This window comes from Rhodococcus opacus, assembly GCF_012396235.1.
In the GTDB taxonomy this organism is placed as follows: domain Bacteria; phylum Actinomycetota; class Actinomycetes; order Mycobacteriales; family Mycobacteriaceae; genus Rhodococcus_F; species Rhodococcus_F opacus.
The window spans coordinates 229428-334672 of record NZ_JAAXPA010000007.1; the positions used below are offsets into that span (position 1 = coordinate 229428).

General features: G+C 68.0%; 98 protein-coding genes and 1 pseudogene (1 of these 99 only partly in view). 57 read left to right on the forward strand and 42 right to left on the reverse strand.

Going from position 1 to position 105245, the window contains the following annotated elements; translation table 11 throughout:
• The 8 genes from HGB39_RS11895 to HGB39_RS11930 form a co-directional block, all read left to right on the forward strand.
• On the forward strand, nt 1–702 hold the final stretch of the coding sequence (locus HGB39_RS11895; protein ID WP_005566861.1) for an aldehyde dehydrogenase family protein. Its footprint begins 738 nt before the window's first position; 702 of the gene's 1440 nt are visible here — the last part of the coding sequence; the start codon falls outside the window, past its left edge; the stop codon is at nt 700–702.
• The gene (locus HGB39_RS11900; RefSeq protein ID WP_005566860.1) at nt 699–956 is read left to right on the forward strand and encodes a hypothetical protein; all 258 of its coding nucleotides are present in this window, start codon (nt 699–701) and stop codon (nt 954–956) included. Before HGB39_RS11895 ends, HGB39_RS11900 begins: the two co-directional genes overlap by 4 nt.
• Before the next feature lie 36 nt (nt 957–992).
• Nucleotides 993–2420: an FGGY family carbohydrate kinase gene (locus HGB39_RS11905; protein ID WP_005566859.1), complete on the forward strand. Its 1428-nt coding sequence runs from the start codon at nt 993–995 to the stop codon at nt 2418–2420.
• Complete coding sequence (locus HGB39_RS11910; protein ID WP_005566857.1) at nt 2417–3856, forward strand: NAD(P)/FAD-dependent oxidoreductase; 1440 nt, start codon at nt 2417–2419, stop codon at nt 3854–3856. The genes HGB39_RS11905 and HGB39_RS11910 overlap by 4 nt, the downstream gene beginning before the upstream one ends.
• Nucleotides 3853–5187 carry an NAD(P)/FAD-dependent oxidoreductase gene (locus tag HGB39_RS11915; RefSeq protein WP_043789910.1) on the forward strand — a complete coding sequence of 445 codons (1335 nt, stop codon included), beginning with the start codon at nt 3853–3855 and terminating at the stop codon, nt 5185–5187. Before HGB39_RS11910 ends, HGB39_RS11915 begins: the two co-directional genes overlap by 4 nt.
• Before the next feature lie 81 nt (nt 5188–5268).
• The gene (locus HGB39_RS11920) at nt 5269–6609 is read left to right on the forward strand and encodes an MFS transporter (protein WP_005566854.1); all 1341 of its coding nucleotides are present in this window, start codon (nt 5269–5271) and stop codon (nt 6607–6609) included.
• Nucleotides 6610–6789: 180 nt separating this feature from the next.
• Nucleotides 6790–7686, forward strand: a complete 897-nt coding sequence (locus tag HGB39_RS11925; RefSeq protein ID WP_005566853.1) for a dihydrodipicolinate synthase family protein — start codon at nt 6790–6792, stop codon at nt 7684–7686.
• A 181-nt stretch (nt 7687–7867) separates the two neighbouring features.
• Nucleotides 7868–8902, forward strand: coding sequence for a proline racemase family protein (locus HGB39_RS11930; RefSeq protein ID WP_043793606.1), 1035 nt, complete (start codon nt 7868–7870; stop codon nt 8900–8902).
• Nucleotides 8903–8945: 43 nt separating this feature from the next.
• Here HGB39_RS11930 and HGB39_RS11935 read toward each other — a convergent pair whose 3' ends face one another.
• Together HGB39_RS11935 and HGB39_RS11940 are read right to left on the reverse strand one after the other, a co-directional pair.
• On the reverse strand, nt 8946–9830 hold the full coding sequence (locus tag HGB39_RS11935) for an LLM class flavin-dependent oxidoreductase (RefSeq protein ID WP_043793604.1): 885 nt from the start codon (nt 9828–9830) through the stop codon (nt 8946–8948).
• A gap of 46 nt (nt 9831–9876) precedes the next feature.
• Nucleotides 9877–10959 (reverse strand): LacI family DNA-binding transcriptional regulator, encoded by a 1083-nt coding sequence (locus HGB39_RS11940; protein ID WP_005573895.1) that lies wholly within the window; start codon nt 10957–10959, stop codon nt 9877–9879.
• Nucleotides 10960–11162: 203 nt separating this feature from the next.
• Between HGB39_RS11940 and HGB39_RS11945 the strand changes: the two genes are divergently transcribed.
• The 3 genes from HGB39_RS11945 to HGB39_RS11955 are packed head-to-tail and all read left to right on the forward strand — an operon-like array spanning nt 11163 to nt 15222.
• Nucleotides 11163–11828, forward strand: coding sequence for a ThuA domain-containing protein (locus tag HGB39_RS11945; protein ID WP_005573894.1), 666 nt, complete (start codon nt 11163–11165; stop codon nt 11826–11828).
• A gap of 20 nt (nt 11829–11848) precedes the next feature.
• The gene (locus tag HGB39_RS11950; RefSeq protein ID WP_064080030.1) at nt 11849–13636 is read left to right on the forward strand and encodes a thiamine pyrophosphate-binding protein; all 1788 of its coding nucleotides are present in this window, start codon (nt 11849–11851) and stop codon (nt 13634–13636) included.
• The gene (locus tag HGB39_RS11955; RefSeq protein WP_005566513.1) at nt 13633–15222 is read left to right on the forward strand and encodes a GMC oxidoreductase; all 1590 of its coding nucleotides are present in this window, start codon (nt 13633–13635) and stop codon (nt 15220–15222) included. Before HGB39_RS11950 ends, HGB39_RS11955 begins: the two co-directional genes overlap by 4 nt.
• A gap of 56 nt (nt 15223–15278) precedes the next feature.
• Here the strand turns inward: HGB39_RS11955 and HGB39_RS11960 are convergent, their stop codons facing one another.
• From HGB39_RS11960 to HGB39_RS11970, 3 genes are all read right to left on the reverse strand, one after another.
• Nucleotides 15279–16154: an MFS transporter gene (locus HGB39_RS11960; protein WP_247607406.1), complete on the reverse strand. Its 876-nt coding sequence runs from the start codon at nt 16152–16154 to the stop codon at nt 15279–15281.
• A 475-nt stretch (nt 16155–16629) separates the two neighbouring features.
• Complete coding sequence (locus HGB39_RS11965; RefSeq protein WP_025431779.1) at nt 16630–17919, reverse strand: MFS transporter; 1290 nt, start codon at nt 17917–17919, stop codon at nt 16630–16632.
• A 237-nt stretch (nt 17920–18156) separates the two neighbouring features.
• Nucleotides 18157–19698 (reverse strand): PucR family transcriptional regulator, encoded by a 1542-nt coding sequence (locus HGB39_RS11970; RefSeq protein WP_005566515.1) that lies wholly within the window; start codon nt 19696–19698, stop codon nt 18157–18159.
• Nucleotides 19699–19829: 131 nt separating this feature from the next.
• Between HGB39_RS11970 and hisD the strand changes: the two genes are divergently transcribed.
• The 7 genes from hisD (at nt 19830) to HGB39_RS12005 (ending at nt 29665) form a co-directional block, all read left to right on the forward strand.
• Nucleotides 19830–21155, forward strand: coding sequence for a histidinol dehydrogenase (gene hisD, locus HGB39_RS11975; protein ID WP_005566516.1), 1326 nt, complete (start codon nt 19830–19832; stop codon nt 21153–21155).
• Nucleotides 21152–22546 carry an aspartate ammonia-lyase gene (gene aspA, locus HGB39_RS11980; RefSeq protein ID WP_005566517.1) on the forward strand — a complete coding sequence of 465 codons (1395 nt, stop codon included), beginning with the start codon at nt 21152–21154 and terminating at the stop codon, nt 22544–22546. The genes hisD and aspA overlap by 4 nt, the downstream gene beginning before the upstream one ends.
• 172 nt (nt 22547–22718) lie before the next feature.
• Nucleotides 22719–24305: a GMC oxidoreductase gene (locus tag HGB39_RS11985; RefSeq protein WP_005566518.1), complete on the forward strand. Its 1587-nt coding sequence runs from the start codon at nt 22719–22721 to the stop codon at nt 24303–24305.
• 35 nt (nt 24306–24340) lie between these two features.
• Nucleotides 24341–26140 (forward strand): thiamine pyrophosphate-binding protein, encoded by a 1800-nt coding sequence (locus tag HGB39_RS11990; RefSeq protein WP_005566519.1) that lies wholly within the window; start codon nt 24341–24343, stop codon nt 26138–26140.
• A 12-nt stretch (nt 26141–26152) separates the two neighbouring features.
• Nucleotides 26153–26992 carry a sugar phosphate isomerase/epimerase family protein gene (locus HGB39_RS11995; protein ID WP_005566520.1) on the forward strand — a complete coding sequence of 280 codons (840 nt, stop codon included), beginning with the start codon at nt 26153–26155 and terminating at the stop codon, nt 26990–26992.
• Between the two features lie 153 nt (nt 26993–27145).
• The gene (locus HGB39_RS12000; protein ID WP_043789792.1) at nt 27146–28528 is read left to right on the forward strand and encodes an NAD(P)/FAD-dependent oxidoreductase; all 1383 of its coding nucleotides are present in this window, start codon (nt 27146–27148) and stop codon (nt 28526–28528) included.
• A 72-nt stretch (nt 28529–28600) separates the two neighbouring features.
• On the forward strand, nt 28601–29665 hold the full coding sequence (locus tag HGB39_RS12005) for a LacI family DNA-binding transcriptional regulator (RefSeq protein ID WP_005256849.1): 1065 nt from the start codon (nt 28601–28603) through the stop codon (nt 29663–29665).
• 1 nt (nt 29666) lies between these two features.
• On the opposite strand, the gene HGB39_RS12010 is transcribed toward HGB39_RS12005, so the two are convergent.
• Entirely contained in the window at nt 29667–30560 is an 894-nt protein-coding gene (locus HGB39_RS12010; protein ID WP_005566524.1) for a LysR family transcriptional regulator, read from the reverse strand.
• A 111-nt stretch (nt 30561–30671) separates the two neighbouring features.
• Here HGB39_RS12010 and HGB39_RS12015 point away from each other — a divergent pair, with 111 nt between their 5' ends.
• Nucleotides 30672–32162 (forward strand): CoA-acylating methylmalonate-semialdehyde dehydrogenase, encoded by a 1491-nt coding sequence (locus HGB39_RS12015; RefSeq protein WP_168442927.1) that lies wholly within the window; start codon nt 30672–30674, stop codon nt 32160–32162.
• 12 nt (nt 32163–32174) lie between these two features.
• Nucleotides 32175–33341 (forward strand): iron-containing alcohol dehydrogenase, encoded by a 1167-nt coding sequence (locus tag HGB39_RS12020; protein ID WP_005574877.1) that lies wholly within the window; start codon nt 32175–32177, stop codon nt 33339–33341.
• Here HGB39_RS12020 and HGB39_RS12025 read toward each other — a convergent pair.
• The 3 genes from HGB39_RS12025 to HGB39_RS12035 form a co-directional block, all read right to left on the reverse strand.
• Nucleotides 33338–34159, reverse strand: coding sequence for a PhzF family protein (locus tag HGB39_RS12025; protein WP_005574876.1), 822 nt, complete (start codon nt 34157–34159; stop codon nt 33338–33340). The genes HGB39_RS12020 and HGB39_RS12025 overlap by 4 nt on opposite strands.
• Nucleotides 34160–34233: 74 nt before the next feature.
• Complete coding sequence (locus HGB39_RS12030) at nt 34234–34728, reverse strand: DUF3830 family protein (protein WP_005244798.1); 495 nt, start codon at nt 34726–34728, stop codon at nt 34234–34236.
• A 68-nt stretch (nt 34729–34796) separates the two neighbouring features.
• Entirely contained in the window at nt 34797–36038 is a 1242-nt protein-coding gene (locus HGB39_RS12035) for an aspartate aminotransferase family protein (RefSeq protein WP_005263864.1), read from the reverse strand.
• A gap of 114 nt (nt 36039–36152) precedes the next feature.
• Between HGB39_RS12035 and HGB39_RS12040 the strand changes: the two genes are divergently transcribed.
• Nucleotides 36153–37601, forward strand: coding sequence for an NAD-dependent succinate-semialdehyde dehydrogenase (locus tag HGB39_RS12040; RefSeq protein ID WP_005574874.1), 1449 nt, complete (start codon nt 36153–36155; stop codon nt 37599–37601).
• A 3-nt stretch (nt 37602–37604) separates the two neighbouring features.
• Here the strand turns inward: HGB39_RS12040 and hsaB are convergent, their stop codons facing one another.
• Genes hsaB through hsaA form a run of 4 tightly spaced genes read right to left on the reverse strand, consistent with a single transcriptional unit; the run spans nt 37605 to nt 41153 of the window.
• On the reverse strand, nt 37605–38192 hold the full coding sequence (hsaB, locus tag HGB39_RS12045; RefSeq protein ID WP_005244804.1) for a 3-hydroxy-9,10-secoandrosta-1,3,5(10)-triene-9,17-dione monooxygenase reductase subunit: 588 nt from the start codon (nt 38190–38192) through the stop codon (nt 37605–37607).
• Nucleotides 38189–39091 (reverse strand): iron-dependent extradiol dioxygenase HsaC, encoded by a 903-nt coding sequence (gene hsaC, locus HGB39_RS12050; RefSeq protein WP_005263859.1) that lies wholly within the window; start codon nt 39089–39091, stop codon nt 38189–38191. The genes hsaB and hsaC overlap by 4 nt, the downstream gene beginning before the upstream one ends.
• Nucleotides 39091–39969, reverse strand: a complete 879-nt coding sequence (gene hsaD / locus HGB39_RS12055; protein ID WP_005263857.1) for a 4,5:9,10-diseco-3-hydroxy-5,9,17-trioxoandrosta-1(10),2-diene-4-oate hydrolase — start codon at nt 39967–39969, stop codon at nt 39091–39093. The genes hsaC and hsaD overlap by 1 nt, the downstream gene beginning before the upstream one ends.
• An 8-nt stretch (nt 39970–39977) precedes the next feature.
• A complete protein-coding gene (hsaA, locus tag HGB39_RS12060; protein ID WP_005574871.1) occupies nt 39978–41153 on the reverse strand; it encodes a 3-hydroxy-9,10-secoandrosta-1,3,5(10)-triene-9,17-dione monooxygenase oxygenase subunit in 1176 nt (391 codons plus the stop codon).
• Nucleotides 41154–41343: 190 nt separating this feature from the next.
• Between hsaA and HGB39_RS12065 the strand changes: the two genes are divergently transcribed.
• From HGB39_RS12065 to HGB39_RS12075, 3 genes are all read left to right on the forward strand, one after another.
• Nucleotides 41344–42528: a 3-ketosteroid-9-alpha-monooxygenase, oxygenase component gene (locus tag HGB39_RS12065; protein WP_064080159.1), complete on the forward strand. Its 1185-nt coding sequence runs from the start codon at nt 41344–41346 to the stop codon at nt 42526–42528.
• Between the two features lie 2 nt (nt 42529–42530).
• On the forward strand, nt 42531–42878 hold the full coding sequence (locus HGB39_RS12070) for a hypothetical protein (protein WP_005574868.1): 348 nt from the start codon (nt 42531–42533) through the stop codon (nt 42876–42878).
• Nucleotides 42879–43011: 133 nt separating this feature from the next.
• Nucleotides 43012–43389 carry a VOC family protein gene (locus tag HGB39_RS12075; RefSeq protein ID WP_005574864.1) on the forward strand — a complete coding sequence of 126 codons (378 nt, stop codon included), beginning with the start codon at nt 43012–43014 and terminating at the stop codon, nt 43387–43389.
• A gap of 39 nt (nt 43390–43428) precedes the next feature.
• Here HGB39_RS12075 and dmpG read toward each other — a convergent pair whose 3' ends face one another.
• Genes dmpG through HGB39_RS12090 form a run of 3 tightly spaced genes read right to left on the reverse strand, consistent with a single transcriptional unit; the run spans nt 43429 to nt 46191 of the window.
• Nucleotides 43429–44448 carry a 4-hydroxy-2-oxovalerate aldolase gene (gene dmpG, locus HGB39_RS12080; RefSeq protein ID WP_162130642.1) on the reverse strand — a complete coding sequence of 340 codons (1020 nt, stop codon included), beginning with the start codon at nt 44446–44448 and terminating at the stop codon, nt 43429–43431.
• Between the two features lie 44 nt (nt 44449–44492).
• Nucleotides 44493–45395, reverse strand: coding sequence for an acetaldehyde dehydrogenase (acetylating) (locus HGB39_RS12085; protein WP_043794096.1), 903 nt, complete (start codon nt 45393–45395; stop codon nt 44493–44495).
• Between the two features lie 10 nt (nt 45396–45405).
• Nucleotides 45406–46191 carry a 2-keto-4-pentenoate hydratase gene (locus HGB39_RS12090; protein ID WP_005574859.1) on the reverse strand — a complete coding sequence of 262 codons (786 nt, stop codon included), beginning with the start codon at nt 46189–46191 and terminating at the stop codon, nt 45406–45408.
• Between the two features lie 148 nt (nt 46192–46339).
• On the opposite strand from HGB39_RS12090, the gene kstD reads away from it, so the two are divergent.
• The 3 genes from kstD (at nt 46340) to HGB39_RS12105 (ending at nt 49613) form a co-directional block, all read left to right on the forward strand.
• The gene (gene kstD / locus HGB39_RS12095) at nt 46340–48058 is read left to right on the forward strand and encodes a 3-oxosteroid 1-dehydrogenase (protein ID WP_081276496.1); all 1719 of its coding nucleotides are present in this window, start codon (nt 46340–46342) and stop codon (nt 48056–48058) included.
• A complete protein-coding gene (gene chsH3, locus HGB39_RS12100; RefSeq protein ID WP_005263850.1) occupies nt 48048–48914 on the forward strand; it encodes an enoyl-CoA hydratase ChsH3 in 867 nt (288 codons plus the stop codon). Before kstD ends, chsH3 begins: the two co-directional genes overlap by 11 nt.
• A 198-nt stretch (nt 48915–49112) precedes the next feature.
• The gene (locus HGB39_RS12105; RefSeq protein ID WP_005263843.1) at nt 49113–49613 is read left to right on the forward strand and encodes a C40 family peptidase; all 501 of its coding nucleotides are present in this window, start codon (nt 49113–49115) and stop codon (nt 49611–49613) included.
• Here the strand turns inward: HGB39_RS12105 and HGB39_RS12110 are convergent.
• From HGB39_RS12110 to HGB39_RS12130, 5 genes are read right to left on the reverse strand one after another with little or no spacing between them, the layout of a single operon-like run.
• On the reverse strand, nt 49592–49924 hold the full coding sequence (locus HGB39_RS12110) for a hypothetical protein (protein ID WP_005563573.1): 333 nt from the start codon (nt 49922–49924) through the stop codon (nt 49592–49594). The two genes, HGB39_RS12105 and HGB39_RS12110, sit on opposite strands and share 22 nt — an antisense overlap.
• Nucleotides 49921–51141: a DUF58 domain-containing protein gene (locus HGB39_RS12115; RefSeq protein ID WP_005563574.1), complete on the reverse strand. Its 1221-nt coding sequence runs from the start codon at nt 51139–51141 to the stop codon at nt 49921–49923. Before HGB39_RS12115 ends, HGB39_RS12110 begins: the two co-directional genes overlap by 4 nt.
• Nucleotides 51138–52094, reverse strand: a complete 957-nt coding sequence (locus tag HGB39_RS12120; protein ID WP_005263839.1) for an AAA family ATPase — start codon at nt 52092–52094, stop codon at nt 51138–51140. The genes HGB39_RS12115 and HGB39_RS12120 overlap by 4 nt, the downstream gene beginning before the upstream one ends.
• Entirely contained in the window at nt 52091–52573 is a 483-nt protein-coding gene (locus HGB39_RS12125) for a hypothetical protein (RefSeq protein ID WP_005563575.1), read from the reverse strand. The genes HGB39_RS12120 and HGB39_RS12125 overlap by 4 nt, the downstream gene beginning before the upstream one ends.
• Nucleotides 52555–53529: a DUF4129 domain-containing protein gene (locus tag HGB39_RS12130; protein WP_064080161.1), complete on the reverse strand. Its 975-nt coding sequence runs from the start codon at nt 53527–53529 to the stop codon at nt 52555–52557. The genes HGB39_RS12125 and HGB39_RS12130 overlap by 19 nt, the downstream gene beginning before the upstream one ends.
• Nucleotides 53530–53644: 115 nt before the next feature.
• Here HGB39_RS12130 and HGB39_RS12135 point away from each other — a divergent pair, with 115 nt between their 5' ends.
• Complete coding sequence (locus HGB39_RS12135; protein ID WP_043790071.1) at nt 53645–54961, forward strand: TrpB-like pyridoxal phosphate-dependent enzyme; 1317 nt, start codon at nt 53645–53647, stop codon at nt 54959–54961.
• 43 nt (nt 54962–55004) lie between these two features.
• On the opposite strand, the gene zapE is transcribed toward HGB39_RS12135, so the two are convergent.
• Entirely contained in the window at nt 55005–55922 is a 918-nt protein-coding gene (gene zapE / locus HGB39_RS12140) for a cell division protein ZapE (RefSeq protein ID WP_005567140.1), read from the reverse strand.
• 78 nt (nt 55923–56000) lie between these two features.
• Between zapE and HGB39_RS12145 the strand changes: the two genes are divergently transcribed.
• From HGB39_RS12145 to HGB39_RS12175, 7 genes are all read left to right on the forward strand, one after another.
• A complete protein-coding gene (locus tag HGB39_RS12145; protein ID WP_005567138.1) occupies nt 56001–56579 on the forward strand; it encodes a TetR/AcrR family transcriptional regulator in 579 nt (192 codons plus the stop codon).
• A gap of 61 nt (nt 56580–56640) precedes the next feature.
• The gene (locus HGB39_RS12150) at nt 56641–57888 is read left to right on the forward strand and encodes a DUF6986 family protein (protein WP_005567136.1); all 1248 of its coding nucleotides are present in this window, start codon (nt 56641–56643) and stop codon (nt 57886–57888) included.
• A gap of 87 nt (nt 57889–57975) precedes the next feature.
• Complete coding sequence (locus HGB39_RS12155; RefSeq protein ID WP_166680663.1) at nt 57976–58119, forward strand: hypothetical protein; 144 nt, start codon at nt 57976–57978, stop codon at nt 58117–58119.
• Nucleotides 58116–59048 (forward strand): allantoinase PuuE, encoded by a 933-nt coding sequence (gene puuE / locus HGB39_RS12160; RefSeq protein ID WP_005567134.1) that lies wholly within the window; start codon nt 58116–58118, stop codon nt 59046–59048. Before HGB39_RS12155 ends, puuE begins: the two co-directional genes overlap by 4 nt.
• Before the next feature lie 10 nt (nt 59049–59058).
• The gene (locus HGB39_RS12165; protein WP_037206963.1) at nt 59059–59772 is read left to right on the forward strand and encodes a GntR family transcriptional regulator; all 714 of its coding nucleotides are present in this window, start codon (nt 59059–59061) and stop codon (nt 59770–59772) included.
• Nucleotides 59773–59951: 179 nt separating this feature from the next.
• Nucleotides 59952–61490 (forward strand): NCS1 family nucleobase:cation symporter-1, encoded by a 1539-nt coding sequence (locus tag HGB39_RS12170; RefSeq protein ID WP_005567132.1) that lies wholly within the window; start codon nt 59952–59954, stop codon nt 61488–61490.
• A 10-nt stretch (nt 61491–61500) separates the two neighbouring features.
• Entirely contained in the window at nt 61501–62229 is a 729-nt protein-coding gene (locus tag HGB39_RS12175) for an aspartate/glutamate racemase family protein (RefSeq protein ID WP_005567130.1), read from the forward strand.
• Nucleotides 62230–62232: 3 nt separating this feature from the next.
• Here HGB39_RS12175 and relB read toward each other — a convergent pair whose 3' ends face one another.
• On the reverse strand, nt 62233–62796 hold the full coding sequence (gene relB / locus HGB39_RS12180) for a type II toxin-antitoxin system RelB family anti-toxin (RefSeq protein WP_005567129.1): 564 nt from the start codon (nt 62794–62796) through the stop codon (nt 62233–62235).
• 140 nt (nt 62797–62936) lie between these two features.
• On the opposite strand from relB, the gene HGB39_RS12185 reads away from it, so the two are divergent.
• The 10 genes and pseudogenes from HGB39_RS12185 (at nt 62937) to HGB39_RS12230 (ending at nt 74174) form a co-directional block, all read left to right on the forward strand.
• Nucleotides 62937–64319, forward strand: a complete 1383-nt coding sequence (locus HGB39_RS12185; RefSeq protein WP_005567127.1) for a uracil-xanthine permease family protein — start codon at nt 62937–62939, stop codon at nt 64317–64319.
• Complete coding sequence (locus HGB39_RS12190; RefSeq protein ID WP_064080162.1) at nt 64300–65364, forward strand: isopenicillin N synthase family dioxygenase; 1065 nt, start codon at nt 64300–64302, stop codon at nt 65362–65364. Before HGB39_RS12185 ends, HGB39_RS12190 begins: the two co-directional genes overlap by 20 nt.
• Nucleotides 65361–66104, forward strand: a pseudogene (locus HGB39_RS12195) (alpha/beta fold hydrolase); the annotation flags it as partial. The gene HGB39_RS12190 and the pseudogene HGB39_RS12195, both read left to right, overlap by 4 nt.
• A gap of 60 nt (nt 66105–66164) precedes the next feature.
• The gene (locus HGB39_RS12200) at nt 66165–67484 is read left to right on the forward strand and encodes an amidohydrolase family protein (protein ID WP_054248345.1); all 1320 of its coding nucleotides are present in this window, start codon (nt 66165–66167) and stop codon (nt 67482–67484) included.
• A 44-nt stretch (nt 67485–67528) separates the two neighbouring features.
• On the forward strand, nt 67529–68041 hold the full coding sequence (uraD, locus tag HGB39_RS12205; RefSeq protein WP_005568753.1) for a 2-oxo-4-hydroxy-4-carboxy-5-ureidoimidazoline decarboxylase: 513 nt from the start codon (nt 67529–67531) through the stop codon (nt 68039–68041).
• Nucleotides 68041–68370, forward strand: a complete 330-nt coding sequence (gene uraH, locus HGB39_RS12210) for a hydroxyisourate hydrolase (protein ID WP_005568751.1) — start codon at nt 68041–68043, stop codon at nt 68368–68370. The genes uraD and uraH overlap by 1 nt, the downstream gene beginning before the upstream one ends.
• A 3-nt stretch (nt 68371–68373) precedes the next feature.
• Complete coding sequence (gene pucL, locus HGB39_RS12215) at nt 68374–69285, forward strand: factor-independent urate hydroxylase (RefSeq protein ID WP_005568749.1); 912 nt, start codon at nt 68374–68376, stop codon at nt 69283–69285.
• Nucleotides 69285–70652 (forward strand): 8-oxoguanine deaminase, encoded by a 1368-nt coding sequence (locus HGB39_RS12220; RefSeq protein ID WP_043790710.1) that lies wholly within the window; start codon nt 69285–69287, stop codon nt 70650–70652. The genes pucL and HGB39_RS12220 overlap by 1 nt, the downstream gene beginning before the upstream one ends.
• 4 nt (nt 70653–70656) lie before the next feature.
• Entirely contained in the window at nt 70657–71466 is an 810-nt protein-coding gene (locus tag HGB39_RS12225) for an FAD binding domain-containing protein (protein WP_005568745.1), read from the forward strand.
• Nucleotides 71463–74174, forward strand: a complete 2712-nt coding sequence (locus HGB39_RS12230; protein WP_064080163.1) for a molybdopterin-dependent oxidoreductase — start codon at nt 71463–71465, stop codon at nt 74172–74174. The genes HGB39_RS12225 and HGB39_RS12230 overlap by 4 nt, the downstream gene beginning before the upstream one ends.
• A 32-nt stretch (nt 74175–74206) precedes the next feature.
• Here the strand turns inward: HGB39_RS12230 and HGB39_RS12235 are convergent, their stop codons facing one another.
• Both HGB39_RS12235 and HGB39_RS12240 read right to left on the reverse strand, forming a co-directional pair.
• The gene (locus HGB39_RS12235) at nt 74207–74671 is read right to left on the reverse strand and encodes an NUDIX hydrolase (protein WP_005566066.1); all 465 of its coding nucleotides are present in this window, start codon (nt 74669–74671) and stop codon (nt 74207–74209) included.
• Between the two features lie 9 nt (nt 74672–74680).
• Nucleotides 74681–75985 (reverse strand): NAD(P)/FAD-dependent oxidoreductase, encoded by a 1305-nt coding sequence (locus HGB39_RS12240; RefSeq protein WP_005566068.1) that lies wholly within the window; start codon nt 75983–75985, stop codon nt 74681–74683.
• Nucleotides 75986–76139: 154 nt separating this feature from the next.
• Between HGB39_RS12240 and HGB39_RS12245 the strand changes: the two genes are divergently transcribed.
• Entirely contained in the window at nt 76140–77039 is a 900-nt protein-coding gene (locus HGB39_RS12245; protein WP_005244852.1) for a LysR family transcriptional regulator, read from the forward strand.
• Here the strand turns inward: HGB39_RS12245 and HGB39_RS12250 are convergent.
• On the reverse strand, nt 77036–77980 hold the full coding sequence (locus HGB39_RS12250; RefSeq protein WP_043789491.1) for an alpha/beta fold hydrolase: 945 nt from the start codon (nt 77978–77980) through the stop codon (nt 77036–77038). The genes HGB39_RS12245 and HGB39_RS12250 overlap by 4 nt on opposite strands.
• A gap of 241 nt (nt 77981–78221) precedes the next feature.
• On the opposite strand from HGB39_RS12250, the gene HGB39_RS12255 reads away from it, so the two are divergent.
• Complete coding sequence (locus HGB39_RS12255) at nt 78222–79214, forward strand: isopenicillin N synthase family dioxygenase (protein ID WP_005566072.1); 993 nt, start codon at nt 78222–78224, stop codon at nt 79212–79214.
• Nucleotides 79215–79249: 35 nt separating this feature from the next.
• A complete protein-coding gene (locus HGB39_RS12260; protein ID WP_005566073.1) occupies nt 79250–79831 on the forward strand; it encodes a nucleotidyltransferase family protein in 582 nt (193 codons plus the stop codon).
• A gap of 64 nt (nt 79832–79895) precedes the next feature.
• On the opposite strand, the gene HGB39_RS12265 is transcribed toward HGB39_RS12260, so the two are convergent.
• A complete protein-coding gene (locus HGB39_RS12265; protein WP_005244857.1) occupies nt 79896–80714 on the reverse strand; it encodes an ABC transporter permease in 819 nt (272 codons plus the stop codon).
• Nucleotides 80711–81667 (reverse strand): daunorubicin resistance protein DrrA family ABC transporter ATP-binding protein, encoded by a 957-nt coding sequence (locus tag HGB39_RS12270; RefSeq protein WP_005566074.1) that lies wholly within the window; start codon nt 81665–81667, stop codon nt 80711–80713. Before HGB39_RS12270 ends, HGB39_RS12265 begins: the two co-directional genes overlap by 4 nt.
• 151 nt (nt 81668–81818) lie before the next feature.
• Here HGB39_RS12270 and HGB39_RS12275 point away from each other — a divergent pair, with 151 nt between their 5' ends.
• Nucleotides 81819–83459, forward strand: a complete 1641-nt coding sequence (locus HGB39_RS12275) for a helix-turn-helix transcriptional regulator (RefSeq protein WP_005566075.1) — start codon at nt 81819–81821, stop codon at nt 83457–83459.
• Between the two features lie 109 nt (nt 83460–83568).
• Complete coding sequence (locus HGB39_RS12280; protein WP_005566077.1) at nt 83569–84678, forward strand: flavin-containing monooxygenase; 1110 nt, start codon at nt 83569–83571, stop codon at nt 84676–84678.
• Here HGB39_RS12280 and HGB39_RS12285 read toward each other — a convergent pair.
• The 6 genes from HGB39_RS12285 to HGB39_RS12310 form a co-directional block, all read right to left on the reverse strand.
• Complete coding sequence (locus tag HGB39_RS12285) at nt 84650–85819, reverse strand: lipid-transfer protein (protein ID WP_005566079.1); 1170 nt, start codon at nt 85817–85819, stop codon at nt 84650–84652. The genes HGB39_RS12280 and HGB39_RS12285 overlap by 29 nt on opposite strands.
• Entirely contained in the window at nt 85816–86238 is a 423-nt protein-coding gene (locus tag HGB39_RS12290) for a MaoC family dehydratase (RefSeq protein ID WP_005566081.1), read from the reverse strand. Before HGB39_RS12290 ends, HGB39_RS12285 begins: the two co-directional genes overlap by 4 nt.
• Nucleotides 86235–87245, reverse strand: coding sequence for a bifunctional MaoC family dehydratase N-terminal/OB-fold nucleic acid binding domain-containing protein (locus tag HGB39_RS12295; protein ID WP_005566083.1), 1011 nt, complete (start codon nt 87243–87245; stop codon nt 86235–86237). The genes HGB39_RS12290 and HGB39_RS12295 overlap by 4 nt, the downstream gene beginning before the upstream one ends.
• A 14-nt stretch (nt 87246–87259) precedes the next feature.
• Nucleotides 87260–88411: an acyl-CoA dehydrogenase family protein gene (locus HGB39_RS12300; RefSeq protein ID WP_005566085.1), complete on the reverse strand. Its 1152-nt coding sequence runs from the start codon at nt 88409–88411 to the stop codon at nt 87260–87262.
• A complete protein-coding gene (locus HGB39_RS12305) occupies nt 88396–89436 on the reverse strand; it encodes an acyl-CoA dehydrogenase family protein (protein WP_005566087.1) in 1041 nt (346 codons plus the stop codon). The genes HGB39_RS12300 and HGB39_RS12305 overlap by 16 nt, the downstream gene beginning before the upstream one ends.
• An 82-nt stretch (nt 89437–89518) precedes the next feature.
• Nucleotides 89519–91684 carry an acyl-CoA dehydrogenase family protein gene (locus tag HGB39_RS12310; protein WP_005566089.1) on the reverse strand — a complete coding sequence of 722 codons (2166 nt, stop codon included), beginning with the start codon at nt 91682–91684 and terminating at the stop codon, nt 89519–89521.
• Nucleotides 91685–91778: 94 nt separating this feature from the next.
• Here HGB39_RS12310 and kstR point away from each other — a divergent pair, with 94 nt between their 5' ends.
• Together kstR and otsB are read left to right on the forward strand one after the other, a co-directional pair.
• A complete protein-coding gene (gene kstR / locus HGB39_RS12315; RefSeq protein WP_005566090.1) occupies nt 91779–92417 on the forward strand; it encodes a cholesterol catabolism transcriptional regulator KstR in 639 nt (212 codons plus the stop codon).
• 68 nt (nt 92418–92485) lie between these two features.
• Nucleotides 92486–95026: a trehalose-phosphatase gene (otsB, locus tag HGB39_RS12320; RefSeq protein WP_005566091.1), complete on the forward strand. Its 2541-nt coding sequence runs from the start codon at nt 92486–92488 to the stop codon at nt 95024–95026.
• Between the two features lie 19 nt (nt 95027–95045).
• Here the strand turns inward: otsB and HGB39_RS12325 are convergent, their stop codons facing one another.
• Nucleotides 95046–96134, reverse strand: a complete 1089-nt coding sequence (locus HGB39_RS12325) for a LacI family DNA-binding transcriptional regulator (RefSeq protein WP_005265175.1) — start codon at nt 96132–96134, stop codon at nt 95046–95048.
• Between the two features lie 138 nt (nt 96135–96272).
• Here HGB39_RS12325 and HGB39_RS12330 point away from each other — a divergent pair, with 138 nt between their 5' ends.
• Genes HGB39_RS12330 through HGB39_RS12340 form a run of 3 tightly spaced genes read left to right on the forward strand, consistent with a single transcriptional unit; the run spans nt 96273 to nt 99011 of the window.
• Nucleotides 96273–97229, forward strand: coding sequence for a metal ABC transporter solute-binding protein, Zn/Mn family (locus HGB39_RS12330; protein ID WP_005566092.1), 957 nt, complete (start codon nt 96273–96275; stop codon nt 97227–97229).
• A gap of 13 nt (nt 97230–97242) precedes the next feature.
• Nucleotides 97243–98121 (forward strand): metal ABC transporter ATP-binding protein, encoded by an 879-nt coding sequence (locus HGB39_RS12335; protein ID WP_005566093.1) that lies wholly within the window; start codon nt 97243–97245, stop codon nt 98119–98121.
• Nucleotides 98118–99011 (forward strand): metal ABC transporter permease, encoded by an 894-nt coding sequence (locus HGB39_RS12340; RefSeq protein ID WP_005566094.1) that lies wholly within the window; start codon nt 98118–98120, stop codon nt 99009–99011. The genes HGB39_RS12335 and HGB39_RS12340 overlap by 4 nt, the downstream gene beginning before the upstream one ends.
• Before the next feature lie 6 nt (nt 99012–99017).
• Here the strand turns inward: HGB39_RS12340 and HGB39_RS12345 are convergent, their stop codons facing one another.
• The 5 genes from HGB39_RS12345 to HGB39_RS12360 form a co-directional block, all read right to left on the reverse strand.
• Nucleotides 99018–99554 carry a DUF3558 domain-containing protein gene (locus tag HGB39_RS12345; RefSeq protein WP_005566095.1) on the reverse strand — a complete coding sequence of 179 codons (537 nt, stop codon included), beginning with the start codon at nt 99552–99554 and terminating at the stop codon, nt 99018–99020.
• Nucleotides 99551–99964, reverse strand: a complete 414-nt coding sequence (locus tag HGB39_RS12350) for a hypothetical protein (protein ID WP_005566096.1) — start codon at nt 99962–99964, stop codon at nt 99551–99553. The genes HGB39_RS12345 and HGB39_RS12350 overlap by 4 nt, the downstream gene beginning before the upstream one ends.
• A gap of 64 nt (nt 99965–100028) precedes the next feature.
• Nucleotides 100029–100790 carry an ESX secretion-associated protein EspG gene (locus tag HGB39_RS12355; RefSeq protein ID WP_005566097.1) on the reverse strand — a complete coding sequence of 254 codons (762 nt, stop codon included), beginning with the start codon at nt 100788–100790 and terminating at the stop codon, nt 100029–100031.
• Nucleotides 100787–100927: a hypothetical protein gene (locus HGB39_RS40200; RefSeq protein WP_005566098.1), complete on the reverse strand. Its 141-nt coding sequence runs from the start codon at nt 100925–100927 to the stop codon at nt 100787–100789. Before HGB39_RS40200 ends, HGB39_RS12355 begins: the two co-directional genes overlap by 4 nt.
• A complete protein-coding gene (locus tag HGB39_RS12360; RefSeq protein ID WP_376744843.1) occupies nt 100924–101943 on the reverse strand; it encodes a hypothetical protein in 1020 nt (339 codons plus the stop codon). The genes HGB39_RS40200 and HGB39_RS12360 overlap by 4 nt, the downstream gene beginning before the upstream one ends.
• Nucleotides 101944–102071: 128 nt before the next feature.
• Here HGB39_RS12360 and HGB39_RS12365 point away from each other — a divergent pair, with 128 nt between their 5' ends.
• Both HGB39_RS12365 and HGB39_RS12370 read left to right on the forward strand, forming a co-directional pair.
• On the forward strand, nt 102072–102830 hold the full coding sequence (locus tag HGB39_RS12365) for a LamB/YcsF family protein (RefSeq protein ID WP_005574154.1): 759 nt from the start codon (nt 102072–102074) through the stop codon (nt 102828–102830).
• On the forward strand, nt 102830–103450 hold the full coding sequence (locus HGB39_RS12370) for a 5-oxoprolinase subunit B family protein (RefSeq protein WP_005574153.1): 621 nt from the start codon (nt 102830–102832) through the stop codon (nt 103448–103450). Before HGB39_RS12365 ends, HGB39_RS12370 begins: the two co-directional genes overlap by 1 nt.
• Before the next feature lie 257 nt (nt 103451–103707).
• On the opposite strand, the gene HGB39_RS12375 is transcribed toward HGB39_RS12370, so the two are convergent.
• A complete protein-coding gene (locus HGB39_RS12375; protein ID WP_005574152.1) occupies nt 103708–105096 on the reverse strand; it encodes an aspartate aminotransferase family protein in 1389 nt (462 codons plus the stop codon).
• Nucleotides 105097–105116: 20 nt separating this feature from the next.
• On the reverse strand, nt 105117–105245 hold a 129-nt coding region (locus HGB39_RS38585), incomplete at its 5' end, for a methylmalonate-semialdehyde dehydrogenase (protein WP_168442928.1).

A 105245-nucleotide genomic window follows, 5' to 3' on the forward strand; every position in this document is an offset into this window, starting at 1 on the left:
AAACGGCTGGTGCTCGAACTGGGCGGGAACGCTCCCGTCGTCGTCTACGACGACGTCGACCTCGAGGCCGCACTCCCGATCATCACCAACGGCATCCTGTTCAACGCCGGCCAGGAGTGCATGTCGGCAACCCGGCTGCTGGTGAGCGAGACCATCCACGACACGTTCGTCGCGGCGCTCGCCGAAAGACTGAGCGCGGCCCGGATCGGTGATGCTGCCGACAGTTCTACGGTTCTCGGACCTCTCATCTCGGAGGGCCAGCGCGCCCGCGTGGCAGAGCTCGTCGACGGCAGGCCGGACCACGCACGGGTCGTGACCGGCGGCAGGATCGTCGACGGTCCTGGCTACTTCTACGAGGCCACCCTCATCGACGGTCTGCAGCAGGACGATCAGCTGGTGCAGGAAGAGATCTTCGGACCGGTGGCGACGGTCCAGACGTTCACGGACGAAGCGGACGCCCTGGAGAAGGCCAATGCGGTCGAGCAGGGACTCGCCGCGTCGGTCTGGACCCGCGACATCGGCCGAGCGCTGCGGAACGTCAACGCGATCGAGTCCGGGGTCGTGTGGGTCAACAACCACATGGCGGTCGGCCCGGAAGGACCGCTCGGCGGCTTCAAGGGCTCGGGCTACGGCAAAGAGGGCGGCGCGGCCGGACTCGAGGAATTCACCCGGGTCAAGCACGTCATCGTGAGCCTGTCGTGACGGCGCCGAGCCGCCACGACACCGCGTGGGGGACGTGGGAGCCGGCAGAGCCGGAAGATGCGGTCGGACGGGCCATCCGGCGGATCGACCTGCGCAGCGGTACGGCGTCGCCCTGGGCGCACGCCACCATGGTCGTGCCGTCGCGCGGGCGCGAGTGCTGGTTGGTGACGCAGTGGGACGGCAACGTCGACGTGTGGCGGGTCGACGACACGACCGCGAGATACGAGTTCGATTTTCGCACTCGGACCGCCTAGACCTGGTCCACCCATCCGATTCGAAAGGAAGCGCGCGTGACAGTCCTTGCCATTGACCAGGGCACATCCGGCACGAAGGCTGTCGTCGTCTCCGAGGACGGCGACGTCCTCGCGATCGCCGAAACAGCCGTCCGTCCGGCATATCTCGCCGCGGGCGGCGTGGAGCAGGACCCGATGGAACTGCTGGGCTCGGTCCTCGAAGCGGGACGGAGCGCGGTCGCGCAAGCGGGTGTTCCCGTGTCCGCCGTGTCCCTCGCCAACCAGGGTGAGACCGTCCTGGTGTGGGACCCGGTCACCGGCCGCCCGCTCAGCCAGGCCGTGGTGTGGCAGGACCGCCGGTCGGACCAGCTGTGCCGCGACAAGTCCGAGTCCAAGTCGTGGGTCGAACAGCGGACGGGCCTCGTGCTCGATCCGTATTTCTCGGCGCCGAAGATGCAGTGGTTACGGCAGAATGTCACCGCATCGGGCGTGGTCACCACGACGGACACGTGGATCGTGCACTACCTGACCGGGGAGTTCGTCACGGATTCCGCCACCGCCAGCCGCTCGCTGCTCACCGACCTCGACACGGTCGCGTGGGATCCGCAGCTTCTCGATCTGTTCGAGCTCTCCGCCGAGCGGATGCCTGCCATCGTCGCCAACGACGTCGTCGTGGGAACCACGGATGTCTTCGGATCCGGCGCTGCCGTGGGCGGTCTCGTCGTCGACCAGCAGGCGGCTCTCCTGGCGGAGCGGTGCTTCGACGCGGGCACCGCCAAGTGCACGTTCGGCACCGGGGCGTTCCTGCTGGCCAATACCGGCACGCTCCCGGTCCGCTCGGCAGCCGGGTTGGCGTCGTGCGTCGCGTGGAACGTGCGCGGGAAGACGTCGTACTGCGTCGACGGCCAGGCCTATACCGCCGCCTCCGCCATCCGGTGGATCCAGGACCTCGGCTTGATCGAGTCGGCGCGCGACCTCGACAGTGTGGCCGCACACGATTCCGGCGGAACGTATTTCGTGCCCGCGCTGGCCGGTCTCGCCGCGCCCTGGTGGCGGCCGGACGCGACGGCGTCGTTCTCCGGGATGACGTTGTCCACCGACCGGTCCCAGTTGGTGGCCGCCGTCCTCGAGGGGCTGGCGGCGCAGACGGCAGAGCTGGTGTCTGCCGTCGAAGGCGACCTGGACGCTCCCCTCACCCGGCTGCGAGTGGACGGCGGGCTCACTCGGTCCCGCCGCCTCATGCAGGCCACGGCCGATCTGACCCAGATCCCCCTCGACGTCTATCCGTCGTCCCACGCCACCGCTCTCGGAGCGGCGGCCTGCGCCAGATTGTCACTGAACCCCGACCTGTCCCTGCAGGACGCGGTAGCCGACTGGGAACCGGCGACCACCTACGAGCCGCGGTGGTCGGTCGACCGCGCGGCAGAATTCCGACACCACTGGCGGGCGGCCGCACGAGCGGCGCTGCCACAGGAGAAGCGATGACTGACACCCCTCCGCCCCCCGACTACGATTTCGTCGTGCTCGGTGCGGGCATCGTCGGCTCGGCGATCGCGCGGGAGCTGGCCGGATACCACCACACCGTGGCACTCGTCGAGGCGCGGGACGACGTGGGCGACGGGACGAGCAAGGCGAACACGGCGATCCTGCACACCGGATTCGACGCGAAGCCGGGCACGCTCGAATCCCGCATGGTGAGCCGCGGCTACACGCTGCTCTCCGAATACGCGCAGCAGACCGGGATTCCCGTCGAACGGTCGGGCGCCATCCTCGTCGCGTGGAACGACGAGGAACTGGCCGCACTGCCGGGCCTGCGCGACAAGGCAGCCGACAACGGCTACACCCACTGCGACATCATCGACGCCGACGAGGTCTATCGTCTCGTGCCCGCGCTCGGTGACGGCGCGCTCGGCGGGCTCACCGTCCCCGACGAGTCGATCATCTGCACCTGGACCACCAACCTCGCGCTGGCCACCGACGCCGTCGCCCGCGGGGTGACACTGCGGACGCGGACCCGCGCCGAGTCGGTGACCGCCCTGCCCGAGCGGACGATCCTGCACACGTCGAGCGGCGACATCAGCGCGCGGTGGGTGATCAACGCCGCCGGGTTGGGAGCCGACTACATCGACAAGGAATTCGGCTACGACCGATTCCACGTCACCCCGCGGCGCGGCGAACTGCTCGTCTACGACAAGCTCGCGCGGCCGTTGATCGACAAAATCGTGCTCCCCGTCCCGACATCGCGCGGCAAGGGTGTTCTGGTCAGCCCGACGATCTACGGCAACGTGATGCTCGGGCCCACTGCGGAAGACCTCACCGACCGTTCCGCGACGGCGACGTCGGAGGCCGGCTTCGAGTTCCTGCTGGGCAAGGGCGGCACGCTGATGCCGCGCCTGCTCGAGGAGGAGGTCACCGCCACGTACGCCGGACTCCGTGCCGCCATCGACTACGGTGACTACCTCGTCGAGGTCGACCACGATCAGCGCTACGTTCTGGTCGGCGGAATCCGCTCGACCGGACTGACGTCCGGTATGGCGGTGGCCGAGTACGTCGGCGAACTGCTCACCAAGGCAGGCGTTCTCGACGGCGCACGCACCGAATTGCCACCACCACCCCGGATGCCGAACATCGGCGAAGCATTCACTCGCCCGTATCAGGACGCCGAACTCATCGCGCGTGACAGTGAATACGGCAGGGTCGTCTGCTTCTGCGAGCGCGTCACGGCGGGTGAGATCCGCGACGCGTACCAGTCGCTGATCCCCCCGGCCGGACTCGACGGGCTCCGTCGCCGCACCCGGGCGATGAACGGCCGGTGCCAGGGCTTCTTCTGCGGCGCCGAGGTCGGCTCGCTCGTCGAGGCACACCGATGCCCCGCCGGTTCGCCCGAAGCGACCGAGACCCGGAAGGAAGCCGTCCGATGAGCGCTCCCGACACCTCACGCACCGTGGTGACCGCCGATGTCGCCATCGTCGGCGCGGGTCCCGCCGGGTTGGCCGCGGCCACGCAACTCGGAAAGGTCCACGGGCGCCAGGCTCTCGTCCTGGACCGCGAAAGCCGCGCGGGGGGGATCCCGCGGCATTGCGATCACCCCGGCTACGGCATCCGCGACATGCACACGTTCATCGGCGGCCCCGCCTACGCCGAACGCCTGGTGCGGGAGGCGAAGTCCGCGGGCGCCGACATCATGCCGAATGCGATGGTGACGGCGGTGCATCCCGACGGCGCGCTCGACGTCACCTCACCCGCGGGTCTCCTCCGCATCGAGTCCAGGGCGCTCGTCCTGGCCACCGGTGCCCGCGAGCGTGCCCGTCCGGCCCGCATGATTCCCGGCGACAGACCGTCCGGGGTCTACACCACCGGACAGCTGCAGAACATCGTGCACCTGCATCACGGACGTGTCGGAACACGTGCGGTGGTCGTCGGCGGCGAACTCGTGAGCTGGTCGGCGGTCACGACGCTGAAGCACGCCGGATGCAGGACCGTGCTCATGACGACGCAGTACCCGTCGCCGGAGTCCTACGCCGCCTTCAACATTCCCGGTAAGGCGTTGTTCCGGCTCCCGATCGCCACCCGCACCCGCGTCGTGCGGATCATCGGTCGCGGGAATCTGGAGGCGGTCGAGATCGAGAATCTCGACACCGGCGCACGCGAGATCGTCGAATGCGACACGGTCGTCTTCACCGGCGACTGGATCCCGGATCACGAACTCGCGCGCACGGCGGGTATCGCCATCGACCCCGGAACGAAGGGACCGCTGGTCGACACCGCTCTGCGGACCAGCCTGCCGGGCGTCTTCGCCGCGGGCAACGTCCTGCACCCGGTCGACACCGCCGACATCGCTGCCCTCGACGGCACGTTCGTCGCAGACCGGGTGGCCGCGTTCCTCGACGCCGGCGAAGCAATCGATCCGGGTGCGACCGCCGTGCGCATCCTCGCGGCCCCGCCGTTCCGCTGGGTTTCCCCGGGAGTGCTCCGGGCGGGTGACCCGGCACCACCACGACAGCGCCTGCTGCTGTGGACCGATCAGCTGGTCCGGTTCCCGAAGGTGACCGTCTCGCAGCGGGGTCGCGTCGTCGCGACCACGCTGCTGCCCTGGGCCGCCTCACCGGGACGGGTCTTCCGGGTGCCGTGGTCGATCATGGACGCCGTCGACCCGGCACTGGGGCCCGTGACCGTCGGACTGGCCAACGCACCTCGTGTGGGAACCACGCGCAACGCGGTCGGGGAATTCATTCCCTCCCGCTGCAACTGAGCACACCCCGACACCCACTCTCGTTCAGCACTACCCCACAGACAGATTGTCGACAATAAACTTCGATCGATCGGAAGACACATGACGGAAGTACAGGGCGGTTTGCACGGTCCCGAGATGCGGCGGGCCATCACGGCCGCCGCGATCGGAAACTTCATCACCTGGTTCGACTTCGCCGCATACGGGTTCCTCGCCGTCCTGCTCGGCAGGATCTTCTTCCCCTCCGAGAACCCGGCGACGAGCCTGCTGGCGACGTTCGCCGCGTTCGGAGTCGCGTTCCTGATGAACCCGATCGGCGGCTTCGTCTTCGGCCGGCTCGGAGACAAGGTCGGCCGCAAGAAGATCCTTGCGACAGTAATCATTCTGATGTCACTGTCGACGTTCGCGGTCGGCCTGCTGCCGGGATACGCCACCATCGGAATCGCGGCCCCGGCGCTGCTCGTGACACTGCGGATCATTCAGGGTTTCGCCGCCGGCGGCGAACCCGGCGGTGCGGCGACGTTCCTCGTCGAATCCGCGAAACGCGGCCGGCGGGCGCGCACCGTCAGCTTCTGGCACTGCTCGAGTTACCTCGCCAACGCGGCGGCCTCGGTCCTCATCCTCGGCCTCAACGCCGCACTGAGCGAGGCGGCGATGTTCGAGTGGGGCTGGCGCATCCCCTTCCTCATCGCGGGACCGCTCGGACTGGTCGGGCTCTACATTCGCCTGAAGCTGAGCGACACAGCGGAATTCGAACGACTTCAGGCCTCGGGTGAAGTCAGCGAGTCCCCGGTCAAGGACGCCCTCGCGACCAGTCGCCGGCAGATCCTGCAGGTGGTCGGTTGTATTGCACTGCAGGCCGCGGCTTTCTACTTCATCTTCGTCTACATGGAGACGTATCTGCAGTCGGAGGTGGGATTCTCGTTCGGTCTGGCCTCCGCGTCGACGGTCACCTGCCTGTGCTCGGCGGCGGTCGCCATCTTCGTGTTCGCCCGCTTCTCCGACCGCTACGGTCGCAAACCCGTGATCATCCTCGGCGCCGTCTCGAGCACGCTGATCGTCTATCCCGCGTTCATGGTGTTCGCGACGGGGAATGTCCCCGCAATCGTCGTCGCGCACGCCGCGATGGGGATCTGCCTCGCCATGTTCATGTCCGCGTCGGGCGCAGCGATGGTGGAGATCTTCCCGAGTCGTGTTCGGTACGCAGGATTCTCGATCGGATTCAACATCTCGGTCGCAGTCTTCGGCGGCACCGCACCGTACGTGGCGACCTATCTGATCGCCACAACCGGCAGTCCGTTGTCACCGTCGGTCATTCTGATCGTGACGGGCGTGATGGCCATTGTGGCGGCTGCGACGCTGCACGAAACCGCAGGCCGGAAAGTCGATGCGAGGGTGGAGGCGGAGCCGCTCCACCGCGATCCCATCACCGTCGGCGAATAGCGGCCGAAGAACCCCGGCCGATCCCTTGACACCACCGGGGATCGACCTTAGATTTGATATCGTTCTCTTGTCGACAATCGGCAATCTGACAATTGTCGAAGGCCAGAGCAGTTCCCGGAAGTTCACCAGTCGAGGACCCCACAACGGGCATCGACCACCACCACCGAACAAGGACACGACATGACCAAGAAGCTGGGTGGCATCCTCGCCGCCGTCTCCACTCCCTTCGCCCAGGACGGCTCCGTCGACGAGGGCGCACTGCGCAACCACGTCGACTTCCTGATCGAGAACGGACTGCACGGCCTGGTCCCCGGCGGCAGCACCGGAGAGTTCGCAGCTCTCACGCTCGACGAGCGCAAGTTCGTCAACACGGTCGTCATCGACCAGGCCGCCGGCCGCGTGCCCGTAGCACCGCAGACCGGCTCCACCCGCACCGCGGAGGCCGTCGAACTGTCCCGGCACGCGGCCGACGCGGGCGCCGACGCCGTCCTGCTGGTGCAGCCCTTCTACGAGGCGCCCACGCGCCACGAGGTCATCGAGTACTTCGCCACCGTCGGCGAAGCGGCGAACATCCCGGTGATCGCGTACAACCTGCTGGGTGTCACGGGGATGAACCTCGACCGACCGTTCTACCGGGAACTGCTGGAACGCACGGACGCCGTCAAGTACATCAAGGACACGTCCGGATCGATCGAGCAGGCCTTCGACCTCATCTTCAACCTCGGCGACGCCATCGACACCTTCGTCGGCTGGGACACGATCGTGCTGCCCGCCTTCTCCGCCGGTGCCGCCGGTTCCATCTGGGGTGCGCCCAACTTCGCGCCCAAGGAGTGCGTCGCGATCTACGAACTCGCCAAGGCCGGCAAGTACACCGAGGCCCTCGAAATCTTCAAGCGGCTGTGGAACGTCCTCGACTTCCTCGGCAAGGAGGGTTACGCCGTGGCCACCAAGGCCGCCGCGCAGGCCGTCGGCGTGGACCTCGGAGTGCCCCGCGCACCGTACGGTGAGCTGCCCGCGGACAAGAAGGAAGAGCTCACCAAGCTCATCGCCGAGACCGGCCTCACCTACGCCCGCTAGTCACCGCCAAGAAGACCGCGCGCGTTCATCACGGAGTGACCCTTCCCCGACACGTGCGCAGAGGCCGGCAGCAATCACCCCCGCTGCCGGCCTCGCCTCTCGCCGGCAGGCGAAGAGAAGTTCACCCCTGGCAGGGTGGAACCAGGCCACCGCAACGCAGACGAACACACGGAGGAAGATCGTGCGCTGGAGTCGAGTAGTCAACGTAGTGAAGTGTCACGTCGGGGGCGAGATCAACAACGTCGTCACCGGCGGAATCGGCGATGTCCCCGGCGCCACGGTCTTCGACAAGATGAAGCACTTCCGTGAGCACCGCGACGACCTCCGGCAGCTTCTGCTCCACGAGCCGCGGGGCTCGGTGACCCAGTGCGTCAACTTCGTCGTCCCGGCGACGGATCCCGAGGCCCAGATGGGCTACGTCATCGCCGAGTCCACGGAATACCCGGCCATGTCGGGGAGCAACACCATGTGTGTCGCCACCGCACTGCTCGAGACCGGCATGATTCCCATGGTCGAACCGATCACCGACATCGTGCTGGAAGCACCCGCCGGACTCATCCGCATTCGCTGCACCTGCGAGAACGGCAAGGTGACGAGCGTCGAGTTCGAGAACCAGCCCGCGTTCGCCTACGAGGTCGGGGTGCCGCTCGAACTCGACGGCTACGGCACCCTCACCGTCGACGTGGCGTGGGGCGGCATGGCCTATGTCCTCGCCGACGCCGACCAGCTCGGATTGAAGTTGCAACCCGACGAGGCGCGCGAGATCTGCGACCTCGGACAGAAGCTCAAGACCGCCGCCGCCGAGCAGATCCCCGCCGTGCACCCGACCAATCCCGAGTTCGCCGGAATCACCCAGACCGAATTCGTCGGCCCGCTCTCCCGCACCGACGGGGTGCTGACCGCCCGGAATGCCGTGGTGGTCTCCCCCGGCCGACTCGACCGCTCGCCCTGCGGCACCGGCACGTCCGCCCGACTGGCGGTGCTGAAGGCGAAGGGCCTCATCGAGGTCGGGGAGAAGTTCGTGCACGAATCGGTGATCGGCAGTCGCTTCGAGAGCCGGATCGACAGACTGACGAAGGTCGGAACGTACGACGCCGTGGTTCCCCGCGTGAGCGGCCAGGCGTACATCACCGAACTCAGCCAGGTCGGACTCGATCCCGCCGACCCGTTCCCGACCGGCTACACCCTGTCCGACACCTGGCCGACCGGCAACTGACCCGCACGTGAGTGGCAATGTGTGCCCGAGCACTCTTTGCCACTCACGTGGGGAGCAGGGGTTTGACGGCGCGGCCGAGGAACTCGACGAAGCCCAGCAGATCCGGTTCGTCCTCGGTCGGCGCGAAGGCTACCGACGTCGCGCCCAGGCGGGCAAGCCTTCGCACCTCTTCGGCGACGGTGCTCGCGTCACCCGCGACCCCGATTCCCGTGTCGGCCGGCTTCTCCCACCGCGCCAGTTCCGCGTCCACCCGTTGCCGCGCACCCTCGCCGGTGGCGGCGATCTTCGGGACGACCATGCGATGCGACGACGCCCGTTCGTCGCCGATCTCCTCGACGATCAGGTCGCGGGTCCTGCGGATGTCGTCGTCGCCGACCGCGGACGCGAGGAGGTTGCCGTCACCCAGACGCGCCGCCAGCCGGACCGACTTGGGACCTTCGCCGCCCAGCATCAGCGGAACCCGCTCGGTGGGAGGCCAGTCGAGTCTCACACGATCGAGCCGAACGTACCGTCCCTGTGTGCTCACCGACTCGCCGTCCAGCAGTGCCCGGAGCGCCACCGTGTACTCCTCGAGGAGGGTCATCGGTGACGCCGCCCGCGCACCCACCTGCTCCATCCATCCCTGCACACCGTGTCCGATGCCCGCAATCACTCGACCGGGAAACAACCGAGCGAGCGTGGCGATCTCCATCGCGGTGAGCGCGACGTTGCGCAGCGGGACGGGCATCAACCCGACGCCGACGTGGATTCGCTCCGTCCACGCGAGTGCCGCGGCCGCCGAAGCCACGCCGCTCTCCTTGAAACAGTCCTCCCACAACCAGATCTCGTCGAGGCCACTGTCCTCGGCGATCCGCGCGAAGTCCTTCAACCTCTCGGGTTCGATCGTCGGGATGAACGTCACGCCCAGTCGCGGCACCGCAGTCGTCATCGATCCATCATGGAGGATGACGTCCGGCCGTCGCGGGGCATCGCCATCATTCGCGCGGCGGCGCGGTACTGGATTCGCGCGGCGGCGCGGTGCTGGCGCGGACGACCAGTGACGTCTTCATCAACGATCGCGTGCGGGTGCCGCCACCCAGTCGATCGAGCAGGATCGTCGCGGCCGCGCGGCCCTTCTCGACGATCGGTTGATGAATTGTGCTGAGACCGAGTAGTTCTGCAACGGGTGCGTCGTCGAATCCGATGACGGACATGTCGTCGGGCACGGCGAGTCCGCGCTCACGTAACACCTGCCACGCCGCCACCGCGTGCACGTCGGACGTCGCCACGAGAGCGGTCGGCTGAGCGGCGTCGAGCAGGATCCGGGTGGCCTCGGCACCGGCGGCGCGATCGATGTTGCCCGCCACGACGATCGACAGTTCCTCCACCGGGAGGTGGTGGTCGCGGGCCGCGGCGAAGTAACCGGCAAGCCGCTCCCGCGCGTTGCGTTCGGTCGCCGCTTCGACGTCGTCCGCCGTGACCATCCGGCAGTCGGAATCCTGGCCGAGCTTGTCGACGATGATCCCGATGCGTCGATGGCCCAGGCTCAGGATGTGGTCCATCTGCAGGTAGGCGCCGTGCCGGTCGTCGATGGCCACGAACGGGAGTCCCGCGCTTCGCGGCGAATCGACCACGACGGCCGGGATACCGCGCGCGATGATCGCCTCGACCAGAGGATGCCCGTCGGGGACGTTGTGGATGACCACCCCGTCCACGAGCCCACGGAGAACCAGCGAGTTCGGTGGTGAATCCGGGGATCCACCGCGCGAGGCCGGAAACAGGGTGAGGGCGATGTCGGCCGAGTTCCCGATTTCCGCGATGCCCTTCATCAGCAGGGTCACGGACGGATCCTCGAGCGCCTGCACCGGGGAGTCGGGCACGATCACGCCGACCGCGCCGATCCGCCCCGACCGCAGACTGCTCCCGGCGATGTTCGGGCCGGCGTAGCCGAGTCCCGCGGCGACGGAATAGATGCGTTCCCGTTGTGTCGCAGAGACCTTCGACGATTTACTGAAGGCGTAGGAGACGGTGGCGACCGATACTCCGGCCGCCCGGGCGACGTCCTTCATCGTGACCAAGTGGTACTCCCTCGTCGGCGATCATCGGCCACACCCGGCCGTTGCGCACCGGAGCGCACAATGGGACCGATCCTAGTCCGCGTCTGGACGCTCTCCACGTTCCCCTCGACATCACCCATTGACAGCGCTCCAGCCGGTGATACGATTCACCACCATAAGTTAATCGTTTCACCATTCCGGTTTCACCATCCATGGGAGCACTCATGACCAAGGTCCTCTACCTGTACGGCGGCTGGCCCGGCCACCATCCGTACGACATCGCCGCATGGGCACGCGAACTGTTTTCCGAGCTGAACTACCAGGTCGAGGAGTCGCAGGACATCTTCACCCTCGACCGTGACCTGACCGGATACGACCTGATCGTGCTCGGCTGGAACAACGCGCTCACCACCGAAGGCCTGAGCGATTCGCAGGAGAAGAACCTGCTCGACGCCGTCGCGGCCGGAACCGGGGTCGCGGCGTGGCACGGAGCCGCCGCCGCGTTCCGGGCGAGTCTGAAGTACCACTTCCTCCTCGGCGGCGACTTCGTCGAACATCCTGCGGGAGAGTCCTTCCCGCAGCCGTACAAGGTGAGCATCACCGACCGCGAGCACGAGGTGACCGCCGGTGTCGAGGACTTCGCGGTGGCGTCCGAGCAGTACTACATGCACGTCGACCCGAACAACCGGGTGCTCGCGGAGACCGAGTTCAGCGGCGAGCACCTGCCCTGGCTGGAGGGACTGCGCAGCCCGGTGGCGTGGGTGCGCCAGTGGGGCGCAGGCCGGGTCTTCTACCACTCGATCGGTCACACGCCGGCCGACCTGTCGGAGCCGAACGTGCGCCGACTGACCAAGCAGGGACTGCGCTACGCCGCCCGCGTAGCGAACTGACACAGCAAGGAGACACGATCATGGCGAAATTGACCGGCGGGCAGGTGGTCGCCCAGGTCCTGAAGCAGTACGGCGTCGAGTACGTCACGGGCATTCCGGGCCACGGCATCTGGTCGCTCACCGATGCGTTCCTGGAGAAGGGGTCCGAGATCCCGTTCATCCAGGTCTACCACGAGCAGAGCGCCGCGCACCTCGCGGACGGGTATTACCGGGTGTCCGGTAAGCCGATGGCCGCGGTGGCGTCGATCGGGGCGGGCGCGGCGAACACCGTGCTCGGTCTCGCGACCGCGTACAGCGACTCGACGAGTCTGCTGTGCATCACCGGCGGGCCGCCCACTCACATGCGCGGGCGTGGTCTGCTCCAGGAACTGGAGCGGCACACAGACAACGGCTTTCCGCAGGTCACCGACGCAGTGTCGAAGCGCAGCTGGGTCGCCACCCGCGTGGAGGAACTGCCGTTCATCATGCACCGTGCGTTCAGCACCATGCTGACCGGTCGGCCGGGGCCCGCGCACATCGAGGTGCCGATGGACGTGCAGGCCGAGGCCGCCGACGTCGCCCTTCACGACCTCGCACGGCGGCTGCCGGTCGGGCTCCAGCAGCCCGACCCGTTGGCGATCGACAAGGCCGTCGACGTGCTCCGTGACTCACTCCGGCCGGTGATCGTCGTCGGCGGCGGTGCCATCACGTCCGACTCGGCCGACGAGGTGCTCGCCCTCGCCGAGGCGTGGCAGATCCCCGTGGTCACCACGTGGAACGGCAAGGGCGCGTTCCCCGAGGACCACGCGCTGTTCGCGGGCAGCGTCGGCCAGACCGGAACGATCGTGGGCAACTCCGTCGCCTCTCGCGCCGACGTGGTGATCTCCATCGGGTGCCGGTTCACCGACTGGTCTTCCTCCAGCTACGCGCAGGGAGTCACGTTCTCGATTCCGCCCGCCAAGCTCATCCACATCGACATCGATCCGCACGAGATCGGCAAGAACTACCCGGCCGAGGTCGGCATCGTCGCCGACGCCAAGCCGACCGTCGCCGCGATCGTCGCCTCCCTCCCCCGCAGCAGCGCCGACCGGTCCGAATACCTCGCCGAACTCGAGCAGCTGAAGGCGGAGTGGGAGACCAAGCTCGCCGGCCGTCGCGATTCCGACCGGTTCCCGTTCACCTCCCAGCGCCCCCTCGGCGGTCTGCGGTCGGTGATGGAACGGGACGGCATCATCGTGGCCGGCTCCGGCAACACCCAGGGCGCCGTGAAGCAGACGTTCCCGGTGTATCACCCGCGCACCCACTTGACGTCCGGCGGATTCTCGTCCATGGGCTGGGCCGTGCCCGCCGCGATCGGCGCCAAGCTCGCCGCCCCCGACCGGCAGGTGGCGTGCGTGCTCGGTGACGGCGACTTCCTCATGACGTCGCAGGAGATCGGTGTCTGCGTGCAGCACGACATTCCGGTGGTCTTCGTGGTCCAGGACAACGCGGGCTTCATGTCCATCCGCGGTGGGCAGCGCAAGCAGACCAGCCGGCACATCGGCACCGAGTTCAACCGCCCGGACGGCACCCCGTACAGCCCCGACTTCAAGGCGCTCGGCCAGTCGTTCGGCCTCGAATCGTTCCGGGTGGACGACCCGGCCGACCTCGAGAGCACGTACCGGAAGGCCTTCGACTCGAAAGCGCCTGCGCTGATCGAGATCCCGACCGATCGCGATGCGGCGGGACCGTGGGTTCCCGGTTGGTGGGACTTCCCCGTTCCCGCGTACATCGAGGACGAGCGTCAGGACGAGTACTGGGCGACCCGAGCCAAGGAACAGCACCTGTGAGAACGTCGGGACACGATCAGATCGACGCGTATTCACCGCTGCGCGAGGGCGCGGTGGTCGATGTGGGCGGCGACTCCGACAGGGTCACCGCCGATGTCGTGGTCGTCGGATCCGGGATGGGTGGTTCGACGCTGGCGTGGGCGCTCCGCGATCGGGACGTCGACGTCCTGGTCGTCGAGCGCGGGCGGTTCCTCCCCCGCGAGGTGGAGAACTCGCAGGCCGCGGAAATGTTCCTCATGGGCCGGTACAAGACCGCGGAACCGTGGTTCGACGGCAGCAACGGTGAGCCGTTCCAGCCCGGCGTGTACTACTGGGTGGGAGGCAACACCAAGTTCTACGGCGGCAGTCTCCCCCGCTTCCGCGTCACGGATTTCGAGGAGACGCAGCACTACGACGGCATCTCACCGAAGTGGCCGTTCAGCTACGCCGATCTCGAACCGTTCTATGCCGAGGCGGAGCGCCTCTACCAGGTGCACGGCATCGACGGCGAGGATCCGACGGAACCACCACGGTCGTCTCCGTACCCGTTGCCGCCGTTGCCGCACGAGCCGACGATCGAGCGTTTCGCGTCCTCCCTCCGTCAACAGGGACTGCACCCGTTCCACACACCGAACGGCATGAACCTGACGACGCAGGAGCATCGCAGGCAGTCGACGGCGTCGGACGGCACCCCGTCGCAGACCGATCACAAGAGTGAGGCGGAGAACCGGGCGTTGCGGCCCGCGCTCGAGTCGGAGCGGGTGCGTCTGCTCACCGAAGCGAAGGTGACGCGTCTGCTCACCGATGCGAAGGGCACGCGAATCGTCGCCGCGGAGGCCGAGTTCCGTGGTCGCACGATCCGGATCACGGCCAACCAGTTCGTGGTCTCGGCAGGGGCGGTCAACACCGCGGCACTGTTGCTCCGCTCGGCCGACGAGTGGAATCCGGACGGCCTCGGCAACTCGTCGGGGCTGCTGGGCCGGAACTACATGGTGCACAACAGCACGTTCTTCATGGGCGTCAACCCCTTCCACACGAACACGACTGCGTGGCAGAAGACGCTGGGAATCAACGACTGGTACGTCGCGGGCCCGAACAACGAGTACCCGCTCGGCAACTTGCAGATGCTCGGCAAACTGCAGGCCGCGCACGTGAAGGGGGCACGGCCCTGGGCTCCGCTGTGGGCGCTGAAGGCGGTGGTGGATCGCAGCCTCGACATCTACCTCACCACCGAGGATCTGCCGACGCGGAACAACCGGGTCCGGATCGACGGCGACCGGATCATCGTCGACTGGACACCCAACAACACTGCGCCGCACAGTGAACTGGTTCGCCGCGTCTCGACGGCAGTCCGCAAGGCGGGGTATCCGATCATCCTCACCGAGCGGATGGGGATCGCAACGAACTCGCACATGTGCGGAACCGCGGTCGCGGGTACCGATCCGGCGGCGAGTGTCCTCGACCCGCACTGCCGCAGTCACGACGTCGACAACCTGTGGGTCGTGGACGGATCGTTCTTCCCTTCGTCGGCGGCGCTCAACCCCGCGCTGACCATCGCGGCCAACGCGCTGCGCGTGGCACCCCACATCGCTTCTGCCGCAGTGTGATGTGATCCGATCACGGTTCGCCCGGCCTCGTTCCCAGAGGCCGGGCGATCGCGTGTTCACCTCGAGCCGATCCGCTCCTCGGCGAGCGGAGACTCCTCCCTCTCGCGGGTTTCCCCGGCCGCACTCGCCACCAACCCGGCGAGGACGGCGCCGGCGAGGACGACGTAGAAGGCCTGCAGGAGCCCGAACTGCTCACCGAGCAGCCCGAGGAGCGGCGGCCCGACCAGAAACGCCATGTACCCGAGCGTCGACACCGCGCTGACGCGTCGCGCGGCGTCGGCACCCGAGTCGGCCGCCGCGGACATTGCGAGCGGAAATCCAAGGGCGACACCGACACCCCACAACGCACAGCCGAGCGCGGCGAGAACCAGGTTTCCCGCCAGGATCACGATCAGGACCCCCGCCACCGCGAGGGCCGCGGACCAGTGGACGGTCGCAGAGCGGCCGTACCGGTCGACGACGCGCCCGCCGAGTAGGCGGCCCGACGTCATCGCGGCCACGAACACGACGTAGACCGCGGCGCCGGTGGCCGACCCGACTCCGTACCCGTCGACGATTCCCAGTGGAAGCCAATCGTTGGCGCTGCCTTCCGCGAACGCCATGCCCAGCGCGATCAGGCCGAGGAGAACGATCCGGGTGTCCCGCCAGATGGTCAGACCGCCGGACGTGCCGGATCGACGGCGCGTGCGCCCGGCCTCTCGTCCGGTAGCCGGAGGTAGCAGCGCCACGACGCTCACGCTCGTCACGAGGACCACGACGGCCAGCACCCCGAGATGCACCGGCACCGGAACATCGAGCAGTTCGGCGACCGCCCCGAGGCCCGCGCCGGCGAGCGTTCCGAGACTGAACGCACCGCGCAGCGACGGAAGAAAGCTGCGTCCCATGCGCTTCTCGATCGCTGCACCCTCGACGTTGAGGGCCACCTCGCACATGCCGAATCCCGCACCAGTGAAGGCGAGTTCCAGACCGACCAGGGCCGCGATCGCGACACCCGAACCGAGTCACATTGAACAGGCCGAGGCTCGCGACCGTGGCCGCGGCCGTGATGACGTGACGGGCACCGATCCGGGCGACGACGGGACCGGCGAGCAGCAGCCCCGCCATCGATCCGATCGACAGACCGAGAATGATCAGACCCATGTCGCCCGTGCCGACTCCCAGGGACGAGCGAATGGCTGGGGTGCGGGTCACCCAGGACGCATAGGTGATCCCCGTTCCGACGAAGACGACGAAAGTTGCTGCTTTCCAGCCACGCTCACCGCGCTTCAACGGCGGACTCTCGGTAGGAACAGCTGTCTCCTGTTCGTGTCGGGGGATGGTTAATCGTATCACCGGGCAACGACACGAAAGGCGGTCCGGCACCTCGGGAGAGGTACCGGACCGCAGGAATCGGAAGTGCCGGACGACCTACCCGGTCGCGACCTCGTGCCTGCTCGTCTCCGACGCCGGCTTGTGGTAGCGCGGCACCAGGCGCATCAACGCGGGACCGCCGATCGCGATCAGCGCGAGAAGGATGGCTGGCAGAAGCGGCATCCATTCGATACCGAGGTTGTCGACGACGACGGTGATCGCAGCAGGCCCGACGAGCATGCCCACGTAGCCGATTGCGTTGACCAGACCGATGTTCCGCCCCGCGTTCTCGGGATCGCGTCGCCCGGCCGCCGACAGCATGAGCGGCGCCATGCACGCCAGGCCGAGTCCCAGCAGCACGAAGCCGGTGAGGGCGAGCGGCGCCGAGCCACCCAGCATCGCGAGAAGCGCACCGGCGGCACCGATGACACCGCTCGCACCGACGATGAGTCGAGCGCCGAAGTACTCGGCCAGCTTGTCGCCGAACAACCGGCCGACGAACTGCGCTCCCGAGTAGAGCGTGACAGCCGTCGCTGCCAGGCCCGCCGTGGTGCCGACCGCTCGGCGAACGAATTCCTGACCCCAGTCCAGGACCGCGCCCTCGCTCAACATCGATCCGAGCAGGAGCACACCGAATCCGATCATCACGAGAAGCGTCGCCGTGGTGGCCGAACGCTTCCCCGGGTGCGCGGGGTCGGCGGCGCCCGGAATCTCGTCCTGGTCCGGAGGCAGCAACTCGTCGAGCGAGAGAAGCCATTTGCCGAAGACGACACCGAGTACCGACAGGACCACGCCGATCGAGATGTAGGCGACGGCCGGGCTGTCGGTGAAGTGCCGCGCCAGAGCGCTGCCGACGAGTCCGAGAACGAAGCCACCCGCCGGGTAGGCGGCGTGGAACGCGGACATGATGGGTCGCCCGTAGTACCGCTCGACCTGCACACCGTGGGTGTTGAACGCCGTGTCGAAGGCGCCGCGGAGCAGTCCGATGAGCACGCCGATCACCATCGCTCCGACCAGCCCGTCGAGGAACGCGAGGGGGATGTAACAGAGGGGGTAGACGACCATCGTGGGCATGGCCGTGTTTCTCGGACCGTACCGGTCGATGAAGGGGCCGATGGCGAAGCAGCCGACAGCGGCGCCGATGCCGATCGACAGCGCGAGGAGGCCGAACTGGGAGTCGCCGCCGTCGCCTTCCCATCCGAGGTGACTACGCAACGAGGTGGTGCTCGTCGACCACATCAACATCACGGCGCCGAGCTGGAAGAAGCCGAAGAATGTCGCGATTCGCGCCTTTCGCACGCGTGTATGGTCGAGCACGGGAGCGGTGCCTGCTCCATGTGTTGCCATGATTTCGTCCTTGCGGTAGGTCTCGGACCGCCGCGGGCGCCTACGGGGGTAGCCGTCCGTTCAGCGAGTAGCGAGTGCGTGAACTTTCGATCAACGCCGACTGGATGGCCGGAATCTCGAGGAAAACATTACGAAGGTGACGCGCCGCACAACAGGTACAGACCGTGTACCTCCTGCGCGCAGACTGCACAGAATGAGAAGCCGGCACTGACCGCGTCATGGCCGCCCGCTCCGTAATCATGGTCGCCCGCTCCGTCGAGCCACGATGGACGACCCCTCGAGCAGATCCAGTCCCTTCACCGCGAGCAGCAGGCTTTGGCGAGTGGCGGCGTCGTCCAGGGATTTGCCCAGGATCGCGGCGATGCGGTCGAGCCGGTTGTACAAGGTCCGGCGCTGGATGAAGAGTTTCTCCGCCGCTTCCGTCTTGCGGCCGTCGACGGCGAGGAAGGCGCGCAGTGTCGGCAACAGCGGGGTCGTGGACTGCGCATCCTTCGTGAGCAGTGGGCCGAGTTCGTCCTCGACGAAGCTGGCGAGCTCGGGACCCTGCGCCAACGTCACGAGCAGACGTTCGACGCCGAGGTCGTCGAAATGCAGCATCGGTGAGGCAGGCAGGGAGCGCGACACCGCGGCGGCACTCTTCGCCTGCGTGACCGCGACCTGCAGCATCGATGCGGGCACCGCGCGGCTCATGCCGCCGCCGTGCTCCATTTTCCCGAGCAGGCCCGTGAGCTCGGCGCGGGTTCGGCCGGACTCCGCCGCCACGGCCACGACGTAGTCGCCCATGTCGGCGCTGATCGCACCCGTGTCGATCTGACGGCCGGCCCGCGGACCGGACGACTCGTCGCGGGCATCCTTGTTCGCGATGACGACGACGATCGGCCCCGAACCGAGCTGATATCCGAGTCTTCCTGCCTGGTCGACGAATTCGGATCCGGAGAGATCCCCGATCAGCAGTCGCGTGATCAATGCCGTGCTCCGCTGATCGTCCCTCGCTTCCCGGCTGCGGTCGGTGAGCAACGAGATCGCGACGGCCGCGGCGGCACGCTCGGTCGCGAAGGCCGCGGTGGCCCGTTCGGTCGCGGGCCGGTCGGTGAAGACGTGAATCCAGCCCCACGGCTGACCGCGCATCAGGACCGGCCTGCGGACGCATCCGCTGTCGTCGCTGTGGAGGCCCCGCGCGTGCCGGTCCCAGCCCTCGATGCCGGCTTCCTCGTCGAATTCGCCGACGTACGCCATCACGCGATGCGCGATGTTCTCGAGCACCACCGTGCCGTCGGTGAGTTCGGCCAGCGTCTGCACGATCGAGAGGTAATCGGCGCCGTCCAGGAGGAGGTTCGAGAAAGTGGACTCGACTTCCCGTTCGTGGGTGAGCGCCTGCAGGCGCTTGCCGGTCAGGATCTCGTGTACCTGCGACGAGACGCCGGCGAACGACACCTCGCGGGCGAGGGCGATGATCGGCAGGCCGCAGGCTTGCCCTTCGGCGACTACTGCATCCGGTACGCGGTCGAACATCCGTCCCGACTCCTCGATGACGAGCGCCGCGGCCCCGGCATGAGCGGCTGCGCGCACGAACGCCTGTTGAAGGGCGCCCGTGCTGCCCATTCCGAGCCCGGCGGTCAGGAGTAATTCTCCACCCCGGAGGAAGCGGGCGATATCCGAGATCTCCGAGGAATGCACCCAGCGCACCTCACGGTCGAGGCTGCCCGATCCGGTCAGGACACGGGCTCCCGCGTCTTTCAGGAGATCGATGTCGAGAGCGTCGGCGACGGTGAAAACCATGCTCAATGGTACACAGAACGTGCATGAACCGACGCAATTAGTTCCCACAATGCAACTGTCGGAAACACGTGTGGCACCGCGATGCTGAGTGACAACAGATCCAGCCCTCGCTCATCCGAAGGAAGCATCCCATGTCATTCGTCCTTAAGGCCGCCGTCGGTGAACCAGCGCAGCGGGCGAGCAACCCCGCCGTGGTCGACACCGTCGCCGCCGTCATCGCCGACGTCCGCGCGAACGGCGACGACGCCGTCCGGAAGTACTCCGAGAAGTTCGACGGCTGGTCCCCCGAATCGTTCCGGCTGGGCGAGGACCGGGTGGCGGAGATCGTGAAGTCCGTTCCCGAGACCGTCCTCGACGATCTGCGATTCGCGCAGCGCCAGATTCGGGACTTCGCCCAGGCGCAGCGGGACTCCATCCAGGACCTCGAGGTCGAGACCCTCCCGGGTGTGTTCCTCGGGCACCGGAACGTCCCGATCGACGCGGCTGCCGCCTACGTACCCGGCGGGCGCTACCCGCTGACCGCGTCCGCGCACATGACGGTCCTCACCGCGAAGGTCGCGGGCGTCGAACGCGTCGCCGCGACGACGCCTCCGAATGCCGGGGAGCCGCCGCAGATCAGTGTCGCGGCGATGCACCTCGCCGGCGCCGACGAGATCTTCGTCCTCGGCGGCGTGCAGGCCGTCGCCGCACTCGCGCTGGGCACCGAGACCATCGACCCGGTGTCCATCCTCACCGGCCCCGGCAACGCCTACGTGGCCGAGGCGAAGCGCCAGCTGTTCGGGGAGGTCGGGATCGACCTCTTCGCCGGACCGACCGAAACGCTCATCGTCGCCGATCACCTGGCCGACCCGTTCACCATCGCCGTTGATCTGCTGAGCCAGGCCGAGCACGGCCCGGATTCGCCGTGCGTGCTGATCACCACGTCGGAGTCCGTGGGACGAGCGGTGATCGATCATATCGACGCCCTGCTCCCCGGCTTGGTCACCAACGCCATCGCCGGCCCCGCGTGGCGTGATCACGGCCAGATCCACGTGGTGGACACCCTCGACGAGGCGTACCGGCTCGCCGACGTCTTCGCGTCGGAGCACGTCCAGATCCTCACCGAGGACCCCCGTCAGGCCCTGACCTCCATGCGGAACTACGGCGCCCTGTTCCTCGGCGAAGGAACGTGTGTTCCCTACGGCGACAAGCTGATCGGCACCAACCACGTCCTCCCGACGCTCGGTGCGGCCCGCTACACGGGCGGTCTGTGGGTGGGCAAGTTCCTCAAGACGCTCACCTATCAGGAGGTGCGCGACCTCGGCAGCAGCGCGAAGCTCGGCGAGGTGTGCGGCCGCCTGTCGCGTCTGGAGAAGTTCGAGGGACACGCCCGCTCCGGCGACCTTCGCGCCGCCAAGTTCGGCAACGCCCCGCTCCCGTGGGGCGACCTCCCGACCCGGGTGACGTCCGAACGATGACCCGCATCGAACACGACCTCCTCGGCGACCGCGAGGTCCCCGACGACGCCTACTACGGCATCCACACGCTGCGGGCGACGGAGAACTTCCCGATCACCGGCATTCCGCTGGCCAGCCATCCCGACCTCGTGTCGGCGCTGGCGTCCGTCAAGCAGGCGGCGGCGCAGACCAATGCCGGCCTCGGCCTGCTGCCGCGGCGCGAAGCGGACGCCATCGTGGCGGCCTGCGACGAGATCCGGGCCGGCGCGCTGCGCGACCAGTTCGTCGTGGACGTCATCCAGGGCGGCGCCGGCACGTCGACGAACATGAACGCGAACGAGGTGGTGGCCAACCGGGCCCTGGAATTGCTCGGCCACCGGCGCGGCCGCTACGAGTATCTCCATCCGCTCGAGCATGTGAACATGAGCCAGAGCACGAACGACGTCTACCCCACCGCGATCAAGGCCGGCCTGCAAACCGCCCTGACCAGGCTGCGGGCGGCCATGCAGGACTTGGCTGCGGCATTCGCGGTGAAGTCGACGGAGTTCTCCGACGTCCTCAAGGTCGGCCGCACCCAGTTGCAGGATGCGGTTCCGATGACCCTGGGCCAGGAGATCGCGACGTTCGCTCTCATGATCGACGAGGATTCTCAGCGACTCGGGGAGGCGGCAACGCTCATCTCCGAGATCAATCTGGGCGGAACGGCGATCGGGACCGGCCTCAACGCGCACCACGAGTACGCGTGGCGCGTGCGCGAGCACCTTGCCGCGATCACCGGGATCGAGGTGACGACGGCGTCCGACCTGATCGAAGCCACGCAGGACGTCGGGGCGTTCGTCCAGCTGTCCGGGGTCCTCAAGCGCACCGCGGTGAAGCTGTCCAAGATCTGCAACGACCTCCGGCTCCTGTCGTCGGGGCCGCGCGCCGGCTTCGGTGAGATCACGTTGCCGCCCGTGCAGGCGGGGTCGTCGATCATGCCGGGGAAGGTGAACCCGGTGATCCCGGAGGTCGTGAACCAGATCGCCTTCCGGGTCGTCGGCAACGACCTGACCGTGACGATGGCGGCCGAGGGCGGGCAGCTTCAGCTCAATGCCTTCGAGCCGGTCATCGCGCACAGCCTGTTCGAGACGATCGAATTGCTCACTCGCGGATGCACCGTCCTGCGGGAGCGCTGCGTGGTCGGCATCGGCGCGAACATCGACCACCTGAAGAACATGGTGGACGCGTCCATCGGCGTCGTCACCGCCCTCAACCCGCACATCGGGTACACCGCGGCCACCGCGATCGCCGCCGACGCTCTCGCGACCGGGCGCACCGTCGCCGCGCTCGTGCTCGAACGGGGTCTGCTCAGCCGCGAGCAACTCGACGACGTGCTGCGGCCGGAGAACCTCACTCGACCGCTCGTGCCCTGACGGCGGCGAGCAGCTCATCCCCCGCCGGGATGAGCTGCTCGGGTGGGGTTGACATCCACCACACTGCCGCTAACCTTTAGTTATACGTATAACCTTTTCACCGACTGCCGGTTCGCGTCGACCCGCCCGGCAGAACGTTGACACCACTCTCTACGACCGAGGAGCAGGACCCATGAGTGACGCATCCGTGGGGGAGCCCACAGGCCCGAGCAAACACAGCTACGACGTCGTCATCGTCGGCAGCGGAATGGGCGGCGGAACGCTCGCTTACGCGCTCGCGGACTCGGGAGTCGATGTGCTTCTGATCGAGCGCGGCGACTTCCTGCCGCAGGAAAAGCAGAACTGGGACCCCCGGGAAGTTTTCGAGGGACACCGGTACGCGAACGCCGAGCAGTGGTACGACACCGAGGGCAGGCCGTTCAGTCCGGGCACGTACTACTACGTCGGCGGGAACACCAAGCTGTACGGCTCGTCGCTCGTCCGGTTCCGTCGTGAAGACTTCCAGTCGACGCAACACGAGGACGGCAAATCTCCCGAGTGGCCCTTCTCGTACGACGACTTCGCGCCGTATTACGCACGGGCAGAACAGGTGTACCGGGTCCACGGCGATCACACCGACGACCCCACGCTCCCCCGTGACGAACCCTTCCCCTACCCGGCGATCGGACACGAGCCACCGGTGCAGGAGGCGGCCGACGCACTGCGGCGTCTCGGGTACACGCCGTCGAACATCCCACTGGGCATCGATCTGCGGGACGGCGGCGGATGTATCCGCTGTCAGACCTGCGACGGGTTCCCCTGCCGGGTGCTGGCGAAGTCGGACGCGGATGTGCGATGCGTCCGGCCGGCCGTCGCGTCCGGCTCGGTGGAACTGCTGACCAACGCGTACGCCGAGCGCGTCCTCACCGACGAGACCGGCAAACAGGCCACCGGCGTACGACTCCGGCACCGCGGCACCGAAGTCGTCGTCGACGCACGCACCGTGGTGGTGTCCTGTGGCGCCGTCAACTCCGCGGCGCTGCTGCTACGGTCGGCGAACGCCGCACACCCGGACGGTCTCGCCAACTCCTCCGGCATGGTCGGACGAAACTACATGGTGCACAACAACTCCATCATGGTCGGCATCAACCCGCTGAAGAAGAACACTTCCGAGTTCCAGAAGACGTTGTACATCAACGATTTCTACACTCACGGCACCGCGGACCACCCCTATCCGCTGGGACACGTGCAACTCATCGGCAAGTTGCAGGGCGAGATGATCAAGGGCCAGCGGCCGCTGATCCCCAAGTGGGCGCTGAGCCAGGCCACCGCGCGCAGCATGGATTGGTGGCTGTTCACCGAGGATCTGCCGGATCCCGACAACCGCGTCACCCTCACCGACGACGGCAACATCCAGATCGCATGGACCCCCAACAACACTCGCGCCCACGAGGTACTCGTCCGCGAGGTGCGGAAGATCCTCCGGAAGATCGGCTACCCGTTCGTCTTCAGCCAGGGCACCGGCATCGAGGTCAACTCCCACCAAGCCGGCACCGTGCGGGCCGGAACCGACCCCGCGACCTCCGTGCTCGACGCCGACTGCCGCGCCCACGACATCGACAACCTGTACGTCGTCGACTCGTCCTTCTTCCCGTCCCTGCCCGTGATGAACCCTGCCCTGTCCATCGCGGCCAACGCCTTCCGCGTCGCCGAGAGCATCGCCGACCGAATCGGCAAGACCCGTTCCCACGACACCCCGGCCCAGTCCGCGTCCCTGTGACGCTTCGCCCCCACCACACCCAGAAAGCCTCTTCGATGACAACACAGAAACTCACCGGCGGACAGATGGTCGTCGACTTCCTCATCCGCGAGGGAGTCGAGAAGGTCTTCGCGATCCCCGGACACGGCAACACCGCCCTCCTCGACGCGTTCGTCGACCGAGCCGACGAGATCGAACTGGTGCCGGCCATGCACGAACAGGGCGCCGCTCACATGGCCGACGGCTACTACCGGGCCTCCGGCAAGATCGCCGCGATCTGTACCTCCATCGGACCGGGCGCGACCAACACCCTCACCGGACTCGCGACGGCCTTCGCCGACTCGATGCCGATGCTCCTGATCACCGGTGCCGTGCACACCTACATGGAGAACCGCGGGGTGCTCCAGGAGATCGACCGCCCGCACGGCAACAACTTTCCCCGCATGGTGGAACCGGTGGTCAAGCGCTGGTGGCAGCCCAGCCGCCTCGAACAGCTTCCGGTGGCGCTCGCTCAGGCGTTCAACACCATGCACGAGGGCAGGCGCGGACCCGTGCTCGTCGACATCCCGCAGGACCTGCAGGCCGAGTACGGCGACTACACCCCCGACACCGGTGCCCGCCGTCCCGCCACCCGCGCAACCGGTGACCCGGCCGTGATCGCCGAGGCCGCACGCCTGCTGGCCGGTGCGAAACGTCCCGTCATCGTGGCCGGCGGCGGCGTCATCCACGCCGAGGCCGCCGCCGAGTTGATGGCCGTCGCCGAGCACCTCGGCGCACCGGTGACGCACTCGTTCCAGGGCAAGGGCGCGTTCCCGGCCGACCACGACCTCTACGCGTGGCCGTGCGGCGACATGGGTTCGATTCCCGGCAACGGCGTGACCCGCACAGCCGACGTGATCCTCGCCGTCGGCTGCCGGTTCAGCGACCGCATCACGTCGTCGTACCGTCCCGGCGTCACGTTCGACATCCCGAACACCAAGCTCGTGCAGATCGACATCGACGGTTTCGAGATCGGCCGCAACTACCCGGTCGAGGTCGGCGTCGTCGGCGACGCGAAAACGTCCCTCGCCGCGCTGCGCGACGTGCTCGCCGATCTCGGGCCTGCCCTCGACTACCGCAACACCGACTACTTCGCCGAACTGCAGGATCTCAAGGCGCAGTGGGAAGAGCACCTGCGGCCGATGCGGACCACCGACTACCTGCCGATGACCAACTCGCGGGCGATGGTCGAGATCCGCAAGGCCCTTCCGCGCGAGGGCATTCTGGTCACCGATTCGTCCAACCCGGCGAACCAGGCGTTCAACGAGTTCCCGATCTACGGCCCGAAGACCAACATCGTGGCCGGCGGCTTCTCCGGCATCGGATTCGGTGTGCCCGCCGCGATCGGTGCGCAGATCGGCGCCCCGGACACCCCGGTCCTGGCGATGGTCGGCGACGGCAGCTTCCTCCAGACCGGCACCGAGATCGCGACCGCCGCGATGCTCGGAGTGCCGCTGGTGATCGTCGTGCTCAACAACGGCGGCTGGGAGGCGATCAAGGACCTCCAGATCAGCCTGTTCGGTGAAGAACGCGAAATCATCTCCGGGTGGAAGAACCTCGACGGGACACCGTATTTCGCCGACATCACCCGGTTCGCTCAGTCACTCGGCTGCAGCGCCGAGCGCGTCGAGGACCCGGAGAAGCTGGCCGACGCGATCGAGCGCGCCTTCGCGACACCGGGCCCGGTGATCATCGAGGCGATGAGCGCCCACGAGCTGCCGTGGACGGAAATGCACCCGACCGGCTGGTGGGACATCACCGTTCCCGCCTACCACGGCGAGGTCCGCGACGACTACGTCGCGCAACGCGGATTCTGATCGGAGACCGGCATGGGACAGATCACACTCGGCCTGAACCTGGAGTTCGCCCGATTCGAGAACGGGTCGTTCGACTGGGCCATGGACCAGGCCGCGGAGATCGGCTACAAGTACGTCGAGCCGATGGTCTACTGGGGCCGCGAGTTGCTGAGCACGGCCGGGTACTTCCACACCCGGTCGATGCTCGACGACCCGCTCATCATGCGGGACGCCGCCGAATCACGCGGGCTGACCATCTCCTCGCTGTCCAGTCATGCACCGCTGGCCAAGCCGGACGTGAGCGTCGACTATCTGAAGCAGTCGATCCGCTACGCGGCCGAGGTCGGGTCCCCGATGATCATGGTCGACGACGGGCCGCTGCCGACGTGGACCACCGAGGCGGAGAACTACACGCTGATGCGGTACACGCTGCAGGAGGCGGCGAAGGTGGCCGAACCGCGCGGCATCAAGATCGCTATCGAGACGCACGGCGAGTACACCGCGACCCCCGAGCGGCTCGCGAAGATCATGACGCTGATCGACAGCCCGGCACTGACGATCAACCTCGACACCGGCAACAGCTACCTCAGTGAGAACGACCCGCACGAGTGGCTCGAGCAGATCGTCGGCGGCGTCACACACCTGCACGCCAAGGACATCGGCATCGAAGACGCGAAGAGGCTGCGCGGCAAGGTCCGGGGCATGCTCGGCTGCGCCTGCGGCGACGGCGTCATCGACTGGGAACGCATCGTCACCACACTGCACAAGGCCGACCACGACGTCGTCCTGTCGGTCGAGTGCGGTGGCCTCGACGCCGCGAAGAAGAGCTACACCTACCTCACAGATCTGATCACCCGCATCCAGGGCAGCTGACAACGGCGTCGCCGGTCCTGCAGGTGATCTCGCGACACCCTGGGTCCTGAACCGACATTCGAGTCCCCGGTGCGTCGTGTCCACCGTGCCGCCCGACACCCCGTGTGTCGGGCGGCACGCTTCACCCCTACCAGTAACCGGGAAGAGCTTGTCATGAATACTCCTGCCCGCACCGAGGCACGTCATCGCGTGGTGATCATCGGTTCCGGATTCGGCGGCCTGTTCGCCGCGAAGGCGTTACGCCGGGCCGACGTCGACGTGGTGATCGTCGACCGCACCAGCCACCACCTGTTCCAGCCGCTGCTGTACCAGGTGGCGACGGGCATCCTGTCCGAGGGAGAGATCGCACCGTCGACCCGGATGGTGTTGAAGAATCAGTCGAACGCCTCGGTGATACTGGGGGACGTCACCGACATCGACCTGGCGACGCGCAGGATTACGTCGACCCACCAGGGCAAAACGACCACCACCGGGTACGACAGTCTGATCGTCTCGGCCGGAGCCCGGCAGTCGTACTTCGGTAACGACCACTTCGCCGAACACGCCCCCGGAATGAAGTCCATCGACGACGCACTCGAACTCCGTGGCCGGATCCTGGGCGCGTTCGAACGTGCCGAACTGTCCACCGATGCCGAGGAGCGGGCGCGCCTCCTGACGTTCGTGGTGGTCGGCGCCGGACCCACCGGGGTGGAAATGGCCGGTCAGATCGCGGAACTGGCCCACCGCACGCTCGTCGGCGCGTACCGGAACTTCGACACCCGCGACGCCCGGATCGTCCTGCTCGACGCCGCGTCCGCGGTGCTGCCGCCGTTCGGCGACCGGCTCGGGTCCACCGCGGCCGAACGCCTCGAGAGGATCGGGGTCGAGGTGCGACTCGGCGCGACGGTCACCGACGTCGACGCAGACGGGGTGACGATCAAGGACGGGCGAGGCGAGACCGTCCGCATCGAATCCGCGTGCAAGGTGTGGTCGGCGGGCGTGGAAGCCAGCCCACTGGCCAGGCAGCTTGCCGAGCAGTCGGGGGCCGAACTCGACCGGGCCGGGCGGATCGCCGTCCGCGAGGACCTGACGGTGCCGGGACACCGCGAGGCGTTCGTGATCGGCGACATGATGGCGCGCGACCGCCTTCCCGGGGTGGCGCAGGTCGCGATCCAGGGTGGCCGCTACGCGGCGCGGCAAATCGCAGCCGATGCCGGCAGGCGCGCGACGTCACCCGACCGCGTTCCGTTCCGATACCGGGACAAGGGGTCGATGGCGACGATCTCGAGGTTCAACGCGGTCGTGAAGGTCGGGGGCATCGAACTCGCAGGATTTCTGGCGTGGATCCTGTGGCTGGCCGTCCACGTCGTCTACGTCGTCGGGTTCCGGAGCCGGCTGTCCACGCTCATGTCGTGGACGTGGACCTTCCTCGGGTCGTGGCGGGGACAGATGACGGTCACCGACCAACAGGTGGTGGCACGCAACGTCATGGGCACACTCGTTCTCCTCGACTCGGGTGAGGACGACGATGACGCTGTTGTCGCCAGAGCGAGCTGACACCCGGGAGACACGCGCGGTCCGGCCGATAGGCTGGGCTCGGTAACCGTGCGACGGAGAGGATCGGCATTCGTGACCACGATGCACGACGTCGCCCGAGCGGCAGGCGTGTCGCAGGCCGCGGTCTCGTACGCGTACAACCAGCCCCACAAGCTGTCGGCAGCCCGGCGCGCCCACATCTTCCAGGTGGCCGCGGAACTCGGGTACGCCGGCCCCAACCCCGCGGGCCGCAATCTCCGCACCGGACAGGTCGGTGCGCTGGGGCTGATGATCACCGACTCGCTGCGCTACGCATTCGACGATCCGGCCACCTCGCAGTTGCTGAAGGGCATATCGGAGGTCGGTGAACTCGCCGAGGTCGCGCTGACGCTGCTGCCCTGCCCACTCGAGTCGACCCGGGTGGCCGAGGGATCCGGCGTGCTCGTGCGGGGCGCGGTGGACGGATTCCTCGCGTATGCGATGCCGGACGGCCACCCCGGAATGCAGACGGCGATGAGCCGCCGGCTGCCGATAGTCGTGATCGACGGCCCCAATCCTGGCGGACTGCCGCGCGTCGGGATCCGGGATCGGCAGGCCGCCAAGGAAATCGCGGAGCACGTTCTGTCGCTCGGGCACCGGCGTATCGGGTTTCTCGTCGACCGGCTCGTCCCCGACGGCAAGGGCGGGCCCGTCGACGCCGCCCGCATCCGGGCCGCACGCGACCACGTGATGAAGGAACGCCTCGCCGGATACGCCTCCGCCTGCCGGAAACACACGGTGCCGTGGTCGTCCGCCGTGGTCGTCGAAGCAGGCGGGTTCGACTACGAACTGTCCCGCACCGCCGTCGAGACGCTGCTCGATGCCGGTCCCGTGACCGCCGTGATCGCAGCCTCCGACCTGCTGGCCCTCGCGGCCATCGACGTCGCACAGGAACGTGGACTCCGGGTGCCGCAGGATCTGTCGGTGGTCGGTTTCGACGACATCCCCGCGGCCCGAGCCGCCGGACTCACGACCGTCCGGCAACCGCTCGTCGAGAAGGGCCGCGAGGCCGCGCAACTGCTCCTCGACATCATCGGCGGCGGAGCGGGACGGGAAATCACACTCCCCACCGAGCTCGTCGTCCGGGAGAGCTCCGGACCCGTTCCCGCGGATCGGTGAGTTACCCTACTGCGCCTCGCAGTTCGGGATTGCCGTCGACGATGGAGTAGAGCGCCTCGGTGATCGCCTTCACCCGCGCGAGTCGCGTCAATTCCCGCGGTACCACCAGCCAGTAGGTGCGGTGCGCAATGAAGTCGTCGCGGAGAACCGGCACGAGATCCTCGTCCAGCGCCCCGATGTAGCTCGGCAGCGGCGCGATCCCGACTCCGTGCTTCACGGCCTGGTAGTGGCCCGCAATGTTGTTGGTCTGGATCTGGGCCTGGAAATCCGGAATCAGCGCGTCGAGGATACGCAGCGGTTCGACATCGAGGAACGCATCCACGTACCAGATGAGCGTGTGATGCCGGAGATCCTCGAGTGACGTGATGGGGTCGTGTTGGTCCAGGTAGCGCCGTGACGCGTACAGACGGAGGTCGTACTCGGCCAGTTTGCGGACCACGACGGACCGCGGCGACGGACGCTCGAGGGTGACCGCGATGTCGAAGTCGCGCCCGGTCAGCAGGTCGTGGGTGGTCGACGTGACGAGTTCGGTGAACAGATCGGGGTGCTCGGACCGCAGAGCGGCCAACCCTGGCACCAGCACGAACGACCCGAAGCCGTCGGGAGTGATGATGCGGACGGTGCCCGTCAGCCCGCCCAGGGACGACGTTTCGTCGAGAGCGGCGAGCACCGCGGATTCCACCGCCTCCGCGTGGGGAACCAGTCGCCGGCCCGCTTCGGTGAGCTGCCACCCCGATACGCCACGATCGAAAAGTCTCGTGCCCGTGTCTTTCTCGAGTCGAGTGATTCTCCGCGAGACGGTCGTGTGATCGACACCGAGCCGCTTCGCCGCATCGGCGAGGCGGCCGGTTCTCGACAACTCCAGGAGATAACGCATGTTGTCTGCGGTGAACATCGCCCTCATCCCTGTGCAAAAGTGCAGTCCGAAGTGCCATTTTACTCGTTGACGCAGGCATTGTTGCCCAGCAGACTCGTGGGCACCCCACCTTTCCCAGGAGTGAACCCCATGGCCGTTATCTCGCATTGGCTCAACAACAAGTCCTACCCCGGAACGCGTGTCGATACCGCCCCGGTCACCAATCCGGCGACCGGTGCCGTCACCGGTCAGGTCGCCCTGGCCGGCGTCGAGGATGCCCGCGCCGTGATCGACGCCGCCGCCGCCGCGTTCCCCGCCTGGCGCGACACCTCCCTCGCCAAGCGCACCCAGGTGATCTTCAAGTTCCGGGAACTGCTCAACGCCCGCAAGGGCGAACTCGCGGAGATCATCACCGCCGAGCACGGCAAGGTCGTCTCCGACGCACTCGGTGAGGTCTCCCGCGGCCAGGAAGTCGTCGAATTCGCCTGCGGCATCGCGCACCTGCTCAAGGGCGGCATGACCGAAAACGCCTCCACCAACATCGACGTCTCCTCGATCCGCCAGCCCGTCGGCCCGGTCGGAATCATCTCCCCGTTCAACTTCCCCGCCATGGTCCCGATGTGGTTCTTCCCCATCGCCATCGCCGCCGGCAACACCGTCGTCCTCAAACCGTCCGAGAAGGACCCCACCGCCGCGATCTGGATGGCCGAACTCTGGGCCGAAGCCGGCCTGCCCGCCGGGGTGTTCAACGTCCTGCAGGGCGACAAGACCGCCGTCGACGAACTGCTCACCCACCCCGCCATCAAGGCCATCAGCTTCGTCGGCTCCACCCCCATCGCCCAATACGTCTACGCCACCGGCACCGCCCACGGCAAACGCGTCCAAGCCCTCGGTGGGGCGAAGAACCACGCCATCGTCCTCCCGGACGCCGACCTCGACCTCGCCGCCGACGCCATGGTCAACGCCGGCTTCGGCTCCGCCGGCGAACGCTGCATGGCCATCAGCGCCCTGGTCGCGGTCGGCGACATCGCCGACGAGTTGGTCGCCAAGATCAAGGACCGCACCGACACCCTCGAGATCGGCGACGGCACCCTCGATTCCGACATGGGACCGCTGGTGACCAAGGTGCACCGCGACAAGGTCGCCTCCTACATCGACGCCGGCGAAGGCGCTGGGGCGACGATTGTCGTCGACGGGCGCACCGTGCAGGCAAACGGCGGTGCGGACGGGTTCTGGCTCGGCCCGACCCTGATCGACCACGTCACCACCGACATGAGTGTGTACACCGACGAAATCTTCGGACCCGTCCTCTCCGTGATCCGCGTCGAGTCCTACGACGAGGCCCTGGAACTGGTGAACTCCAGCCCGTTCGGCAACGGCACCGCCATCTTCACCAACGACGGCGGCGCCGCCCGACGGTTCCAGAACGAGGTCGAGGTCGGCATGGTCGGCATCAACGTCCCCATCCCCGTCCCCATGGCGTACTACTCCTTCGGCGGCTGGAAGAACTCCCTCTTCGGCGACACCCACGCCCACGGCACCGAAGGCGTGCACTTCTTCACCCGCGGCAAGGTCGTCACCACCCGCTGGCTCGACCCCAGCCACGGCGGACTCAACCTCGGCTTCCCCCAGAACAACTAAGGAACCTCTCCCATGACCGCACATCTCTCACTCCCCCGTTTCGCCAGGATCGGGGCCGGAGCAGTCGACGAGATCGGCTCGGTTGTCGACCAATTGGGTCTGCAGAGGCCGGTTCTCGTCACCGACTCCTATCTGACCGGCACAGGCGCGGCCGACCGGATCATGACCCTCCTCAGGTCCGCGGGCAAGGAGCCGGCACTGTTCTCCGGCACCGTGCCCGACCCCACCACCGATTCCCTGGAGGAAGGGCTGAGGATCGTCGCCGAACACAACGCGGATTCGGTGATCGGGTTCGGCGGCGGCAGTCCGATGGACACCGCGAAGGCACTGGCCGTGCTGTCCGCGAACGGCGGCGAAATGCGGTCGTACAAGGCACCCCACGTGTACACCGGGAAGGCGCTGCCGATCATCGCGATACCGACCACCGCCGGAAGCGGCTCGGAGGCGACGCAATTCACCGTCATCAGCGACAGCGCTTCCGACGAGAAGATGCTGTGCCCGGGGCTTTCCTTCCTGCCGATCGCCGCGATCGTGGATTTCGAACTCACGATGTCGATGCCGCCGCGGTTGACCGCCGACACCGGAATCGATGCGCTCACCCACGCCATCGAGGCATACGTCAGCAGGAAGGCCCAGCCGTTCACCGACGGACTCGCGCTCTCCGCGATCCGCACGATTGGTAAGCACATCGGCACGGCGTACGCGGACGGTGAAGACCGCACCGCGAGAGAAGCGATGATGGTCGCGTCCATGCAGGCCGGTATGGCGTTCTCCAACTCGAGCGTGGCGCTGGTACACGGGATGAGCAGGCCGATCGGTGCGCATTTCCATGTCGCACACGGACTGTCGAATGCCATGCTGCTTCCGGCGATCACTGCGTTCTCCGTGAAGGGAGCGGAGAGCCGCTACGCCGACTGCGCGCGTGCGTTCGGCGCTGCACCGGAATCGGCGGGCGATTCCGTCGCCGCGCAGTTCCTCGTCGAGACCCTGACGTCGCTGTGTCACGACCTGAAGGTTCCGACGCCGCTCGCCTACGGGATCGACCGTGATGCCTGGGACGGCCTCATTCCGTTGATGGCAGAGCAGGCGCTGGCGTCCGGATCGCCCGGCAACAATCCGGTCGTGCCCACCGCCGGCCAGATCGAGACGCTGTATTCGGAGGTCTTCAGCCAGCGCTAGAACTCGACGGTGCCCCGGAGGTACCGCCGGTACGCCCCGGACAGGTGGACGCGGTCGCCGCGCACCTCGCAGTGCACGGTTCCACCCCGCGCCGACAGTTGGCGTCCGACGAGGCTGTTTCGGCCCAGGACGTCAGCCCAGTACGGCGCGATCTGCGAGTGCGCGGACCCCGTCACCGGGTCCTCCTGCACGCCGGCCGCGGCGCCGAACCATCGCGACACGAAGTCGAGTCCCTCGACGTCGGATGCTGCGGTGACGACGATGCCCCGCACCTTCAGCGGGCTGATCACGGCGAAGTCGGGGGCCATCGACGCGATGTCGTGTTCGGATTCCGCGACGAACACGAGGTCGGTGGCCTTCAGGCACTCCCGCACCGGAATGCCGAGTGCTGCGACGATCCGGGGATCGGCCGCGATCGGCACCGGCGGCTCGGCCGGGAAATCCATCACCAGTTTCCCGTCCGATCCACGGTCGACGTGCAGCCAACCGCTGCGCGTCCAGAACTGGATGCGGGCGGCGTCCGGGTGCACGTCCTCGAGGATCTGCGCGGCAGTGGCGAGGGTGGCATGGCCGCACAGGTCCACCTCGACGGCAGGGGTGAACCATCGCAGGTGATACGCCGGATATTCCGGGTCGTGGGGCCCCGCGTCCACGGGAAGCCGGGCGGTGTAGAACGCCGTCTCGGACAGATTGTTCTCTTCGGCGAGTTGCTGAAGAACCGAGTCGTCCAGCCAGTCGGTCAGCGGCATGACCGCCGCCGGGTTGCCCTCGAAGGGTCCGGCGGCGAATGCGTCGATCTGATAGATGTCCAGCTTCATATCGTCCGATGGTGGTGGACGCCCCGGCGCTCGTCGAGGGCCATCCCGCACACTCTGGACCGGTCGCGCCGGCGTCAGGCCCGCGCGAAGCTCATCGTCTCGCCTTCGACGCCGCGCATCCACAGGTCGTTGCACGCGGCCGCCAATTCCGGCAGTCCCTCCTCGATGGCGGCGAACACGTTGCCGGGCACCCAGCCGACGTCGCCGTTGAGCAGGAGATTGTTGCGGCCGTAGAAGATCGCGAGGTCGGTGGCGCCCTGCGCGGCGTGCGCCTCGGAGCCCGGCTCGTACCCGTAGGCCGAGTTGCCGATTTCCCAGGGCTCGAAGTCGAACAGGCACACGTCACCGGGAATCGGTGTGACGGTGGGATTTTCCCGCCGCGGTGCCGCGGTGATCCGCGGGATCAGCGTATACACCTCGTTGCGCGCGTACTTGGCGTGGTACGCGTCGCCGCTCTGTGGAAGCACGTCCCACACCGCGTCGCACGTGAGTGGTGCGTCCTCGTCGAGAAGCCGGGCACGGCAGGTCACGCCGCGCTTGTCCAGGCTGATGGTGATGTAGCGAGCCACAGGTCCTCCTTCGGAGCCCGTGAGTACTTGTTAACCGCCCGCGGTTAACAAGTACTCACGGGTGCTTGTCACACTTCGTCGAGTACTTCGGACCAGATCTTCAGGGCGTCCTCGATCTGTTCCGCCGTCACGATGAGCGGTGGAATCATCCGTACCACGTTCATGTGGGCGCCGCAGGTCAACAGCAGCAGCCCCTTCTTCGCGGCCAGTTGCTGCGCCGCAGCCGCTTTCGCACGGTCCGCGCTGCCGTCGGCGGCCGTGAACTCGCTGCCCACGAGCAGTCCGAGGCCACGGACGTCGCCGATCCCGTCGATGGCGCGCGTGCGCGCACCGTCGAGCAACTGGACACCCCGCGCGGCGGCGTTGGCCACGAGATCTTCCTTCTCGATCACCTCGAGCGTCGCGACCGCGGCCGCGCAGGACACGGCATTGCCGCCGTACGTTCCACCCTGCGACCCCGGCCAGCCCTTGGCCATGAGCTCCTCGGACGCCGCGATGCCCGACAACGGGAAGCCGCTGGCCAGACCCTTGGCGATGGTGATGATGTCGGGCCGGACGTCGAAGTGCTGGTGCCCGAAGAACTTGCCGGTGCGGCCGAAACCGGTCTGGATCTCGTCGATGACGAGCAGGATGCCGTACCGGTCGGCGCGCTCGCGGAGCCCTTGGAAGAACGCGGTGTTGCCGGGCACGTACCCGCCCTCACCGAGAACGGGCTCGACGACGAACGCCGCCGTCTCGTTCGGCGCGGTGAGCGTCGCGAAGATGTAGTCGAGTTCCTTCAGCGCGAACGCGGTCGCCTCCTCCTCGGACCAGCCGTAGCGGTAGGCGTTGGGGAACGGTGCCACGTGCACGCCGCCCATCAACGGGCTGAAGCCGGCGGAGAATCGGGTGCCGGACGTGGTCATCGTCGCCGTCGCGACCGTGCGTCCGTGGAATCCGCCGTGGAAGACGATCACGTTGGGGCGGCCGGTCGCCTGCCGCGACAGTCGTAGCGACGCCTCCACCGCCTCACTTCCTGAGTTCGCGAAGAACAGCGAGTCGAGGCCCGCGGGCAGCACCGATCCCAGTCGATCGACGAGCTCGAGCATCGGCTGGTGCATGACCGTCGTGTACTGGCCGTGGATCAGGGACCCGACCTGCCTGCGTGCGGCCTCCACGACGTGCGGGTGGCAGTGCCCGGTACTGGTGACGCCGATGCCCGCGGTGAAGTCGAGATAGCGCCTGCCGTCGGTGCCGTAGAGGTAGCAACCTTCACCGTGATCGACCGTCACGGGTGTGGCCTGAGCGAGCAGTGGAGATAGCCGAGTCACGAGAACCCTCCCACGCGTAGATGCCGGCGGATGTCGGCAAGTGCATTGTCAGATTGTTGACAATCTGTATAACATGGGGACCGTCCCTTCGGCAATGGAGAACGGGGAAAAATCATGCTCGAGGAAGCAGCAATCGCATCGGTGCAGACCGGCCTGTTCATCGGCGGCAAGTGGCGCGACAGCGCACGCACCATGCCGGTCCACGACCCGTCCACCGGACAGATCCTGTGCACGGTCGCCGACGCCGACGCCGCGGAGGCCCGCGAGGCGCTCGACGCGGCGGTGGCGGCGCAACCGTCGTGGGCGGCCACGACCCCCCGCGAACGCAGCACCATCCTCATGAACGCGCACCGGCTGCTGCTCGAGAACGTCGACCGGCTCGCGCTGGTCATGACGCTCGAGATGGGCAAGCCACTCACCGAGGCGCGGGGCGAAATCGCCTACGCCGCAGAGTTCTTCCGCTGGTTCGCCGAGGAGGCCGTCCGCATCGACGGCGGCTACATGACGGCGCCCGGCGGCGGGTCGCGGTTCCTCGTGACCCGCCAGCCCGTGGGGCCGAGCCTGCTCATCACCCCGTGGAACTTCCCGATGGCGATGGGCACCCGCAAGATCGGGCCCGCGATCGCCGCCGGGTGCACGTCCGTCATCAAGCCGGCAGCCCAGACGCCGCTGTCGATCCTGGCCCTCGCCGACATCCTCACCGAGGCCGGGCTGCCGGACGGCGTCGTCAACGTCGTCACCACGTCCAGCCCCGACGAGGTGATCACCCCCCTCATCCTCGACGGCAGGGCCCGCAAGCTCTCGTTCACCGGTTCGACCAAGGTCGGGAAGCATCTGCTCGAACTGTGCGCCCGCACGGTCATGCGCACGTCCATGGAACTCGGCGGCAACGCGCCGTTCCTCGTCTTCGACGACGCGAATCTCGACGACGCCGTCGACGGGGCCATGGCGGCGAAGATGCGCAACATCGGCCAGGCCTGCACGGCTGCCAACCGAATCCTCGTGCACAGTTCGGTCGCCGAGGAATTCACCCGCAAACTCACGCAACGAATGGAGGCCCTGCCCGTCGGGCGCGGCACCGAGGACGGCGTCGTCGTCGGACCGCTGATCGACGAGGCTGCCGTCGCGAAGGTGAGCAGTCTCGTCGCGGACGCGATCGACCGCGGCGCCTCGGTGCTCACCGGCGGCGAGGCACTCGACCGGCCGGGCAACTTCTACCCGGCGACGGTCCTGACGGGTGTGCCCGACGACGCCGAGATGTGCCACAACGAGATCTTCGGACCGGTGGCCGCGATCAGCACGTTCGAGACCGAGGCCGAGGCCGTCGAACGGGCCAACGACACCCCGTACGGGCTGGTGGCCTACGTGTACACCGAGAGCCTCAAGCGCGGCATCCGTGTGTGCGAGGCGCTGGAGTCGGGCATGGTCGGGCTCAACCAGGGTGTGGTGTCGAACCCGGCCGCGCCGTTCGGCGGCGTGAAGGAATCCGGGCTCGGACGCGAAGGCGGGACCACCGGCATCGACGAATTCCTCGAGACGAAGTACATCGGTGTCGCCGTCTAGCAACTAGAGCCAGGTGTCTTCCGACGACGTCGTGAGGAACGCCTCGAGGTCGTCGCGCCACGGCGCAGGCACGGTCTTGTCCGGTTCGATGCCGGTGTACTGCCCGCGGTAGAACAGCAACGGTCGCTCCTCCCTGATCTCGCTCAGGGAGGAGACCCGGCCGAACGCGACCCAGTGGTCGCCGCCGTCGTGCACGCTCTCGAGCGAGCAGTCGATGTGGGCGAGCGAGCCGGTGAGGATCGGCGAGCCCAGCGGCGACTCCGTCCAGTCGATCCCGGCGAACTTGTCCGGGTCCCGGGAACCGAAACGGGCGCACGTCGACTGTTGTTCCTCCGCGAGCACGTTGACACAGAAGATGCCGCTGCGCTCGATCGCCGCCCACGACCGCGACGTCTTGGTCGGGCAGAACAGCACGAGCGGGGGTTCGAGCGACAGCGCGGCGAACGACTGGCACGCGAACCCCACGGGCACGCCGTCGTCGATCGTCGTGATGATGGTGACGCCGGTGCAGAACTGGCCGAGCACCGTCCGGAACCGTCGCGGATCGATCGCCTCGGCCGCGACGGCCCCGTCCCCGGTCACCTCGCTCACGGCTGCATCCCGACGCTGAAGTCGTGACCCCACAGGCTGACGGCCGTGCTCTCCCTCGCGATCCAGCTCTCGTCCTCCACCTGGCGTCCCTCGCAACCGAATTCGATGTCGAAGCCGCCGGGGGTCTTCATGTAGAACGACAGCATCAGGTCGTTGACGTGGCGGCCGAGCGTGGCCGACATCTTGACCTTCTTGCGGAGCGCGCGGTCGAGGCACAATCCGACGTCGTCGGAGTTCTCGACCTCGATCATCAGGTGCACGATGCCGCTCGGCGTCGGCATCGGCAGGAACGCGAGGCTGTGGTGCCGCGGGTTGCAGCCGAAGAACCGCAACCACGCCGGCTTGCCGTCCGCCGGCCGCCCGACCATCTGCGGGGGCAACCGCATCGAATCGCGCAGGCGGAAACCGAGGACGTCGCGGTAGAAGCGCAGCGACGCCTCGTCGTCCGTGGTCGAAAGGACGACGTGTCCGAGGCCCTGCTCACCGGTGACGAACTTGTGCCCGTACGGGCTGACCACCCGGCGATGCTCCAGGGCCGCGCCGTGGAACGCCTCGAGCGTGTTGCCCGACGGGTCCTCGAACGTGATCAGCTCGTCGACCCTGCGGTCCTGCAGCTGCTCGGCCGTCCCCTCCTTGAATGCGACGCCGGCCGCCGACAGGTTGTCGCGGACCTCCTGCAGCTCCGCGGCATTGGCCGTCTCCCAGCCCGACACCGACAGCCGGTCCTGCTCCCCCGGGAAGATCACGAGGCGAGCCGGGAAGTCGTCCATCCGCAGATACAGGGCGTCCGGGTCGGAGCCCTTGCCCTCGACCATGCCGAGCACCTTGAGACCGTATTCGCGCCACGCGGCCATGTCGGTGGCCTCGATGCGCATGTATGCCAGTGAACGAATACTCATCACTTACCCCCGTCCAGAAGGAAATCGGTTGCCAGACGGTTGAACTCGTCGAACTTCTCCAGCTGCGCCCAGTGGCCGCACCCGCCGAAGACGTGCAACTGTGCCCGCGGAATCATCTTCAGCGCCACCAGCGCCCCGTCGAGCGGGTTGACCCGGTCTTCGCGCCCCCAGATCAGCAGCACCCGCTGGCGCAGCTTGTACGCCTCGCGCCACAGCATTCCCAGCTCGAAGTCGGCCGAGGAGAACGACTTTCCCATCGCCTTGGCGGCGGCGAGCGACTCGGGTGTGCTCGCCGCGGCGAAACGTTCGTCGATCAGTTCGTCGGTGATCAACTTCTGGTCGAACACCATGATGCGCAGGAACGCCTCGAGGTTCTCCCGGGTGGGTTGGTAGCCGAACTTGCCGAGGTTCTTGACGCCCTCGGTCGGGTCCGGGGCGAACAGGTTGACGCTGAGTCCGCCCGGGCCCATGAGCACCAGCCGGCCCGCGCGGTCCGGGTAGTCCAGCGCGAAACGCACTGCGGCACCGCCACCGAGGGAGTTGCCGAGCAGGTGGACACGCCCGCCGATGTCGAGGGTGTCGAGCAGATCCTTCAACGCGGACGCGCTGTGCACGAAGTACTGCGGGTGCTCGGTCGGCTTGTCCGACAACCCGTACCCCGGCTGGTCGACGGCGAGCACGTGGAACTTCTCGGCGAGAACCGGGATGTTCCTGGCGAAGTTCGACCACGACGAAGCGCCCGGCCCGCCGCCGTGCAGCAGCACGATCGTGGTGTCGTTGCCGACCCCGGCCTCGTGGTAGTGCAACTTCAGGTCGGGCCGGACCTGGGCGAACTTCGAGGTGGACTCGAACGTGAGGGCCTCTTCGGTAGTCGTCACGTGTTCTCCTAGACCATCGTGTCGGTGATGGGCAGACCGAATTCGCCTGTGCCGTACATGACGTAGGCGCGCTCGGGATCGTTTGCCGCGTGGACGCGTCCGGCGTGCGCGTCCCGCCAGAAACGCTGCAGCGGCGTGCCGTTGGCCAGCGCGGTGGCCCCCGAGCTCTCGAACAGTTTGTCGATGGACGAAATGGCGCGGCCCGTGGCGCGCACCTGGTCGCGGCGTGCCCGCAGCCGCAGCTCGAACGGCACTTCTTCACCCGCGACGAGCAGTGCGTATTCGTCGGCGACGTTCCCCGACAGCTGGCGCCAGGCGGCGTCGATGTCACTCGAGGCCTCGGCGATGCGAACCTTGGCGAACGGGTCGTCTTTCGCCTTCTCACCGGCGAACGCTGCGCGGACGCGCTTGCCCTGATGTTCGACGTGCGCGTCGTAGGCGCCGTAGGCCATCCCGACGATCGGCACGGAGATGGTGGTGGGATGGATTGTTCCCCAGGGCATCTTGTAGACGGGCGCGGTGTTGCGCTCGAGCCCGGGAGCGGTGAGGTTGCTCATCGCCTTGAAGCTGAGAACGCGGTGCGTCGGGACGAAGACGTCCTCCACCACCACGGTGTTGCTGCCGGTTCCGCGAAGTCCCACGACATTCCACACGTCGTCGATCCGGTAGTCCTCGCGCGGAATCAGGAAGCTGACGAAGTCGACGGGGCGGCCGTCCTTGATGACGGGCCCACCGAGCACCGCCCAGCTGGCGTGATCACAGCCGGACGACCAGGCCCAGGCACCGTTTACCGTGTATCCGCCGTCGACGACCTGGCCGGCGCCCATCGGCGCATACGAGGACGAGATGCGGACGTCGGTGTCGTTGCCCCACACGTCTTCCTGAGCCTGCTGCGAGAACAGCGCGAGGTGCCAGTTGTGGACACCGATGATCGACGAGACCCAGCCGGTGGAACCGCAGGCGCTCGCGATCTTCCGCACCGCGGAGTAGAACAGCACCGGATCCGCCTGGTAGCCACCCCACTGTTCGGGCTGGAGCAACCGGAAGAATCCGGTCTCCTGGAGCGCCTTCATGGAATCGTCGGGGATACGACGTAGATCCTCGGTCTCCTGCGCACGCTCTCGCAGCGTCGGCAGTAGTGCGTCGAGCCGCTGCATCACCTCGTGACTGTCATGGTCACCCACAGGACGCTCCTGTCTCGTTCGATGGTTCACTTATCTTCTGAGACTAGAACACGTTCCCATTTATGTCGAGATACCGGTAAAGGTGCTGTTTGACGGCCCGGGTCTGGAAGAAAGCCCCCGAAAATCTGGCGGATCGTGTCGAAGTTCTATAACGTGTTCTACTAACAGCATGAAGGGATGTGAGGGCACAATGGCGCAGATTCGCGAGATCGATGTGGGCACGGTCCAGACCCGCTTCGCGCGTGGTTGGCACTGCCTCGGTTTGACCAAGACGTTCAAGGACGGCAAACCGCATTCGATCGAGGCATTCGGCACCAAACTCGTCGTCTTCGCCGACAGCAAGGGCGAACTGAAGGTTCTGGACGCGTATTGCCGGCACATGGGCGGCGACCTGTCGCAGGGCACCGTGAAGGGCGACTCCGTGGCCTGCCCGTTCCACGACTGGCGCTGGGGCGGCAACGGCAAGTGCACCAGCATTCCCTACGCACGCCGGGTTCCCCCGATCGCCCGCACCCGGGCGTGGCTCACCCTCGAGCAGAACGGCCAGCTGTTCGTCTGGAACGACCCGGAGGGCAATCCCCCGCCGGAGAACGTGACCATCCCCCGCATCGAGGGCGCCTACAGCGACGAATGGACCGACTGGACCTGGAACTCGATGCTGATCGAAGGGTCCAACTGCCGCGAGATCATCGACAACGTGGTCGACATGGCGCACTTCTTCTACATCCACTACGCGTTCCCGACGTACTTCAAGAACGTCTTCGAAGGCCACATCGCAACGCAGTACCTCAACACGAAGGGTCGCCCGGACGTCGGGATGGCGACGCAGTACGGCATGGAATCGCTGCTGCGCTCCGAGGCCGCGTACTACGGGCCGTCCTACATGATCAATCCGCTGTGGAACAGCTACGGCGGGTACGAGGTCGAGAGCGTCCTCATCAACTGCCACTATCCGGTGACGAACAATTCGTTCATGCTCCAGTACGGCGTCACCGTCAAGAAGCCGACCGGCATCGACGACGAAACCGCCGACAAGCTGGCCGCGAAGTTCACCGAGGGCATCGCCGAGGGATTCCTGCAGGACGTCGAGATCTGGAAGAACAAGACCAAGATCGACAACCCCCTGCTCTGCGACGAGGACGGTCCGGTCTACCAGCTGCGACGCTGGTACGACCAGTTCTACGTCGACGTCGCCGACGTCACCGACAAGATGACGCAGCGCTTCGAGTTCGAGGTCGACACCACCAAGGCCAACGAAGCCTGGCAGCACGAGGTCGAGGAGAACCTGGCCCGTCAGAAGGCCGAACGCGAGGCCGCGGAGCGGTCCGAAAGCACGACTGCGGAGCGGTCCGCGAACCGGGAAGCGCAGGTCTGATCATGAGTGCCTCGACCGAATGGGCCAAAGCTCCCGACTTCGCCGGGCAGCCTGCTCGGCTCGAGGCCATTCAAGCGCAAACGTTGGCCGACAAGGCCAATTACCTCGACGACGGCATGAACGAAGTCGAGTGCCGTACGTGCGGAACCTGTGTGCTGGTGCGCAAGAACAGCCTCGAGCACACGAGCGTCCAGTGGACGGACGACCCTGCGAAGACGTGCCCGACGTTCCGGGACGCCGTCGGCGAGGGACAGTCCACCGCGCTCCGCGAGGGGTGCCCGCGACTGTGGGACAGCATCAACCACGCGGTGATGGAGGGGTTCATCGACGTGCGGGATCGCGTCGAATAGTCGTCGGTACCGCTGCGGCGGATGCGTCGCCCGATGTGACATTCGTGCAGTCAGGCTGCACGAATGTCACATTGGGCGCTTAGGCTGGATGTGCCGTCGGATCCGGCGGTTCCAGCCGAGCCGGAGGCGCGCCATGACAGGCCGAATCGTGCACTTCGAGATCCCCTTCGACGACGGTGACCGCGCACGAGCGTTCTATCGGGACGCATTCGGGTGGGCCATCGCCGAGATCCCCGACATGGACTACAGCATGGTCACCACCGGACCCGTCGGTGAGAGCGGCATGCCCGACGAACCGGGTTACATCAACGGCGGCATGATGCAGCGCGGGGAAGTGACCTCTCCCGTGGTCACCGTCGACGTCGAGAGCATCGAATCCGCCCTCGAACGGATCGAATCCCTCGGTGGCAAGACCGTCACCGGCAGGACCCCCGTCGGGAACATGGGATTCGCCGCATACTTCACCGACTCCGAGGGCAACGTCGTCGGGCTGTGGGAGACCGCCCGCTGACCCGTGAGTACTTATTAACCGCGGGACGTTGATAAGTACTCACAGGCGCTCGCGCTGCAGTTCGAGGGCGATGTCGATGAGCTGATCTTCCTGGCCGCCGACGAGCTTGCGCTTGCCGGCGCGGACGAGGAGTTCGGCGGACGAGACGCCGTACCGTTCGGCCTGGCGTTCGGCGTGCTTGAGGAAGCTCGAGTAGACGCCGGCGTAGCCCATCATCAGCGCCTGACGGTCGAGGAGGCATTCGGCGGGCATCGCCGGACGCACCACGTCCTCGGCGGCGTCGGCGATCGCGAAGAAGTCGATCCCCGTCTTGATACCGATCTTGTCGCACACGCCGACAAACGCCTCGACCGGCGCGTTACCGGCACCGGCGCCGAATCGTCGTGTGCTGCCGTCGATCTGCTTGGCCCCTGCCCGAACGGCGGCGATCGAGTTGGCCACACCGAGTCCGAGGTTCTCGTGACCGTGGAAACCCACCTGGGCGTCCGAGCCGAGTTCCTGCACCAGCGCCTCGACGCGGTCCGACACCTGCTCGAGCACGAGCGCACCTGCGGAGTCGACGACGTACACGCACTGGCAGCCCGCGTCGGCCATGATGCGGGCCTGCTTGGCGAGCTTTTCCGGTGCGATCGAATGCGCCATCATCAGGAAGCCGACGGTCTCGAGACCGCGGTCGCGGGCCAGCCCGAAGTGCTGGATGGACACGTCCGCCTCGGTGCAGTGCGTGGCGATGCGGCAGATCGAGGCGCCGTTGTCCTGGGCGACGATGATGTCGTCCTTGATGCCGAGCCCCGGCAGCATGAGGAAGGCGATCTTCGCGTTCTTCGCCGTGTCGACGGCGATCGAGATGAGTTCCTGCTCCGGGACCTTGGAGAACCCGTAGTTGAACGAGGACCCACCGAGTCCGTCGCCGTGCGTCACCTCGATGACCGGGACCCCGGCGTTGTCGAGCGCACCGACGATGGCCCGGACCTCCTCACCGGTGAATTGGTGCCGCTTGTGGTGCGAACCGTCCCGCAGCGAGGTGTCGGTGACGCGGATGTCCCAACTGCTGCGCATATTTCCCGTCGCTCCGCTCGCCCCGTCGAATTGGACCATAGTGCTCATGCCTCCACACTCAGGAGCTTCTGGGCGATCTCCTCGCCCACCTTGGTTGCCGCTGCGGTCATGATGTCGAGGTTGCCCGCGTACGGGGGCAGGAAGTCGCCTGCACCCTCGACCTCGACGAACGTCGTGACCGTCGCCTGCCCGCCCGACACGACGCTCGGGTCGTCGAACTGCGGTTCGTTGAGCAGCCGGTAGCCGGGGACGTACTGCTGGATGTCCGCGACGACGCGGTGGATGGAATCGGTGATGGCGGCGCGGTCGGCGTCCTCGGGTATCGCGCAGAAGATCGTGTCCCGCATGATCATCGGCGGGTCGGCCGGGTTGAGGATGATGATGGCCTTGCCGCGCTGCGCTCCGCCGATGGTTTCGATGCCGCGGCTGGTGGTCTTGGTGAACTCGTCGATGTTGGCGCGGGTGCCCGGGCCCGCGGAGACGGATGCCACCGACGCGACGATCTCGGCATACGGCACGTCGACGACGCGGGAGACGGCGTACACGATCGGGATCGTGGCCTGCCCTCCGCACGTGATCATGTTGACGTTGGGGGCGCCGAGGTGTTCGCGCAGGTTCGCCGGCGGGACCACGGCCGGTCCGACGGCGGCGGGTGTCAGGTCGACGGCCCGGATGCTGGCGGCCTCATACCGCGGTGCGGCCTCCCGATGCACGTACGCGGACGTGGCCTCGAAGACGAGATCGGGTTTCTCCGGCTGGTTCAGCAACCAGTCGACACCCTCGGCCGACGTCTCCAGTCCCATCTTGCGGGCCCGTGCCAGGCCCTCGCTCTCGGGGTCGATCCCGATCATCCACCGGGGTTCGAGCCACTCGGATCGCTGCAGCTTGTAGAGCAGGTCGGTGCTGATATTGCCCGAACCGACGATCGCCACACTTGCCTTGGTCATGAACACACTCCTACTTGAACTGCAGGGATACGGAGCCGAGCCCACTGAACTCGGCGCGGAAGTGATCGCCCGGATGCGCGTCGATGGCGCGGGTGCACGATCCGGGCAGCACGATGTCGCCGGCCTTCAACCGGACGCCGAAGCTCTCGACCTTCTGCGCGAGCCAGGCGACGGCCGTCACCGGGTTGCCGAGCACGGCGTCGCTGCGTCCCTCGGCCTTGGTCTCGCCGTTGCTCGTCAGGACGGCGTCGATGGCCGTGATGTCGATGTCCGCGGGCTGCACCCGGTTCTTGCCGAGCACGAAACCGGCGGACGACGCGTTGTCCGCGATCGTGTCGGGCAGTGTGATCTTCCAATCGGTGATCCGGCTGTCGATCAGCTCGATGGACGGCGCGAACGCCACGGTGGCGTCCAGGACGTCCTGCTCGGTGCAGCCTGCGCCGGGGAGGTCGGCGCCCAACACGAACGCGACCTCGACCTCGACGCGCGGGAAGCAGAACCGCGCCGTGTCGACGGGTTGGTCCTCGAAGACCTCCATGTCGGCGAGCAGGTGGCCGTAGTCGGGTTCGTCGACGCCCATCATCTGCTGCATGGCGAGGGACGACAGGCCGACCTTGTGCCCGACGACCTTGGCGCCGTCCTGCAGCCGGCGGCGGATGTTGATCAGCTGGATCTCGTAGGCGTCGACGACGTCGATGTCGGGATGGTCGGCGGTCAGGGGGCCGATGGGAGCGCGGCCCCGTTCCGCGGCGTCGAGCTGATTCGCCAACTCGGTGCGTAGTTGGGTCGAGAGCATGGTGTGAGGACCTTCCCTGAAGTTCGTTTGCGTGCGCACGCCCACCGGTTTCCACTGCAACGTGTTTCGTTCTTGTTTGTTGTCGTCAGTAATACTTCCTGGCAGAAAGGATGGACTGACAACCCCATCATTCTATAACGTGTTCTACATGAGCAAGCACGAATACGACATCGTGGTCGTCGGTAGCGGTGCCGGTGGAATGACCGCGGCCCTTACCGCGGCCCACAAGGGACTCAGCGTCGTCATCCTCGAAAAGGCGCCACACTTCGGCGGCTCCACCGCGCGCTCCGGTGGTGGCGTGTGGATCCCGAACAACGAGGCGCTGATCGCCGCGGGAGTCGAGGACACCACGGACGCCGCGCGGACCTACCTGCACAGCATCATCGGCGACGTCGTCCCGAAGGACCGGATCGACGCCTACATCGACCGCGGCCCCGAGATGCTGTCGTTCGTGCTGAAGAACAGCCCACTGAAACTGCAGTGGGTGCCCGAATACTCCGACTACTATCCCGAGGCCCCCGGCGGACGGCTCGGCGGACGGTCCGTCGAACCGACACCGTTCGACGGCAGGAAACTCGGCGCCGACCTCGCGAAGCTCGAACCCGATTACGTCAAGGCACCGTCGAATTTCGTGATCACCCAAGCCGATTACCGCTGGCTGAACCTGTTGATGCGCAACCCGCGCGGCCCGCTGCGCGCCGCCCGGGTCGGGCTCCGATTCCTCGGAGCCAAGCTTACGGGGAAGCGCCTGCTCGTCCGCGGTCAGGCGCTCGTCGCCGGACTGCAGGCCGGACTGAAGGCCGCCGGTGTCCCGATCCTGCTCGACACCCCGCTCACCGACCTGTACGTGGAGGACGGCGTGGTCAAGGGCGTCAACGCCACGGTCGACGGACAGCCGCAGGTGTTCCGGGCGCGCCGCGGCGTCGTGATCGCCTCGGGCGGCTTCGAGCACAACGACGAGGCCCGCAAGAAGTATCAGCGGGCACCGATCGGCACCGAATGGACCGTCGGCGCGAAGGCCAACACGGGCGACGGCATCTGGGCGGGCGAAAAGCTCGGCGCCGCGCTCGATCTGATGGAAGACGCCTGGTGGGGACCGTCCATCCCGCTGACCGGCGGCCCGTGGTTCGCGCTGTCCGAACGGAGCCTGCCCGGCTGCATCATGATCAACGAATCCGGCAAGCGCTTCGTCAACGAATCCGCGCCGTACGTCGAGGCGACGCACGCGATGTACGGCGGCACGCACGGGCAGGGCGACGGACCGGGCGAAAACGTGCCGTGCTGGCTCGTCCTCGACCAGCGTTACCGCGACCGGTACGCGTTCGCCGGAGTCACCCCGCGCTCCCCGTTCCCGGGTCGCTGGCTGAAGGCCGGTGTGATCGTCAAGGCGGGCACCGTCGCCGAGCTGGCCGGGAAGATCGGCGTGCCGATCGACGCACTCACCGAAACGGTCTCGCGTTTCAACACTTTCGCCCGGAACGGCAAGGACGAGGACTTCGGCCGTGGTGAGAGCGGTTACGACCACTACTACGGGGATCCCCGCAACAAGCCCAATCCGAGCCTCGGGGCGCTCGAGAAGGCGCCGTTCTTCGCCGTCAAAATGGTCCCCGGCGACCTCGGCACCAAGGGCGGTCTCCGCACCGACCGCAACGCCCGCGTGCTGCGGGAGGACGGCAGCACGATCGAGAACCTCTATGCGGTGGGCAATGCCAGCGGCCCGGTGATGGGCCACACCTACGCAGGCCCCGGCGCGACCATCGGCCCGGCGATGACGTTCGGCTATCTCGCGGTTCTCGATATCCTCGACAAGTCCTCCCAGGCCGATTCCCCGACGTCACTCACCGGAGACACCACCAATGCCCATTGATCCGAACATCGCCATCGGAGCCGAACTGCCCGTTCAGGAGTTCTCCTGGACCAGTTCCGACGTGCAGCACTACCACCTCGCTCTCGGTGCCGGATCCCGTCCGCTCGACGAGAAGGAGTTGCGGTACCTCACCGACGGGAAGCCGCAGGTGCTCCCCACGTTCGCCACGGTGGCCGCGAATTTCCACGCGACCGAGGCCCCGCGTGTGTCGTTCCCGGGAGTCGAGATCGACCTCGCCAACGTGGTCCACGGCAGCCAGGAAGTGACCGTGCACCAGCCGATTCCCCCGGAGGGCAAGGCCCGCACCACCACCCGAATCGCCGAAGTGTGGGACAAGGGCAAGGCCGCCGTCATCGTGCAGGAATCGACGACCACCGACCTCGACGGCACTCCCCTGTGGACCGGGCGGTCGTCCATCTTCGCCCGCGGCGAAGGCGGTTTCGGGGGTGAGCGCGGACCGTCCCAGTCCGTCGAGTTGCCCGACCGGCCTGCCGACGTCGAGGTCGACACCCCCGTCCTTCCGCAGCAGGCGCTGATGTACCGGATGTGCGGCGACCGCAACCCCCTGCATTCCGACCCGAAGTTCGCTTCCGCCGCAGGGTTTCCCGCCCCGATTCTGCACGGCCTGTGCACGTACGGGATGGTGTGCAAAGCGGCCGTGGACGCGGTGCTCGACTCGGACGCGTCGCAGGTCGCGGGGTTCCGAGTCCGGTTCGCGGGGGTGGTTTTTCCCGGCGAGACGCTGCACACGCGGATCTGGCGGGACGAGGGCCGGCTCCTCATCTCGGCCACGGTTCCCGAGCGCGATCATGCTCCGGCCCTGGCAGACGTGGTGCTGACCCTGGCCCAGGGGTGACAGTTACCGAAATTTGACCGAATCCGCCCAGTTCGGACGGATATTCGCAATTATCAGGCATGATGCCGCAACACTTTGTACGCTTTCCGTGACCTCATCGAGACGTGTCAACCGATGGTCGGGGCGGTTCCACGGCTCTCCACGAGCAGTAGCGAACAAAGGGGGGACCTCGTGTCCCAGCGCAGACATCTCCGTCCCGTGCGACGCGCTGCCGTTGCCGGTGCTCTCGCGTTCTGTGCGACCGCCCTCGTTGCTCTTCCCGCGAACGCCGCACCGGTGGCGGGCAGTTCCGACAGCGGCAGCACCGGCGGCAGTTCGATGGGTTCGTCCGTTCTCCCGACACCCATTCCCACCCCGACCGGGCTGGCCGCGCTCGCGGCCGCGACGACCCAGACGGGCAAGCCCTATCTGTGGGGTGGGACGGGTCCGGACGCGTGGGACTGCTCGGGGCTGGTGCAGTGGGCATTCCGGCAGGCGGGCGTGAATCTGCCACGCACCACGTGGGAGCAGGCCGAGGTCGGCGCACCCATTCCGCTGTGGGCACTGGCTCCCGGCGACATCGTGGTGCTCAACCCGGACGCGTCGCACATCGGTATCTACGCCGGCTTCGGTCAGGTCTTCAATGCGTACGGGCGCGGCGTGCCCGTGGGTCTGGCGCCGCTGTCGCAGTTCCACATCTACAGCATCCGCCGGTTCTGATCCTCGGTCGTGGGCGTGCGCCTGGCGACGTACGGCCACACCGCGACGAGGAACAGCACCACCGCCGCAACCGGCCCGAGCAGGGACACCCATGCCGGCCCGTCCGGCAGTGCCGCTGCCAGAGACGCCGCGGCGCCGGTGACGACCGCGCCCACCAGCAGCGTCGAGATTCCCGGTGCGAGACCGGTGTACGCGACGAGCAGCAGTCCCGTCGCCCCGACGCCCGCGGCGGCCGCCGCGAACGCGGACGCGTTGCCCAGGACGAGGGCGACGAGCGCCGCCTGCACCACGACCACCGCAATCCATCTCATCGGAGTGCCCCCGACGGCCGGCGGGCACGATCGGCGAGGGCCAGCGCCAGATCCAGTGCGGAATCGTCGTCCCACGCCACCACCGGGACCCCGAGAACGCCCATGTTCCGGTACATGTTCCGCCGCTCGAGCCGCCACATCCTGCCGGTCATCGGATCGAGTTCGTACTCGAACGGCGGGCCGCGGAGCACGTCGACGGCCACGACGACGTGACCGCGCCGCCTCAGCTCCAGCAGCGACAGCGCGAAGTTGGTGTCCAGCATGGTGGAGAACGCGATGACCACGGCCCTCGGCGGCAACGCGACCCGCGGGACGAGTGTGCCTTCGGCGGCGCCGGCGTCGGAGTCGAGCACCGTGTCGAGGATTCGGTAGAACTGCCTGCGTCCGATGTCGGCGCCGAGCCATCGCAGCCGGAGCCCGTGGACGACGACCCCGGCCCGGTCGCCGCGCTGCAGGGCCGTCTGCACCACCTGTGTCGCGCCGCGCACGGTCCGGTGCAGGCTCTCCGACGCCGGGCCCGGCGCCTGCGGGGTGGTGTCGAGGACGGCCACGACGTCCGCGGCGCGGTCCATGATCCGTTCGGTGACGTGCAACCGGCCGCGCCGGGCGCTCACCGGCCAGTTGACGCTGCGCAACGGATCCCCCGGCGCGTGCGGCCGGATGTCCCCGAACTCGACGCCCGAGCCGAATCGGCGGGTGCGGTGCGCGCCGATGCGGTCCGGAAGTGTGGCGTGGGGCAACGGAGTCGGCATGGGCGGCGCCAACGGGAACACCCGCAGTTCCGTGACGGGAACCGGGAGGGAGGCGGTGAGCAGGCCGCCGGCACGTGCCGTGACCGTCAGTGCGGGTTCGTACCGGCCCCACCGGTCCGCCGACACCACGTAGTCGCCGTCGCCGACCTGCTCGACCGTGTAGCCGTCGGACGGCGCCGGTGCCACCTCGAGTTCCGCCGCACCACCGCACGCCGTCACGTCCACCGAGAAGTGCACGGACTCGGATTCGAAACACCGCAGCGTGCGCGCCGACGCCTCGACGCGGACGCCGGTGGCGGGACGGGGCAACCACGTCACCGTGCCGAGCGCTCCCAGCATCGGGGCGGCGAACACGATCAGTTCCCACCACCGCCCCACGACACCTGCCGTCAGTGCCACGGCGGCGCAGGTCGTCAGTGCGAGGGCTGCCGGCGATGCCCGCCACGTCAACTGGTGCTCCGTCATCGGGCCCTCGGCGCGGGGAGACGGCGCAGCAGTTCCGCGAGGACGTCGTCGCTGCGGATGCGGCGCACCCACATCTCCGGTCGCAGGCTGATGCGGTGCGCGACAGCGGGAACGGCCAGGGCTTTGATGTCCTCGGGAATGACGAAGTCGCGGCCCGAGAGCAGGGCGCGCGCCCGTGCCAGCTGTACGAGGTCGAGTTCCGCGCGGGGGCTGGCCCCGACCTCGACCTGCGGGTGATGCCGGGTGGCGTTCGCGAGCGCGACGACATACCCGAGGACGTCGTGGTGAACACTGACCTGCTCGAGCGATTCGCGCATCGCCAGGAGGTCGGCCGCATCGACCACCTGCTCGACGACGACGGCGGCGGATCCCCGGTCGAGCCGCCGGCGCAGCATCTCGTGCTCGTCGGTCTCGGTGAGGTACCCCAGTCGTAGGCGGAGCGCGAACCGGTCCAGCTGCGCCTCGGGCAGCGGGTAGGTGCCCTCGTACTCGATGGGATTGTCGGTGGCGAGCACGATGAACGGACGCGGCAGGATCCGGGTGGTGCCGTCGACGCTGACCTGCCCCTCCGCCATCGCCTCGAGCAGCGCGGCCTGGGTCTTGGGCGGGGTGCGGTTGATCTCGTCGGCGAGAAGCAGGTTGGTGAAGATCGGGCCCGGACGAAATTCGAAGCGACCCGACGGCATGTCGTAGATGGTGGCGCCGAGCAGGTCGGCGGGCAGCAGGTCGGGGGTGAACTGGACCCGCGTGAAGTCGAGTCCGAGCGCGGCAGCGAACGATCGTGCCACCAACGTCTTTCCGAGTCCGGGCAGATCCTCGATGAGCACGTGCCCGCCGGCGAGTACCGCGAGCAGGATCGACGTGAGTTCGTCGTGCTTGCCGACCACCGCCCGTTCGACCTCCGCCAGCACCGCGTGGGCGCGCGCGGTGGTGACCTCGGCAGGCATCGTCACAGCTGCTCCAGCCGTTGCAGGATCCGGTCGAGCACGTCCCGGCCCGGACCGGGTGCGGCCCTGTCGGAGCGCTGCACGCACTCGGGATCGACCCACTGCCACAAGTCGCCGAAGTACACCTCACCCGCGGCTGCGGTCTCGGCGGGGTCGAGTCCCTGCCGCCGTCCGGTGGACTGCTGGAACTCGCGCGCCAGGAGCGGACGCAGATGGTGATCCCAGTCGCCGCGCGTACCGTCCGCCCAGCTGATCAATGATTCCGTCCGCGCCATCCATCGGGCCGTCACCTCGGCCCGTTCCGCCTCCATTCCCGGCGGCTGGTCGTCGACGTCCACGGGTGCCATGCGTCGTCGAAACTCGAAGAGCACCAGCGCGGTCACCGCTCCCGCGACCAGCACGGCCGCACTGTACCGACCGGCGGCCACCAGCGGGACCTCCACGGCCAGCACGGCCCCGACACCGGCTACCGCGACGGCGAGCACGCGTCGCTCCCCAGGTCGTCGAGCACACGCCGGAGCAGATCGGCGGCCTCGTCACGGTGCTGTTCACCCATCGGATGCAGGCTGAACCGTGCCTCGGAGAACAGCCGCACCAGCGGCGCCGCCGCCTCGAAGCGCAGCGCTCCGAGTTGCACTGCGCGAGCCAGCACTTCGGACGGGGTGTCCGACTCCCGCGGTTCGGCGCCCGGCGCCTTGCGCAGGGCATCTTCCATGGCGGCGTAACTGGCGATGATGGCCTCGCGCGGCGGCAGACTCGGGGCCACGACCGCGGCGAGACCTTCCTCCGCTGCGCGGGCCAGCGACTGCGAGGCAGCCGGACCGTCGGGGGAACTCGCCGCGGTCCAGGCGCCGACCCGGGCCCGGAGGGGGCGCCGGGCCACGGCGCCGAGGATCAGCACGGTCACCAATATCGGACCGGCAATCGCTGCAGCGGTCCACAATTCCGTCAGATCCTCGCGGGTCCCGTCCACCAGGTCGGGCGGCGGACGAGTCTCGGTGGGCACGGCCTCGTCGGTTCGGCCGGCCCCGTCCTCGGCGGCCGGGCTCGCCGGCGACGGTTGACGGTCGAGTGGTTCGTCTCCACCGACGGACCCGAGGAGGAACGCCGCGGCCACGAGGAGCGAGGCGAACGCCGCCCATCCGAGAATGTGCCGACGCGAGACCGAGGAGCCGGTGTTTCCGGTGAGCCCTGCCGGTGGTGGGTCGGGGGCGACCCGCGGCCGGCCGCTGCGAAGGGCGGACGCCAGCGCCACCGCCGCGACGACGACGGCGATCGCCGAGAGGATGACCAGGGCGCGCGTCGCACCTGCGCCCGGCTCCGACGGTGTCGCGGGGGTGTCGGGCGCGGGGACCACCCGGACCGCAAGGGTGACCGTCACGACGGCCGCCAGCAGGGCGACCGTGTGGACGACCCTGCTTCGCACGCGACGGTCCGGCATTCTCACTCCCGAGTTGCCCCTCCATCGTGACACGCGCGGACCGGGAAAATCACCCGTTCGCGGCGGCGGACAGCGCAGCATGTTCGGGACGTATCCATCCACGAAGGAGAGTTACTTGACCACGTCCCCGGTAACCGGAGCCGAACTGGCTCGATCGCTGGAACCTCTGGGGGTTTCGGTTCCCTCGGCCGTACCCACGCACTGGTACAACCTTGCCGCCGATCTTCCGGAACCCGTTCCGCCGCACCTGCATCCCGGCACACGTGAGCCACTGGGACCGGAGGACCTGGCACCGCTGTTCCCCGCGAGCCTGATCGAACAGGAGGTCGCGACGGAACGGTACATCGAGATCCCCGAAACGGTCCGCGAGATCTACGGCATGTGGCGCCCGTCGCCGCTGGTGCGCGCACACCGGCTCGAGCGAGTGCTCGGCACACCGGCACGGATCTACTACAAATACGAGGGTGTCAGCCCGGTCGGATCGCACAAGCCGAACACGGCTGTGGCACAGGCCTATTACAACGCGCTCGAGGGGACCACCAAGCTCACCACCGAGACCGGTGCGGGCCAGTGGGGCGCGTCGCTGTCGTTCGCCGGCGCCCTGCTCGGCCTCGAGGTGGAGGTCTGGCAGGTTCGCGCCTCGTTCGACGCCAAGCCGTACCGCCGACTCCAGATGGAGGCCTACGGCGGCATCTGTCATCCGTCTCCGTCCGACCTCACCGAAGCCGGGCGGGCGATCCTGGCCGAGCATCCCGACACCACCGGTTCGCTGGGCATGGCGATCAGCGAGGCCGTCGAGGTGGCCGCCAACAACCCCGACGCGCACTACTCGCTGGGCAGCGTCCTCAACCACGTCATGCTCCACCAGACCGTGATCGGCCAGGAAGCGATGGTCCAGCTGGAGGAGGCGGGTGAGCCTGTCGCGCACACGGTATTCGGTTGCGCCGGCGGTGGTTCCAATCTCGCGGGCCTGGCCTTCCCGTTCCTGGGTCGCAATCTGCGCGAGGGCACCACCACCCGTCTCGTCGCCTGCGAGCCTGCGGCGTGCCCGTCGCTGACGCAGGGCGAATACCGCTACGACTTCGGCGACGTCGCCGGCCTGACGCCTCTGTTGAAGATGTACACGCTGGGCAACGATTTCGTTCCGCCCGCCATCCACGCGGGTGGCCTGCGGTACCACGGCATGTCGCCGATGGTCTCGCACGCCGTCGCCCTCGGGCTGATGGAGGCGACCGCGATCGAACAGGACGACGCACTCGCCGCGGGCCTGCTCTTCGCCCGCGCCGAGGGCATCATCCCCGCGCCGGAATCGACGCACGGAGTGGCCGCGGCCATCGCGCACGCCCGCACCGTCACCGAACCGGAGGTCGTGGTCATCGGATTGTCCGGGAACGGCCAGCTGGACCTCCCCGCGTACAGCCGGTACGTCTGATCGATTCACCGGGGCCGACCCACGCACGGGTCTGCCTCGGTGGTCACCGGCTCAGCGTCGACAGCCTGCTCACCAGCCGGTCGACGTCGAGGGTGCCGTCGAGTCCGGCGAACACGTCGTCCCACGACGCTTCGGCAACCAGCGTCAACGCGGTCCCCCGGTCGTACAGCACGTCGACGACGTTCGCGAACCGCCGCACGGTCTCCGCGCCCGCCTCCCGCAGTCGGGGCACACCGGTGATCGCCCAGCATCCGAACCGCTCCGACAGTTCGAGATAGTCGGCGGGTGCGGTCGGGGTGCCGCACAGCACCGCGAACTCGAACCAGACCGCGCGGTCCCGCACCGCGGAGGCCGTCACCGTGCGGGTCCCGACGGTCAGGGCGACGCGCTCGGACAGTGCCGGAGGCTCGGTGTCGGAAGCTCGGACGAAACGTCCGGCAGCGAACCCGCCGTCCGCCGTGGCCACGGTGCGGTAGTCGACGGGTCCGGCCACCCGCACGACGGTCAGATTCTGTTCCAGCACGGCGATCGACGGCGCGAACAGGTGATGGAACAGCGGATTCGGCAGCAGCCCCTCCGGTGGATAGTTCGACGTGGCCACCAGCGTGATCCCGCGGGTGAACAGGACCTTCAGCAGTCGCGCGACCAGCATCGCGTCCCCGACGTCGTGCAGGTGGAACTCGTCGAAGCACAGCAGCCGGACGTCCCCGAGTGCCGCACCGATCGCGAGGTCGATGGAACCTAGCGTGTGCGCGTCGGCGTGGAGCCGGCGGAAGAACGAGTGGAAGTGCACGCGCCGCTTCGGGACCTCCGCCGACCCGTAGAAGCGGTCCGTCAACCACGTCTTGCCACGTCCGACGGGTCCCCACAGGTACACGCCGCGAATCCCGGGCCGCCCCTGCTCCAGCCCCTCGGCGGTCTCGTACAGGACGGCCGCGGCCGCGCGCTGCGCGTCGTCCAACAGAACCTCTACATCCACAGTGGAAACACTACGAATGTAGAGTCTCGGGCGACAAGCCGATGTGAGGAGGCAGACACCGTGCCCGAGCGGCGTGAGCGGATAGCCGACGCGGCGATCACGATCATCGCGCGGGAGGGCATGCGCGCGCTGACGCATCGGGCCGTCGACCGTGCACTGGATCTCCCGGGCGGGTCCACGTCCTACTACTTCCGCACCCGGCGAGCCCTGATCGAATCCGCCGTGCGCCGGCTCGCCGACCGCTCGCGGCAGGAATTCGCGACCACGACGGCCCCACCACTCGACCTCGCCTCCGTCGCCGAGGGCGTGGCCCGGTCGCTGGACCGGCTGCTGCACACCCGTCACGACGACGTCGTTGCGCGGCACGCGCTGTCCGTCGAACTGTCCGGTGACGCCGACCTGCACGCACTCCTCGCGACGTGCCTGTTCTCCCGTGCCCGCGCCACCGAATTGTTCGACGCCCTCGGCGTCGCCGACCCCGAGAACGCGGGCGCGGACTTCGTCAGCGTCGTCGAAGGCCTGGTCTTCGACCGTTTCGTGGGAGCCCGGTCACTCGACGGCATCGAGCCAGGGACCGATCGCAGCGTGCGGCAGCTGGCCCGCGCCGTCGAGTCGTATCTGCGCGGTGCGACGGCCTGAACGACGACCACCCGGCGGGGTGTGGACGACGAGAATCCCGCGTTTCTGCCAAGATCGTGGCGTGAACCCCCAGTACCTCAGCCGTCTCCCCGACAGCGGTTTCGACCGCGTCGACGCACTCCTCGACCCGGTCGACACCGACCTTGCGGACGCCTTTCCGGGTGATCGGCAGCAACCGCAGCCCGTCCACACCGTCTATGTGAGTGCGGCGGACGCCGGACCGGACACCCCGAGGTTGTGGGGTGAGCAGGCTGTCGAACTGCTGGACAGGCACACGAATGCGCTGTCCGAAATCGGAACGACCGGTGCGCTTCCCGACGTCCGCGCGATGCTCGAGCACCGTCCGATCATGGATCTGCGGATCGATTTCGAGGACGGCTTCGGTTGGCGGAGCGACGACGTCGAGGACGCGGCCGCACTGGAGGCGGGACGCACGCTGCGACTGCTCTCCTCGGACCCGCCCGGCCCGCGGTCGCTGGGCATCCGCGCGAAGGGTCTGGCCCCGCACGAGCGCCGCCGCGGGATCCGGACGCTCGAACTCGTCCTCGAAGGCGCGGGTGGGGTTCCCGACGGCTTCGTGTTCACGGTGCCGAAACTACGTGCGGCCCAGCAGGTCACCGCCGTCGTCGCGTTGTGCGAGGAACTCGAGCGCGCGTACGGGCTCCCCGACAGGTCGCTGCGCTTCGAGTTGCAGATCGAGAGCCCCCAGGCCGTGCTCGGACCGGACGGCACCGTGACCGTCGCGAAGGCCATCCACCTCGCGGACGGACGCTGCACCGGATTGCACTACGGCACTTACGACTACAGCGCGGCCTGCGGAATCGCGTCACGGTTCCAGTCGCTCGAGCATCCGGTGGCCGACCACGCCAAGTCCGTGATGCTGGTGGCGGCGGCCCAGACCGGGGTGTGGGTGTGCGACGGATCCACCCAGGTCATCCCGCAGGGCAGCGACGAGGAGATCCACGCCGCGCTGGCCCGGCACTACCGGCTCGTCACCCGTTCGCTCGAACGCGGGTACTACCAGGGATGGGACATGCATCCCGGGCATCTGATCACCCGCTGGCTCGCGACGTTCGACTTCTACCGCGCCGCGCTGCCCGCCGCCGCCACCCGGGTGCAGGCCTACCTCGACCGCCAGGGCGGCGGGGTGATGGACGAACCGGCCACCGCCCAGGCGCTCGCGACGGTGATCCTGCGGGGACTGGCGTGCGGCGCGTTCGACGAGGCCGCTGTCCGCGCGCAGGCCCCCGGATGCACGGTGGGCACACTGCGCGACCTCCTCACCCGGGCGGTGGTTCCGGGGAGCTGAGCACCTCCCCGCGCACGAGGACCGCCCGCAGCACCCCCGCCGACGCCCTACACTTGCCCCACGCCCGATCAGGAGGTAGCCGCACCCGTGACCCCGAACACCTTGACCGCGCCCAGCTTCCACAGTCCGCCGCCGGGCGAGGCGAGCGTCCGCGACCGGGACGGCGGCACGGCGCGGCTGCGCCTGTGGGGTTCCCTGACCGAGGCGGGTCGGGCAGGCTTGGAATCATGACCCACGCTTTCGACTCCAGCTACCCCCGTGACCTGGTCGGATACGGGCAGCACCCACCCGATCCGCAGTGGCCGGGCGGCGCGAAGATCGCCGTCCAGTTCGTCCTCAACTACGAGGAGGGCGCCGAGAACAACGTGCTCCACGGCGACGAGGCATCGGAGACGTTCCTGTCCGAGATGGTCGGGGCCCAACCGTTCCCGAACCGGCACATGAGCATGGAATCGATCTACGAATACGGATCCCGCGCCGGACTGTGGCGCGTGCTCCGGGCCTTCGAGCGACGAGGGCTACCGCTCACGATCTTCGCGGTCGCCAAGGCGATGCAGCGGAACCCGGAGGCCGTCAGCGCCTTTCGCGAACTCGGTCACGAGATCGCCTGCCACGGTCTGTGGTGGAAGTCGTACCAGCTCTCCGACGAGGACACCGAACGCAAGGACCTGGCCGAGGCGGTGGAGATCCTGCGCGACCTCACCGGCGAGGCCCCGCTCGGCTGGTACACCGGCCGCGACTCCCCGCTCACCCGGCAGCTGGTCGTCGAGCACGGCGGCTTCGAGTACGACTCCGATTCGTACGCCGACGACCTCCCCTACTGGGTGAAGGTCGACACCCCCGGACAGGGCCTCGTCGACCACCTGGTGGTGCCGTACACCCTCGACACCAACGACATGCGGTTCGCGTCGCCCGGCGGTTTCCCGAGCGGCGAGCAGTTCTTCGCGCACCTGCGGGACGCCTTCGACGTCCTGTACGCGGAGGGAACGGCCGGGGCGCCGAAGATGCTGTCCGTGGGTCTGCACTGCCGCATCGTCGGACGGCCCGCCCGCACCGCGGCGCTGGAGCGGTTCCTCGATCACGTGCAGTCCCACGACGACGTGTGGGTCGCCCGGCGCATCGACATCGCCCGCCACTGGCGCGCCGTACACCCCGCCTGAGGACGACCCGATGCCCCCGCGACGACCATCGGTGCTGGTCACGAACCTGGCCAACCGGGATCCCGGCAGCTCGCAGACCGTGATCCTGGAGGAGCTGCGCCGGGTGATCCTCAGCGGCGGGGCCCCGCCGGGCACCCCGATCCCGGTGGACGAGGTGGCCGAGCACTTCGGCGTCAGCCGCATCCCGATCCGGGAGTCGCTGAAGACGCTGATCGGCGAGGGGCTCGTCGACCACCGGGCCAACGCCGGGTACACGGTCGCCCGGCTGACCGTCGACGAACTCGAGGAGCTCTACCTGGTGCGGGGTGTCCTCGAGTCGGCGGCGCACTCCGTGGCGATCACCCTCGCCGACGAGGCCGACGACGCACGGGCCCGGGCGACGTACGCGGCACTCGACCGCTCGGTTCTCGAGGACGACCTGACCGCGTACCACCGGGAGAGCCGTAACTTCCACCTCGCCCTGGCATCGCCGTGCCGGATGCAGCGACTGCTGCACATGTTCGAGTCGGCGTGGAACATCACCGAGCCCGTGCAGCCGATGTCGCAGGTGGGGACGCCGGCGCGGCTGCAACTTCACCTCGGGCACCGGGACATGCTGGCGGCGTTCCTCGCCCGCGACGCCGCGGCGTTGAAGGCGGCCACCGACCGGCACAACGAACAACTCGACACGGTGATCGCCGCCCTCCCCACGGACACCGGAATCTTCCGGGACACGCCCGGGTAGGCCGTCCGGCAAGATATATTCTCGGCTCGGAGGGTGCGCCGGCGAGAATATATCTTCGCCGTCACAACCAGGAAATATCCGAAAACTACTTTTGCTCCCAGCACTTCGGTGGTGTGCTTTTCACCGAGGCACCCTTACGTCGACGCAGTCGTGTCCGTACTGCACCAGGGAGCGAAACGATGACTCAGACAGCACCCTCCAACGAGGGGGAAACCGTCCCCGGTGCACACCTGGCCGGCGCCGGGCTGATCAAGCCCGGCTATCACCCGAGACTCACCAACGACGATCTCGCGCCGCTGAAGACGCAGTCGTGGTCGTCGTACAACATCTTCGCGTTCTGGATGTCCGACGTGCACAGCGTCGGCGGCTACGTCACCGCGGGCAGCCTGTTCGCGCTCGGACTGACCAGCTGGCAGGTCCTCGTCGCGCTGGTGGTCGGCATCGCGATCGTCAACGTGTTCGCGAACCTGGTGGCCAAACCCAGCCAGGTCACCGGCGTCCCCTACCCGGTCATGTGCCGCAGCGCCTTCGGTGTTCTCGGCGCCAACGTCCCGGCCATCATCCGCGGCCTCATCGCGGTGGCCTGGTACGGAATCCAGACGTACCTGGCGTCGCACGCGTTCGTGATCCTCGGCCTGAAGATCTGGCCGGGTCTGGCGCCCTGGGCGGACGTGCACGAGCACGGATTCCTCGGACTGTCGGCGCTCGGCTGGGCCGGGTTCATGACGATGTGGGTGCTGCAGGCGCTGGTCTTCTGGCGTGGCATGGAGAGCATCCGCAAGTTCATCGACTTCTGCGGCCCCGCGGTCTACGTGGTGATGCTGATGCTCGCGATCTACCTGATCAGCGAGGCCGGATGGTCGAACATCAGCCTGAACCTCGGCGAGGTGAACTACACCGGCTGGTCGGCTGTGCCCGTGGTGCTGGGCGCGATCGCCCTTGTCGTGTCGTACTTCTCGGGCCCGATGCTCAACTTCGGCGACTTCTCCCGGTACGGCAAGACGTTCGGCGCGGTCAAACGCGGCAACTTCCTCGGCCTCCCGGTGAACTTCCTGTTCTTCTCGATCCTCACCGTCGTCACCGCCTCCGCGACCCTGCCCGTGTACGGCCGCCTGATCACCGACCCCGTCGAGACGGTCGCGCAGATGGACAACCTGTTCGCCGTCGTCCTCGGCCTCCTCACCTTCATCGTCGCCACCATCGGTATCAACATCGTCGCCAACTTCGTCTCCCCGGCATTCGACTTCTCGCACGTCAGCCCGCAGCGCATCAGCTGGCGTACGGGCGGAATGATCGCCGCCGTCGGATCCGTCCTGATCACACCGTGGAACCTGTACAACAATCCCGAGGTGATCCACTACACGCTCGAGACGCTGGGGGCGTTCATCGGACCGCTGTTCGGAATCCTCATCGCGGACTACTACCTGGTGCGCAGGCAGCGAGTGATCCTGGACGACATGTTCACCATGTCCGAGGGCGGAACATACTGGTACAAGAAGGGTTACAACCCCGCTGCGATCATCTCCACCGTCGTCGGCGCCCTGGTCGCGATGATTCCCGTGATCCTCAAGGCCCAGCCGTTCGGACTCGACGTGTGGGGCATGGCTGGTGCGGCCCAGTACTCGTGGTTCCTGGGCATGGGTGTCGGATTCGTCTGCTACCTCGGATTGTCCGCCGGCGCCCGTCGTGCGCATCGCACAGCCCCGATCGAAGCATAGGTCGACGAACGTGCACATCAAGATCATCAATCCCAACACCACCCAGTCGATGACCGACAAGATCGGCGACTGCGCCCGCTCCGTCGCGGGGCCGGGGACGCTCGTCGAGGCGGTGAGCCCGCAGATGGGTCCCGCTTCGATCGAGAGTCACTACGACGAAGCACTCAGTGTCCCCGGGCTTCTCGAGGAGATCGCGCGCGGCGAGGAGGCCGGGGTGGACGGCTACGTGATCGCCTGCTTCGGCGACCCGGGCCTCGACGCGGCTCGCGAACTGGCCTCCGGGCCCGTGCTCGGGATCGCGGAGGCGGCCATGCACGCTGCGAGCTTCCTCGGCCGTGGCTTCAGCGTCGTCACGACCCTGGGACGTACCCGGGGCCGGGCCTGGGAACTGGCCGAACGGTATGGAATGCAACGGTTCTGCCTCGGGGTGCACGCGTGCGAGATCGCCGTGCTCGACCTCGACCGCGACCCGGATGCGGTGAAGGTGATCACCGAGGCCTGCCGGGTCGCCCGCGACGAGGACGGTTCGGACGCGATCGTGCTGGGGTGCGCGGGCATGGCGGACCTGTGCGCCGTCATCTCGGCGGAACTCGGGGTGCCGGTCGTCGACGGCGTGGCGGCGGCCACCCTCATGGTGCAGTCCCTCGTGACGCTCGGATTGCGGACCGGCGCGCACGGAGAATTCGCGGCTCCCCTGCCCAAGAAGTACACCGGACTGCTCGAGGGTTTCGGCCGCTGACGGTCAGAAGGACGGCGGGGTGCTCGTGATGAGGAACCGCGCGGGTTCCGCGGCGTCGTTGAACCACCGGTGCGGCACGGTGGCCGGGTAGTACAGCGTGTCTCCCCGGTCGAGCACGTAACTCTCCTCGACGCCGACCTCCACCCGAATGCTGCCGTCGATGACGTAGATGAACTCCTCGCCTGCGTGTTCGGTGTGTTCGCCGGCCTGCGAACCCGGTTGCGCCGTCACTTCATTCGGTTCCATCGCGCGCACGCCCGTGGAGCAGAACCGCAGCACGGCGCCGTCCGACAACGCGAATCGCCTGCCCTCCCGGCTGCGCACGAGGCTGGTGGGCGTGCGCGCGCCCTGTTCGAGCAGGGCGTGCGCCGTGGTTCCCAGCACCTGGGCCACCCGGTGCAGATTCATGACGCTCGGCACCGAGTGGCCGTTCTCCGCCTGACTCAGGAACGGCTGCGACAGTCCCGTTTTGGCCGCCACGTCGCGCAGGGTCAGTCCCGCGTCACGCCGGGCCGACCTGATCGCCGCGCCGATGGCGACGGCCAGCGTGCGTTGATCCTCGTCCATGAGGCGAACGCTAGCACCGTGTTTCGCGGAACCGCGACTGATAACACGGACGAAACGAAATTGACCCTGCTGAGAAAAGATTGGCGTGCTCAATAGAACGTGAACTCGAACGCTCCCTTCACTCGGACGGAGATCGACCCATGTCCTTCCACGCAGTCGACCAGCGCCTGCCCTTGGTGCGGCAAGCGGCCTTCGGTCTGCAGCACGTGCTCATCATGTACACCGGCTGCATTACCGTCCCGTTGGTCTTCGGTGCCGCAGTAGGACTCGACAAGTCCACCGTCGCGTTGCTGATCAGCGCCGACCTTCTGATCGCCGGCATCATCACGATGATCCAGAGCCTCGGGGTGGGTAAGCTGGCCGGCGCACGGTTACCGATCGTCTGTGGTGCCACGTTCGCCGGGCTGACTCCGATGATCCTCATCGCCAAGGAATACGGGCTTCAGGCGGTGTACGGCTCGATGCTCGCAGGCGGCCTCGTCGGACTCGCCCTCGCCGTACCCTTCGCGCGGCTGATCCGGTTCTTCCCACCGCTGGTCACCGGGGTCGTCCTCACCGTCGTCGGCATCTCCCTGATCGGCGTCGCCGCCGGCCTCATCGTCGGAAACGATCCGACGGCAGACGGTTTCGCGGATCCCGGCAACATCATGCTCGCCGGTGTGGTCGTGCTCGTCGCGATCGCCTTCCTCTGCCTCGGCCGCGGGATCTGGACCCAGCTCGGCGTGCTCCTCGCCCTCGCGATCGGCACGCTCGTCGCGATTCCGATGGGCCTGATCGACCTGGGCGGCGTCTCCGGCAGCCCCTGGTTCGGCATCACCGCTCCGTTCCACTTCGGCGCACCGGAGTTCCCGATCACGGCGGTGGTGGCGATGAGCATCGTGATGGCCGTGGTGTTCGCGGAGTCGACGGCGAGCATGCTGGCTCTCGGCGAGATCACCGGAAAGCCCCTCGCCAAGGGCGACGTGGCCCGCGGCCTCGTCGGCGATGCACTGTCCGGCGTACTCGGCGGCATCTTCAACGCGTTCGTCGACACGATCTTCACGCAGAACGTCGGAGCCGTCGCCACCACCCGCGTCCACAGCCGGTACGTGACGGCCACCAGCGGTGCGATCCTGATCGTCCTCGGACTGATCCCGAAGATGGGTACCGTCGTCGCGGCCCTGCCCGCGCCGGTCGTCGGCGGTGTCGGCATCATCCTGTTCTCGACGGTCGCGGTGGTGGGGATGAACACGCTCCGCAAGGTGGATCTCAGCGACCGGATCAACACCACCATCGTCGCGGTGTCGGTGGGCATCGGCCTGCTCCCCGAGTTCGCCGAGGGCATGTTCGAGCACTTCAACTCGTCCGCCCAGATCCTGCTCGGCAGCGGCATCACACTCGCCGCCATCTCCGCGTTCTCCCTGAACCTGCTGTTCAACCACACCCGGATCGGCGCCGCCGCCCGCGCCGCCTCCGCACCCGTCATCGCAACCGACCCCGTTCCCCCGACCTCCGAGGAGCCGCATGTTGCCGCCCGTGCCTGAGCCGTTCGACGTCCACGTCATCGACATCTCCCCGTACGTGACCGGCGGGTCCGACACGGAACGCGCCCGGGTGGCGCGCGAAATCGACTCGGCCTGCGCCACTGTCGGATTCATCCAGATCTTCGGTCACGGCATCCCCGAACCGGTGATCGAGGGACTCGCCGGCGCCGTCGACGACTTCTTCGCGCTGCCCCTGGAGACGAAGAAGACGTATCGCGTGGAGGGCGCCAACCGCGGGTACAGTCCGCCGAAGAGCGAGTCGCTCAGCCTCAGCCTGGGCGTCGAATCGGCCACCCGGATGAACGACTTCTTCGAGGCCTACAACGTCGGAACGGAGGCCCGGTCGTTCCCGGAGCTGGACCTGTCCGAGGACGACTACGGACTGAACGTGTGGCCGGAGGTGCCCTCCTTCACGGACAGCGTGCAGGCCTACTACGCGCACGGCGAGCGCGTCGCCCGCACCCTGACACGGATCTTCGCCGACGCCCTCGGGCTCGATCCGGGCTTCTTCACCGCCCTGACCGACCATTCCATCGACGTCCTCCGCATGAACAACTACGCGCTGCCGGAGGGCGGCGTCACCCTCGACGGCGAGCTGACCGGCATGGGTGAGCACACCGACTTCGGACTGGTCACCGTGCTGTGGGCCGATCGCGTGGCAGGCCTGCAGGTGCTCGGGCGCGACGAGCGCTGGCACGATGTGAGCCCCGCGGAGGGCGCACTGCTCGTCAACCTGGGCGACCTCACCGCCCGGCTCACGAACGACCGGTGGATGTCGACGCTGCACCGGGTGACTCCGCCCGTCGTCGACGGAACGATCAAGCGCCGGCGATCGGCGGCGTTCTTCCACGACGGCAACGTCGACGCGGTGATCGCGACCCTGCCGGGACTGTGCGAACACTCCGACGACGGATACGCACCGGTGACGGTCCGTGAGCACATCAAGGCGAAACTGGCGGGTTCGCGTCACGGCAAGAAGAACACGGCCGCGGGACGGGAGGCCGAGCGGGTCCTCGCCGCGGCGGACCGGGTGGCCGCCCGGTGACCCGTGGGCACGTCGTATTGATCCACGGCGCCTGGGCGGGCAGCTGGGTGTGGGACACAATTCTGGAGCCGTTGCGCGACAGCGGGTACGAGCCGCACGCACTCGACCTTCCCTGCGTGGGAAACTGGCCGGACGGTGCGCGAACCGATCTGGACGCAGTGACGGATGTCGTCGTGGCGCACATCGTTTCGCTGGACGGGCCCGTGTTCGTGGTCGGTCACTCCGGAGGCGGCATCGTGACCACCCAGGTGGCCGAGCGCCTTCCGCACCGGATCTCGGGTGTGGCGTACGTCGCCGGAATGATGCTGCCGTCGGGAAGCAACTTCGGCGACCTCTGCGCAGACCTGCGCCTACCGGAACCGGTCGGGATCTCGGCCTGGCTGCAGTCGACCCCCGACGGATCCGGGACCATCGTGCCGCCGGAAGCCGCGGCCGCCGTGTTCTTTCACGAATCGTCGGCCGGTGATGCGATCACTGCTGCTCGAAAGCTGCTGCCGCAACTCGAGACTGCACGTCTCATGGCCCCGGTGTGGACGCCGGAGCGGTTCGGCTCCGTCCCCCGCCTGTACGTGGAGGCGACGCTCGACCGTTCGGTGCCGCTCGTGACGCAGCGTGCGATGCAGGACCGGGTGCCGGGCGCGCGGGTGGTGACGTTGGACAGCGATCACGCCCCGCAACTGTCGGCGCGCGAGGCCCTGCTCGCGGCACTCGTCGACTTCTGCGCCTGCGTCGGCCCGAGACCTACCCGTGTCCGGCGGGCGCGAACCAGCCGCACTCCCGAGAACCCATGGAGGATGCGGATGCATCCCGATCTGATTTCCGATGTCACCGTCTACGCGAAGGGCCGCTGGCTGCCGCACCGCGACGTCCTGATCGCCGACGGTCTGATCACCGAGATCCGCCCGACCGCTCCGGCACCGTCGGGGGCCACGGCGGTCGACGGTGCCGGGGCGTACCTGATCCCCGGATTCGTCAACACCCACACCCACCTGCAGCAGTCGTTGATGCGCGGCATCGGCGAGGGGCAGCCGCTGCTCAGCTGGCTGCAGACCGTGGGTGCGGAATCCGCGGTCATCACCCCGGATCGGGCCTACCTGGCCGCGGTCGCCGCGAGCCTCGACGCCCTGCGCAGCGGCACCACGACGCTGGTCGAGCACATGTGGCCGCATCCGTCTCCGGACGTGCACGACGCGGTGCTGCGCGCCCTGGAAGACACCGGCGTGCGGGCACTCCTCGGCCGCGGAGTGGCGGACCGCGCGGACACAACGCGCAAGTGGGGCGTCGACCCGCGCCTCCTGCAGCCGCTGCCCGGGGTGCTCGAGCACACCGACCAGCTGGTCAAGCAGGCCGACGGCACACGCGTCACGGTCGGTCTGGCCGTCCCCAACCCCCGGTCGCTGACACCGGAGGGGATGGCGGCGGTGCGGCAGTTAGCGGGCGAACGCGACATGACCGTGTCGATCCACCTGCTGGAGACCCCCACCGACGACGTGATGTGCCGCGAACACGTCGGCGCGGGCGCGGTCGACTACCTCGACACGAACGGGTTCCTGTGGGACCGGTTGCTCGCTGTGCACTGCTGCGAACTCGACGCCCACGGGCGCGCGGTGCTGGCCCGCCGCGGTGTGGCCGTCTCGTACAACCCGATGAGCAACATGCGTCTCGGCAGCGGCGTCGCCCCCGTCCCGGAGATGCTCGAGGCGGGCATCGCGGTCGGGCTCGGCGTCGACGGCGCCGCCAGCAACGACACCCAGGACATGCTCGAAACGCTGCGCATGGGCGCCTACGTGCAGCGGGCGCATCGCAAGACGGCCGACCTGTTCGGATTCGACGCCATGATGGACCTCGCGACGAACGGCGCGAACGAGAATCTCGGTTTCGCGTCCCGCCCGAACGGTGTGGCCGTCGGCGGCACGGCCGACCTGACCCTGATCCGCTTCGAGCGCGACTTCGGTTGCCTGCCCGTCCGCGACCCGGGCGCGACACTGTTGACCACCGGGAGCCGGCAGATCGTCGACACCGTGCTGGTCGACGGCGAAGTCCTGATCCGGGACGGACACAGCACCAGGGTCGACGAAGCAGGGCTTATCGCCGAATTGACCGCCACCGGTGCGCCATAGTGGTAGCCAGAGGTACCGAAAAGGCGCACGAGAGAGGAGCCTTCATGACCGAACCGCCCGGCCTGATCGCGTTCAACGCACTGAGCGACGCGCGGGCCGTCGATCTGCTCGTGCAGTGCTGCTCGTCGACGGTGTGGGCGCAGCGGATGGCCGCCGGCCGTCCGTTTCCGTCCGCCGACGCGCTGTACACCGCCGCCGAAAACGTGCTCGGCGACCTGAGGGAGTCCGAGATCGACGCGGCCCTGGCCGGCCATCCGAGGATCGGCGACCGGGCGGACAACCCGTCGTCCGCTCGCGAACAGTCGGCGGTCGCCGCCGCCGACGACGACGTCCGCGCGCGCCTGCGGGCCGGGAACGAGGAGTACGAGCAGAAGTTCGGGCACGTCTACCTGGTGTGCGCGTCCGGTCGGTCGGCGCACGAACTGCTGGGCGTGCTGCGCGACCGCCTCGGCAACGACAGTGTCACGGAGCGCAAGATCCTGCGGACCGAGCTGGCCGCCATCAACCGGATACGCCTCGAACGCCTTCTCGGCGAGATCGGAGACACGGCACACTGATGTCCAAGATCCTCAGCACCCACGTGCTCGACGCCACCGACGGCACACCCGCGGCCGGGATGTTCGTTCACCTGCTGTCACCTGAACGCGACGTCATCGCGAGCGCGTCGACCGATGCGGACGGCCGGATCGCCGAGATCGCGCCGGAGGGTCTGATCGCGGCCACCTATTCGCTGGTCTTCGAGACCGGCGAGTACTTCGCCGCCCGCGGCCAGGAGACGTTCTACCCGGAGGTGTGCGTCACGTTCGTCCTCGACGACCCGCAGCGCGGTTACCACGTCCCGTTGCTGTTGTCCCCCTTCGCCTATTCCACCTACCGCGGGAGCTGAAGAATGACCGACCTCACCGGCGCCATCGTCCTGGGCGACAACCAGTACGGCAAAGCCGAGAACCGCATCGTGCGGATCTACCGCGACACCCCCCGGCACGAGATCCGGGACGTGAGCGTGTCGACCTGCCTACGCGGCGATTTCTCGGCGGCGCATCTCGCCGGCGACCAGAGTTCGGTGCTGCCCACCGACACCCAGAAGCAGACGGCGTACTCCTACGCGAAGGAGAAGGGCCTCGCCTCCATCGAGGAGTACGGGCTGACGCTGGCACGACATTTCGTGGACGACGTGGCCCCGGTCGAGGGCGCCCGCATCGAGATCGAGGAATACGCCTGGCAGCGCGCGGTGGTCGACGGAGCGGAACACGACCACACCTGGGTGCGCAAGGGTGAGGAGGTGCGCACCGCGGCGATCACCGTCGACGCCGACGGCACGTGGGTGGTCGGCGGGCTGAAGGATCTGGTGATCCTCAAGTCCACGGGCAGTGAGTTCTTCGGATTCCTGAAGGACGAGTACACGATCCTCGAGGAGACCCACGACCGGGTGATGGCGACTTCGCTTGTCGTGCAATGGCGGTTCGTCACCACCGACGTCGACTGGAACGGTGTCTACGCCGGCATCAAGGAGCAGATCGTCGCGACGTTCGCGACCGTCCACTCGCTCGCCCTGCAGCAGACGCTGTACGAGATCGGCAAGGCCATCCTCGAGCGCTACCCCGTGCTCGCGGAAGTGCGCCTGTCCGCGCCCAACAAGCACCACTTCGCCCACGATCTCGCCCGCTTCGGGGTGGAGAACGACAACGAGGTATTCCACGCCGCCGACCGCCCGTACGGCCTGATCCAGGCGACGGTGCAGCGGTCCGACGCTCCGGACGCCGGACCCGCGTGGTCGGCGTACGCGGGCTGGCTCAGCTGATGTCCGCCGGCCCGGCCACCGTCGTCGTCTCCGGTGCGCACGTCGCCACTGTCGACGCGGCGGGCACCGAGTACCCGGACGGTTACGTCGTCGTGCGGGGCAACCGCATCGTCGACGTCGGTGCCGGTCCCGCGCCGGTGATCGACGGCGCTCGGGTGGTCGACGGACGGGGTTGCCTGCTCACCCCCGGGCTGGTGAACACGCACCATCACCTGTACCAGTGGATCACCCGCGGGCTCGCCGCCGACGACACCCTGTTCGGCTGGCTGACCACCCTGTACCCGATCTGGGCGGGCATCGACGCCGACGCCGTCCGGACCGCGGCCACCGGAGGTCTCGCCTGGCTGGCGAAGCACGGATGCACGACCACGACGGACCACCACTACGTCGTGCCGCGCGACGGCGGCGACGTCTTCGGCGCCGAGATCGAGGCAGCGCAGACCGTCGGGCTCCGGTTCCACCCCAGCCGAGGGTCGATGGACCTCGGCCACAGTCAGGGCGGACTGCCACCGGATTCGGTGGTGGAGCGTCTCGAGGACGTCCTGAAGGGCACCCAGGACGTCATCGACCGCTGGCACGACCCGGCTCCCGACTCGATGCTGAGGATCGCGGTGGCGCCCTGCTCCCCGTTCTCCGTCACCGGCGACCTCCTGACCGAGGCCGCGGCCCTCGCCCGTTCCGCTGGCGTGCGACTTCACACCCATCTCGCGGAAACCCTTGACGAGCAGGACTTCTGCCACGAGCGGTTCGGCTGCACCCCGGTGCAGTACATGGAGCAACTCGGCTGGGTGGGCCCCGACGTCTGGTACGCGCATGCCGTCCACCTGGACGACGTCGCGATCGCCGCGATGGCAGGCACCGGAACCGGGGCAGCCCACTGCCCCACGTCCAATGCGCGCCTCGGCGCCGGGATCGCCCGCGCCAAGGACCTCCACGCGGCGGGGGTTCCTCTGGGGCTCGGCGTCGACGGCGCCGCCAGCAACGAGGCGTGCAACATGCTCGAGGAGGCCCGGCACGCCGTGCTGTTCGCGCGGGCCCGCGGCGGCCCGGGCGAGATGACGGTGCGCACCGCCCTCGAACTCGCCACGCGCGGCGGGGCCCGGGTCGTGGGCAGGGAGGACGAACTGGGCTCCCTCGAGCCCGGCAAACTGGCCGATCTCGCACTGTGGCGGGTCGATACCCTCGCACATTCCGGCATCACCGATCCGGTGGCCGCGCTCGTACTCGGAGTCACACCGCCGCTGGAGTTACTTCTGGTGAACGGGCGAGCGGTCGTCGAGCGTGGGAGAGTGATCACCGTGAACGAGGAGAACGTCGCCGCGGAGGTCGAGCAGGCCCACCGGGCCCTGGTGCGCAAGGCAGGATGAGTCGATGGATCTGTCGTTCGTGACGGAACTCTCGGCCCCACGCAGCCGTGACGACCTACCCGCCCCGGAACCCGGAGCGGCGTTCCTGGCGGGCGGCACCTGGCTGCACTCGGAACCGCAGCCGACGATCACCCGGCTGGTGGACCTGACCACCCTCGACTGGCCTGCGATCACCGTCCACGACGACGGACTCGAGCTCGCCGCGACGTGCACCATCGAGAATCTCTGCAACGCACCGCTTCCCGCCGAGTGGACGGCGACGAACCTGTTCCGGCCGTGCGCCGAGTCCCTCGTCGCGTCGTGGAAGATCTGGCACACCGCGACCGTCGGCGGCAACCTCGCGCTGGCGCTCCCGGCCGGGGCCATGATCACGCTGTGCTGCGCCCTCGACGCCGAACTCCTGCTCTGGACCGCCGACGGGGGTGAACGCCGAGTCCCGGTCGACCGATTCGTCACCGATCCCGGTCACACGGTACTCGGCGCCGGTGACCTGATCCGCAGCATCCACCTTCCCGCCACCGCATTGCGGGGCCGCACATCGCTGCGCAAGATCGCGTACTCACCGCTCGGACGGTCCGGCGCCCTGCTGGCCGGGCGTGTCGACGCGGACGGTTTCGCGCTGACCGTCACCGCGTCGACCGTCCGCCCGTTCGTCCTCCGCTTCCCCGCCGTTCCCGGCCCCGACGTGTTGAGCGAGTCTCTGTCGGAACGGATCTCCCCCGCCGACTACCTGACCGACGCGCACGGCGCCGCGGACTGGCGTCGGCACGTCACGGGAGTCCTCGCCGAGGAGATCAGGAGGGAGCTGGAATGAAATTGACGGTCGACGGACAGTCGGTGGATGCCGACCCACGGCCCGGTCAGTGCCTGCGCACCTTCCTGCGGGAACAGCAGCGGTTCGCGGTCAAGAAGGGCTGCGACGCCGGCGATTGCGGCGCCTGTTCCGTACTGCTCGACGGCGCTCCGGTGCACTCGTGTGTGGTGCCGGCGCATCGCGCCGAGAACCGTGAGGTGACCACCGCGGCCGGGCTCGGCAGTCCCGATCGACTCCACCCCGTGCAGCAGCAGTTCGTCGATGCGGCCGGCTTCCAGTGCGGGTTCTGCACACCCGGGATCGTCGTGACCGCGTCCGCGCTCGACTCCGAACAACGCGCCGACCTGCCGCGCTCACTGAAGGGGAATCTGTGCCGCTGCACCGGCTATCGCGCCATTCGCGACGCCGTCGGTGGCGTGTGCACCACCGAATCGGACAGTGCCGGTGAGTCGTTCGGCCGCTCCATTCCCGCGCCTGCCGCCACCCGGGTGGTGTGCGGCGCCGAACCCTACACCCTCGACCTGGCCGTCGAGGGCCTGACGCACATCCAGATCCTCGGCAGCCCGCACGCGCACGCCCGCATCACCCGACTCGACACGTCCGCCGCGGAGAGGCTGCCCGGCGTCCACGCGGTGCTCACCCACCGGGACAGTCCCGACGTCGCCTTCTCCACGGCCCGCCACGAGTTCCGCACCGACGACCCCGACGACACCTACGTATTCGACACGATCCTCCGGTTCCGGGGGCAGCGTGTCGCGGCCGTCGTCGCGGACTCCGTCGACATCGCCCGGCGCGCAGTGGAACTGATCGACGTGGAGTACGAAGTGCTGGAACCGGTCTTCGATCCCGACCTGGCACGCCGTCCCGGTGCACCCCTGCTGCACGGTGACAAGGGCGCCGATTCCCGGATCGCGGACCCGTCCCGGAACCTGGTGGCCGAGGTCCACGGCGAAGTCGGCGACCTCGGCGGCGGACTCGCGGTGGCGCGGGACACGGGTGCCGTGGTGGAGGGTACGTGGCAGACGCAACGCGTGCAGCACGCGCATCTCGAAACCCACTCGGCCATCGGCTGGCTCGACTCCGACGGGCGGCTCACCCTCCGCAGCAGTACCCAGGTGCCCTTCCTCGTCCGCGACGAACTCGCCCACCTGTTCTCGCTCGACCGCTCGCAGGTCCGGGTGTTCACCGCCCGCATCGGGGGCGGCTTCGGCGCCAAGCAGGAAATGCTGGTGGAGGATCTCGTCGCTCTCGCCGTTCTGCGCACCGGCAGACCGGTGCAGTACGAGTTCACCCGCTCCGACCAGTTCACGATCGCCCCGTGCCGGCATCCCATGCGGGTGTCGGTGAAGGTCGGCGCCGACGGCGACGGAAAGCTGACGGCGCTCGCCGTCGACGTGCTCTCGGACGCCGGGGCGTACGGAAACCATTCGGTGGGCGTGATGTTCCACGGCTGCAGCGAATCCGTTGCGCTGTACCGGTCGCCGAACAAGCGGGTGGACGCCCAGGCCGTCTACACCAACAACCTGCCATCCGGGGCCTTCCGCGGCTACGGTCTGGGCCAGGTCATCTTCGCGGTGGAATCCGCGCTCGATCAGCTGGCGACGCAGCTGGGCATCGATCCGTTCGAACTGCGCCGGCGCAACGTGGTCGTTCCGGGTGACGACTTCGTCGACTTCGAGGTGGAGCACGGCGACCTCACGTACGGCAGCTACGGACTCGACCAGTGCCTCGACCTGGCGGAGGCCGCACTGCGCCGCGGCAACGACGTGCGCCCGCCGGACGGCCCGCAGTGGCGGGTCGGTGAGGGCATGGCGGCGTCCATGATCGCGACCATTCCGCCGCGGGGGCACTTCGCGGACGTGTCCTGCACCCTCGTCGAGGGCGGCCGGTACGAACTTCGGGTGGGCACCGCGGAGTTCGGCAACGGCACCACCACCGTGCACGCCCAGCTCGCCGCGTCCGCGCTGGGCACCACCGCCGACCGGATCACCGTGCTGCAATCCGACACCGACGTCGCCGGGCACGACACCGGCGCATTCGGTTCGGCAGGCACGGTGGTCGCGGGGAAGGCGGTACATCTTGCGGGAACCCGATTGCGGGAACAGCTGTTCGAGGTCGCCCGCCGCGTCGCGGGTGCCGCCGAGGACGCCGACTGCGCGCTGACACCCGACGCGGTCGAGGTCGCCGGACGGGTCGTCGAACTCGACAAGCTGGTGCCCGAGGGACCGATCCGCGCCGAGGGCAGGCACGACGGCACCCCCCGCTCGGTGGTCTTCAACGTGCACGCGTTCCGGGTGGCGGTCGACACCGTCACCGGGGAGGTCCGAATCCTGCAGTCCATCCAGGCGGCGGATGCCGGCACGGTCCTCAACCCGCAGCAGTGCCGCGGGCAGGTCGAGGGCGGCGTCGCGCAGGCGATCGGCAGCGCACTGTACGAGGAGATCCTCCTCGACGGCGCCGGGACGGTGCTCAACCCGCAGCTCCGGAATTACCACATCCCGCAGCTCGTAGACGTGCCGGACACCGAGGTCTACTTCGCGGACACCTACGACGAACTGGGCCCGCACGGCGCCAAGTCGATGAGCGAGTCCCCGTACAACCCGGTCGCCCCCGCCCTGGCCAACGCGATCGCGGACGCCACCGGTGCCCGGCTTCGTCGGATCCCGATGACCCCGGCCGCCGTCTGGCGTGCGCTCCCGCGCCCGTGAGTACTTATTAACGTCCCGCGGTTAATAAGTACTCACGGGCGCCGAAGGCGCAAGGCTCTTACTATCGGACGCTGCCCCTTGACCAGCTTCGTCTCGGCGACGCTCGCCGGGAACCAGCGGGCGTCGTCGACCTCGGGGAACTGCTGAAACTTCCCCGACCGCGGCGGCCACTCCAGCTCGAACGTGTTGCTCTCGACGAACGTGACGTCCTCGCTCACCTCCGCCGCATAGACGGTGATCAGCTTGCGTGAGGGCTGCCGGAATTCGCCGAGTAACTCGTACTCGACGGCAGGCGGCGGCGCGCCGATCTCTTCCTCGAATTCGCGCAGCGCGGCCGCGTAGGGATCCTCGCCCTCGGCGTATTCCCCCTTGGGGATCGACCACGCGGCCTCGTCCTTGCGCGCCCAGAACGGGCCGCCCATGTGCACGAGCCACAACTGGAGCACTCCCGCATCGTCGGTGCGATACAGGAGTACTCCAGCGCTGGTGACGGTCATCGACCGATGTTAGGCCGCGGCACCCTCTCGCTGCTCGGTCAGTTCGGCGGGGTCGATCTCCTGGGCGTAGTGGAAGTGCGGGCGGCGGTGTCCGAGGAACGAACCGCACCACGACATCACCGCGACGTACCGGTTGCGGAATCCGACCAGGTAGACGAGGTGCACGGCGAGCCACAGGAACCAGGCGAGTACACCGGTCAGCTCGACCTTGCCGACGCGGGTGATCGCACGGAACCGGTTGATGATCGCCATGCTGCCCTTGTCGCGGTACGTGAACGGCGTTCCGAGGGCGCGTTTCCCGGTGATGATGGCCGCGACGTGCCGTCCACCCTGCATCGCGAACGGCGACTGGGCGGGCAGGTTGTTCAGCGAGGCCATGTCGCCGATTGCGAAGACGTCGTCGTAGCGGCCCACCGTGAGGTCCTCGTCGACCAGCAGGCGCCCGCCGCGGCCGGTCTCACAGCCGGTCCGGTCCGCCAGCACGGCGGCGAAGTCGTTGGCCTGGATGCCGGCCGACCAGATGATCGTGTCGGCCGTGAGGCGCTTCTCGAAACCGGCGCTCGGCGACGACAGCGTGGCACCGTGTTCGTCGATGTCGGTGACCATCGTGCCGAGCACCACCTCGACACCCGCCTTCTCCAGCGAGTCCTGCGTGTACTTGCTGAGCTTGCCGCCGAAGACCGGCAGCGTCTCGTTCGCACCCTCGACGAGGGTGACGGTGACGTCTTCGGACGTGATGTCGCGGAGCGACTTCTCGAAGTAGCGGCCCGCCAGTTCCTTGATCTGACCTGCCAGTTCGACACCGGTCGGACCGGCACCGATCACGATGAAGTGCAGCAGGTCGCGGCGACGCTCCGGGTCGGAGGTGGTGTGCGCCTCCTCGAAGCAGCGGACGATCTGGCGGCGCAGCCGGTCGGCGTCGGCGACGGTCTTGAGCGCGTACGTGACCTCGGCGAACTCGTCGTGGCCGAAGTAGGCCTGCCGGGCGCCCGTCGCGGCGATCAGGCTGTCGTAACCGATCGTGTGGCTCACCCCGCCGGCCTCGTAGACGACCTGCTTCTTGTCCGGGTCGACGTCGACGACGCGGCCGAGCCGGACGTCACCGCTGGGGTATTTGGCGAGGATCGCGCGGATGGACGGGGCGATCTCGCCGGGCGAGATGACACCGGTTGCGACCTGGTACAGAAGGGGCTGGAACAGATGCTCGGTGGTCTCGGAAATCAGCACGAACGGCGTGCCTGCCTTGCCGAGCTTCTTCGCCGCCGCGAGGGCGCCGAATCCCGATCCCACGATGACGACCTGTGTGCGATCCACCGAAAACCTCCTACTGCTTCTGGCGTCTACTTAGCGCCGCGTATGAGCTCCACATTAGGGATCGACCATTGTTAATCGCCAGTAAGCTGGGGAAATCGAAATTGTGTTATCTCGATTGCTCATAAGTCTTCACGGAAGGACGTAACCTCAGGTCATGGAGTTCCGACAGCTTCGCTACTTCCTCGCGGTCGGCGAGGAGGGCAGTTTCTCGCGGGCGGCGCAACGCTGCTTCATCTCCCAGTCGGCGATCAGCCACCAGATCGCGAAGCTCGAACACGAGTTGGGCACCACCCTCCTGGAGCGGTCGACGCGCGCCACGCGGCTGACCGCGGCAGGCGAACGGCTGATGCCCATCGCGGCCGAGATGATGGGCCTCGAGGCCCGCGCGCTGTCGGTGGGACTCGATCCCCGCAACCGGCTCCGCATCAGCGCGAGCATGAGCTTCGCAACCCAGAGCCTCGAGGCGATATCCACTGTCCGCGAAGACTTCCCGCAGCTCGACATCGAATTCGTCATCAAGGACTTCACCGACCGGATGACCGCGGTCGCGTCGGGGGACGCCGATCTCGCGCTCATTCGCGGCGGCGTCGACCGGCCCGGGCTCGAAACGGTGGAATTCGGGCTCGAGGACCTGGTGATCGTGACGTCGAGCAAACACCCGCTGGCGGGGGTCTCGACCGTCGACCTGAGCGAACTGGCGCCGTACCCCCTGCTGCTCCCGCCACGCAGCAGTCAGATCCTGATCCACACCGTCGTCGAGGACGCGTTTCGGCAGGTCGGGCAGCGGGTCATGCTCGGACCGTCGATCCCCAGCGACCACACCGCCACCCTCGATGTCCTCACGACCCCGCGGTCGTGGACGGTGCTGTATGCCGACACGGCCGACGCGACTCCCCGCCGCGGGCTGAGCTTCCTGCGCGAGGCGCACGACCGGCTGCGCATCCCGGTGTGCGGGGTCGTCCGGAGCGGAACGGCGACGAGACCCGAACTCACCCACCTGTTCCGCGCGCTGGCGCAGTCGATCGCCGGGTCCGGCGGGTCGGCCGAAGCCTAGGCGTCGATCAGTCCGTGCCGGTCGACCCACGTGTGCACGTGGTCGAGCATCGTGTCGGGAACCTCGAGCTGCGGGGTGTGCCCCACGTTCGCGAGAATCACGCTGTCCCACCGCGGGTTTGCCGTCGCCACCTTGCGCGCCGCCGCGACCGGAACCAGCCGGTCACGGTCGCCGTGGAGCAGGAGAACGGGTTGCGCGATCGACTGCATGGTGTCGAGGTATCGGCGCGGGCGAGCCAGGACCCGCATCAGCGACCGGCTGGCCTGAAGGAACGCAGCATCCTCGGACGGCAGCCCGCGCCGGTATCCCGCGAGAGCCGCTGCGGCGTCGAGGGAATCTTCCGACGCCCGGCTCGGCTCGGCGAAGCACAGGTCGATCATCCGCGCGACCAACTGCCGGTCCGTCAACTTCCTGCTCGAGTACTGCAGGAACCGCTCCCCCACGAACGGCGTGAAGTACATCGCAAACTGCGCGGCGATCCGGGGGTCCGGGATCCGTTGCGCGACAGGGAGTGCGGGGTCGACGAGAACCAGCGCCGAAACCGTCTCGGGGTGCGCCGCCGCCTCGAACAGCGAGATCATGCCGCCCATCGAGTTGCCCATCAAAATCACGGGACCACCGACGACGTCCCGGAGGAAGCGATGCAGCACCTTGGCGTTGGCGCCGACCCCCGTCCGGCGATGCCCGGACGGACTGAGCCCGAATCCGGGGAGATCCACGGTGAGCACCCGGGTGCGCTCCGCGAGGACCGGTGCGATCCGGACCCAGTTGAGATGCGAGCCGCCGAGGCCGTGAACCATGACCACCGGAAGCGATCCGGTGTCGGCACCGTATTCGACCCAGTGGACGGGACCGTCGATGTCGACGACGCTGCCGGAGCCGCCCCACTGCTGCGCGAACTCCTGCCGGGCAGGTTCGCCGACTCTGTTCGGATCCACCATGTGTCCGTCCGTTCCGACCGTTGGCGTGTCGAGGCCACCGGCCAGTCTACGGTGCACGCCGCGACATGGGCACGAGGTATCGATTGCATGTAATTACTCCCAAGCTACCCGGCCACCGACTCTTTGCAAATCCCCTAAGCATCTAACGCACACGTCATTTCTGCGACTCCACTCGTCACGTTTACACGCAATAGTGGGTCAAACACGCAAGATTGCATGTAATCGAGGATGGAGGGATACGATGACCGGCAGCCACGCGCTGAACGAACTCGCCAAGGAATCCCGCATGGGTGGGCTCGGGACGGAGACCACCGACCGCGAGATCCGACGAATCGACCTCTCGGACTTCGATGCTCGACGCTCGGACATCACCGAACAGCTGTGGAACGCGGCGGTCGACGTCGGCTTCTTCCAGGTCTACAACCACGGCATCGACGTCGCCGACGTGCGCAGGGCGTTCGCGATGTCCGAGCAGTTCTTCGCCCTCGATTCGGCCGTGAAGGCGCAGTACCCGCTGAAGAGGGGCTTCAACTCCGGGTGGGAGAGCAAAACCCAGGTGCGCCCCTCCATCGGCGTCCCGGATGAGAAGGAGTCGTACCAGATCACCCGTCCGCACATGGGCGACCTGTGGCCCACCGAGGAGGAGTTGGCCGGTTTCCGCGACACGATGCTCGGATTCGAGGCGCAGTGTTGGGACGTGGCGATGCGACTGCTGTCGTGCTTCGCCGACAAGCTCGGGTTCGAGCGCGACTTCTTCGCCGAGGCCCATGACCCGTCGGTGGACAGCTACCAGAGCACCCTGCGCATGCTGCACTACTTCGCCATCCCGGAGCACCTTCGGAGCGACCTCGGCCTGTGGCGCGCCGGCGCCCACACCGATTTCGACTGCCTCACCCTGCTGTTCCAGCAAGAAGGCCAGGGCGGTCTGCAGGTGCTGCCGGGCAAGGAGATGGACACCCAGGAGTGGACGCCCATCGAGCCGTCCGAGGACGCGATCACCTGCAACATCGGCGACATGCTGATGCGGTGGAGCGACGACCGGTTGCCGTCCAACTTCCACCGCGTCAAGAGCCACGGACCGGACGGCGACCACGGCGCCCGCTACAGCCTCGCGTTCTTCGCCCAGGCCAACCGCGACGTCGTCATCTCCGGACCCGCGGGCAAGTACCCCGACATCACCGCCGAGGACTACCTCTACCAGCGCGTCAACGCGAACTTCGCCAAGGAAAAGTAAGTTGAACGCATGCTGCGACGACAGGTGAGACCACGATGACGATCGGGGGCGTGCTGCTCGCCGCCGGGGCCGGTTCGCGCATGGGCATGCCCAAGGCACTCGTCGTCGGCGCGGACGGAGAACCGTGGCTCGCGCGCGGCGTGCGAGTGCTGTCGGAGGCCGGATGCGGGCCGACCGTCGTGGTGCTCGGGGCCAGCGCCGACGAGGCAGAGGACCTACTGCCGGCCGGCGTCCCCGTCACCGTCGGGATCGCGGAAGACTGGAAGTCGGGGCTGTCGGCCTCCCTGCGCCGGGGGCTGGAGGTCGCGGCGACGTTCGACGACGTCGATGCCGTCGTCATCACCCTGGTCGATCTCCCCGACCTCGGTGTCGACGCCGTCCGTCGGGTGGCGTCGGTGCCGCCCGGCGACGCCCGCTCGGCGCTCCGTCAGGCCCACTACTCCGGACGCCCGGGTCACCCCGTGCTGATCGGCCGCGACCACTGGCTTCCGTTGCGGCGCAGCCTCACCGGGGACTCCGGTGCACGGAAATACCTCGGGGCACACGGCGCCGAGGCCGTCGACTGCTCCGACCTGGGGTCGGGCCGCGACGTCGATTCGCCGCGCGAACTCCGCTAGCCCCCGGGACGAACCGGACGCTCGTTCGATCTGACGCAACGGGCGTCCCGTTGGTCCGGCACCTTCAGCGGCTGACCGCCTTCTTGTACCGCCGGATCGCGAACGGCACGAAGATCACCAGCAGCACCGCCGACCATGCCAGGGAGGCGATGATCGGGTGCTGCAACGGCCACGCGTCGGGAACGGTCATGGCCGGGTTGGTGTTTCCGAACAGTTCCCGCACGGCCTGCGTCACCGCGGACACCGGATTCCATTCCGCGATCACCTTCAGCGGTCCGGGCAGGTTGGTGGTCTCGACGAACGTGTTCGCGATGAACGAGAGCGGGAAAATGACGATGAAGCTGGCGTTGTTGAACACCTCCGGTGTCCGGATCCACAGGCCGACCACCGCCATCACCCAGGACAGCGCGTAGGCGAACAACAGCAGGAGCAGGTAGCCGAGCAGCGCTTCGCCGAGGCTCGAGTGGATGCGCCACCCGATGATCAGGCCGGTCAGCGACATCACGACGAGGCTGACGATGTTGATCAGGACATCGGTGGAGGTGCGGCCGAGGAGCACGGCGGACGGGGCCATCGGCAGCGACCGGAACCGGTCGATGATCCCCTTCTGCAGATCCTCGACCATCCCGAGACCCGTCCACGTGGCCCCGAAGATGACTGTCTGCGTGAAGATCCCGGCGATCAGGAATTCGCGGTAGGACATCCCGGGAACCTGGATGGCACTACCGAACACGTACGCGAACAGCAGCACGAACATGATCGGTGACAACGTGGTGAACACGATGAGGTCGGGGACGCGCTTGATCTTGATCATGTTGCGCTTGGCGATCGTGAGCCCGTCCGCGAGTGCGGTGTGCACGGACGCCGTCTGTGGGGCGCTCATGAGATGTGCTCCTCTTCGGCTTCGTGTCCGGTCAGGGTGAGGAAGACGTCGTCCAGGGTCGGTCTGCGCAGGCCGACGTCGAACACCTTCACTCCTCGAGTGGAGAGGCGGCCCAGCGCCTCGACGAGGGCGTCCGCACCGCCGGTCACCGGCACCGTCACCCGGCGGACGTTTTCTTCGACCAGAATGTCGCCTGCGGCGAGCGGGGCCAGTTCGTCGCGCACGACGGAGAGCTCGATGCCCTCCCGGACGCTCAGCTCGATGCGCTCACCACCCACACGGTCCTTCAATTCGTCGGCGGTTCCGCGGGCGATGACCGAACCGTGGTCGATCACCGCGATCTGGTCGGCGAGGCGCTCGGCCTCTTCCATGTACTGGGTGGTCAGGAGAAGCGTGGTGCCCCTGGCGACGAGATTGTCGATGACGTCCCAGAGAGCCAGCCGGGCGCGGGGGTCGAGCCCGGTGGTCGGTTCGTCCAGGAACAACACTTCCGGCTCGGCCACGAGCGCTCCCGCGAGGTCGAGACGCCGGCGCATGCCACCCGAGTAGCCCTTCACGGGACGATCTCCCGCCTCGACCAGATCGAACTGTTCGAGCAGTTCACGGGCGCGCGCCTTGCTGCGTTTGCCCCCGAGATGGTAGAGCCGCCCGACCATCTCGAGGTTCTCGAAACCGGTGAGGTACTCGTCGACCGCCGCATACTGTCCCGACGCGCCGATCCGGGATCGGAGCACCCGCGCATCGTGGACGACGTCGAGACCGGCCACCTCCGCCCGGCCGGCGTCCGGGACGAGAAGGGTGGTGAAGACCCGCACCGCCGTCGTCTTGCCTGCGCCGTTCGGGCCGAGCAGTGCCATCACCGTTCCCGACGGGACCGCGAGGTCGACCCCGTCCAGCGCTGTGACCTTGCCGTACTTCTTGACCAGACCCTCTGCCGTTATCGCATCGACCATCAGAAGTTCCCATCCGTTGGCGTGTGAACCCCAGTGTGACTCGAGGCACCGACAGGTTGCGAGGAATATTCGACGTTCCCGGCGGGCCCGGTGCGGCGGTAGTCTGAAAATCCGAGCAGGTCAGCGCGCAGATCTTCGGCAGGAGACAGTGATGTCCGACGCGACGTCGGAACTCCGGACGGGCCGTGCGGCCTTCGAGCGACGAGACTGGCGCGACACCTACGCACGACTGTCGGGCGCCGACCGGCAGACACCACTGTCCGGTGACGACCTCGAACTGGTCGCCACCGCCGCCTACCTGCTCGGTGAGGACGACGCCAGCACCGAATGGTGGGAACGGGCGGTGCACGAGTGGGCCCGCGTGGGTCGACCGGTGCGCTCCGCGCGGTGCGCGTTCTGGCTCTCGTTCGTCCTGATCATGCGGGGCGAGCAGGCGCGCGGCGGCGGCTGGCTGGGCAAGGCCCAGCGACTGCTGGACACCGCGGGCGTCGATTGCGCCGAGCGGGGCTACCTGCTGGTGCCGCAGGGACTGCAACGGATCGACGCCGGCGACGGCAAGGCCGCCCACGACATCTTCCGTGCGATCACGGAGGCGGGCACCCGGTTCGCCGACCCGGATCTGACGACGCTCGGGGTGCTGGGCACCGGCCATTCGCTCGTCCTGCTGGGGGACGTTGCCGACGCGGTGTCCGCGTTCGACGAGGCGATGGTCGGGGTGACGTCCGACGAGGTGTCCCCGGTGGTGGCGGGGATCGTGTACTGCGCCGTGATCGAGCAGTGCCAGAACATCTGCGATCTCCGCCGGTCCAGGGAATGGACTGTGGCGCTGGAGGAGTGGTGCTCTTCGCAACCCGACCTCGTCCCGTACCGCGGTCAGTGCCTCGTCCACCGCGCCGAGATCCTGCAACTGCAGGGCGATTGGCCCACGGCGATGGACTCGGCGCGGCGGGCACACGAGCGGCTCGCCTCGCACGCCGCGGCCGGGTCCGCCGCCTACGTGATGGCCGACCTCCACCGCTTGCGCGGCGAGGTCGCCCAGGCCGAGAAGTTGTTCCTGGAGGCGAACCGCTGGGGCAGGCGACCGCAGCCCGGGCTCGCGCTGCTGCGGATGGCGCAGGGGCGGTTCGGCAGCGCGGTCGCCTCGATCCGCTGTGCGGTGGACGAGTCCACCGGCGCCGTGGAACGCGCCAGGCTGCTGCCCGCCTGCGTGGACATCCTGCTCGCCGCCGGCGACGTCTCGGCGGCTCGCACCGCCGCCGACGAACTCGACTCGATCGCAACACGGTTCGCGATCCCCTACCTGTGCGCACTGTCCGCGCAGGCGTCGGGATCGATGCTGCACGCCGAAGGACGGGGCAGCGACGCACTGACCGTTCTGCGCGACGCGTGGCGGCGCTGGCAGGACATCGGCGCGCCCTACGAGTGCGCGCGGGTCCGGGAGTCGGTCGCGCTGGTGTGCCGCGACCTGGGTGACGACGACACCGCGCAGATGGAGCACGACCTCGCGTCCGCCACCTACCGGCAACTGGGTGCCCTCCCGGACCTCGAACGCCTCCGGGCAGAGTTCCGCCCCGACCCGGCGGCCGCCACGCCGCTGACCCCGCGTGAAGTGTGTGTGCTCCGCCTCGTGGCCGCGGGCAAGAGCAACCGCGCGGTGGCGACGGAACTGTTCCTCAGTGAGAAGACGGTCGCACGGCACCTGAGCAACATCTTCGTCAAGCTGGGCATCTCGTCGAGGTCCGCGGCCACCGCCTATGCGTACGAGCATCACCTCGTCGAGCCGTCTGCATGAAAGTACCCATACGGTCATACGTATCTGCGCCATTCTCCCGACGCGCCGAGATCGGCCCGGTCATAGCGTTGAGCATGACCACCGATCACCCGAGGGAAGAAGGCACACGATGTCCACAGAACGCTTCGACACGATCGTGATCGGTGCCGGACAGGCCGGCCTCGCCACCGGTTACCACCTCACAAGATGCGGGCAGCGGTTCGTGATCCTCGACGCTCACGACCGCGTCGGGGACGTGTGGCGGGAGCGGTTCGACTCGCTCCGGCTCTACAGTCCCGCCCGGTACGACGGTCTGCCCGGCTGGGGAATTCCCGCCCGGGGTTGGTCCTGGCCTGGTAAGGACGAGGTGGCCGACTACTTCGAGGCCTACGCGGAGCGATTCGCGCTGCCGATCCGGACCGGCACCACCGTCGACGGCCTGTCCCGTGTCGGCGACCGTTACGTCGTCACGGCGGGGACGGACCGATTCGAGGCCGACAATGTCGTCGTCGCCTCCGGAACGTGGCAGTCCCCGGTCCTTCCGGATCTGGCGGAGCGTCTCGATCCCCGGATCCGGCAACTGCATTCGAGCGACTACCGCAATCCGTCCCAACTGCAGGACGGGCCGGTGCTGGTGGTCGGGTGCAGCCACTCCGGCGCGGACATCGCGCTGGAAGTCTCCCGTTCGCATCGCACCACGATCTGCGGGCCGGTCCGCGGGGAGGTGCCGTTCGACCTCGAGGGACGCCTCGCCCACATCGCGATCCCGATCATGTGGTTCATGGCCAATCACGTTCTGACGGAACGCACATCCGTCGGCCGGAAGATGCGCACCCACGTCCGCTCGGGGGGCGGACCACTCCTGCGGGTCAAGCGAGCCGACCTGGCCGCCGCCCGTGTGGAGCACTTCCCCGCGAAGGTCACCGGCGTCCACGACGGCAGACCGGTCCTCGACGACGGCACCGCACTCGACGTCCGCAACGTCATCTGGTGCACCGGGTTCCGCAAGGACACGTCGTGGATCCAGATCCCCGTCACCGGATCGGACGGGTGGCCCGAACAGTCCCGCGGAGTGTCGCCGGACCATCCCGGACTGTATTTCGTGGGGCTGCCGTTCCTGCAGGCGTTCGCCTCGATGCTCACCGGCGGGGTGGGCAGGGATGCCGGGTATGTCGCGAAACACATTGCGCGCAGACAGACTCGGGCCGGACTCAGGCCGTCAGCACCAACCCTGACGTAGGCACACCGGTCCCGGCGGTGACGAGGACGTTCTGCACGCCGGAGACCTGGTTCACGGACGTGCCGCGGATCTGACGCACACCCTCGGCGATGCCGTTCATCCCGTGGATGTAGGCCTCGCCGAGCTGGCCTCCGTGGGTGTTGAGCGGCAGACTGCCGTCGAGGTCGATGGCACCGTCGGCGATGAAGTCCTTGGCCTCACCGCGGCCGCAGAAGCCGAGTTCTTCGAGCTGCATCAATACGTATGGTGTGAAGTGGTCGTAGAGGACGGCCAGATCCATGTCCTGCGGTCCGAGTCCGGCCTGATCCCACAGCTGCCTCCCGACCAACTCCATCTCGGGCAGACCCGCGAGCTCCGGGCGGTAGTAGCTGGTCATGATGTACTGGTCGCTGCCGCTCCCCTGAGCTGCCGCGGCGATCACGGCCGGTTTCTGCTTCAGATCCTTCGCCCGCTCCGGTGACGTGACGACGATCGCGATGCCGCCGTCGGACTCCTGGCAGCAGTCGAGCAGGTGCAGAGGCTCGGCGATGAACCGGGAGTTCTGGTGGTCCTCGAGGGTGATCGGCTTGCCGTAGAAGAAGGCGTTCGGATTGGTGGCGGCGTGCTTGCGGTCGGTGACCGCGACCCGTCCGAAATCCTCGCTCGTAGCGCGGTATTCGTGCATATACCGCTGGGCGACCATCGCGACGAACGCCGCCGGCGTCGACAGGCCGTGCGGGTAGGAGAACGCGTTGTCGGTGCCCGACGAGTTCACCTGCTGCACCAGACCGGAGTTCACCTGCCCGAACCGCATCCCCGACCGCTCGTTGAACGCCCGGTACGCCACCACCACGTCGGCGACACCGGTGGCCACGGCCATCGCCGCCTGCTGCACGGTGGCGCACGCCGCGCCCCCGCCGTAGTGGATGCGGCTGAAGAACTTCAGGTCCGGAATGCCGACCGAACGGGCCACGGCCGCTTCGGTGTTGGTGTCCATCGTGAAGGACGTCAGGCCGTCCACGTCCGCGGGGGTCAGTCCGGCGTCGTCCAGCGCCGCGGTGACCGCCTCTGCCGCCAGCCGCAATTCGCTCCGGCCCGAGTTCTTCGAGAAGTCGGTGGCGCCGATCCCGGCGATGACAGCCTTGCCCGACAACCCGCTCATGCACCCGCTCCGTTCGTGCGTCCGTCCAGGACGAGGGTCACCTTCGACGTGATGTGGTCGCCGAGACCGTTCTTCCCGACGACGTCCAGCGTGACGACGCCGTCGTCCACCGCCGCCACCGTGCCGCTCAGGGTGAGGGTGTCGTAGGCGTACCACGGAACCCCGAGGCGCAACGCGATCGACTTGATCACCGCGTTCGGTCCCGCCCAGTCGGTGACGAACCGCTGCACCAGACCCGTGTCGGTGAGGATGTTGACGAAGATGTCCTTCGACCCGCGTTGCTGCGCCAGGTCGCGGTCGTGGTGGACGTCCTGGAAATCGCGCGTCGCGAGCGCGGCCGAAACGACGAACGTCGGGTCGCCAGTCACGGTCAATTCCGGAAGCGTCGTTCCCACCGCGACATCGAGTGTGGACGTCATGACTGCTCCTTCGCTCCGCGCTGCCACGCGTACAGGGTCCACGGCGTGCCGCCCGTCTCGTCGTCGCCCGGGAAGTCGAGGTAGATCGCCTCCACCGGCATCCCGACCGTCACCTCGGCGGGGTCGACACCGCGCAGCTCACCGAGCATGCGGACGCCTTCCTCCAGTTCGACCAGCGCCACCACGAACGGCAGCGAGCGTCCCGGGACCTTTGGCGCGTGGTGGACCACGTAACTGAACACCGTCCCGCGGCCCGACGCGACGACGTAGTCCGTCGTCTCCGCCTTGTCCTTCCACAGCGCGGGCACCGGCGGGTGCTGCAGCGATCCGTCCTCCCGCTGCTGGATCCGCAACTCGTGCGCGGCAACCCCGTCCCAGAAGAACTGGGTGTCCTGCGAGGCGCTGGGCCGCATCAACTTGGCGGGGTCCAGGTCGTCGAAGGACGCGCCCCGACCGTTCGCCGAAGGTGCCATCGGTTCAGCGGGTTTCGGGGCGAACTTCAGGATGCGGAACAGCATCTCGGCCACGACCTCGCCGGTGCCGTCGCCGTTCGCGACCCGCCACAGGCTGCGGGTGGTGAAGAACCACCCCTCACCGAGGCCCGTCTTCTTCGGACCCACGAGTTCCTCGAGGGTCGTGGTGATGGTGACCTCCTCGCCGACCTTCAGGTAGCGGTGGTAGATCTGATCGCAGTTGGTGGCGACGACGGACGTGAACCCGGCCTCGTCGAGGATCGTCGTCATGCGCCCGAGCGGGTCGTCGGGTTGCCGAACCGCGTTCAGCCCCTGCATCGTCCACACCTGCGCCATCGCGGGCGGGGCCACGATGGCGTCGTGTCCCGCTGCCCGCGCCGCCGCCTCGTCGACGTAGATCGGATTCCTGTCGCCGATCGCCTCCACCCAGTTGCGGATCATCGGCAGGTTGATCGGGTCCCGCCCGGGGCGGGGAGCGCTCGGGCCCGCCGACCGGACCTCTTCTGCGGCAGCGAGAATCTGTTCGGAACTCATTTCGCGCGGCGCTCCTATCGCGGGACTCGGGGAAGTTTCAGACCGGCTGTCGCGATCAGCTCGCGCATCACCTCGTTGACACCGCCACCGAACGTGATGACGAGGTTGCGCTTCACCTGCATGTCGAGCCACCTCATGAGGTCGGCGGTCTCCGGCTCGGACGGGTCGCCGTAGCGTCCGACGATCTCTTCGACGAGCCGGCCGATGCGCTGAATACGTTCGGTGGCGAACACTTTCGTCGCGGACGCGTCGGCGATGTCGACGGCGTCCGCCTCACTCGACGCCACCTGCCAGTTGAGTAGTTCGTTGAGGCGGAACGTCGCGTGGATTTCGCCGAGCGCGCGACGTACGTCCGGCTCGTCGAGCAGTTCGTGCGCGACCGCCCAGTTGCGGATGCGGTCGTAGAGACCTCCCACCCGGCCTGCCGGTCCGAGCATGACGCGTTCGTGGTTGAGCTGGGTGGTGATCAGTCGCCAGCCCTGATTCTCCTCACCGACCAGCATGTCCGCGGGAACCCGGACGTCGGAGTAGTAGGTGGCGTTGACGTGATGCGCACCGTCGCACGTGATGATCGGCGTCCAGCTGTAGCCCGGGTCCTTGGTGTCCATGATCAGGATGGAGATGCCGCGGTGACGCGAATCCGCCGAGCCCGTGCGGACGGCGAGCCACAGGTAGTCGGCGTCGTGACCGCCGGTGGTGAAGATCTTCTGCCCGTTGACGATGTACTCGTCACCCACGCGCGCGGCCGTGGTCCGCAGCGCCGCGAGGTCGGTGCCCGCGTCCGGTTCGGTGTAGCCGATCGCGAAGTGCACCTCGCCGGCCAGGATCGCAGGCAGGAATTTGCGCTTCTGCTCCTCGGTCCCGTACTTCTGCAGCGTCGGACCCACCGTCTGCAACGTGACCGCGGGCAGCGGCACGTCGGCACGGGTCGCCTCGTTGACGAAGATCTGCTGCTCGATCTCGCCGAAACCGCGGCCCCCGAACTCCACCGGCCAGCCCACACCGAGCCAGCCGTCCTTGCCCATCCGGCGGATGACCTCGCGGTAGGTGCTGCCGTGGCGCTCCGTGCGCATCACCTCGGCCTCGGCCGGCGAGATCAGCCCGGAGAAGTAGCGCCTCAGTTCCGCTTGCAGCTCACGCTGCTCGTCGGTCAGATCGATGAACACCGGGCCCCCACGAGGTCGAGTCGGTACGAGGCGCCGCCCACGAGGCGGGCCAGGTCTTTGGCGGTCGAGTAGTAGCGATGCAGCGGGTACGTGACGTCGACGCCGATCCCGCCGTGCAAGTGGTGCAGAACCTGCATGGCGGCAGGCACTTCGGCGGCGATCCAGTACGCCATCACGTCCAGATCGTCCTGAGCGTCCAGGCCTTCGGACACGCGCCACGACGCCGCGAGCGCCGACACGTGGAGGGTGCGGGACGTGACGTAGACGTCGGCGATCTGCTGCGACACGGCCTGGAACGTGGCGAGCGGCTTACCGAACTGGTGGCGCGTCGCGAGGTGCTCGCCTGCCAGAACCGTTGCGCCCGACAGCAGTCCGTCCGCGACCGCCCCGATCGACGCCAGGGCAGTGCGGTACAGCGTCTGCACCGCGTCGTCGCCGGCCGCGAGCAGTTCGCCCCGCGCGCCGTCGAGTGCGATCGCGAATTCGGGGCTCCCCGACGCCGAGGGTGTCGGTGTGAGCGTGACGCCGTCCGCGCCCGGGTCCACCAGCACCACCCCGGTGTCCGTGGGCACGAGGATCCGGTGCGCCCGCTCGGCGAACGGAACCGCGAGCACATGCCCGGTGACGGCGTAGCCGTCCCCGTCCGCGACCGCGGTCACCGAGGGGCGTGCCGGGAACTGCGCCCCGGGTTCGGCGAGCGCCGCGGTGAACGTGCGGCCGTCGGCGAGACCGGTGAGCAGTGCGTCCTGTTGCGCGTCGTCGCCCAGTGCGACGATGGGCAGCACACCGAATCCGAGCGTTGCGAGGGCCGGGACCTGCGCCGCCTTCCGCCCGACCTCGGTGAGCAGCGCACCGACGTCGGTGACCGAGAGCCCTTCGCCGCCGAGACGTTCCGGCAGTGCGAGGGTCAGCAGGTCGGCGTCGGCGAACGCGGCCCAGAGGGCGTCGCCGTCGAGGTCGCGGGCCAGCAGTCCGGCCGCGACCTGGGCCACGGCCTCCTGGGTTTCGTCTCGAGTGAAGTCCACGCTGACAATCCCACTTTCAATTTAGAACGTGTTCTAGTTGTATCACCATCCCGGACCTCGCGAAAGACCATCGCGACGCGGCTCAGCCCCGCGGCAGCCCGAGAATCCGCTCGGCCGCGACCGTCAGGAGGATCTGCGTCGTTCCGCCCGCGATGGACAGGCAGCGCGTGTTGAGGAACTCTCGCGCCAGCGGACCCTCCACCCAGCCGTCCGCGCCACCGAGTTCCATCGCGAATTCCGCGACCGCCTGCCGCTGGCGGACACCGACCAGCTTGCGGACACTCGATTCGGGTCCGGGATCCTGACCGTCCAGCTGCCGGAGGGTGGTGCGCAGTTCGAGCTGCGAGCCGACGAGCGCGTTGCCGATGAGATGCCCGAGCTGGTCGTCGGTCACCGGGTCGCCGTCCCCCGCGAGCGCGAGCAGTTCCTCCATCGCCGCACCGAGCGAGGAGCCTCCACCCATCGCCACCCGCTCGTTCGCCAGCGTGGTGCGGGCCAGTTTCCAGCCGTCGCCGAGATTCCCGACCACCAGCTCGTCCGGCACGAACACGTCCTCGAGATACACCTCGTTGAACAGGGCGTCGCCGGTGATCTCGCGCAGCGGCGAGATGGTGATGCCGGGGCTCGTCATGTCGACGAGGAAGTAGCTGATGCCCTTGTGCTTGGGCGCGTCCCGGTCGGTGCGGGCCAGGCAGATCGCCCAGTCCGCTTCCTGCGCCCTCGACGTCCACACCTTCTGACCGTTCAGCCGCCACCCGCCGTCCACCTTCTCCGCGGACGTCCGGAGCGCCGCGAGGTCGGAGCCGGCGCCGGGTTCGCTGAACAGCTGGCACCAGATGATCTCGCCGCGCAGCGTCGGGGTCGCGAAACGCTCGATCTGCTCGGCGCTGCCGTGCTCGAGGATCGTCGGAACGGCCCACCAGCCGATCACGAGGTCGGGTCTGCCGACCCCGGCGGCCGCCAGTTCCTCCTCGATCAGGATCTGCTCCGCGGCCCGCGCACCCCGCCCGTAGGGCGCGGGCCAGTGCGGTGCCAGGTAGCCCGATTCCGCGAGAGCCGCACGCCGCTCCGACTCCGGGCGCGCCACCAGCTCGGCGATCTCGGCGCGAATCTGCGCCCGCTCGTCGTCGAGCCCCGTCAGGTCGATCGACAGGTGTCTGCGAACGCCTGCCCTCGTCAGTTCCGTGACCCGCGCCCGCCAGCGAGCGGAGCCGCCGAGCAGCTGCCGCAGCGACGTCGCGCGGCGCAAGTAGAAGTGCGCGTCGTGTTCCCAGGTGAAGCCGATCCCGCCGAGCACCTGGATGCAGTCCTTGGCGGTCTCGACGGCAGCGTCGAGCGTGATCGACGCCGCGACCGCGGCCGCGATCGGCAGCTCGCCGCCGTCCGCCTCCCACGCGTCCTCCGCCGCCACGGCCGCATCCCACGCCGCCGCACCGGACTGTTCGACGCGGCACAGCATCTCCGCGCACAGATGCTTGATCGCCTGGAACGATCCGATCGGTTTGCCGAACTGCTCGCGAATCTTGGCGTACTCCACCGCCGTTCGCAGACACCAGGCCGCGATCCCGGACGCCTCCGCCGCGGCGAGGGTCGCGGCCTGGTCGGGCACGAGCCCGTCCGGCACCCCCGCGAGCACCCGGTCGGCCGCGACCGCCACACGATCGCACCGCACCCGCGCGAGCGGGCGGCTCTTGTCGATCGTGTCGGCGACCGTGATGTGCAGGCCGTCGGATTCGCCGTCGACCAGACACCACACGACGCCGTCACCCGCGTCGGCAGGCAGCAGCACGGACACCCCCGTGTCCCCGCCGATCGCGAAGCCCGCATCGCCGGTGAGCGTCAGCCCGCCGTCGGCCCCGAGGGTCGCGTTCACCGGGGAGTTGCTGCCGAGGGCCACCGCGCACGGCATCGCGCCGTCGGCCAGGTCCTCGGACCACCGTTTCGCGGCGGCGCCGGAGCTGCGGCCGACGACGAGCGCGGCGAGAGCGGTCGAGAGAACAGGACCCGGGACGAGTTCGGTCGCGGCCTGTTCGAGCATCGCGGCGAGATCGACGATCTCCGCTCCCGACCCACCGACCGCGTCGGGCACGGCGACCGAGAAAATTCCGAGCGAGGCGAAGGACTGCCACGACGTCCGCCACGAATCTGCTGGTCCTTGCCGTACTGTGACCAGCGGGTCCGTGGACCGCGCCCAAGCCTGGATCGAACCCGCTGCAGCCCTCTGTTCCTTGGTGGTGGCGATTGTCACAACGGGTATCCGCCTCTCCTGAATGACACATTCGTCTAGAACGTGTTCTAATATGACACCTGGCCATGAGTCAAGGCGCGAAGGAAAACAGGTAATGACGACCAGCTCTCGATCACGGTCCACGACGGTCGCTGCGGCGACGCTGGGCGAGGACGATCTCAGTTCCAACGCGCAGAAGGAACGGCGCAAGCGGATCCTCGACGCGACCCTGGCCCTGGCCTCCAAGGGCGGATACGAAGCCGTGCAGATGCGGGCCGTCGCCGAACGCGCCGACGTCGCCGTGGGGACGCTGTACCGCTACTTCCCGTCCAAGGTGCACCTGCTGGTGTCGGCGCTCGCCCGCGAGTTCGAGCGGATCGACTCGCGGGGAAAGAACCCGCCGGGCCGGAACCCGCTCGAGCGGATGCAGCTGATCCTCAGCCAGATCACCCGGGCCATGCAGCGCGATCCACTGCTGACCGAGGCCATGACGCGCGCCTTCATGTTCGCCGACGCGTCCGCCGCCGCCGAGGTCGATCAGGTGGGCAAGCTGATGGACCGTCTGTTCGCCCGCGCGATGACGGACACCGAGCCCACCGAAGACCAGTTGGCCGTCGCCCGCGTCATCTCCGACGTGTGGCTGTCGAACCTGGTGGCCTGGCTCACCCGCCGCTCGTCCGCGACCGATGTCGCGAATCGCCTCGAACTCACCGTCGAACTGCTGCTCGGTGACGGAAGCCGCAGACCCGAATAGGACGCGATCGGGGCACAGCCCCGACCGACAACGCGCTCACAGCCGTCACATCCCCTAGATTTGAACATGTGAGCGCCCATGATCTGCCCATCGAACTTCGTCGTGCCCTCTCGCGGGTTGCGCGGACCCCTCGCCTGCTCGTCGCTTCCGATTACGACGGCACGATGGCCCCCATCGTCTCCGACCCCGAGAAGGCGTTCCCCCACGCCGAATCGGTGCGCGCTCTCCGCGCCCTGGCCAGCCTCGCCGGAACGACGGCGGCCGTGATCTCGGGCCGAGCACTCAAGGACCTCGCCGCGCTGTCACGGCTGCCCGCCGAGGTTCAACTGGTCGGCAGCCACGGCTCGGAATTCGACATCGGGTTCATCCATGCGATCGACGCCGACGCCAAGAAACTTCTCGGTGAGATCACCGAGGAACTCACCCGGATCGCCACGCTGCACGCCGGCACGTCGGTGGAAGCGAAGCCGGCGAGCGTCGCCCTCCACGTCCGCAACGCCGATGCGGAGGAAGGCGCCCTGGCCCTGGCCGCGGTGCGCGCCGACGCCGGACAGCGGGTGGGCGTGCAGGTAACCGAGGGCAAGTCCGTCATCGAACTGGCCGTCGTCGCCACCGACAAGGGCCACGCACTCGACCTGATCCGCCACCAGGACGGTGCGACGGCAGCCGTCTTCGTCGGCGACGACGTCACCGACGAGAAGGCGTTCGCCCGCCTCCAGGGCCCCGACCTCGGCGTGAAGGTGGGCCCCGGCGAAAGCCTCGCCGAATTCCGGGTGTCGACCACCGAAGACGTGGCCACGGCCCTCGCGTTCCTGCTCGACGAGCGCCGCACCTGGCTGTCCGGGGCACACGCCCCGCCGATCGAGCGCCTCACCATGCTCGCCAGCCCGCGGACCGTCGCCCTCGTCACCCCCGACGCGACCCTCACCTGGCTGTGTCATCCCGAACCCGACTCGGCGTCCGTGTTCGCGCATCTGCTCGGCGGACCGGAAGCCGGCCACTTCAGCGTCGGCCCGCACCGGAGTGCGCTGCCGCTGAGCCAGCGGTACATCGACAGCACCATGACCGTGCAGACACGGTGGGCCAGCCTGTCCGTCACCGACTACCTGCCGCACGACGTCCGCCAGGGCCGCACCGACCTGACCCGGGTGATCAGCGGGCAGGCCGCCGCCGTCGTGACGTTCGCACCGCGGCCCGAGTTCGGGCAGGGCCAGGTCATCCTCGAGGCGGTCTCCGAGGGACTGCGGGTGCACGGCACCAACGAGCCGATCGTGCTGCGCTCCCCCGGCGTGCAGTGGAACGTCACGTCCGACGGCAACCAGCAGACCGCGCATGCTGTCGTCGACCCGTCCGGCGGCGATGTCGTCCTGGAATTGCGGTGCGGCACCGAAGAACTCGGACCGTCGGAGACGCCCGAGGAGGAGCGCCGCGCACTGGCCGAATCGTATTGGTCGGACTGGGCGAAGAGCCTCACCCTGCCCACGCTCAAACCCGACCTGATGAAGCGCTCCGCGCTCACCCTCCGCGGCCTGGTGCACGTCGACTCCGGAGCGATCATGGCAGCCGCCACCACCTCGCTGCCCGAGGAAATCGGCGGCGTCCGCAACTGGGACTACCGCTACTGCTGGCTGCGTGACGCGGCGCTCACCGCGTCCGCGCTCGTCAGTCTCGGTTCCCTCAGCGAGGCCGAGGGCTACCTCGACTGGGTGCACGACGTCCTCGAGACGCTGCCCGGCCCCGAACGCCTGCACCCCCTCTACACGCTGCACGGTGGCGGTCTGCCGCCCGAGGCCGTCATCGACTCGCTGCCCGGCTATGCTGGCTCGCGGCCGGTGCGCATCGGTAACGCGGCCAACCAGCAGGTGCAACTCGACGTGTTCGGACCCATCGTCGAGCTCATCCACGACCTGTCCCACGCCCGCGAGAAGCAGGGCGTCGAGGTGGCGCTCAACGACCGCGACTGGGAACTGGTCTGCGCGATGGTCGAGGCCGTCGAACGTCGCTGGTTCGAACCCGATCACGGCATCTGGGAGATCCGCGACAACCCGCGTCACCACGTGTACTCCAAGGTGATGGGCTGGGTCACCGTCGACCGCGCGGTGGCGTTGGCCGAGCACTTCGGCCGCGACGTCGAGCCCGGCTGGACGCCGTTGCGCGACAAGATCGCCGAGGAGGTGCGCGAGAAGGGCTGGAAGGACGAGGTCCGCTCGTTCACCGCCGCCTACGACGGCACCGACCTCGACGCCGCCACCCTGTACATCGGGCTGTCGGGGCTGATCGACCCGTCCGACGAGAAGTTCGCCGCCACCGTCACGGCCACCGAGGCGGAATTGCGCAGCGGTTCGACCGTGTACCGGTACCACCACGACGACGGACTGCCCGGCACCGAGGGTGGGTTCCACCTCTGCGCTGCGTGGCTGGTCGAGGCGTACCTGCTGATCGGTCAGCGGTCGCAGGCGGAGGCGTTGTTCGCGCAACTGGTCGACGCCGCCGGGCCGACCGGACTGCTCAGCGAGGAGTACGACCCCGTGGCCGAGCGGTCGCTGGGCAACCACCCCCAGGCGTACAGCCACCTGGGACTGCTGCGCTGCGCTCAGCTCCTGGCCTAGCGCGTATGGGAGGGCCGGGTCAGCGCTTGACGGGCCCGGCCGTCGAACCCCGCAGCAGTTCGGTCTCGAGCATCTCGACGGTCGCGACGCCGGAGTGCGACGGGGACATGAGCAGGGCGCCTGCCCGGCGACCCTTCTCCTCCTGGGGTTGCCGGACGGTGGTCAGCCCCTCGCGCAGTGCGTCGTCGACTCCGTCGAATCCGGTGATCGACAGCCTGCCGGGCACGTCGATGCCCTGCCAGCGCGCCCAGTCCAGCGCGCCGAGCGCGAGGACGTCGGTGGTGCACACGAGTGCGGTGATCCGCGGATTCACGCCGAGTGCCTGCGCGGCAGCGGCGTGCCCCGACTTGCCGGTGTGCTCGAACCGCTCGACGACGGTCAGCGTCCGAGGGTCCAGGCCGGCGTCGGACATGGCGTCGCGCACTCCCTCGATGCGTTCGCGCTGGACGTGGAAGTTCGGTGACCGCAAACGCTCGGCATCGGCGACCCCGTCCGAGCGGTCACGCCCCAGCCTCATGCTCAGCACGCCGATGTCGCGGTGGCCGAGCCCGATCAGATAGTCGGCGAGGCCCCGCATCGCGCCGCGGTCGTCGATGCCGACGAGCGACGCACCCGGGATCTCCCGGGGCTGATCGCACACGACCATCGGCAGGTGACGCTCGCACACCGCCGCGAGGTACGGGTCGTCGTCCGCCACCGAGTACACGACGAACCCGTCGACGCCCGCCTGCTGCACGACCGCGGCGGCGTCCGCCTCCTCCCGACCCGGGCCCGCCGGAATCAGAAGCAGACCCTGCCCGGCGGCCTCGCACGACTCGGCCAGTCCGGACAGAAAGCTCATCGCGGCGGGGTCGCGGAAGGAGTAGCTGAGGGCCTCGGTGAGCAGCAGTCCGACGGCACCAGCCTTGCGGGTGCGCAGGGATCGGGCCACCGGGTCGGGGCCGGGGTAGCCGCGGCGCTTCGCCGCCTGCAGCACCCGGTCGCGCAGTTCCGCGGAGAGTTGATCCGGCCGGTTGTAAGCGTTGGACACGGTCGTTCGCGAAATATTGAGCTCGGCCGCGAGCGACGCCAGCGTGGCTTGGCGACGAGGCTGTCGAGACCTGGGCATAGGGGGACGTTAGTACCTGGCCCGCGTTCGGGCGCGTCGGGGCTGCACCGAAAGTGCACTACCAGGACCTATCCGCTAAAGTGCAACGGTAACGGTTTCCAATAGCGTTTAGCGTTCGTCTTCGGTCAGGAGTTTTCTGTGCGCGCTTCCTCAGGTTTTCGTGCCGCCACGGCGGCCGTCGGGCTGTCGTTCGCCGCGGCCCTCACCCTCACCGCATGCGGCTCCGACACGACCGGCGACGGCACACTGACGGTCGTCGCGTCGACGAACGTGTGGGGCAGCGTCGCGCAGGCCGTCGCCGGCGACAAGGTGGACGTCACCTCGATCATCACCGAACCGTCGTCCGACCCGCACTCGTTCGAGGCGAGCCCCACCGACGCCGCCGAGCTCACCGACGCCTCCCTTATCGTGTACAACGGCGGCGGGTACGACCACTTCGTCGACGACATCATCGGCACCGGCAACAGCGACCAGCTCACGGTCAACGCGTTCGACCTCCTCGAGGGCGGCGCGCACGCGGGCGAGGACGAGCACTCGGACGGCGGTGACTCGCCCGAGGGCCACGACCACGGCGACGTGAACGAACACGTGTGGTTCGACGTCGACACCGTCGACGCCACCGCGCAGTCCATCGCGGACAAGCTCGGCCAACTCGACCCCGACAACGCCGACGCCTACCAGGCCAACGCCGCCACCTTCCACGGCCAGCTCGAGCAGATCTCCGCGATCACCGACGGCATCGCGGCAGCGCACAAAGACGCACCTGTCGCCCAGACCGAACCGATCGCCTACTACCTGCTGCAGTCCGCGGGCCTGAAGGACGTCACCCCGCCCGACTTCACGAGCGCCATCGAGAACGGCAACGACCCCGCACCCGCCGCCATCGCCGCGACGCGACAGCTGCTCACCGACAAGCAGGTGCAGGCCCTCGTCTACAACGTGCAGACGCAGGACCGGGTCACCCAGGACGTGCGGGCCACGGCCGAGTCGGCGGGCATCCCCGTCGTCGAGGTGACCGAAACCCTGCCCGAAGGCCTGGACTACATTCAGTGGCAGACCAACACCGCCGAGTCGCTTGCTGCGGCTCTGCAATAGAACTGATCGGCTTGTGACAGAACCCACTTCGAAGAACGCCGGCAACGGTCACGTCCCCGCACTGGAATTGACGGGGGCGCGACTGTCCTTCGGCGAACGCACACTCTGGCAGAACCTCGACCTCACCGTGGAACCCGGCGAATTCGTCGCCGTCCTCGGACCCAACGGGTCGGGCAAGACGTCGCTGCTGAAGGTGCTGCTCGGCCAGCTCGCCCTCAGCTCCGGCACCGCGCGCATCGCCGGATCCCCGGCGCGGAAGGGCAATTCGCACGTCGGGTACATCCCCCAGCAGAAGTCACTCGACGACGGGCTGCCGCTGCGGGGCCGCGACCTCGTCGGGCTCGGCGTCGACGGCCACCAGTGGGGAACCGGCATCCTCCGGCGAGGCCGGCGCCGGGCCATCGTCGACGCGGCCGTCGCCGAAGTCGGCGCCCAGAACTACGCGGACGCCCCGATCGGTTCCATGTCCGGCGGTGAGCAGCAACGACTGCGTATCGCGCAGGCCCTCGTCGGCAACCCCCAGATCCTGCTGTGCGACGAACCGCTGCTCAGCCTCGACCTGGCCAACCAGAATCTCGTGTCGGGACTCATCGACCGGCGGCGCCGCACCCACGACACCGCGGTGCTGTTCGTCACCCACGAGATCAACCCGATCCTCCCCCTCGTCGACCGCGTGCTCTACCTCGTCGACGGACAGTTCCGCATCGGCAAACCCGAAGAGGTCATGACGTCGGAGGTGCTGTCCGAGCTGTACCGCACCGACGTCGAGGTGCTGCACGTACGCGGCCGCCTCGTCGTCATCGGCACCGGCGACGCCATCGACGCGCTCGGCAGCGCGGGCGGCCTCCGCCCCGGTGAGGGTGTGCACCACACGGGCGAGGGACACGCATGAGCAACAAGTTCACCGACGCGATGTCGCACATGTTCGACGTCTCGGCCACCGTCGACCTCCTGCAGTACGACTTCGTCCAGCAGGCATTGATCGCCGGCGCCATCCTCGGCCTGCTGGCAGGAGCCATCGGCCCGCTGATCGTGAGCAGGCAGATGTCGTTCGCCGTGCACGGCACGAGCGAGCTGTCGCTGACCGGCGCGTCGGCGGCCCTGCTCATCGGCGTCAGCGTCGGGGCCGGCGCCATCGCCGGGTCGGTGGTCGCAGCGGTCCTGTTCGGGCTGCTCGGCGCGAAGGCCCGCGACCGCGACTCCGTGATCGGCGTGATCATGGCATTCGGGCTCGGTCTGTCGGTGCTGTTCATCTGGTCGTACCAAGGGCGCACCGGCACCAGCTTCTCCCTGCTGATCGGCCAGATCGTGGCACCCGGAGACAGCGGCCTCCAGCTGCTGCTGCTCTGCGCCGTGCTGGTCATCGGGGTCCTCGGCCTGATCTACCGCCCCCTCCTCTTCGCGAGCACCGACCCCGACGTCGCCGAGGCCCGCGGCGTCCCGGTGCGTGCACTGTCGATCGTGTTCGCCGTCCTCGTCGGCATCACAGCCGCCCTCGGCGTCCAGATCGTCGGGGCGCTGCTGGTGATGGCGCTGCTCATCACCCCCGCTGCGGCCGCCGCCTACGTCACCGCCAGCCCACTGAAGGCCACGATCCTGTCGATCGTGTTCGCCGAACTCGCCGCCGTCGGCGGCATCCTGCTGTCCCTCGCACCCGGAGTGCCCGTATCGAGCTTCGTCACCACGATCTCGTTCGTCATCTACCTCGTGTGCCGGCTCAGCGGATCCTCACGGCGCAAGAACGCCGGACGCATCACCCCCACCCACGCACACACGCACTGAGCCGCCCTACAAGTGGTCGGGGAAATAAGGCGCCAACGTCGTCGCCACCCTCGTCGCCTGATCGCACGCCGCGTCGACTGTTGTGAAATCCTCCAACTCGCTGTACCCGATCATGAACTCGAGAATCCCCGGCTCGATCGCCACCGACACCGTGCACGCACTACCGCCGCGGAAATCCGACACCAGAGCACGCCGCCCGCCGATCTCGGTCTCACTCAGGACGTCGAAGCGGTCGTCGCTCCTCACGCTGTCGGGCGCTTCACCGATTGCCGAAACGACGATCCCTGAATACGAATCTTGCGACTGAAATCCGCAGCCGAAGTTCTGGGGATTGTCGCGATCCGGCATGCGGTCGGGTGGCCGGGCATCCAGGCGGACAGCCGCGAGGGCTTCCGAGGAGAATCCGTCGCACGGATGGAATGTGATCTCAGGAACTGGCGTCTCGTCCGCCTGTCCGCCGACCGGCTCCGCACAGCCACCAGCGACCAATACGCCCATGGCAATTACGAACGGCAATGCGAAGCGCCGGACGCGAGTATTCACAGCTCAGATCCTGCGGTTCCGAGGCTTGCAGCGATGGCATCATCCTGCGCGGTATAGCTGGCGAGAACTGCTTCGAACATCGATTTCATATCCTTCACGTACGACTGATGCGCGGTGAGCAATCCGACCGCAGTGTTCGCTATGCCGATGCCACCTCCCCCGATTGCTTTCTCGTCGAATTTGCGCGCCAACTCCCGCGCGGACTCGATGTCTTTCTCACCGATACCCAAGTCCGTTGCGCGCAGTTCGTGGCGCGCCCGGTTTGCGAGTTCCCCCATGCGCCGCGCGTGGTCATCGCACAGCTTGATGCACTGCTCTATGCCTGCGGGGTCGAGTTCGAGCCTGCCTCCCCCGACGACGTTCTCGGTGAAAGCCTTCCATCCGGCTTCCGGTGCTTCTGGCCCCGCCATGTCGGTGTCCCCTCCGTGTGTCCTGCTGTGTCCCCACCTGTGCAATCGCCCGGCGCGTGGCAATCTACCAACCGCGGGCACCAACCGACCCTGCTCGGGGAGTGGTACCGACCCTGATCAGGGTGTCGAGCGACGATACGAGCTGTTCGGGGCCTGCCGGGTGCGCGGAGGCGGGATCGTGCGGTCCGATCACGTAGCGTCCGTCGCCGGCGATGTCGATCCATTGCATGACGCCGACGTCCCTGCCGCTGCCGTAGCGGGGGCCGCGGAAGGCCCGGATCTTCCCGCGGCCCGCGTATCCCTTCTGCACGGCAGATTCGAGTCGCGGGGCGGGGGCCACCCGGTTGACCTCCTGCAGGATTCCCTGGGAGAAGTGGGCGTCCTCCGCGTCCCGCCGCTGGAACCGGCGCCGGCCGGCGGCGTTCTGTGGAATCAGCCCGATCAGTTGGGCGCCCAGTCGCCCGGCCGCACCGGCGCCGATCACCACGTCGCCACCGATCTGCGGTGCCCGGCCGGGGAGTTGCGAAGCGATCACCACCCATTGCCGGTGTTGCGCACCGATGATGCGGATCGGGGTCTCGTCGGCGGTTGCACCTGAGACCTCGACATACACCTCGGGTTCGGCGAGCACGTCCAACGCCGACCTCACATCGTCGTGCTCGGCTCCAGCGAAGGCTTCGCGTATCCGGTTCTGCTCGGCGACATATGCATTGAGCCCGGGGTGCGCGCTCACGATCCGGAGCGGGTACGGGGTGCGATCCTGCCCGGTGCCGGCCCACAGTGCGTCGAACAGTTCGGGACGCAGCCGCCAATTGCGCATGTTCATGCGCCGATCACCGGCGGTGAGACGAGGGGCAGTTTGCCGATCAACTCGTTACCGTTGTCGAGGGTGATCAGGTAGTCGGGCGTCTTGTGTTCCTTGTCCTCGCCGCCACCCCTGCCGGCTCCTCCGCCGCCCATCATTCCCCCACCCATCGGGCCGGTACCCCGCATTCCGGCACCCGCGCGACCTCCGGCGTTGCCCCCCGCGACCCCGGTGCGGTGCCGGGCCGGGCCACGGCCCCCTGCTGATTCCCGGCGCCGACACCACCGCCGAGTCCGCCGACTCCCAGTCCGCCGCCACCGGAACCCCCACCCACACCTGCGGATCGCGAGCCGGCACCCGAGGATGTATCGGCGCTGGAAGGCACGCCCGACCGGCTCTGTGCCTGATCCCCCGTCACCGAGGCCGGGGCCGTCGTCGCCGGTGTAGTGGCAGCCGACGGCGCGGTTGCTGCATTCTCCTGCGTGCCGTCCGCAGCGGGTGCGCCGTCCACACCAGGCTCGGCGGACGGGTCGCTGACGGGAACGACGCCGGTATTCGGCTGCCCGGTGTTCAGTCCGCCGAAGCGATCGCTCGAACTCGGGGTGCCGCTCGCGTAGTCGACACCGGGCCCGCCCGGACCCGAAGGAACGTCGACGATGCTCTCCGGCTTCGTGAACGACGGGACGTTGCCGTCCGAGGTCGCGAGTCCGGGGTTGTAGATCGTGGCCATCTTCTCGCGCGCTTCGCCGTCGCGCCGGTAGTACTCGTCCTCGGTGTCCGTGTCCCAGGGCGTCAACTTGTCCCACAGTCCGGTGCCGATGGTTTCGGGAACCTGCGACCGAAGCGACGCCACCGTCTCCGCCAGCGGCGTCAGCGCGTCCGCCACTCCGTGAAGTTGTTCCTGCGCCTGCGGCGCGGAGGTCGAGTACCGCTCGGTCTCTCCGTAGGCCGCCGATGCGGCAGCACCGTGCCAACTCTCGTTGATCGCCTTCTTGATCGCGTCGCTGAACTCGACGATCGCATCGTGGGCCGTCGTCCCCAGTTCGGTCCAGGCTCGTGCGATGCCGCTGACGTGCTCGACATTCATGCCGGCGACGGCGCTGGCAATCCTCGCGTGATCCCACTGGTCCGAGTGAAAGTTCTCGGGATCCTTGATGTATGCCGGGTCGGTCACGTTTCCCCCTCCGATGGCGCAGTCACCACGCACGGTCAATTGTTCTGACGCAGCAGGACCCTCACCGGTTCCGCCCGCCCCCGCGAGAGAATCTACAAGACGGCACTCGGAACCCTAGTATCGAATATGTGCCGGCAATCGATCTGAACAGCGACCTCGGCGAGAGCTACGGCGCCTGGACCCTCGGCGACGACCTGGCGATGCTGAAGCTCGTGACCAGCGCCAACGTGGCCTGCGGTTTTCATGCGGGCGATCCCGCCACCCTGTCGGCCACCTGTTCGGCGGCGTCCGAGCTGACGGTCCGGATCGGCGCCCAGGTGGGCTACCACGACCTCGCCGGGTTCGGACGCCGGTTCATCGACATCGCCCCACGCGACCTGACGGCCGACGTCGTCTATCAGATCGGCGCCCTCGACGGTCTCGCCCAGGTTTCCGGCTCGGCGGTGGCGTACGTGAAACCGCACGGCGCGCTGTACAACGCGATCGTCCACCACCGCGAGCAGGCCCGCGCGGTGGTCGCGGCGGTCAGCGCGTACGACGAGTCGCTGCCCGTCCTCGGCCTGCCCGGTTCGGCGTTCCTCGAGGAGGCCGAGAAGGCCGGACTGCGGACGGTCACCGAGGCGTTCGCCGACCGCGCGTACACACCCGAGGGGACACTGGTGCCGCGCACGACGGACGGGGCCGTCCTGCACGATCCCGCAGTGGTGGCCGAACGGGTCCTCAGGCTCGTCGTCGATCACACCCTCGAAGCGGTCGACGGCACGGTCCTCGCGGTCACCGCCGAATCCGTCTGCGTCCACGGCGATACGCCCGCAGCCGTCGAGATGGCCACCGCCATCCGGTCGTTGCTCGACACCGAGGGCATCACGGTGGAGCCGTTCGTGTGATGCGCATCCTCGACGTCGGAGAAAGCGCGGTCCTCGCCGAGTTCGAGGATCTCGGCACCGTGCTCGCGCATTTTCGTGCGCTGGACGGCTCTCGGCCACCCGGGGTCGTGGAGGTGATTCCGGCGGCGCGCACCATCCTGGTGCGGTTCGACCACGGCGCGACCAGCCGTGACCGCGTCGCCAAGTGGGTGCGGACCACGGAATCGGAGGCGACGGTCGCCGAGGATGCGCCCGACGAGATCCGGATAGACGTGCGCTACGACGGTCCCGACTTGGAGGACGTGGCCGAGCTGACCGGTCTCGGTGTCGACGGCGTCGTCGCTGCACACACCGGAACTCCGTGGACGGTGGCGTTCTGCGGCTTCGCACCGGGTTTCGGTTACCTCACCGGCGGCGCACCCGAACTGCACGTGCCGCGCCGGTCGACGCCTCGGACGTCCGTCCCCGCCGGGACCGTGGCTCTGGGCGGGGAGTTCACGGGAATCTATCCCCGCAGCTCGCCCGGCGGGTGGCAACTCATCGGCACCACCGACGAACCGATCTGGGATGCCGAACGCACTCCCCCCGCCCTGCTCCGCCCCGGCGTCGTCGTGCGCTTCGCGCCCGTGAGTACTTATTAACCGCCCGACGTTAATAAGTACTCACGGGCGCATCTCCGGGCTCCCCCGACGATGGAGCCGACAGCCGATCCTGTTCTTCGACATAGCCTTCCGGCAGGGACAGTGCGAGCGTGGACGTGGTCGAGCTCATAGATTCTCTCCGTTGAGATCCGGGCGCCGTGTTGTCGTGGAAAACGAGAAAGATCCGCCCCGCGGGCGCGATTGACCGCGGGACGGATCGAGTGTCGGGACACGCGTGTGCCGGCAGACGGGGTGTGTCAGGAGTTGCGGTGCGCGTCCGCGATGTCGAGAACCGTGTCGAGGATCGCGAGTCCTTCGCGGGCCTCGGCCTCGGTGACGGTGCACGGAGGCACGGCGTGAATGCGATTGAAGTTGGCAAACGGCAGCAATCCTCCTGCCTTGCACGCCGCGATCACCTCGTTCATCGCCGGACTTGAGGTGCCGTACGGAGCGAGCGGTTCCTTCGTGGCACGGTCGGCGACGAGTTCGATCGCCCAGAACACGCCGAGTCCGCGGACTTCACCGATCGACGGGTGCCGGTCGGTCAGGCCACGCAGTCCGGGACCGAGGATCTCGCTGCCGATCCGGGCCGCGTTCTCGACGATCCCCTCGTCCTCCATCGCGTTGATCGTCGCGACTGCGGCTGCAGTGGCGAGCGGATGTCCCGAATAGGTAAGCCCGCCGGGGTACGGCCGGTTGGCGAACGTCGCCGCGATCTTCTCGCTGATCGCGACACCACCGAGCGGGACGTACCCGGAGTTGACCCCCTTCGCGAACGTGATCAGGTCGGGAACGACACCGAAATGGTCGATCGCGAACCACTTTCCGGTCCGGCCGAAACCGGACATCACCTCGTCGGCGATGAACACGATGCCGTAGCGGTCGCAGATTTCGCGGACACCGGCCATGTAACCGGGCGGGGGCACCATGATCCCCGCGGTCCCGGGAACCGATTCGAGCACGATCGCTGCAATCGAGTCCGGCCCCTCGAGGCGGATCAGCTGGTCGAGGTGCTCGAGCGCGCGCTCGGTTTCCTGCTGCTCGTTCTCCGAGTGGAACTGCGACCGGTACAGGAACGGTCCGTGGAAGTGGACGACTCCGCTGTTGCCGTAGTCGTTGGGCCACCGGCGCGGATCGCCGGTGAGGTTGATCGCGGTGTCCGTGCCGCCGTGGTACGAGCGGTACCGCGACAGCACCTTGTAGCGGCCGGTGTGCAGCCGAGCCATGCGCACCGCATGCTCGTTGGCGTCGGCGCCGCCGTTGGTGAAGAACACCTTGTTCAGGTCACCCGGGGTCCGCTCGGCGATAAGTCGCGCGGCCTCGGAGCGGGCGTCGTTCACGTACTGCGGTGCGATGGTGCACAGCTTCGCGGCCTGGTCCTGGATGGCGGCAACGACTTTGGGGTGCTGGTGCCCGATGTTCGTGTTGACGAGCTGGGACGAGAAGTCGAGCATGCGGTTCCCGGCACCGTCCCACACATACGAACCCTCGGACGCAAGGATCGTCATCGGGGTGATCTGCTCCTGCGCGGACCACGAGTGGAACACGTGCGCCCGGTCGAGGGCATACGCGCGCTCCCCTTCGACACGGGCTACGTCGAGAGACTGACCGGTAGGAAAAAGTTCCGGGGAGACTGTCGTCGTCATGACCGTAGGTCCTTTCCGGCTCAGTTGTTCTGGGGGAAGCCGAGGTTGAGTCCGCCGTGGCTGGGGTCGAGCCAGCGGGTGGTGACGACCTTGCCGCGGGTGAAGAAGTGCACGCCTTCGGTGCCGTGGGCGTGGGTGTCGCCGAAGAG

What these genes read in the sequence shown, in the direction of transcription:
- kstD (WP_081276496.1), top strand. Translation starts at nt 46,340, where the DNA reads ATGAGCAAGCACGAATACGACATCGTGGTCGTCGGTAGCGGTGCCGGT.
- HGB39_RS12225 (WP_005568745.1), top strand. Translation starts at nt 70,657, where the DNA reads ATGGATCTGTCGTTCGTGACGGAACTCTCGGCCCCACGCAGCCGTGAC.
- HGB39_RS12070 (WP_005574868.1), top strand. Translation starts at nt 42,531, where the DNA reads ATGAGTGCCTCGACCGAATGGGCCAAAGCTCCCGACTTCGCCGGGCAG.
- HGB39_RS11945 (WP_005573894.1), top strand. Translation starts at nt 11,163, where the DNA reads ATGACCAAGGTCCTCTACCTGTACGGCGGCTGGCCCGGCCACCATCCG.
- puuE (WP_005567134.1), top strand. Translation starts at nt 58,116, where the DNA reads ATGACCCACGCTTTCGACTCCAGCTACCCCCGTGACCTGGTCGGATAC.
- HGB39_RS12185 (WP_005567127.1), top strand. Translation starts at nt 62,937, where the DNA reads ATGTCCTTCCACGCAGTCGACCAGCGCCTGCCCTTGGTGCGGCAAGCG.
- HGB39_RS12270 (WP_005566074.1), bottom strand. Translation starts at nt 81,667, where the DNA reads ATGGTCGATGCGATAACGGCAGAGGGTCTGGTCAAGAAGTACGGCAAG.
- pucL (WP_005568749.1), top strand. Translation starts at nt 68,374, where the DNA reads ATGACCGACCTCACCGGCGCCATCGTCCTGGGCGACAACCAGTACGGC.
- HGB39_RS12290 (WP_005566081.1), bottom strand. Translation starts at nt 86,238, where the DNA reads ATGACGTCCACACTCGATGTCGCGGTGGGAACGACGCTTCCGGAATTG.
- HGB39_RS12170 (WP_005567132.1), top strand. Translation starts at nt 59,952, where the DNA reads ATGACTCAGACAGCACCCTCCAACGAGGGGGAAACCGTCCCCGGTGCA.
- dmpG (WP_162130642.1), bottom strand. Translation starts at nt 44,448, where the DNA reads ATGCGCAGCAGTTGGGACATCCGCGTCACCGACACCTCGCTGCGGGAC.
- HGB39_RS12370 (WP_005574153.1), top strand. Translation starts at nt 102,830, where the DNA reads ATGCGCATCCTCGACGTCGGAGAAAGCGCGGTCCTCGCCGAGTTCGAG.
- HGB39_RS12065 (WP_064080159.1), top strand. Translation starts at nt 41,344, where the DNA reads ATGGCGCAGATTCGCGAGATCGATGTGGGCACGGTCCAGACCCGCTTC.
- HGB39_RS12090 (WP_005574859.1), bottom strand. Translation starts at nt 46,191, where the DNA reads ATGCTCTCGACCCAACTACGCACCGAGTTGGCGAATCAGCTCGACGCC.
- HGB39_RS12260 (WP_005566073.1), top strand. Translation starts at nt 79,250, where the DNA reads ATGACGATCGGGGGCGTGCTGCTCGCCGCCGGGGCCGGTTCGCGCATG.
- HGB39_RS11925 (WP_005566853.1), top strand. Translation starts at nt 6,790, where the DNA reads ATGACCAAGAAGCTGGGTGGCATCCTCGCCGCCGTCTCCACTCCCTTC.
- hsaC (WP_005263859.1), bottom strand. Translation starts at nt 39,091, where the DNA reads ATGAGTATTCGTTCACTGGCATACATGCGCATCGAGGCCACCGACATG.
- HGB39_RS12295 (WP_005566083.1), bottom strand. Translation starts at nt 87,245, where the DNA reads ATGAGTTCCGAACAGATTCTCGCTGCCGCAGAAGAGGTCCGGTCGGCG.
- kstR (WP_005566090.1), top strand. Translation starts at nt 91,779, where the DNA reads ATGACGACCAGCTCTCGATCACGGTCCACGACGGTCGCTGCGGCGACG.
- HGB39_RS12130 (WP_064080161.1), bottom strand. Translation starts at nt 53,529, where the DNA reads ATGCCGGACCGTCGCGTGCGAAGCAGGGTCGTCCACACGGTCGCCCTG.
- HGB39_RS12115 (WP_005563574.1), bottom strand. Translation starts at nt 51,141, where the DNA reads ATGACGGAGCACCAGTTGACGTGGCGGGCATCGCCGGCAGCCCTCGCA.
- HGB39_RS12165 (WP_037206963.1), top strand. Translation starts at nt 59,059, where the DNA reads ATGCCCCCGCGACGACCATCGGTGCTGGTCACGAACCTGGCCAACCGG.
- relB (WP_005567129.1), bottom strand. Translation starts at nt 62,796, where the DNA reads ATGGACGAGGATCAACGCACGCTGGCCGTCGCCATCGGCGCGGCGATC.
- HGB39_RS11990 (WP_005566519.1), top strand. Translation starts at nt 24,341, where the DNA reads ATGACAACACAGAAACTCACCGGCGGACAGATGGTCGTCGACTTCCTC.
- HGB39_RS12340 (WP_005566094.1), top strand. Translation starts at nt 98,118, where the DNA reads ATGAGCAACAAGTTCACCGACGCGATGTCGCACATGTTCGACGTCTCG.
- HGB39_RS12200 (WP_054248345.1), top strand. Translation starts at nt 66,165, where the DNA reads ATGCATCCCGATCTGATTTCCGATGTCACCGTCTACGCGAAGGGCCGC.
- HGB39_RS11910 (WP_005566857.1), top strand. Translation starts at nt 2,417, where the DNA reads ATGACTGACACCCCTCCGCCCCCCGACTACGATTTCGTCGTGCTCGGT.
- HGB39_RS12075 (WP_005574864.1), top strand. Translation starts at nt 43,012, where the DNA reads ATGACAGGCCGAATCGTGCACTTCGAGATCCCCTTCGACGACGGTGAC.
- HGB39_RS11960 (WP_247607406.1), bottom strand. Translation starts at nt 16,154, where the DNA reads ATGTGCGAGGTGGCCCTCAACGTCGAGGGTGCAGCGATCGAGAAGCGC.
- HGB39_RS11915 (WP_043789910.1), top strand. Translation starts at nt 3,853, where the DNA reads ATGAGCGCTCCCGACACCTCACGCACCGTGGTGACCGCCGATGTCGCC.
- HGB39_RS11950 (WP_064080030.1), top strand. Translation starts at nt 11,849, where the DNA reads ATGGCGAAATTGACCGGCGGGCAGGTGGTCGCCCAGGTCCTGAAGCAG.
- HGB39_RS12085 (WP_043794096.1), bottom strand. Translation starts at nt 45,395, where the DNA reads ATGACCAAGGCAAGTGTGGCGATCGTCGGTTCGGGCAATATCAGCACC.
- HGB39_RS12230 (WP_064080163.1), top strand. Translation starts at nt 71,463, where the DNA reads ATGAAATTGACGGTCGACGGACAGTCGGTGGATGCCGACCCACGGCCC.
- HGB39_RS12020 (WP_005574877.1), top strand. Translation starts at nt 32,175, where the DNA reads ATGACCGCACATCTCTCACTCCCCCGTTTCGCCAGGATCGGGGCCGGA.
- HGB39_RS12245 (WP_005244852.1), top strand. Translation starts at nt 76,140, where the DNA reads ATGGAGTTCCGACAGCTTCGCTACTTCCTCGCGGTCGGCGAGGAGGGC.
- HGB39_RS11935 (WP_043793604.1), bottom strand. Translation starts at nt 9,830, where the DNA reads ATGACGACTGCGGTGCCGCGACTGGGCGTGACGTTCATCCCGACGATC.
- HGB39_RS12325 (WP_005265175.1), bottom strand. Translation starts at nt 96,134, where the DNA reads ATGCCCAGGTCTCGACAGCCTCGTCGCCAAGCCACGCTGGCGTCGCTC.
- HGB39_RS12220 (WP_043790710.1), top strand. Translation starts at nt 69,285, where the DNA reads ATGTCCGCCGGCCCGGCCACCGTCGTCGTCTCCGGTGCGCACGTCGCC.
- HGB39_RS12285 (WP_005566079.1), bottom strand. Translation starts at nt 85,819, where the DNA reads ATGAGCGGGTTGTCGGGCAAGGCTGTCATCGCCGGGATCGGCGCCACC.
- HGB39_RS12350 (WP_005566096.1), bottom strand. Translation starts at nt 99,964, where the DNA reads ATGGCGGGGCCAGAAGCACCGGAAGCCGGATGGAAGGCTTTCACCGAG.
- HGB39_RS12190 (WP_064080162.1), top strand. Translation starts at nt 64,300, where the DNA reads ATGTTGCCGCCCGTGCCTGAGCCGTTCGACGTCCACGTCATCGACATC.
- HGB39_RS12000 (WP_043789792.1), top strand. Translation starts at nt 27,146, where the DNA reads ATGAATACTCCTGCCCGCACCGAGGCACGTCATCGCGTGGTGATCATC.
- HGB39_RS12235 (WP_005566066.1), bottom strand. Translation starts at nt 74,671, where the DNA reads ATGACCGTCACCAGCGCTGGAGTACTCCTGTATCGCACCGACGATGCG.
- HGB39_RS40200 (WP_005566098.1), bottom strand. Translation starts at nt 100,927, where the DNA reads ATGATGGGCGGCGGAGGAGCCGGCAGGGGTGGCGGCGAGGACAAGGAA.
- uraD (WP_005568753.1), top strand. Translation starts at nt 67,529, where the DNA reads ATGACCGAACCGCCCGGCCTGATCGCGTTCAACGCACTGAGCGACGCG.
- HGB39_RS11965 (WP_025431779.1), bottom strand. Translation starts at nt 17,919, where the DNA reads ATGGCAACACATGGAGCAGGCACCGCTCCCGTGCTCGACCATACACGC.
- HGB39_RS12375 (WP_005574152.1), bottom strand. Translation starts at nt 105,096, where the DNA reads ATGACGACGACAGTCTCCCCGGAACTTTTTCCTACCGGTCAGTCTCTC.
- HGB39_RS11995 (WP_005566520.1), top strand. Translation starts at nt 26,153, where the DNA reads ATGGGACAGATCACACTCGGCCTGAACCTGGAGTTCGCCCGATTCGAG.
- HGB39_RS12010 (WP_005566524.1), bottom strand. Translation starts at nt 30,560, where the DNA reads ATGTTCACCGCAGACAACATGCGTTATCTCCTGGAGTTGTCGAGAACC.
- hisD (WP_005566516.1), top strand. Translation starts at nt 19,830, where the DNA reads ATGTCATTCGTCCTTAAGGCCGCCGTCGGTGAACCAGCGCAGCGGGCG.
- HGB39_RS11970 (WP_005566515.1), bottom strand. Translation starts at nt 19,698, where the DNA reads ATGGTTTTCACCGTCGCCGACGCTCTCGACATCGATCTCCTGAAAGAC.
- HGB39_RS12025 (WP_005574876.1), bottom strand. Translation starts at nt 34,159, where the DNA reads ATGAAGCTGGACATCTATCAGATCGACGCATTCGCCGCCGGACCCTTC.
- HGB39_RS12040 (WP_005574874.1), top strand. Translation starts at nt 36,153, where the DNA reads ATGCTCGAGGAAGCAGCAATCGCATCGGTGCAGACCGGCCTGTTCATC.
- chsH3 (WP_005263850.1), top strand. Translation starts at nt 48,048, where the DNA reads ATGCCCATTGATCCGAACATCGCCATCGGAGCCGAACTGCCCGTTCAG.
- HGB39_RS12265 (WP_005244857.1), bottom strand. Translation starts at nt 80,714, where the DNA reads ATGAGCGCCCCACAGACGGCGTCCGTGCACACCGCACTCGCGGACGGG.
- HGB39_RS12280 (WP_005566077.1), top strand. Translation starts at nt 83,569, where the DNA reads ATGTCCACAGAACGCTTCGACACGATCGTGATCGGTGCCGGACAGGCC.
- HGB39_RS11920 (WP_005566854.1), top strand. Translation starts at nt 5,269, where the DNA reads ATGACGGAAGTACAGGGCGGTTTGCACGGTCCCGAGATGCGGCGGGCC.
- HGB39_RS12015 (WP_168442927.1), top strand. Translation starts at nt 30,672, where the DNA reads ATGGCCGTTATCTCGCATTGGCTCAACAACAAGTCCTACCCCGGAACG.
- HGB39_RS12355 (WP_005566097.1), bottom strand. Translation starts at nt 100,790, where the DNA reads ATGAACATGCGCAATTGGCGGCTGCGTCCCGAACTGTTCGACGCACTG.
- HGB39_RS12110 (WP_005563573.1), bottom strand. Translation starts at nt 49,924, where the DNA reads ATGAGATGGATTGCGGTGGTCGTGGTGCAGGCGGCGCTCGTCGCCCTC.
- HGB39_RS12255 (WP_005566072.1), top strand. Translation starts at nt 78,222, where the DNA reads ATGACCGGCAGCCACGCGCTGAACGAACTCGCCAAGGAATCCCGCATG.
- HGB39_RS11985 (WP_005566518.1), top strand. Translation starts at nt 22,719, where the DNA reads ATGAGTGACGCATCCGTGGGGGAGCCCACAGGCCCGAGCAAACACAGC.
- uraH (WP_005568751.1), top strand. Translation starts at nt 68,041, where the DNA reads ATGTCCAAGATCCTCAGCACCCACGTGCTCGACGCCACCGACGGCACA.
- aspA (WP_005566517.1), top strand. Translation starts at nt 21,152, where the DNA reads ATGACCCGCATCGAACACGACCTCCTCGGCGACCGCGAGGTCCCCGAC.
- HGB39_RS12250 (WP_043789491.1), bottom strand. Translation starts at nt 77,980, where the DNA reads ATGGTGGATCCGAACAGAGTCGGCGAACCTGCCCGGCAGGAGTTCGCG.
- HGB39_RS12275 (WP_005566075.1), top strand. Translation starts at nt 81,819, where the DNA reads ATGTCCGACGCGACGTCGGAACTCCGGACGGGCCGTGCGGCCTTCGAG.